Origin of the sequence: Yoonia sp. 67-2, from assembly GCF_035117555.1 — a bacterium.
GTDB lineage: Bacteria > Pseudomonadota > Alphaproteobacteria > Rhodobacterales > Rhodobacteraceae > Yoonia.
The window spans coordinates 225,003-334,141 of record NZ_JAYKPK010000004.1 but is presented as its reverse complement, the minus strand read 5'-3'; the positions used below and the strand labels follow the sequence as shown (position 1 = coordinate 334,141).

Genomic DNA, 109,139 nt, shown 5'->3' with positions numbered 1-109,139 from the left:
GGGCATCAGCACCGACAATCGTATCGACGAATTCGGCACGAAAGCCTGACCGCACGGCCAGCGTGGCGATCAGGGCGAATACGGCAAGGGTCACGCCGATCAGGCTGATCCAGGTCATCACGCTGACGCCGCCTTCGGCGCGTTTGGCGCGGATATAGCGCCAGGCGATGATCCATTCGAATTTGGCAAAAGGGGGCGTTGTATTCATGGCGGCCTACATAGCGTCCAGGGCGGCACTGCACCAGCGCCCATCACCAAGGATCAGCGTTTTACCCCCGACAGACGTGGAATATGCGACGGCGTTTGCGCCACCAGCCGAGGCCGCGCGACGGGTGGTTCGGATTTTGCGGCTGCGGCATCGGCTTTCATTGCGGGTGCTGCGCGTTGCACGGGTTTCCGGCTGGGCTTGCGCGCGCGGCGCATGGGTGCTGTGATCAGCGCCAGCAAAGCCGCGAGCAATGCCCAGCCCCCCGCAAACCCTGCCCCGGCGGATATCGCGCCCGCCCCGGTCAGCGGCATGCCGGGCCGGAAATCAGACCAGACCGCGCGGGCCAGATCCGTATCCGCCACGCGTTGCGGCATCATCAGCCGTTCCAGCGGAGAGGCTGCGCGCAAAGCGTTCAGATCATCCGACAGTTGCGCATGCCGTAAAACTGTGCGCCGCCACATCGCGGCCTGCCCGTCCATCGGCGGGGTCTGCGCCATTTGTTGCAACATTTCTTCGCGGCCATATCCGGCCTCTAACGCGACAGCGTCAAATTCCATCAACTGATCGGCCAGCGCATCGACATAGCCGCCCAGACGTTGCAAATATTGCTGCGAAAATTCCGGGAATTGCGACAGGCCCGCCGCCCCGAACAGACCCGCGACAAGGCACAAAACCCGGATCATCGCAAAGATGCCGCCGTGAAGAAAACTGCCATTGCCTGCCTCGGACCTGTTATTGCCACAACCTTACCAGACATTGCCGCCCTGACGCATCATTTCCGCGCGATCAGCTTATCACGCGATTCCTTGATAAATCGTTGCGATCTTTGCCACAGCCTCCGCAGGTGGCAATTCTTCGCTTTCCCCTGTGCGGCGGCAGGTCAGTTCGACCACGCCGTTTTTCAACCCGCGCGGCCCAACGGTGATCCGCCATGGCAGGCCGATCATATCCATCGTGCCGAATTTCGTGCCCGCCCGTTCATCGCGGTCGTCATAAAGCGGCTCCAGCCCCAGCGCGGTCAGGCTGTCGTAAAGCGACAGACAGGCCGCATCTGCCTCTGCATCGCCTTGTTTCAGATTGATAATCCCGCAATGGAAAGGTGTGACACCTTCGGGCCAGATAATGCCTTTATCGTCATGGCTCGCCTCGATGATCGCCCCCAGCAGGCGCGACACGCCGATGCCGTGGCTGCCCATATGGACCGGCACCTTGCCACCCTTGCCGTCATCGACGACAGCGCCCATCGCGTCGGAATATTTGGTGCCGAAATAGAAGATCTGGCCCACTTCGATGCCGCGCGCCGTGCGGCGGCGTTCTTCTGGCACCTCGTTAAACAACGCCTCATCATGGGTTTCATCGGTGCGGGCATAGCGGCTGGTGAATTCATCCAGCACCGCAGCACAGGCGGCGTGATCATCGTAATCGATCTGCCGGTCACCGAATTTCAGGTCGGTGATCTGGCTGTCATAGAAGACCTCTGATTCGCCGGTTTCGGCCAGCACCAGAAATTCATGCGTGTCATCGCCACCGATCGGGCCGCTATCGGCGCGCATCGGAATCGCTTGCAGGCCCATGCGTTCATAGGTGCGCAGATAGCTGACCAGATGGCGGTTATAGGCGTGCAATGCATCCTCTTTCGTCAGATCGAAGTTATAGCCGTCCTTCATATAGAATTCACGGCCCCGCATGACGCCGAAACGCGGGCGGACTTCGTCACGGAATTTCCACTGGATTTGGTACAGCGTCAGAGGCAGGTCCTTGTAGCTGGTCACATGCGCGCGGAAGATATCGGTCACCAATTCCTCCGCCGTGGGGGTGAACAGCATCTCGCGGCCGCCACGGTCTTTGATCCGCAACATTTCTTCGCCGTAAGCATCATAACGACCAGATTCGCGCCACAGATCGGCGGATTGGATCGTCGGCATCTGGATCGCGATATGGCCGGCGCGTGCCTGTTCCTGATGCACGATATTTTCGATCTTGCGCAGCACCTTGAAGCCCAAAGGCAGCCAGGAATAAATCCCCGCGCTCGCCTGTTTGATCATCCCCGCCTGCAACATATAACGGTGCGAGACGATCTGCGCCTCGCGCGGGGTTTCTTTCAGGACAGGCAGGAAATAACGGCTGAGGCGCATGGGTTTGACCTTTGTGACAGGCGGAAATTGGCTTTGACGTGTAATCCGCCAGTCCTGCCCCCGCAAGCATTGTGATCAAAGCCCTTGGAAATTGCGTGCAGTGCTTGCAAGCATGGCTCAAAAGCCGCATCAGAGCGCAAACACACAGGAGTTTCCGATGGCCCTGCCCGTCAAGGACCAGATCATTTATTGGGGGATCGCCACAGCGGTGGTGATGGTGATCCTTTGGGCCGTTGGCAATGTGATCATGCCTTTCGTGCTGGGCGCGGCAATCGCCTATCTGCTGGACCCGATTGCCGATAGGTTGCAACGCGCAGGTCTGTCACGGGTGCTGGCGGTGGCGATCATCACGCTGGTCACCGCATTGATCTTTATCATGCTGATTCTGCTGGTGATCCCGACCTTGATCAAACAGACCGCCGCGCTGATCGACACGGCGCCTGCGCTGTTTGAACAATTGCAGGGCTGGCTGACATCGCGATTCCCTGACCTGATCGAACCGGACAGCATGATCCGCCAGCAATTGCAGGCGATTGGCGAAACGATTCAAGCGCGGGGCGGCGAATTGCTCAGCGGTGTTCTGAATTCCGCGCGCGGGCTGGTCAGCGTCATCATCCTGCTGGTCATCGTGCCGGTGGTGACGGTCTATCTGCTGCTCGACTGGGACAAGATGATCGCCCGGATCGACGGGCTGCTGCCCCGCGACCATGCCGCGACCGTCCGCCAGATCGCGCGCGACATCGACCACACGTTGTCATCCTTTCTGCGCGGGCAAGGCACGGTCTGCCTGATCCTGGGCACGTTTTACGCTGTCGCGCTGATGATCGCGGGGCTGAATTTCGGGCTGATCGTCGGATTTATCGCCGGGCTGGTGACATTCATTCCCTATGTCGGCGCTTTGGTTGGTGGTATTCTGGCCATTGGGCTGGCCTTGTTCCAGTTCTGGGGCGGCGCGGTTGACGGTGAGACCGTCAGCCAGGGCACCAATTGGCTGCGGATCGGCATCGTTGCGGGGATTTTCGTGATCGGTCAGTTTCTTGAAGGCAATATCCTGACCCCGAAACTGGTCGGCAGTTCGGTCGGGCTGCACCCGGTCTGGCTGTTGTTCGCACTGTCGGTCTTTGGGTCGCTGTTCGGCTTTGTCGGCATGCTGGTCGCCGTGCCCGTCGCAGCGATCATCGGAGTCGTGGCGCGCTATGGCATCGCGCGCTACAAGGATAGCCTGTTGTTTCAGGGGCAATCGAAAGATCTATGATGGCACGTCAGCTCAGCTTTGACTGGCCCAACGGGGTGGCGCTGGGGCCGGATGATTTTTTCGTCTCATCGGCCAATGCCACGGCCTTTGGCATGGTCACAGACCCTGACCGCTGGCCTTTGCGCAAGCTGGCGATCGCGGGGCCTGCGGGCGGCGGCAAAAGCCATCTGGCGCGAATTTTTGCCGCTTTGCAACCGACGCAGATCATCAAAGCCGCCGATTTGACCGCAGATTTCATGCCCAGCACGCCCGCGCTGGTGGTCGAGGATATGGATGCCCTGCCCGGCCATGCGCAGGAATCCATGTTTCATCTTCATAATCATCTGCAAAATAATGCAGGCAATTTGTTGATGACCGCGCGCCAGACGCCTGCGCGCTGGCCCGTCACCCTTCCCGATCTGGCCAGCCGGATGCAGGGCAGCGCCGTGGTGCAGGTCGCCGATCCGGATGATGCGCTGCTGCAAGCGGTCATGATGAAGCTTTTCGCTGACCGTCAAATTCTGCCGCCACCGGGGCTTTCGGCCTACCTGGCACCCAGGATTGAACGGTCCTTTGCCGCCGCCGCCGATATCGTCGCGCGGCTGGATGAGGCCGCTTTGGCCACAGGACATAAAATCAACCTCAGGTTGGCCGCGCGATTACTGGACAACCAAGGTTGATCACCGCTACATCGTCATAAAACAGCAACATTGGCGGGACAAAAGGCAGCATGACAAATTCAAATTTCCTCACTGCGGACTTCCTGCCCGCCACCGCGCTGGACCTTGATCTGACAGGCCCGGCACGTTTCATGAACCGCGAACTCAGCTGGGTTGGTTTCAACTGGCGCGTGCTGGAAGAGGCGGAAAACCCCCGGGTTCCCTTGCTGGAACGGCTGCGGTTTTTGTCGATTTCTGCCGCCAATCTGGATGAATTCTTTACCGTGCGTGTGGCGGGCCTGCGCGAACTGGCGATTGCTGGCAATACCGCGCCCGGCATGGACGGTCTGACGCCTGCCGAACAATTGGTCCAGATTGATGCACAGGCGCGCGCGCTGATGGATCACCAACAGGTTGTGTTCAACGGCCTGGAAAAAGAGATGAAGGAAAACGGCATCGCTATCCTGTCGCGCAATGACATGACAGCGGCTGATAAGGATTTCCTTGCTGAATTCTTTCTTGATCAGGTGTTTCCTGTCCTGTCACCTTTGGCGATTGACCCGGCCCATCCTTTCCCCTTCATCCCCAACGAAGGGTTCGCGCTGGCGCTGCAACTGGAACGTACGGCGGATAAACGCAGCCTGCGCGCCCTTTTGCCGGTGCCTGCGCAGATCGCGCGTTTCGTCGCTCTGCCCTCCGACCATGGCGACCGCTTCCTGCCTTTGGAAGAATTGCTGCTGCTGCATATCCCGCGCCTGTTTCCGGGATATGAGGTCAAGGGCGACTGCGCCTTCAAGGTTCTGCGCGACAGCGATCTGGAACTGGAAGAAGAAGCCGAAGATCTGGTGCGCGAATTTGAAACTGCACTGAAGCGCCGGCGCAGGGGTGAAGTCGTGCGGCTGAAGATTTCCGCCAATGCGCCCCACGCGTTGCAAACCCTGATCATGTCCGAACTGCATGTCACCAACGACACCACGGTCGAGGTGCGCGGGATGATCGGCATCTCTGATCTGAAAGAACTGGTGCTGGACAGCCGGGCCGATCTGCTCTGGCCGCCGTTCAGCCCGCGCATCCCCGAACGGGTGCAGGATCACCACGGCGATATGTTCGCCGCGATCCGGCAGAAAGACATGCTGCTGCACCATCCTTATGAAACCTTCGATATGGTGGTTCGTTTCCTTAATCAGGCAGCACATGACCCCGATGTGGTGGCGATCAAACAGACGCTGTATCGCACATCGCAAAGATCACCGATTGTCACCGCCCTTTGCGAGGCGGCAGAGAATGGCAAATCGGTCACGGCACTGGTCGAACTCAAGGCCCGCTTTGACGAGGCCGCCAATATCCGCCAGTCGCGTCGTCTGGAACGCGCGGGCGCGCATGTGGTCTATGGCTTCATGCATTACAAAACCCATGCCAAGATCAGCACCGTCGTCCGGCGTGAGGGCGACAAACTGGTCACCTATACCCATTTCGGCACCGGCAATTACCATCCCATTACGGCGCGGATCTATACCGACCTGAGCTTTTTCACCTGCGATCAGGAACTCGGCCGCGACGCGACGAAAGTATTCAACTACATCTCTGGCTATGCGCAGCCTGAGGGGCTGAAGAAACTCGCGATTTCGCCATTGTCGCTGAAACAGACATTGATCGATTGCATCGCGCAAGAGGCGGAAAATGCCCGCACAGGCAAACCTGCCGCGATCTGGGCCAAGATGAATTCGCTGGTCGAACCTGATGTCATCGACGCGCTTTATGCGGCGTCACAGGCGGGCGTAAAGATCAGCCTTGTGATCCGCGGCATCTGCGGGCTGCGCCCCGGCGTGGCGGGTCTGTCCGACAATATCCGGGTCAAATCCATTGTCGGCCGGTTTCTGGAACATTCCCGGATCGTCTGTTTCGGGAACGGCGCGGAGCTGCCGTCGAAAAAGGCGAAGGTTTATATCTCCTCTGCCGATTGGATGGGGCGCAACCTGAACCGGCGGGTCGAAACGCTGGTCGATATCCAGAACCCGACAGTGAAAGCCCAGATCGTCAGTCAGATCATGGCTGCGAATATGGCTGACGTGGCGCAAAGCTGGGTCATGGCCCCGGATGGCAGTTTCAGCCGTGCAACCGTCGCCGAGGGCGAATTTGCCTTTAACTGCCACCGCTTCTTTATGGAAAATCCATCGCTTTCGGGGCGTGGGTCTGCAGGCGCATCGGACGTTCCGCAATTGACCCACACCGATGATTGATTGATACCTGTAGCGAAACAGCGGCGGGAATTTCATGACACAACAACCTGACCCCGGGACGATTGATTGGGGCCCGTTTGGCCGACCCTTGTTTGAAGACCCGGCAGCACAGGCGCTTGCGCGCGTCGGTGTTGTCGATGTCGGATCAAACTCTGTCCGCATGGTGGTTTTCGACGGGGCGGCACGCTCACCGGCCTATTTCTACAATGAAAAGATCATGTGCGCGCTGGGTGCGGGCCTGTCGCAAACCGGCAAGCTGAACCCAGAAGGGCGCAAACGCGCCCTATCGGCGATCCGCCGTTTCGCGGCCTTGGCCGAAGGGATGGGCATCCCGCCCCTGACCGCCGTCGCCACCGCTGCGGTGCGCGACGCCAGCGACGGCGATGATTTCCGGCAAGAGGTGTTGCGCGAAACCGGCGTGAAGCTGTGGGTGATCGACGGCAAGGAAGAGGCGCGGCTGTCCGCCCAAGGCGTGCTGCTGGGCTGGCCCGGCAGTTACGGTCTGGTCTGTGATATCGGCGGATCATCGATGGAACTTGCTGATCTGGCCGATGGCAAGGTCGGGCGGCGACTGACCTCGGCGCTTGGCCCGCTGAAACTGCGTGAAATTAAAGGCGGCAAAAAGGCGGTGAAAGCCTATGTGCGGTCAACGATGGAAGACCTGCACAAGGAAATGAACCATGAAACTGGCATGCGACTGTTTCTGGTCGGCGGGTCATGGCGCGCCATTGCGCGGATCGACATGGAACGGCGCGGCTATCCGCTGACGGTTCTGCACGAATATCGCATGGCCTCGCAGCAGATCAGCAAGACGGCGGAATATATCCGCAAATCCGACCTGACCGAATTGCGTGGCCGCTGCCATATCTCGGACAGCCGGATGACGCTGGTGCCGCTCGCCTCCATCGTGCTGAAAGAATTGATGCGGGTCTTCAAGCCCAAGGATGTCGCTGTCTCCTCCTATGGTATCCGCGAAGGCATGCTTTATGAACAAATGCCGCGCGCCTTGCGTGAACGCGACCCGCTGATCGAAAGCTGCCGTTTCGCGGAATACAAGGATGCCCGCCTGCCCGGCTTTGGCCGGATCCTTTATGATTTCGTCAAGCCATTGTTCCCGCGTGCCAATTGGCAGCGCCAAAGGATCATCAAAGCCGCCTGCCTGCTGCATGACGTCAGTTGGCGCGCGCATCCAGATTACCGGGCCGAGGTGACCTTCGACAATGCCACCCGCGCCAATCTGGGCGGGTTGAAACATTATGAACGGGTGCTGCTGGGTCTGGCGCTCATGAACCGTTACAGCAGCAAAACCGCCAATAGCCGCTTTGATCCGCTGTTCGCGATGCTGAACGCCGATCAGATCAAAGAGGCTGAAATTCTGGGCAAAGCCATGCGGCTTGGCGCAATGCTCTGGCTGACGGCGGATGAACAGCCCGGCACCTTGAAATGGAGCCGCAAGGCCAATCAACTCACCCTGCATCTGACCGAACACGCCCGGCCCCTGTTCGGCGAAGTGGCGGAAGCACGGTTCAACGCGCTTGCTGCGGCACTGAACGCGACAGGCACGGTCAAGTTCACCGGCTAAAGCTCGACCTCACCGCTTTCAGGGTCGGGTGTCCATATCGGTGCATCGGGTTTGCGGCGCAGGATGATATCGCCATTGGGCAGGAATTCGGGCGGGCTGTAATGCCGGATATCATCGATCCGGTTCAGGAAAGCGGCAAAGCTGGGCCCCATTTCGCGCAGAAATTCGCCCATGGCGGGGCCCATTTCTTCAACGGTGTCGCGCAGACTGTCAATCGCCGGTTCCATTTCGGCCATCAAGCCGCGCATGATCATGCGCGCGCCTTCTTCCATCAGGCTGAAACCCTGATCTGTCTCGGCCTCCTGCGCCACGATTGGGCTGGCGAGGCTCGTTGACAGCACGAGGATGGCGACAAGGTTTTTCATGAAAACACTATACCCCTTCCTTGCCCGATTCTCAATTCACAGGCAGGTCCAGCACGACCGGAAAATGATCCGAGGCCAGCAGCAGTGCCTCGCGCAGCGGCGGATCATGGTAAATTTTCTGATGATCGAACGGATGCCAGATCTGCCATTCCGGCGATCTTGCCCGTAATCCGGGTGACACCATCACATAATCCAGCAAGGCTTGCAGATAGGGCTGATCCTTGCGCTGAAACCGCGCCGTCGTGGGCATCGCCCCGACCTTGCGGCCCAAAGCCATCCGCGCATGCGGATCATAAAGGCCCATCGGCCCGTCTTCGCCCAGAACCACCTCGACCCCCGACCGGCCAAACAATTTTTCATATTCATCCAGGCCCGGACCATCGTTGAAATCGCCCAAGACAATCAGATCGTCGCCTGCGGACAGATGCTGATCGACCCGGCCGCGCAGCCAGACGCATTGCGCCAATTGCTTGCGCCGGTTCTCAATCGCGATCCGCACGGCGGCGGCACCATCCTTGGCCCCATGCGGTGCCTTGGATTTGGCATGCACCCCGATCAGCCGCAGTGGGCCGTTTTCCGTGGTCAGTGCCACCTCCAGCGGCGGTTTGGACCAGCGGACAATATCCAGCATCTCATCGACATCCAGATCAACGCGGAGCTTGCCGTCAAAGGCAGGCGCATCAGCGCTGGCGCGTGGATCATGCACGGCCTGTATCACGTCCGGGTCAAACATCAGCGCGATTTCCTGCTGCGTCTCATTGGCAAAGCCGGTCAGCACAGACCGCGCGCGCTGTCCGAAATCAGCGGCAAATTGCGACAAAGCCCGCACAGTGCTGCGGCGGCGGTTGGTGTCCGGTGCTTCGATCACCATCACCGCATCCGCATCCATGGCGGCAAAGACCACGCCCAGCCCTGCGGTCTGCTGACGCTTGGTCACACCCCAGCGCCCGGACCAGCTATCGTCATTGATCAATTGCCCCTGATCATCAAAGAGGCTGTTGAACCATTCCACATTATATGTGGCGATCCTCATCTTCGCTGGCTCTGAACATCTTCCCAGGCGCGGTTGATCGCGACCATGCGGCGTTCGGCCAGTTTGATCGCTTCTGGCGGCACGCCGCGCGCGATCATCCGGTCAGGGTGGGTGTCACGCACCAACCGTGACCAGGCGGCACGGACCTGATCCATCGGTGCATCCGCATCGACGCCCAAGACGGCATAAGGATCACGCTCTGCATCGGGAACAAACTGCGCGCGCAACCCGCGAAACCGGCGTTCATCAAAGCCGAAGATATCCGCGACCTTTTGCAGAAACGCATCTTCCTTGTCATGATAGAACCCATCCGCCACCGCGATATGGAACAACCCTTCCAGCAGATCACACAGCGGCCCTTCCTCATCGCCGAACATCGCCTTGATCCGGCGGGCGTAGATGTCGAAACCGGCCACGTCCTGACGTGCAAGGTCAAAGACCCGTGCGGCATTGTCTTCTTCCTCTGGGGCAATGGTGAACACGTCACGAAAGGCGCGCACTTCGCGGCGGGTGACCAGACCATCGGCCTTGGCCATCTTTGCCCCCAGCGCGATCACCGCAATGGTAAAAGCGACGGAACGGTCCGGGGGGGCACGCAGCCGGTCAAAGACCGCAAGCAGCCCTTCGCCTTTGGCCAGCGCAGCCAAAGCCTCGCCTATACGGGTCCAGATCGACATGGTTTTCTTTCGTCAGAACATTCTTGGATCAGCGATCCAGCGCCCAATCTTGAACCCGACCCAGCGTCAAGTTGCAACCAGACAAAAGACCGATTGGCAAGGAAACACGCAACCCATGGGCGTTCAGCCCAATACGCGCCGTCCCTGCGGCGTGTCAAACTCTGCTGCAAAACCCGCAAGCCCGGTCTGAAACTGAACGCGGGCATCATGCAGCGGGATGATCCGGCGCAGATGATCCGCCTCGGGATGGGTGATGGTGAAGGTCACCAACCGGCACCCCGTATCGGCCAACCGACGCGCAGGATGCACAGTGCCCGCCGCCCATTGGATCAGGGTCGGATAGGCCCCGCCATACGGCAGGCTGCCATCCTCAGGCACGGTAATCTGCCAAGCCAGATCACCCCGCGTCAATGACTGCGGCGGTCCGGCATAAGCCGGTGCAGAGGCCAGATCATCGCTCTGACAGATCCAATTGCCCAGCCGTGGCTTGCCGCTGAACTGATCCAACCCGAACCATGCAGGCCCCTCATAGGGCGCGGCATCGGGGTCTTTGGCGATGACTTCCAGATACAAATCATCCCCCAGCCCCAGCAGAGTGTTATGCGTGCCGTAGCGCGGATGCTTGCCACCGGGTTGCATCCTGACGCCCAGCTGCGCCTCAACCCAAGCGGTGCCTTCCGCGAGATCGCAACAGGCAACGGCAAGGTGATCAAGTGTCAGCATGATCTTTCCAGTTTGTATCGTTTACACGACCTTCATGGTCGCGGTCACAATCGGAATGTCAATGATGCTGTGCAAGCAAAAGACGCGTCACCGTCTGGCGATGATATAGATCGCGTGAACGATGCCGGGGATATAGCCCAGGATCGTCAGCAGGATATTGATCCAGAAATGCTTGCCCAGACCTTCCTGCAGAAAAACGCCCAAAGGGGGCAAGATGATGGCGACAATGATGCGGATGAGATCCATGTGATGCGTATTCCGTTACTCGTGATTTGACCCGTCAACGCCGATTACGCGCATTTTGTTCCCGCAAGCCGACAATCCGCGCCACCGATGCCGCCTGCTCAGCGCGACCGGGCGGCGCGGATCAAGGTCAGGATATCCTCGGCAGCCTTGGGGATATTCGTGCCGGGACCAAAGATCGCCTTGACGCCATTGTCATAAAGGAACTGGTAATCCTGCTGCGGAATGACCCCGCCACAGATCACGATGATATCACCGGCACCCGCCTCCTTCAGCGCCTGCACCAGTTTGGGGGCCAGTGTCTTATGCCCTGCCGCCTGTGACGAAATCCCGATCACATGCACATCATTGTCGATGGCATCCTGCGCCGCCTCGGCGGGTGTCTGGAACAAAGGCCCGACATCGACGTCAAAACCGATATCGGCAAAGGCCGTGGCGATCACCTTCGCGCCCCGGTCATGCCCGTCCTGCCCCATTTTCACGACCAGCATCCGGGGGCGGCGACCTTCTTCTTCCGCAAAAGCCTCGACGCTTGCCTGAATCGCCGCAAACCCCGCATCGCCTTCGTAGGCCGCGCCATAAACCCCGGCGAGCGTCTTCACCTCGGCCCTATGCCGTCCGAACACCTTTTCCATCGCCATGCTGATTTCCCCCACAGTGGCGCGCGCGCGTGCCGCGATCACCGCAGCCTCCAGCAAATTGCCACCCTCACCCGCGCGGCGGGTGATTTCGGCCAAAGCGGCCTCACAAGCGGCAGGATCACGGGCGGCCTTGGTCCGCTCTATCCGGGCGATCTGCGACAGGCGCACGGCCTCGTTGTCGATATTGAGGATATCAATCGGGTCCTCGTTATCCTTGCGGTATTTATTGACGCCGACGATCACTTCGATGCCCCGGTCGATCCCGGCCTGCCGTTTCGCGGCGGTTTCTTCGATCCGCAGCTTTGGCATACCGGACGCAACAGCCTTGGTCATGCCGCCCATCTCCTCGACCTCGGAAATCAGCTCCCACGCTTTTTCCGCCAATTCATGCGTCAGGCTTTCGATGTAATAAGAGCCTGCCAGCGGATCGACGACCTTCGTCACGCCGGTTTCTTCCTGCAAAATCAACTGGGTATTGCGCGCAATGCGGGCAGAGAATTCAGTGGGCAGGGCAATCGCCTCGTCCAGCGCATTGGTGTGCAAGGATTGCGTGCCACCCAAAACCGCCGACATCGCCTCATAAGCGGTGCGGATCACATTGTTGTAAGGGTCCTGTTCGGCAAGGCTGACACCGCTGGTCTGGCAATGGGTGCGCAGCATGGAGGATTTGGGGTCTTTGGGATCAAATTCCGCCATGATCCGCGACCACAACAGCCGTGCGGCACGCAGTTTCGCGACCTCCATGAAGAAATTCATGCCGATGGCGAAAAAGAAACTGAGCCGTCCGGCAAACTGATCCACATCCATGCCGCGCGCGATGGCGGTGCGGACATATTCGCGCCCATCGGCCAAAGTATAGGCCAGTTCCTGCACCAGATTGGCACCGGCTTCCTGCATGTGATAACCGCTGATGCTGATCGAGTTGAATTTCGGCATTTCGGCGGTGGTATATTCGATGATATCGGCAATGATCCGCATCGAGGGTTCGGGCGGATAGACATAAGTGTTCCGCACCATGAATTCCTTGAGGATATCGTTCTGGATCGTGCCGGACAGCACGCTTTTCGGATGCCCCTGTTCTTCACCCGCGACGATGAAATTGGCCAGAATTGGGATAACTGCACCGTTCATCGTCATGGAAACGGAGACTTGTCCCAACGGAATGCCGTCAAACAGGATTTTCATATCCTCGACGGAATCAATCGCGACACCGGCCTTGCCGACATCGCCCTCAACCCTTGGATGGTCGCTGTCATAGCCCCGATGCGTCGCAAGATCGAAAGCGACCGACACGCCCTGCTGGCCTGCTGCCAGCGCCTTGCGGTAGAAATTATTGGATTCTTCCGCTGTCGAGAACCCGGCATATTGCCGGATCGTCCAAGGGCGGCCCGCATACATCGTGGCCTTCACACCGCGCGTATAGGGGGCCTGCCCCGGCACGCCGCCCAGATGCGGCAGATCGGCAATATCCTCGGCGGTATAAAGCGGCTGGACCGGAATGCCTTCCAGCGTTTCCCATGTCAGCGCCTCCAGAGGCTTGCCCCGCAGCTCTTTGGCGGCCAGATCTTCCCATGTTTTCTTGTCGGTCATCGGATGCTCCTTCATGCTGCGTGACATTCGGTCGCGAAATTGTTGGTGTTCTTGTCCCTTTGGGACTTAGCTTTGTGGCGAAGCGGGGCTATATCATTAGTTATGAAAAGATTATTCCCTATCGCGCTGATCGCGCTTTTCGCGGCCACATCGCTGGCAGCGCAAGACGAGTCCATCATTGACCGCTGGGAAGCGGACCGGGCCCAGGTCTTTGACGCAGCCGAGGTCACCTTGCAAGATCTGCGCTGGGTCGCGCGGCCTGTCGTGGTCTTTGCCGATACGCCCAATGATCCGCGTTTCCAGCAGCAGATGGATTTGCTGCTGGCGGAAATCGACCGGCTGGTCGAACGCGACGTGATCCTGATCACCGATACCGACCCCGAAGCGCGCAATTCGGTCCGGCAAGACCTCCGCCCGCGCGGATATGCCCTGACTGTGGTCGACAAGGATGGGCGTGTGCTGCAACGCAAACCGGAATTATGGTCGGTGCGCGAATTGACCCGCTCCATCGACCGCACCCCCCTGCGCCAGCAGGAGGTTGAAGACCGGCGCGGGGCCAATATCCGGTAACGGGTCATTCAAACTCCATGATGACATCGTCAACGGCCAGACTGTCACCGGCACTGGCGTTGATCTTGGCGACGACACCTTTGCGGTCGGCGCGCAGGATGTTTTCCATCTTCATCGCCTCAACCGTGCACAGCGCCTGCCCTTCCTGCACCTCATCCCCGACGGCGACATCGACCTTCACGATCAGGCCGGGCATCGGGCAAAGTAGCACTTTGGACGTATCAGGCGGCAGTTTTTCCGGCATCAGCGCGGCCAGTTCCGCCTGACGCGGGCTGCGCACATGCACCTTCAGATCAGCGCCCCGATGCCGGATGCGGAACCCGCCAGAGATTTTGGCGACCTTCAGCACCAAAGGTTCCCCGTCGATGGTCAACCGGGCCAGCGGTTCGCCCGGCGTCCATGCGCTTTCCACGCGCATGGTCCGCTCGCCAACCTGCACATCGGCACCTTTCTTATCCGCCGTGATCGTGACCTGATGCGCCGCCCCTTGCAGGCTGACCACCCAGTCTTCGCCGACCCGGCGTTTGTGATTGTCCATCCGGCCCGATATCCGCGCGCGGCGGATTTCACCGACGCGGTGCATGGCGGCGGCGGCGGCGGCGATCCGGGTGCAGGTGTCATCTGGTAAGGTCACACCGTCGAACCCATTCGGAAATTCTTCTTCGATAAAGGCGGTGGTCATCGTGCCGCTGGTGAATTTGTCATGGTCGTAAACGGCAGCAAGGAACGGCAGGTTATGCCCGATCCCTTCCACCTCGAACCCGTCCAGCGCGAGGCGCATTTCCGCAATCGCACTGGCACGGTCCGGCCCCCAGGTGCAAAGCTTCGCGATCATCGGATCGTAGAACATGCTGATCTCGCCGCCTTCAAACACGCCAGTATCGTTGCGCACGACGCGGGTGGGTGTCGCCTCTTCCACCGGCGGGCGGTAACGGGTCAGCCGCCCGATGGAGGGCAGGAAACCGCGATACGGATCCTCGGCATAAAGGCGGCTTTCCATGGCCCAGCCGTTGATTTTCAGATCGCTTTGCGCAAAGGGTAAGTGTTCGCCCGCAGCGACACGGATCATCTGTTCGACCAGATCAATGCCGGTGATCAGTTCGGTCACCGGATGTTCGACCTGCAACCGCGTGTTCATCTCAAGGAAATAGAAGTTCCGGTCGCCATCGACAATGAATTCCACCGTGCCTGCGCTGGTGTAACCCACCGCCTGCGCCAGCGCGACGGATTGTTCGCCCATCGCCTTGCGGGTCGCCTCATCCAGAAACGGGCTGGGGGCTTCCTCAATGACTTTCTGGTTGCGGCGCTGGATCGAACATTCGCGTTCATGCAGGTAAACTGCATTGCCGTGTTGATCCGCCAGCACCTGAATTTCGATATGGCGGGGTTGGGTGACGAATTTTTCAATGAAAATCCGGTCGTCGCCAAAACTGCTTGCGGCTTCGTTCTTGGACGACTGGAACCCTTCGCGGGCTTCATCATCGTTCCACGCGATCCGCATCCCCTTGCCACCGCCACCGGCGCTGGCCTTGATCATCACCGGATAACCGACCTGATTGCTGATCTTCACCGCATCTTCCGCATCCTCGATCAGGCCCATGTAGCCGGGGACAGTCGAGACGTTGGCCTCTTGTGCGAGCTTTTTGGAGGTGATCTTGTCCCCCATCGCCTCGATCGCGCCTTTTGGGGGGCCAATGAAGGCGACGCCCGCAGCCTCCAACGCCTCGGCAAATTTGGCATTCTCGGATAGGAAACCGTAGCCGGGATGCACCGCCTCGGCCCCGGTTTCCTTGATCGCGGCCATGACCTTGTCGATCACGATATAGGACTGGTTGGCGGGGGATGGGCCGATATGCACCGCCTCATCCGCCATTTTGACATGCAGCGCGTGGCGATCCGCATCGGAATAGATCGCGACCGTCTTGATCCCCATTCTGCGGGCGGTCTTGATCACGCGACAGGCGATTTCGCCACGGTTGGCGATCAGTATTTTCTTGAACATCAGACTTTCCCCCCAAAACGCAAAAACGCCGCCGGGATATTCCCCCGACGGCGATGATCGTGATCAGACGCGCCCGCAGGCGCAGTCAGTTTAGCGGCGTGCTGGACGGCAAACGCCCACGTCGTCACAGAGCAGACCAGCGGCAACGCCAGCTGCGCCAGCGGCGACAGGATCGACACCGATTGCGTTACCGACGACAACACCGGCACCGGCGCCGACGACACCGCGTTCAACGTCCGATTCCAGACAAGCCGACAGACCGAAAGCTGCGACAGCAGCCAGGATGATGGATTTCGTGTACATAATGTTTTACCTATTTTCTGTTGCAAGGAGGTAGCGGCAGAATCGACGCTATTGCCCCTTAACTCAATAGCTGTTTTGCCGTGATATCCAATAACAGACGGATTTCCGCCCATCGAATACAAGATATTGTGGCCCATCAGTCAGACAGCCCCGGAACATCAGGGAAACTCTGCCGCGCGACACGCACATCAATGCGTAACATCGCCTCATAGCTCGCCGGATCAAACGGGTCCTCGGCCGGGACCACCTCGCGCCCGAACAACCAGCTCAGCCGCCCTGCATCCAGATTGCCGCGCACGAATGGTTCGTCGCCAAACGCCTCCCACAGGGCCTGCATGAAACCGGCATCGGCGCGTTTATCGGCAGGGCGGCGGTCGGGATAGCGCACGCGTTCGGTCAGCGGTGTCGCACCATCCTTGTTGGCGCGGCGCAGCACGAATTGGAAATCGGTGCCCGGCAGGCGGCCCGGAAAGCCGCGGTGTTTGTCCATATAGGGCAGTGCCATCAGAGGTTCTTTCGTATCACAAAGGAATATTGTCGTGTTTTTTCCAAGGCATCTGGGCCTTTTTCGACCGCAGAGATGCAAAGGCCCGGCACACGCGTTTGCGGGTGGAATGGGGCATGATGACCTCGTCGATGAAGCCCTTCTCCGCCGCGACAAAGGGATTGGCGAAACGCGCCTCATATTCGGCGGCGCGGATTGCGATCTCTTCTGCGGATTTGCCGCGGTGGATGATCTCGGTCGCCCCCTTGGCACCCATCACGGCAATTTCCGCCGTGGGCCAGGCATAGTTGAAATCCGCGTTCAGATGTTTGGACGCCATCACATCATAAGCCCCGCCATAGGCCTTGCGGGTGATCACCGTGACCTTGGGCACCGTGGCTTCGCCATAAGCAAACAATAGTTTCGCGCCATGTTTGATGACGCCACCATATTCCTGCGCCGTGCCGGGCAGGAAGCCAGGGACATCGACCAAGGTCAGCACGGGAATTTCAAAAGCATCGCAAAACCGGACGAATCGCGCGGCCTTGCGGCTGCTGTCGATGTCGAGGCACCCTGCCAGCACCATCGGCTGGTTGGCGACAACACCCACGGTGGAGCCTTCCAGCCGGATGAAGCCGGTCAGGATATTTTTCGCAAATTCCGCCTGAATTTCGTAAAAATCTGCCTCATCCGCGATTTTCAGGATCAATTCCTTCATATCATAGGGTGAGTTCGGATTGGCGGGGATCAGCGTATCGAGACTTTCCTCGATCCTGTTCACATCATCAAAGAACGGGCGGACCGGGGGCTTTTCGCGGTTGTTCAGCGGCAGGAAATCAAAGAGGCGACGTGTTTCTGCCAAAGCCTCGACATCGTTTTCAAATGCGCCATCGGCGACGGATGATTTGCGGGTATGGGTTGTGGCACCGCCCAATTCCTCTGCCGTGACAATTTCATTCGTGACGGTTTTGGCCACATCGGGGCCGGTCACGAACATGTAGCTGGAATCTTTGACCATGAAGATAAAGTCGGTCATCGCGGGGCTGTAGACGGCCCCACCGGCACAAGGCCCCATGATCAGGCTGATCTGCGGCACCACACCGGAGGCGGTGATATTGCGCTGAAAAATCTCGCCATAGGCGGCGAGGCTGGCGACACCTTCCTGAATCCGCGCGCCACCGGAATCGTTCATCCCGATCACCGGCGCGCCGTTCTGCATAGCCAGATCCATGATCTTGCAGATTTTCTTGCCATGGGTTTCCGACACCGACCCGCCCATGACGGTAAAGTCCTGCGAAAACACATAGACCAGCCGCCCATTGATCGTGCCCCAGCCGGTGACGACGCCATCGCCCGCAGGCCGGTCCTGTTCCATCCCGAAATCGGTGCAGCGATGGGCGACGAACATATCGAATTCCTCGAACGATCCTTCGTCCAGCAGCAGATCGATACGTTCGCGCGCGGTCAGCTTGCCTTTGCTATGCTGCGCTGCGATGCGCTTTTCGCCACCGCCGAGACGCGCTGCGGCGCGCCGGTCTTCGAGTTCTTGCAGAATATCCATAAAGAGGTCTCCCGAGTTTCGACATGCATAGCAGGTTCAGCGCGTGAGAGAAGCAGGATTGAGGATATTTGCAAACTGTGGACTTCGCAAAATAGCAATATTGCAAAGTCGCAAATATTTGCAAATCGCCGGGCCGTCATGACAGCGGCCCGGTTTGATCAGGCGGCCTGTCTGCTGATCGCTTGCCAGATCAGATCAAGCAGGACCATCACCAACAGCGCCAACCCGGTCAGCGGGAACAACGCGCCCCCTATGCCGAGGATCGCAAACAAGCCGATGAACACCCTGCGATCCGATGGCAAAGGCGGCACGCCCATGCCCCCTGCCGGGCGACGTTTCCACCACATGATCGCCGCCGACACCGCCGTCAGCACGATACCCGCGCAGACCAGCAGCAGAAAGATCTGGTTCGCGAGGCCAAAGGTCTGCCCCATATGGGTGTTGATCCCGAATTCCAGCCAACGCCCCAAAGGGCCGTAATCGGCATAATGCATATCGACCAGCGGTTCGGCAGTATATTGGTCCAGATGGATGACGCGCTGCTGACGCAGATCATCAGGATAGACGGAGCCGGAAAAAACGCCTGTGTCGGTCCGGGGCAGGCCCACGGAAAAACCACGGTGCAGGCCCAGCGCCTGAAATTCCGCCACGGCGGCATCAACCCCGATGGACGTCGCCGCAGGCACAGATTCCGGAAGCTGCGCCTGCTCCAGCGACCATGACGTCTTGGCCACATCATCCAGCTTTTGCCCCGACATCGGCACATCTATCCGCACGCCCGACGGATAGCCGAAATTGCTGCCATTGGCCCATTGGTTCACCTGCGCCCCCCAGAAAGATGACCAGGGCATCCCGGTGATCACCAGAAAGATCAGGAAAGCGCCAGTGAACACACCTGTCACCGCATGAATATCACGCCAGAACACGCGCCTTGTCCGGTCACCCCGCACAGTGACGACGCCACCTTTTTGCCCGCGCGGCCACCACAGATAAAGCCCGGTCAGCACCAGCAGGATGGTGAAACCGGCAACAATCTCGATCCACATCCGCGGGGTCGCGCCGAAAAAGCGGAAGGAATGCAGGTAGCGCACCGTCCAAGCAAAAGTGCTGCGATGCGGACGGACCTCCAGCACTTCACCTGTATATTGGTTGACATAGGCAGTCATGCGGGTGCCGCTGTCGGGCATGATCGAGACTTCGGTGGATTGGATGTCGCTGCGCGGGTCGGTATATTGCAGCGCCACGCCGGGCTGGGCCGCCAAGGCCGCCGCGATGATGTCAGAGGGGGCGAGGCGTCCGTCCTGCGGCGTGACCAGCATGAAATCAGCATGGACAAGGTTATCGACCTCGTCCTTGAACAGATAGATCGCGCCGGTCACCGCCAGCGTGATCATGAAAGGCAGCACCAGCAGCCCGGCATAGAAATGCCAGCGCCAGACAGCCCGGTAAAGATTGGAAACAGCGTCGCGCAGCGCGGACGCCTTTGGGGCCAGAGCCCCTTGGGTGGTATCATTCATATTCTATTCTCACTTTGAAGAGTCTTGGCAAAGATCGTCAAAGCAAGGCGGGTGGCCCCGTCGCAGGTGGCAGGCCGGTCGCGGCGGCGACCATACGGATGGTGCTGGCCGAGGGCGGGGTTTGCGATGCACGAAAGGCCACAGGCACGATCAGGTCGGGCAGCACGACGAGCGCAAAGGCGGGCTGCGCCGCCGCCCAGTCGCAGGGATCATGATCCGGCAGATCATCTTCGCCCGCATCGTCGATCGGCTGCATCGTGACCGGGTCAAAGGCCATTTCGACCATGCCGGCATCGGTGCAGATCACCAATATGATGGCACCGCTGTCTGATCGTTCAGGCATGACCCCCGTGCCCAGCAAGGACAGCGCTAGAAACGGCAGCAAAGCCAACCACAGCATCAACCGGCGCAATGTCTGATCAAAGGGTTGCATCATGTCGTCCGGCGCGCCCGTCGCGTCATTCAAGGATCATGGCGTCGTTAGCCGCTGCCTGACCCAACCGCAACGGGTTTTGCGCCATGGCAGACAAACGCCCCACAATTTGCAAACCATTCTGGCCAGTTTTGCAAATCGCGCCATTGAAATCCCCATTTGCGCCGCCCGGCTTTGCGGCTAATCCTGCTTTACCCGCAACCGGAGTCGCCCATGTCCCTGCCCGTTCCCGTCATCACCATCGGCCTGTTGCTGATGTCGAATATTTTCATGACCTTCGCCTGGTATGGACATCTGAAATTCAAGGCCGCCCCCTTGCTGCTGGTCATCATCATCAGCTGGGGGATCGCGTTTTTCGAATATGCGATGCAGGTCCCCGCCAACCGGATCGGACATGGGTATTTTTCCGCAGCCCAGCTGAAAACCATACAAGAAGTGATCACGTTGAGCGTCTTCATGGTCTTCTCGGTCTATTATCTGGGCGAACCAGTGCGTTGGAACCATCTTGTCGGCTTTGGGCTGATCATGCTGGGCGCTTGGTTCGTTTTTGCACAGTTCGGTGGGCCGTCTTGACGATGGACTTCCCCCAGACGCGGGCCTAATTATCCGGGATGACAACGCATCCGATCACCCGGTTCATGGACCGGGCCACCCCGCCTCATATCATGACGCTGATCCTGATCACCGGGATTTCCGCGCTCAATATGTCGATATTTCTGCCATCACTGGCGGCAATGACGGCCTATTTTGACACCGAATATGCGATCATGCAGGTGTCGCTCTCGGGCTATCTGGCCGCAACGGCGATTCTGCAGATTTTCGTCGGACCCTTGTCCGACAGGTTCGGGCGGCGGCCTATCGTGATAGGATCATTGGTGATTTTCATCTTCGCCACCATCGGGGCGCTGTTTTCCACCACGGTCGAAATGTTCTTGTTCTTCCGCATCCTGCAAGCTGCCGTCGCCACCTGCATGGTGCTCGGCCGCGCCATCGTCCGTGATATCGTGCCAGAGGCGCAGGCGGCATCAATGATCGGCTATGTCACGATGGGCATGGCGCTGGTCCCCATGGTCGGCCCGATGATCGGCGGCGCGCTCGAACAGGCCTTCGGCTGGCAGGCGACATTCGTCTTCCTCGTGCTGGCCGGGATCGGCACGCTGGTCCTATGCCATTTCGACCTGGGTGAAACCTTGGCCAAAGGCGGCATGGGCTTTCGCGCACAGGTGAAATCCTACCCAGAATTGCTGCAATCGCCCCGGTTCTGGGGCTATGTGATGTGCGCCGCTTTCGGGTCGGGCGCGTTTTTCGCACTGCTGGGCGGCGCGTCCTTTGTAGGAACCACGATCTTTGGCCTGTCGCCCTTGTGGAACGGCATCGCACTGGGCGCGCCTGCGGTGGGCTATGCTTTCGGCAATTTCCTATCGGGCCGGTTTTCGACGCGGCTGGGCATCAACCGGATGGCCTTGCTCGGCACCGGGATTACCATTGTCGGCCTCAGCATCTCAATCCTGCTGACTTTGGCAGGCTTCATCCATCCGCTGGTGTTCTTTGGGTTCTGCACCTTCCTTGGGCTGGGCAACGGCATGACCTTGCCCAATGTGATGGCTGGATCATTGTCAGTCCGGCCACATCTGGCCGGCACAGCGAGCGGTCTGGGCGGTGCGATCATGATCGGCGGCGGCGCAGCAATGTCGCAATTCGCAGGCGCGATCCTGACGGTCGAATCCGGCACCCTGCCCTTGCAGCTGATCATGTTGATCACATCGATGCTGGCCTTCCTGTCGGTGGTCTTCGTGGTCTGGCGGGAAAAGCAGATCGCTTGACGCAGGCTTTGCAACAGCTAATCATGTTTAGCAAAGTTGCAAAGGTGGGTGATGGCGGTTCAGAAACTCTATGCCGGGGCCAAACTGCGCGAGTTGCGCGGCAGGCTGGCGATGACGCAAAAAGCCTTTGCTGACAAATTGGGCGTGTCCCTGCCCTATCTCAACCAGATGGAAAACAACAACCGGCCCGTCTCTACCGCCGTGGTGCTGGGGCTTGCGCAGGAATTCGGCTTTGATGTCACTGAATTGCAATCGGGTGACGAAGCGCGCCTTGTCAGCGACCTGCGCGAGGCTTTGGCTGATCCGGTTTTCACCGGACCCGCGCCTGCACTGGCCGATCTGCGGCTGGTCGCCGCCAATAGCCCCGCCGTCGCGCGCGCCTTGCTGGACCTGCACAGCGCTTACCGGCAGACCCATGAGCGGCTCGCGTCACTGGACGAGGCTTTGGGCCGCGAAGATTCCCGCCTGCGGCCCAGCCCTTGGGAAGAGGTGCGCGATTTCTTCCATTACTGCGACAATTACATCGACGCCGTGGACCGCAGCGCCGAACGTTTCACCCGCCGCTGCGATCCGGGCGAAAGCATGGCGCAGGCGGCGATCAAGGTGCTGGCCGGTGCCGGGGTCAAAGTGCATATCACCCAAAGCGAGACGTTGCGCCATTACGACCCTGTTGCCAAACGGCTGATCCTGTCCAGCACCGCCCATCCGGCGACCCAGACCTTTCAACTGCTGTTGCAGATGGCGCTGATCACGCAGGATCCCTTGCTGGAAGCGACCCTTGATCTGGCGCGGTTCCAGTCGGATGAGGCGCGCAGCATCGCCAAGGTGGGCTTGGCCAATTATTTCGCCGGTGCCGCGCTGATGCCCTACCGTGTGTTTTTGCAGGCAGCCAAGGACAGCCGCCATGACCTGGAATTGCTGGCCGCCCGTTTCGGTGCCTCGCTGGAACAGGTGGCGCACCGGCTGTCGACCCTGCAGCGGCCCGGGGAAAAGGGTATCCCGTTCTTCTTTGTCCGCGTCGATCAGGCCGGGACGATCACCAAACGCCATTCCGCGACCACGTTGCAATTCGCCCGTTTCGGCGGCGCCTGCCCGCTCTGGAATGTGCATCAGGCGTTTGAATTGCCGGGTCAGTTCCTGCGGCAATTGGCAGAAACCCCGGATGGCGCGCGCTATTTTTGCCTTGCCCGCGATGTCAGTAAAGCGGGCGGATCGTTTCACGCGCCGACAAGGCGCTATGCCATCGGGCTGGGCTGTGAAGTGCGCCATGCCAGCACCATCGTCTATGCCGATCACATGGATATCGGCGCGAATGACGCCTATGCCCCGATCGGCATTTCCTGCCGGATCTGCGAGCGGAAGACCTGCCACCAACGCTCTGTCCCGCCGATCGAACGCCATCTGCACGTTGACCCCAACACGCGCGGATTGCTACCTTACCAGTTGGACTGATCTGGCCCGGAGGCGCGGCCCCCCCTCTTCTTATTTCCCAAAGTACTCCGGGGTGAGCCCCGGACTTGATCCGGGGCGAGGGGCAGCGCCCCTGAAGCGGCTCCGCCGCTGCCTCCGGCGGGGATATTTGGGCTCGGACGATGGGGATTGCCAAACCGGCATTTGGCGTGAAGTATCGGGACAAATGGGAGGATCGTCATGGAATTATCAGGCAACAGGGTGATTGCGGCGGATATCGATATTGTCTGGGCGCATCTGAATAACCCCGACACATTGCGCGCCTGTATTCCGGGCTGCGAGGACCTGACCGGATCAGCCGAAGATGGTTTTGCCGCGACCGTCAAACAAAAGGTAGGGCCGGTCTCGGCCACGTTCAAAGGTGAGGTCACGCTGGAAAATATCGTGCCGGGGCAAAGCTATACGATTGTCGGCGAGGGCAAAGGCGGCGTTGCCGGTTTCGCCAAAGGCAGCGCGGATGTGGTGCTGGAAACCGTCGCAGGCGGCACCGAGCTGCGCTATGACGCCACCGCCAAGGTGGGCGGCAAGCTCGCGCAGCTTGGCAACCGGATCATCGGTGGCTTTGCCAAAAAGATGGCAGATCAGTTTTTCGAAAGGTTTCAGGCGACGGTCGAGGGCGACAAACCCTAGACCGCCGCTGGTGCGCAGATCAGCGTTGGCTGGTCTGCCAATCCGGGTGAATCCAAGGCTCATCATTAGCGGGTGCCAAGGGTTGTCGTTGCAGGATATGATCCGCCGCCTTTTCGCCCACCATGATCGATGGCGCATTCAGATTGCCATTGGTCACGCGCGGAAAGATTGAACTATCCGCCACGCGCAAGCCATCAACCCCGATCACCCGCGTCTGCGGATCGACCACGGCCATCGGGTCATCGACCGCGCCCATCTTGCAGGTCCCGCAAGGGTGATAGGCGCTTTCGGCATGGTCGCGGATGAAGGCGTCGAGGGCTTCGTCGCTTTGGGCTGCATCGCCGGGCTGGATCTCATGGCCACGATACTCATCGAACGCCGGTTGGGCAAAGATTTCGCGAGTCAGCCGGATACAGGCGCGGAAGTCGACCCAATCCTGCGGGTCGGACATATAGTTGAACTGGATGCGGGGATTGTCATTCGGGTCAGCGGATCGCAAAGTCACCTGACCGCGCGAGGCGGATCGCATCGGGCCGACATGGGCTTGGAAGCCGTGGCCTTCGGGGGCGGTTTTACCGTCATAGCTGACGGCGATGGGCAGGAAATGGAACTGGATATCGGGGTAGTCGACACCGGCGCGGGAGCGGATGAAACCGGCACTTTCAAACTGGTTGGATGATCCCAGCCCGGTTTTCCACAAGAGCCATTCCGCGCCGATCCGGGCCTTGCCACGCAGGTTCCAGTAGGAGAACAGCGAGACAGGTTTGGTCGCGGCCTGCTGGATGTAAAGCTCCAGATGGTCTTGCAGGTTTTGCCCGACGCCGGGGCGGTCGGCGATCACGGGGATGCCATGTTCGGCCAGATGTGCGGCAGGGCCGATGCCGGACAGCATCAGCAGTTTGGGGGAATTGAGCGATGAGGCGGCGATGATCACCTCTTTATTGGCGCGGATCACCTCGATCCTTTTGCCGCGCGAAACCTCAACTCCAACCGCGCGCCCATCTTCGATGATCACCCGACGCGCCAAGGCGCGGGTCAGCGTGCAATTGGGCCGTTTCAAAGCAGGGCGCAGATAGGCGCTGGCGGCGGACCAGCGGTGGCCTTTGTAGATCGTGGAATCGAAAGGGCCGAAACCTTCCTGCTGCGCGCCGTTGTAATCATCGGTCAGCGGATAGCCCGCCTGTTTGCCCGCCTCGACAAACGCGCGGGTCAGCGGGTTTTTGCGGGGGCCGCGCGTGATATGCAGCGGGCCAGCGTTGCCGCGCCATGCCGGATCGCCGCCATGGCCGCCATCGTGCCAGTTTTCCATCCGTTTGAAATAGGGCAGCACATCGGCATAACCCCAGCCCTGCGCGCCGCTCTCGGCCCAATGGTCGAAATCGCGCGCATGGCCGCGCACATAGATCATCCCGTTGATTGAGGATGACCCGCCGATGACCTTGCCACGTGGCGTCACCAATTGCCGCCCACCCAAATGTGGTTCGGGTTCGGATTTCAGGCCCCAGTCATACATTTTCATGTTCATCGGGTAAGACAGCGCCGCAGGCATCTGGATGAACGGTCCACGGTCGGACCCGCCATGTTCAATGATCAGCACATTCTGCCCGGCCTCTGCCAGACGATACGCGATGGCGCAACCGGCAGAGCCAGCGCCGATGATGACGTAATCGGCTTGCATCAATAGGGTGCCTCCAGCTTGTCCATGCGGACATAGACGCTTTTGATCTGGCTGTAGTGGTCGATCGCTGCCTTGGAATTTTCGCGGCCCACGCCGGAGAGTTTGTTGCCGCCGAAAGGTGCCTCGACCGGGGCATCGTTGTAGGTGTTGATATAGCAGGTGCCCGCCTCGAACCCTGCTGCCATACGGTGGGCGCGGGTCAGGTCGGCGGTGAAGACGCCTGCGGAAAGCCCGTAGGGGGTGGCGTTGGCGCGCCTTAACGCCTCTTCCTCGGTGTCGAAATCCAGTACGGACATGACGGGGCCGAATATTTCTTCGCGCGCGATTGTCATGTCGTCGGTGACATCGGCAAAGACGGTGGGGGCGAGGAAGAAGCCGGGCAGATCGGGGCGGATGCCGCCAGTGACCAGACGCGCGCCTTCGGCCTGCCCTTTGGCAATAAAACCTTCGACGATGTCGCGCTGGTTTTCGGTGACCATCGGGCCGTAATTGGTCACGGGGTCCTGCGGATCGCCCATCACGACGCCTTGCAGACGTTCGGTCAGGCGGGACAGGAAGGCGTCCTTGATCCCCTTTTGCACGAAAACCCGCGTGCCGTTGGAACAGACCTGACCGGAGGAGTAGAAATTGCCGAGGATCGCCCCCGACACGGCGGCATCCAGATCGGCATCGTCGAAGATCACCAGCGGGGATTTGCCGCCCAGCTCCATGGTGACATGGCGCAAGCCTTCGGCAGCGGCGGCATAGACCTTGCGGCCAGTGGCGACTGATCCGGTGAGGGAGACTTTATCGACGCGCGGATCGGTGATGAGGGCCGCGCCTACCTCGCCATAGCCTTGGATCACGTTATAGACACCTGCGGGGGCACCTGCCTCATGCAGGATTTCCGCGACCTTCAGCGCGCAGAGCGGGGTGGTTTCCGAAGGTTTGAACACCATCGCATTGCCGCAGGCCAGTGCCGGTGCGCCTTTCCAGCAGGCGATCTGGGTCGGGTAATTCCATGCGCCGATGCCGACGCAGACGCCCAAAGGTTCACGGCGGGTATAGACGAAATCATCGCCCAAGGGGATGTATTCGCCGGTGATGCTGGCGGCCAGCCCGCCGAAATATTCCAAGGCGTCCGCGCCGGATGTGGCATCAGCGACGCTGGTTTCCTGATAGGGTTTGCCGGTGTCATAGCTTTCCAGCACCGACAATTCGTGATTGCGTTCCCGCATGATGTCGGCGGCGCGGCGCAGGACCCGACCACGTTCGGTGGCGGTCCAGCCGGCCCATTCCTTTTGCGCGCGTTTCGCGGCATCCAAGGCCTGCGCGATGATTGCAGGGGTGGCGGCATGCAGGGTCGCGATCACCTCGCCCGTATAGGGGTAGATGACGGGGATTTCCTGGCCTGCCGTGTCTTCGACATAAGCGCCATCAATGAAATGGCTGGCTGTGGGTTGGATGTTCATGACTTTTATGCCTCCGGCGGGAGTATTTGTGACAAAGCGAGGGATTATTCCCCACGGGGAAAGCGTTGGTTTTCTTCAAGCACGTTGAGGTCCATGTGGTTGCGCATGTAACGTTCGGACGCTTTTTGCAGGGGCTGGTAATCCCATGGGTAATAATCGCCGTTGCGCAAAGCCTCATAGACGACCCAGCGGCAGGCTTGTGATTGGCGCACGTCAGCGTCGAAACGGGCGAGGTCCCAGCGGGCATCGGCCTGTTCGCGCAGATCGGCGAGGGTGTGTTCGTGGGCGGGATCGGTCGCGAGGTTGCTCAATTCATGCGGGTCGGTGTCGAGGTTGAACAATTGTTCAGGGTCGAGCGTGCAGCGGGTGTATTTCCACGGACCTGACCGCAAGGCGACCAGCGGGGCCTGTGACGCCTCTGCCGCGTATTCCATCGCGACGGGGGTCGTACGGGTGCCGCCTTGGCCCAGATGCACAAGGCTTTCGCCGCTGGTCCATGGCATCACCTCTGACATATCCACGCCCGCCAGATCGCAAAGCGTGGGCGTGACGTCGATCGTGCTGACGGGGACAGTTTGCAGGCTGGGGGTCATGTCGGGGCTGGCGATCATCAAGGGGACACGCGCGGAGCCTTCGAAAAAGCACATCTTGAACCAGAGCCCGCGTTCGCCCAGCATATCGCCGTGGTCGGAGACGAAGAGGATCGTGGCCTCTTGCCGCGTATCTTCCAGCACTCGCAGGATGTCGCCGATCTTGTCGTCGAGATAGCTGATATTTGCGAAATAGGCGCGGCGGGAGCGGCGAATGTCGTCATCGGTGATGGTGAATTTATCGCGGTCGTTGGCGTCGATGATCCGCTGGCTGTGGGGGTCTTGGTCAGCATAGGGGATAGGACCGATCTGCGGCATCAGGTGGTCGCAGTCGGCGTAGAGGTCCCAGTATTTCCTGCGCGCCACATAGGGGTCATGGGGATGGGTAAAGCTGACGGTCAGGCACCAAGGCCGCGCATCGGCACCGCGTGCCAGATCATAGATCTTGCGGGTCGCGTGATAGGCGACTTCGTCATCATATTCCATCTGGTTCGTGATCTCGGCCACACCTGCGCCCGTCACCGAGCCCATATTGTGATACCACCAATCAATCCGTTCGCCCGGTTTACGATAGTCGGGCGTCCAGCCGAAATCGGCCGGGTAGATATCGGTGGTCAGACGTTCCTCGAACCCGTGCATCTGGTCGGGGCCGACGAAATGCATCTTGCCCGACAGACAGGTCTGATAGCCCGCGCGCCGCAGGTGATGGGCGTAGGTCGGGATGGAAGAGGTGAATTCGGCAGCATTGTCATAGACGCCATTGCGCGACGGCAATTGGCCGGACATGAAGGCCGCCCGCGCGGGGGCGCAGAGCGGGGATGCGGTATAGCTGTTGGCGAAACGGGTGGACTTTGCGGCCAAGGCTTTCAGATTGGGCGCATGCAGCCAACCGGCGGGTCCATCGGGGAACAGGGTGCCGTTGAGCTGATCGACCATGATGATCAGGATATTGGGTTTGCTCATTGCGCTGCCCCTTTCAGTTCCATCGCCAGCAAAGCCAGCACCTGATCATTCGCGCGGCCCTGCCCGGCGCTGTCGCGCGCCAGCCCTTGCCGCAGATAGATCCCGTCGATCAGACCGGCGATCCGCACCGCCGCATCTTCGGCCCGCGCGCCGATCAGCGGGCGCAGGTCATGCAGCAGGTTGCTGTGCAAGCGCCGCTGATAGACCCGCAGCAGGCGGTGGGCGTCCTGTGACCGTTGCGCCAACACGTAGAAATTGAGCCAGGCGGCGATCACCTCTGGCTGGAAATTAGTGGAACTGAAACCGGCGCGGATCACGGCCTCCAGCCGCGCATGGGGGCCAATGGCGGCGCGCAGGGCGACACGCACCTCATCGCCATAAACCCGCAGGATATGCCGCATCGCGGCCAGAAAGATCTGATCTTTGCCGCCAAAGTAATGATGCGCCAGTGCCGAGGACATGCCGGCGCGTTTCGCAATCGCGCTGACCGTCACATCAAGGTTGCCCACGGCCCCGATTTCGTCAATCGTAGCCTGCAGGAGGGCAGCGCGACGGATGGGTTCCATTCCGACCTTGGGCATTCATTCCTCTTTCGGGTTGCAACCGACACCTAAATTGTTCTTTATTGACTCGTCAATCAAGAAAAAACCTCAAGGGGAGTTTACTATGAAACTGACAACAAGCCTGTCGGCGCTGGCGATCGTCGCGGCAGCACCGGCCTTTGCCAATTGTGACAGCATCACCTTTTCCGATGTCGGCTGGACCGATATCACCGCCACCACCGCCGCCACGACCGTGGTGTTAGAGGCGCTGGGATACGAAACCGAAACGACGATCCTGTCGGTGCCGGTGACCTATATCTCGCTTGCAGAAGGTGACGTCGATGTCTTCCTTGGCAATTGGATGCCCACGATGGAGGCCGATATCGCGCCCTACCGCGAGGCAGGAACTGTCGATACCGTGCGCACCAATCTGGAAGGGGCGAAATATACGCTCGCCGTGAACCGGACTGCGGCGGATCTGGGGATCGACAGTTTTGACGATATCGTTGCCCATGCCGATGCTTTGGATAACCGCATTTACGGGATCGAGCCGGGCAATGACGGCAACCGCCTGATCCTCGATATGATTGAAGCGGATGCATTCGGCCTGTCCGGTTTCGAAGTGCTGGAAAGCTCTGAACAGGGCATGCTGGCGCAGGTGGACCGGGCGTCGGGCCGGGATGAACCCATCGTCTTTCTTGGCTGGGAACCGCATCCGATGAACGCCAATTTCGATATGGAATATCTGGAAGGCGGCGATGATTGGTTCGGGCCAAACCTTGGCGGTGCGACGGTGCTGACCAATACCCGTGCCGGTTATGTCGAAGAATGCCCCAATGTCGGGCAATTGCTGACCAATCTGGAATTCACGCTGGAGATGGAAAACGAGATCATGGGCGCGATCCTGAACGACGGCACTGACCCGTCCGAAGCCGCGACCACATGGCTAAGCGCCAATCCTGAGATTCTGGCGGGCTGGCTGGACGGCGTGACCACACGTGACGGTGGCGATGCGATGGCAGCGGTGAACGCGGCACTCGGCCTGTAAAAAACAACGGGTCAGGCCTGCGGGCCTGATCCTGCGACGGCAAAGGATTTGGTGTGAATTGGTTAACCGACAATAAAATCCCCATCGGGCCTTGGGCGAAAACGATCTTTGACTGGCTGAACGCCAATCTGGGGTTTGTGTTCGACCGGATTTCAGACGCGATGGAATGGTTGATCGACGCGATCCTTTGGGCGCTGGAAACGCCGCATCCTTTCGCGGTGATCGCTGTTTTCGCAGGCCTGACCTTTGCCGTGCAGCGCAACTGGAAAACGGCGCTGTTCGTCGTTCTGGGGTTCATGTTCATCCTGAACCAAGGCTATTGGCGCGAGACGATGCAATCGCTGACGCTGGTCCTGTCGGCCTGTGTGGTCTGCATGGGGGTCGGGGTGCCAGTGGGGATTGCCGCCGCGCACCGGCCGCGGCTGTACCGCGCGATGGTGCCGGTGCTGGATCTGATGCAGACGCTGCCGACCTTCGTCTATCTGATCCCGGCGATCGTGTTTTTCGGCATCGGCATGGTGCCCGGTCTGATCGCCACGGTGATCTTTGTTTTGCCCGCGCCGATCCGGCTGACCTATCTGGGTGTGGCCTCGACGCCGACTGCCCTGTTGGAAGCGGCGCAGGCCTTTGGCGCGACAAAACGTCAGATTTTATTCAAAGTTGAACTGCCTTCGGCCCTCCCCCAGATCATGGCCGGGCTGAACCAGACGATCATGCTGTCGCTGTCGATGGTGGTGATTGCCGCACTGGTGGGTGCCAGCGGGCTGGGCGTGCCGGTGATAAGGGCGCTGAATACGGTGAACACGTCGCTTGGGTTCGAATCGGGTTTTGTCATCGTGGTCGTGGCGATCATGCTCGACCGGATGCTGCGGGTGACACGCAAATGAATGCCGTCGAATTTGACAATGTGAGTATCGTTTTCGGGTCAAGGCCGCAGGATGCCCTGCCCTTGATGGATGAAGGGCAGGCGCGGGAAGAGATTCTTGAACGCACCGATCAGGTGCTTGGGGTGCATGATTGTTCGCTGAATGTGGCCCAAGGTGAAATCCTTGTGCTGATGGGGCTGTCGGGGTCGGGCAAATCGACATTGTTGCGCGCGGTGAACGGGCTGAACCCCGTGGCACGCGGCGCGGTGCGGATCTTTGACGGCGATTGGACCTGCAACGTCAGCCAATGCAGTGCCAGTGACTTGCGACGGGTGCGGCGTGAATGTGTCTCTATGGTCTTCCAGCAATTCGGCCTGCTGCCTTGGCGGTCTGTGCGCGACAACGTTGGGCTGGGGCTGGAACTGGCCGGGCTGGACAAGGCCAAACTGCACGCCCGCGTCGATCAGGAACTGGCGATGGTCGGCCTGTCCGAACGCGCCGATGCGCTGGTCGGTGAACTATCCGGCGGGATGCAGCAGCGTGTCGGCCTCGCGCGCGCCTTTGCCACCGATGCGCCGATCCTGCTGATGGATGAGCCGTTCAGCGCGCTCGACCCGCTGATCCGCAGCAAATTGCAGGACGAATTGCTCGATCTGCAAAAGCAGCGCGGGCGCACAATCATTTTCGTGAGCCACGATCTTGACGAGGCGTTCAAGATCGGCAACCGCATCGCCATCATGGAAGGCGGGCGAATTGTGCAATCAGGCACCCCGCGCGATATCTATACCAATCCGGCCAACCCCTATGTCGCGGATTTCGTAGCCCATATGAACCCGCTTGGTGTGCTGACAGCGCGTGATGTGATGATCGCAGGCTCTGCCGACGGCGATCAGATCGACGTGGACACGCCGGTGCAGGCGATCCTGCAACAGATCGGCGCGCACGCTTTATCCGTCACGGAAAATGGTCAGCCTATCGGCCGGATCACGCAAAGCTCGCTGATCAAGCGCCTCGCGCCGACCTAATTCTTCCCGCTTCTTTTTTCCAAAAATACTCCCGCCGGAGGCAGCGCCGCGAGGCGCTTCCTTACACTTTGGTTTCTGTCACCACGGGCGTCACCTGCCGGCGCGCGACAGCCTCGCGCCAGGTGATGAATGTGACCGAGGCCATGATCACCAGACCGCCAAAGACGACCCAGCCATCGACAGCCTCGCCGAACACGACAGCGCCCAGCAATACCGCCCAGACCAGTTGCAGAAACGTCACTGGTTGCGTGACGGTCAGTGGGGCGGCGGCAAAGGCCAATGTCATTGTGTAATGTCCGGCTGTCGCAAAACAGGCGACCAGAAACAGCCAGCCCAGTTGCCCGAGCGTCGGCGTCACCCAGACCGCATAGGCGAAGGGGGCCAGCCCGATCGTCACCGTGATCGACAGCATGCCCACGACGACCGCCGCCGACACTTCGCCCGATAATTGCTTGGCCAGCAGATAGCCCACCGCGAACATCACCGCGGTGCCCAGCATGGCGATATGCCCCGGCTCGACCGCTTTCATCCCCGGGCGCAGGATGATCGCGGCTCCGATTAGTGCGATCACTACCGCGGCGAGACGGCGCGGTGGCAATTTCTCCCCCAAGAACAGTGCCGCACCGATGGAGACATAGACAGGCGAGAGATAATTCATCGCTGTCACCTCGGCCAAGGGCAGGTGCGCCATGGCGAAGAACCACAGGATGACGGCCAGCGTATGCACCACGCCTCTGATCCCGAACATCTGCAACTGGCGGCGTGTCAGATGGGCGGCCATGATCGGCCGGATCATCGGGATGAGGAAGACCAGCCCCAAAGCATAGCGCAGGAATGCCGCCTGCGATGCAGGCACATCATCGCCCACGTGTTTCACGATTGCCGTGACGGCGACAAACATTGCGCCGGTCACGACCATCCACAAAACGCCCGCGACCGGGCGCGCTGTCTTTGCATTCATCATGGTCCTTGGCTGCCACCAAAGTCGGACAATGACCAGCCACATTTTCGCTCTGGCCCCCGCCCAGATCCACGCTTACCAAGGAAGGATGAAAATACTCTTTCTTGGCGATGTCATGGGCCGGTCAGGCCGCAACGCAATCACAACGCATCTGCCGCGCCTGCGGGCAGAATGGCGGTTGGATTTCGTCGTGGTGAATGGCGAAAATGCGACCTCGGGCATGGGGTTGTCTGCCCCACATGCCAAACTGCTGTTCGAGGCGGGGGCCGATGTTGTCACCCTTGGTGATCATGCTTTCGATCAAAAAGATATGCTGACCTATGCAGCACAGGAACCAAGGATTATCCGGCCGCTGAATTTCTCCAAAGCGGCCCCCGGCGTCGGCGCACGGGTGTTCACCGCCCCCGGCGGACGCAAGGTACTGGTGGCGCAGGTGCTGGGGCAGGTATTCATGAAACGGCCCTTCGATGATCCGTTTTCGGCCATCGATGCGGTGTTACGGCAATATCCGATGGGCGGGCAAATCGCGGCCAGTCTGGTCGATATGCATTGCGAAGCCACATCCGAGAAAATGGCCATGGGGCATTTCTGCGACGGGCGCGCCAGCATCGTCGTCGGCACCCATACCCATGTGCCGACAGCAGATGCGATGATCCTTGGCGCCGGCACGGCGTATTTGACCGATGCAGGCATGTGCGGCGATTATAATTCGGTGATCGGTATGGATAAGGTCGAACCCTTGCGCCGTTTCATCACCGGCATGCCCAAAGACCGTTTCACCCCTGCTGCTGCGGATGCGACCCTGTCGGGTCTTTACGTTGAGACCGACGACCGCAGCGGCAAGGCCACGCGCGTCGCAATGGTGCGTCAAGGCGGCAGGTTGGCCGCCAGCGGGCCATCGTGACGGCGGTTTCAACTCCGGCTTGCCGAAGTCTATGTTATCGTAAAGAGTTCAATTCATGAGTGATCTGTTCGCCCTGACGCAACCGCAAGAGGCCTGGCTGACGCTGATCGTTGTCGTCGGCATGTTCGTGCTGTTCCTGCGCGAAACTTTCCCGACCGAGGTCGTGGCGATGACCGGCGTCACGATCCTGCTGATCACCGGCGTGCTGCCCTATCAGGCGGCGGTCGATGCCTTCTCTAACCCCGCACCGTGGACCATCGCGGCGATGTTCATCATCGTCGGCGCTTTGGTGCGCACCGGCGCGCTGGATGCAATGACGCGGCTGGCGGAACGGCAGGCCAAGATCAGCCCGGCGCGCGCCATCGGTGGCGGGTTGCTCTTCGTGGCTTTTGCCAGTGCGATTATGAACAACACGCCGCTGGTCGTCGTGATGATCCCGGTGTTTATCCAGATGTCGCGCAGCCTTGGCATTGCTGCGTCCAAATTGCTGATCCCACTGAGCTATGCCGCCATCGTCGGTGGCACGCTGACGCTGATCGGGACCTCGACCAACCTGCTGGTCGACGGTGTCGCGCGGGCATCGGGGATGGAACCCTTTGGTATCTTGGAGATCATGCCGGTGGGTCTGGTCGTCGTCGGCTGGACCTTTATCTATATGTATTTTGCGGGGCCACGCCTGCTGCCCGACCGGCAAAGCATGGCGGGCATGCTGTCGGACCGCTCGAAGAAGAAGTTCTTTTCCGAGGCCGTGATCCCCCCCGACAGCAACCTGATTGGGCGTGAAGTCACCGGCGTGCAATTGTTTAAACGCGACGGGGTACGGTTGATCGATGTGGTGCGCGGCGATGTCTCGCTCCGCCGCGATCTGGCCAATGTGGTTTTGCAGATCGGTGACAGGGTGATCCTGCGCACGGAAATGACCGAGCTTTTGTCGCTGCAGGCCACCAAGGAATTGCGCCGGGTGGACCAGATCTCTGCCGTGGAAACCACGACGGTTGAGGTGCTGATCACCCCCAATTGCAAGATGGCCGACCGGCGGCTGGGGTCTTTGCGGCTGCGGCGGCGTTACGCGGTCTATCCTTTGGCGGTGCATCGGCGCGACAGCAATATCAGCCAGCAGATTGATGATATGGTCGTGCGGGTGGGGGATACATTGCTGCTGGAAGGCGCGCCTGCTGACATTCAGCGGCTGGCGGAGGATATGAACCTTGGCGATGTCTCCGCACCGTCGCAGCGTGCTTATCGCCGTGGTCATGCGCCGGTTGCGATCATCGTGCTTTTGGCCATCGTGGGGCTGGCGGCGCTGAATGTCGCCCCCATCCTGATGCTGGCGATGATCGGCGTGACGCTCGTTCTGACGACGGGCTGTATCGACGCGGATGAGGCGTTTTCCTTTATCGAAGGGCGGTTGCTCGCGCTGATCTTCGCGATGCTGGGGATCGGGTCGGCGCTCGAATCCTCGGGCGCGGTGGAGATGATCGCTACGGCCGCCTCGCCCTTCATGCTGACATTGCCTCCGTTTCTGGTGGTGCTGGCGGTCTATTCGCTGGGCTCTCTGCTGACCGAAATGGTGTCCAACAATGCTGTCGCCGTGGTGATGACGCCGATTGCCATCGGCCTTGCCACAGCGCTTGGCGTTGATCCGCGGCCTTTGGTGGTGGCGGTGATGATCGCCGCCAGTGCCAGTTTCGCCACCCCCATCGGCTATCAGACCAATACGCTGGTCTTCGGGCCGGGGGGCTATAAATTCAGCGATTTCCTGCGCTTTGGCATTCCGCTCAATATCACGCTGGCGCCCATTGTGGCCTTTGTGATCCCGCTGATCTGGCCGTTGTAAGCAGGCTTGCCCCTGCCCCACGCCATGTCTTATAGAGGCGCAGATTTACAACCAGATATGACAGGGGTTTCCGATGGCGGGCCATTCCAAATGGGCGAATATCCAGCACCGCAAGGGCCGGCAGGATAAGCTGCGTTCCAAGCTGTTTTCCAAACTCGCCAAGGAAATCACCGTGGCCGCCAAGATGGGCGACCCTGACCCCGAGAAGAATCCGCGCCTGCGGCTGGCGGTGAAAGAGGCGAAATCGAACTCTTGCCCCAAGGATGTGATCGACCGCGCGATCAAGAAATCGCAAGGTGGCGACGCCGAGAATTACGACGAAATCCGTTATGAAGGGTATGGGCCGGGTGGCATTGCTGTCATCGTCGAGGCGATGACCGATAACCGCAACCGCACCGCATCGACCGTGCGCTCGACCTTTACCAAAAGCGGTGGCAATCTGGGCGAGACGGGTTCCGTCGCCTTCATGTTCGACCGCAAGGGTGAGATTGTGTATCCCGCTGCCGTGGCTGACGCCGACACGGTGATGATGGCCGCGATTGAAGCCGGTGCCGAGGATGTGCAAAGCGACGAGGAGAACCACGTCATCTATTGCGCCGATGTGGATCTGGCCGAAGTGTCCAATGCGCTGGAACCGGCCTTGGGTGAATCGATCTCAACCAAGCTGATCTGGAAGCCCAATATGACCACCGAGGTCGATCTGGAAGGGCTGACCAAGCTGATGAAGCTGCTCGATACGCTGGAAGATGATGACGATGTGCAGCGTGTGACGGCGAATTTCGAAGCATCCGACGAGGTGATGGCGGCGTTTTCGGAGAGCTGAGTTCCGAAGGACTCGTTTGCCTCCGGCGGGAGTATTTTGAACAAAGCGATCATCAGGGGGTGATTATCCCCTGTTCTGTCACGATCAGGTCAAGTGGCTGGTCGGTGGAATCCAGCGGCAGATCGGGGTCTTCCTGCGCGGCATAGGCAAAGCCGATAGCCATGACCGGGCCAGCGCTGCGCAATTGGTCGAGCGTGCGGTCGTAAAAGCCGCCGCCATACCCGAGCCGTCCGCCTTTGCGCGTAAAGGCCACCAAAGGCACGATCAGGATCTGCGGGATCATCCAATCGCCCGAAGCGGGGATATCCGCGCCGAAAGCGCCGGGGATCAGCGCGCAATCAGGTTCCCACTGGCGGAATTGCAGCGGTGCTGCTTTGCGGATGATCACCGGCACACCGACCGGGGCATGTGCCGCAGCCTCGGCCATGGCGGGGCGCGGGTCGATTTCGGTGCGCATCGGCAGATAGCCTGCCAGCGGCACACCGCGATACCCGGCAAGAACTTCGCTCAGATAGCCTGCGGTGGCAGCATCTGGGTCATGCGCTGCGGCGCGCCGCGCAAAGGCGGCTTTGCGGGCGGCGGATTTATCGATCATAGCAGCATGACCGAGGCGAGACCAAGAAAGGCAAAAAAGCCAACCACATCGGTCACTGTCGTCACAAAAGTGCCTGAGGCCAGTGCCGGGTCGACGCCGAATTTTTCCATCACCACCGGCACCCCGATTCCGGCGAGGCCTGCAACCAGCAGATTGATCACCATCGCGAGGGCGATCACGACGCCCAGCATCGGCGAGCCGAACCAGAATGTCCCCACCGCTCCCATGACCAGCGCAAAGGCCAGGCCGTTGACAAGGCCGACAAGGGTCTCGCGCCGGATCACCCGCCAGACGTTGGACGGGGTGAGGTCGCGCGTCGCAAGCGCGCGCACCGCCACAGTCAGCGATTGCGTACCTGCGTTGCCGCCCATCGAGGCGACGATGGGCATCAGCACAGCGAGTGCGACCAGACCGGCAATAGTTTCCTCGAAAATCGAGATCACCAGCGAGGCAAGGATCGCCGTCAGCAGATTGACCGCGAGCCAAGGGAAGCGTTGTTTGGTCGTCTCGAATACCTTGTCTGACAGGCTGCCTTCGCCGACACCGGCGAGGCGTAGGATGTCTTCTTCGGCTTCTTCTTCCAGAAAGGCCATGGCGTCGTCGATGGTGATCACACCGACCACACGGTCATCGTCATCGACCACAGGGGCGGTGATCAGGTGGTAGTGGTTGATCGCCTGTGCCACCTCCTCCACGCCTTGGGTCACGTGGAAGGTGCGGAAGGTTTCCTCGGTTAGGGCATGTAGCGGGGTATCGCGGGTATTGCTCAGAATACGGCCCAAGGTGACATAGCCCACCGCCTTGAGCCGTGGATCGACCAGAATGATGTGGTAGAATTGATCCGGCAGCACGATATCGGAGCGCAGGAAATCAATCGCCTCGCCCACGGTCCAATGTTCCGGCGCGCGCACCAGTTCGGATTGCATATGCCGCCCGGCGGATTCCTCGGGGTAGGAGAGCGCCTGTTCCACCACCATCCGGTCGCTGGCGTCGAGTGCGTTGAGCACCACGCCTTGCTGGTCTTCGTCAAGATATTCGACCAGATCGACGACATCATCGCTGTCGAGATCGCGCAACGCATCGGCGAGTTCGGCAGGCTGCAACTGGCCGATGATTTCTTCGCGCAGGTTTTCGTCGAGTTCGGACAGGATATCGCCGTCGATCCCGCCTTTCCACAGGGTCAGGAATTCGCGCCGTTCCTTGCGGTCGATCTGTTCGATCAGATGCGCGATATCGGCGGGGTGCAAAGGCTCCAGCAGCACATCGATGCGGTCGGCATCGCCGTTTTCGACGGCCTCAAGAACCTCGGACACCAGACGGTCGGTGATCCCGAATGCTTCGTCTTCATGGTCGTCGTCTGGGTCAGCCATCGGGCACCTCCGGTTTTCGGTCAGCATAGTCAAAGCGGCCTTGCTGACAACGCCATATCAATGATTTACGCCCGCTTTTGCACAGCCTATACGGGTGACATGACAAAAGTTTTACTTCTTGGCCAAACGCTTGGCTTTTCCGGCAATCCGCTGACCGGGGATTGGGCGCAGGCGGTGCGCTATGACCCGCGTGGTGGCGTTTTGATCGCAGGAGACCGGATCATCGCCACCGGTGATGGGGCGGCGCTGCGGGCGGCGCATCCGGATGCACAGATCGTGGATTACGGCGACAAGCTGATCAGCGCAGGTTTTGTCGATGCGCATATGCATTACCCGCAGACCGGGATTATCGCGAGCTGGGGCAAACAACTGATCGACTGGTTGAACACCTATACGTTCCCGGAAGAGGCGCGGCTGGCCGATCCTGCCTATGCGGCGGAGGTGGCCACCCGCACGATTGATCTGGCCGTGGCGCATGGCACGACGACGCTGACCAGCTATTGCACGATCCATCCGTGCAGTGTGGAAGCGTTTTTCACCGCTGCTGCGGCGCGCAATATGGCGGTGGTTGCGGGCAAGACCTGTATGGATCGCAATGCACCCGATAATCTGCGTGACACGGCGCAATCGGCCTATGATGACAGTAAGGCGCTGATCGCGCGCTGGCATGGCACAGGCCGCGCGAGTTATGCGATCACGCCCCGGTTTTCGCCGACCTCGACCCCGGATCAGCTTGCGGCGCTGGGGGCGTTGTGGTCGGAACATCCCGATTGTCTGATGCAGACCCATCTGAGCGAACAATTGCCCGAGATTGCCTGGGTCCGCGATCTGTTCCCGGACGCGCGCGACTATCTGGACACCTATGAGGCCTTTGGCTTGTTGGGCGCGCGCGGCATTTATGGCCATGCGATCCATCTGGAAGCGCGCGAGATTGCGCGGCTGGCAGAGGTCGGTGCCGCCGTGGTGCATTGCCCGACCTCGAATGCCTTTATCGGGTCGGGGCTGTTCGACCTGATGGGTCTGGCGCGCGCCGGGCTGACCATCGGGCTGGCCACGGATACCGGCGGCGGGTCGTCGTTTTCGATGCTGCGCACGATGGCGGCAGCTTATGAGATCGGGCAGCTACGCGGTGTGGCGTTGCACCCAGCGCAACTGATGTGGCTGGCGACCGAAGGCTCCGCAGCCAGCCTGCATATGGCGGGGCAGATCGGCCATCTCGGCGCAGGCGCTGCGGCGGATATTACGGTGCTGGATCTGGCCTCGACCCCCGCCATTGCACAAAGGTCGCGCCGGGCCGAGGATATCTGGGACGCTGTCTTCCCCACGATCATGATGGGCGATGACCGCGCGATTGCGGATGTGTGGATCGCCGGGGTCAGGCAGGTGCTTTAAGCCGCGCTCAAAAGCGCGGCCTTGGCATAATGCCCCCTAGCACTGATCCGCGAGTTTCAGCACCCAGATATCGCCCGAGTGGCCCAGCCCATAGCTGCGAAAGCGCACGCCCAGCATATTGGCACGGTGCGCCGGGGAGGCGGCCCAGGCGGCGAAAACCTCTTCTTCGCTCTGCTGCCCTTTAGAGATGTTTTCCGCCATCACCCGTGGCTGACAGCCGACCGAAGCGATCCGCTGTTCCAATGTGATGCCATTCGGCCCGTTCGGGGCTACATGCGAGAAGTAATTGTTCTGTGCCATATCATCGGCATGGGCCTGGGCGGCGCGGGTCAGGTTCGGGTCCTGCGCCATGCCAGCCAAGCCCTGACTCAGGCGCAATTCGCGCATCGACGCGCCGAACCCTTGGCTGACTAGATCAGCGGGGACCTCGCGCAGGACGGGAGACACAGGTTGCATCGGGGTGCCTGCACTGCAGGCCGCCAGAAACGCGCATGACACCAGCGCTGCATATTTCACCATCATACCAAGACTCCGTACTCTTCACCAAACAACAACCTAAACGGTGCATTAAAACAAAGGCAGGAAAAAGGCGGTCAAAAATGTTTCGTATCACTGATGCGCTTGCAACACAGTCAATGCGGCGGCATGAATATCTGTATTGGCGGCGGCCAGCACCTGCCCGCCGTCGTGTACGGGGCCACCTTGCCAATTCGTGACGATCCCGCCTGCGGCCTGGATCACCGCAATCGGGCCTTGCACGTCATAGGCGTTCAGCCCGGCCTCGATCACCAGATCGACCTGTCCGGCGGCCAATAAAGCGTAGCCATAGCAATCCATGCCATAGCGGGTCAGGCGCACTTGCCGGGATACCGCCTGAAAAGCGGCCATTTCGGCCTTCGTCCCGATTTCGGGGAAGGTCGACAGCAAAATCGCCTGATTCAGCGCGCGCGGCGCGCGAGTAACCAGATCAGCCGCGCCCATCGGGCCGGTCACACTGGCGCGCCCGAAGCCACCCGCGAAACGTTCGCCGATATAGGGCTGGTCGATGATCCCGTAGACGGGACCAGAGGCATCGCCGACCGCAATCAGCACGCCCCAGGTCGGGGTGCCGCTGATATAGCCGCGGGTCCCATCAATCGGGTCCAGCACCCAGGTCAGGCCGCTTGTGCCGCTGGCATTGCCATATTCTTCGCCGAAAATCGCGTCATCGGGGCGTTCCCACGCCAGAATATCCCGCATCGCCTGTTCGGCCGCACGGTCGGCGATGGTCACCGGGTCGAAACCCGCATCGCCCTTGCTGTCAGACACCAAAGATCTGGACCGGAAATGGGTCAGCGTCACCGGACGCGCCGCATCCGCCAAAAGATGGGAGACGCGGATCAGATCCGCCTGCAATGTTAAGTCCATCGGGTGCCACCTTTGCTGCGCTGCGTCCGGAAAACCGGTAACGCGGCGCAGATCGGCAGGCAAGGGTGCTTTAGGCGGCTTCGCTCAACACACGTGCCAGATCAAACAGGCGGCGACGTTGATTTTCCGGGATCGCATAATAGGACCGCAACAATTCCAGGGCTTCTTTATCGGTCAGGATATCGCCCGGCATATCGCCGGTCACAGCTTCCTCCGCAGGTTGCGCATCATAGCCTTCGAAAAAGAAGGCCACGGGCACACCCAGCACGTTCGCAATATCCCAAAGACGCGACGCACTGACCCGGTTCATCCCGGTTTCGTACTTCTGAATCTGCTGAAACTTAATACCTACCTTTTCCGCAAGTTGCTGCTGTGTTGTTCCACTCATCCAGCGGCGGTGCCTGATTCGTTTTCCAACATAGACGTCAACAGGGTGTTTCATTCTTATTATCCTTAATTAAATAGGGCACCGAAAACACGTGCCAATCACATAACGCCGTGGAACCGAAGAACATGGCGTTCATGCTTATTTCCACTTGCGATAACGTCATGCCATCGAATGGATAAGACACGCAACGGTTGCAGGCTGTATCCTGACCTTTAAGACAGGTCGTTCAAGGACTTTCGTGGGATCGCTGTCGCTTTGCCCACACCGCAATGGTAGAGCTTTGATCATAATTGCACAGCAGGAGAACCGCAGATGCGCGCATTTCAGGTCACATCCCATACCGAAGCCCCCGCTTTGGCCGAGATTGCAGCCCCTGCCCCCGCACCGGGCGAGGTGTTGCTGGATATTGCGGCCTGTGGTCTGAATTTCGCCGATCTGCTGATGGCAAAAGGGGCGTATCAAGACACCCCTGCCCCGCCCTTCACCCTCGGGATGGAGGTTTGCGGGACGGTCATCGCACAAGGTGAAGGGGTGACAACCCCCGCCATCGGCACCCGCGTTGCGGTGTTTGGCGGCAAAGGTGGTATGGCCGAACAGGGCGTGTTCCCCGCCGCCCTATGCCGTCCCGTCCCTGACAATATGAGCGATGAAATCGCCGCCGGTTTCATGGTGGCCTATGGCACATCACATCTGGCCCTGTCCCGCCGCGCGCGCCTGCAAAAAGGTGAAACCTTGCTGGTGCTGGGGGCCGCAGGCGGCGTCGGACTGACAGCGGTCGAAATCGGCAAGGCACTGGGCGCGCGTGTGATCGCCGTCGCGCGCGGTGCAGATAAGCTGGATGTGGCCCGCGCAGCGGGCGCGGATCATCTGATCGACAGCGATGATCAGGATATCAAATCGGCGGTCAAAGCCCTTGGCGGCGCGGATGTCGTCTATGATCCTGTCGGGGGGGATGCGTTCAAAGCGGCCCTTGGCGCCTGCAGGCCAGAGGCGCGGGTGATCGTCATCGGCTTTGCCAGTGGCGATGTCCCGCAGGTGCCCGCCAATATCCTGCTGGTCAAGAATATCGATGTGATGGGGTTTTACTGGGGCGGCTATCTGAAGTTCCAGCCCGAAGCTCTGTCCGAGTCTTTGGCCGAATTGCTGAGCTGGCTGGCCGAGGGGCGCTTGCATCCTCATATCAGCCATGTCCTGCCGCTGGACCGCGCGGATGAGGCGTTGGAGCTGATGCGCAGCCGTGCCTCCACCGGCAAGGTTGTTATTGTGCCGTGACCGGCGCGCCCTGCGCATAAAACCCGTTACGAATGAACCCGGCCAGATCGGCGATCACCGGGCTGTCGTCCAGATCGGCGTGATACAGGTTAATGTTGAAGTCACGCAGATCCGGCAAAGCCCCGCCATGGTTGATCCGTTCAAAATGCCGCGGCTCTGCCCCGGCCAGCATCGTATGAACCGCCAGATCGGCACTGACAGAGGCTTCGATCGTGCGGCTGGAATGGCTTTCCACCGCCATTTCCCAAGCGATGCCAGCCTCATCCAACCGCCGCTGCACGAATTTGCGGAAAATGCAGCGATGCTCGAATGCCAGCCGTAACGGGCGCTGTTTCCAGACCTGCCCGCCCGGCGCGCCCAGCCAGACCAGCGGGATTGCGGTCAGGGTTTCACCGCCCTGCCCCACGCTGTCTTCGGTCGTCAGGATCATGTCGAGCGCGCCGCGCCGGAAATCCTCCAGCAATTGACTGGTGAAAGAAGATGCCAGTTGCACCCGCATCCGGGGATAGCAGGCCGCAAAGCGTCGCAGCACCTGCGGGATCACCGGATAGATGATGTCATGCGGCACGCCTAAAGTGACTTCGCCTTCATAAACGGTCGAACTCAGCTTGCCATAGATTTCATCATTCAGCATCAGCATGCGCCGGGCATAGCTGAGCAGATGTTCACCCTGCGTTGTCAGTGCGATGGTCCGCGATGAGCGGTCCAGCAATTGCGCATCAAGCGATTCTTCCAACCGCTTAAGCTGCATCGACACCGCCGATTGCGTCAGATGCAACAGCCCCGCCGCGCGGGTCACGCCGCCGGTATCGGCGACGGCCACAAAGGACCGCAAGGCGGTCAGGTCGAGATTGCGCGCCATATCAATAATCCTGATACTTCATTCATCAAACATTCATTTTCATAATGTAAAAACCGGGCGTAAATATCAAGCCTGTAGATGAAACCATCACCATCCATCACGAAAGACGATATTATGACGACCGACACTCATTCCTGCGCGATCACGCCGTCACCAAAGCGGCTGTCATTGGTATCGCTGATCATGCACGCCCTGACCCTGACCCGGCAACGCCGCCGCCTGCAGGATCTTGATCCGCATCTGCTGGACGACATCGGCATCACCCAACAACAAGCGGCAGCCGAGGCAGAAAAACCGCTGTGGGATGTGCCGCGCCATTGGCGGATGTAGCGGCGAAATGACATTGCTGCGACATTCGGGCGCAAAAGCTGCGTAAATATCCCGCACAGCCCCGGAAAGCCTTGAATCCTGGGCCCGGCCTGCCAATATGCAAGACAAGGATGCCGCTTTGTGGCGCCAACGTTTTAACTGGAGGAAATCATGGCTCAATACGAGACAATTCGCACGGCCGGTGGGGTCCGCACGGCCAATATCGACGCAGGTTTGCGCGCCCATATGAACAAGGTCTACGGCACAATGTCCGTGGGCATGCTGATCACATTCGCCGTCGCTTGGGCTGTGGGCACAGCGCCCGGCCTGCTGGCGGTGTTCCGTGACCCGATCACATTGCAGCCCAACATCCTGGGCTGGATAGTGATGTTCGCACCGCTGGCGATGATCTTCGGCTTCGGCGCGATGATCAACCGTTTCTCGGCTGCTGCGGCACAGACGTTCTTTTACGCCTTCGCCGCTGTCATGGGCCTGTCGCTGGCCTGGATCTTCGTTGCGTTCACCGGCATGTCGATCGCGCAGATCTTTCTGATCACCTCAATCGCTTTCGCGGGTCTGAGCCTTTATGGCTATACGACCAAGAAAGACCTGTCGGGCTGGGGCACTTTCCTTGTCATGGGCGTGATCGGTCTGGTCGTGGCGATGATCGTCAATATCTTCCTGCAATCGCCAGCGATCATGTTCGCGATCTCGGCCTTGGGTGTGCTGATCTTCGCAGGTCTGACCGCCTATGACACGCAGCGGATCAAATCCGACTACATCGCTCATGCCGCACAGGGTGACAGCGAATGGCTGGGCAAATCTGCCATCATGGGCGCGCTGAGCCTCTACCTGAACTTCATCAATATGTTCATGTTCCTGCTGCAGCTGTTCGGCAACCGCGAATAAGATCTCTCTGACCGATAGGAATAGGGGGCTGGTGGCAACACCGGCCCCTTTTTTATTGCCTAAACCAGCGGCTTGAGTGTTGCGAAGAGCCACCCCCACAAACGCAAAAGGCCGCGCTGATGCGCGGCCTTTTCACTGTCCTGGAAAGGGTCAAGATCACTTACTTGATCTTGCCTTCCTTATATTCGACATGCTTGCGCACAACGGGATCATATTTCTTGATCGCCATTTTTTCGGTCATTGTGCGTGCGTTTTTCTTGGTCACGTAGAAATGCCCGGTCCCCGCGGTGGAGTTCAGGCGGATTTTGATCGTGGTTGGCTTCGCCATGTTTCACTTCTCCGGCTTCGCGGGGCTGGGCCCACGGTGATATCGTTGAAGCTGCCTTTTACCGCGAAGCAGCCCCGAGTCAACCGCAAAGGGGGAATTGTTGCGGCGAAGTTGCAGGTCACTGACATCCGGCACCTGTCGGGCGGGCGTCAGCCCGCCTTTACTGACAGGTATTCGACAAAACGACCGGCTTGCCCGCATAAACCGCCAATGCTAAAATCGTTGTAGCTTTGACAGGAGACCGCCTTGCTGACCATCGGATCACTGGCCAAACGGACCGGCACAAAGGTCCAGACGATCCGCTATTACGAACAAATCGGGCTGATGCCGGAACCGGGCCGCAGCGCGGGCGGGCAGCGGCGATATGATCTGGCGCAGCTCGACCGGCTGGCCTTTATCCGGCATGCACGGCAACTGGGCTTTGCGCTGGAGGCGATCCGCGAATTGCTGGACCTGTCGGATCATCCCAACCGGCCCTGTGCCGATGCGGATGCCATCGCGGCCCGGCAATTGCGGCAGGTCGAACAGCGCATGGTGCGGCTTGACGCGCTGCGGACAGAACTCGCGCGGATGGTGCATGAATGCAAAGGCGGGCACAGCGCCGAATGCCGGGTGCTGGAGGTGTTGCGCGATCATGCGGAATGTCTGACCGATCATCAGCAGATCGGCGCATAAACCGCTTGAAGCTATAGTCACTGTAGCAATTATACAGATCCTCGTACTGATTCGAGGATAAAATGTTGAACCTACTCTCCCCCCTCCCCTCTGCTCTTACAGCTGACACAGCGGAGGTGCCCCATGCCGCATGATCATCACGGCCATAGTCACGATCACGGCCATGGCCACGCTCATCTGGACCCGGCCTCGGGTGATCGCCGCGTATCGCTCGCGATCTGGGCCAATGGGCTACTGACCATCGCGCAGATCGCGGGCGGGATCATGTCGGGCAGTCTGGCGCTGATCGCTGACGCCTTGCACAACCTGTCCGATATGGCCGCGCTGGTCATTGCCTTTGGCGCGCGCAAGATTGCCCGCCGCCCCGCCGATGACCGCATGACATTCGGTTATGCGCGGGTCGAGGTGGTGGCCGCACTCATCAATTACACCACACTGATCCTGATCGGGTTGTTTTTGGTCTATGAAGGCGGGATGCGCCTGATCGACCCGCCAGAGGTCGGTGGCTGGATCGTCGTCATCGTCGCGGGCGTGGCCCTGATCATCGACGCGCTGACGGCTTTGCTGATCTGGTCGATGCAGAAGGGCAGCGTCAATATGCGCGCCTTGTTTCTGCATAACCTGTCCGATGCGCTCGGGTCCGTCGCGGTGATGGTGGGCGGCACGCTGATCATCCTATACGACATGCGCTGGGTCGATCCGGTGATCACCATCGGGATCGCGGTCTATATCCTGTGGCTGTCCTTTGCCGAGATCGGCAAGCCGATCCGCACCCTGATGCTGGGCGCGCCGGACGGGATCGACAGCAGCGAAGTGATCGCTGCATTGCGCGCGGTGCCGGGGGTGGCGGATGTCCATCACGTGCATCTGTGGCAGATGCAGGAGAACAGCCCGGCGCTGGATTGCCATGTGGTTGTGACTGCGGCGGAATGGGACAATTACGCGACCATCAAGGCCGAGATCAAGACGATGCTGCGCCAAAGCTTCGGGATCGCCCATGCCTCGCTGGATTGCGAAAGGGCGGATGAGGCACAGCATGGCACGACGCTGATTGGTTGCGGTGCGTGATCGGAGGGCGGGGTTTACCCCGCCGTGCCGGAAGTCGGGGTGAACCCCGACCTACGCAGCGCCGTAGGGCGGGCTTTCAGCCCGCCGCCTGCCTCAATACATCGAATCCTTATACCCCTGTTCCAGATTATCATCCAATTTGCGCATCTCACCCGCGTCCTGCGGCGCGCCGATGGTCTGGTCGAGCAGGATCTGCATCAGTGACGGCATCTCTGCCCGGTCCTGATGCGCCGCAGGGTCCCAAAGGCGCGAGCGACGGAACGCCTTGGCGCAATGCAGGAATACCTCATTCACGCGGATAACGATCGCCAGCCGGGGCGCGCGGTCATGCACGCGTAATTGATCGAGCACATCAGGGTCGGTGACAAGGGCCGCCAGTCCATTGACCCGCAACGTCTCGTCAAAGCCGGGGATCATGAACAGCAGCCCGACATGCGGGTTGGCAATAATATTGGACAAACTATCCAGCCGGTTGTTCCCCGGCCGGTCCGGGATCGCCAGCGTCTGATCATCCAGCACCGCGACGAAACCCGCCGGGTCACCGCGCGGACTGACATCAGCGGTGCCGTCAGCGCCCTGAGTCCCAATACAGACAAACGGCGCGCGCCGGATGAAGGCACGTGCGTGATCATCCAGCGCAGGCAGGCTTTTGAGCTTGGCCAGCGCATGAACAGGTGGAAACAAGGCACGCAAGGATTGTTCATCCGCGATGATGTGGTCCGCTTTGAGGTGATATTCGCCCATAATGCTGCCTTTGCGCTGTTGTCGCCACAACAGCTAAAGCTCGCGCGGGCGCAGTGCAATCAGTCAGTGCGGGCCCTGGTTCATTTGCGCGGATGGCCTATAAGCCGGATTCTGTCCAGGTGGCGAACCACCCTGGATGACCATTCATCTGGAGCGCCTGTTGCCAGACGCCCTCTAGCTGCCAACCCGGACCGCTCGGGTTCGAGCCTCCCTGCGGCTGATATCCTTTGCAGGATCAACACCGCACGCGGTCCCTATTTGGCATTGCTCCCGGTGGGGCTTGCCTTGCCGCTCTGGTTGCCCATCGCGCGGTGGGCTCTTACCCCACCGTTTCACCTTTTCCCCCGTGTAGAGGGTAGTCTGTTCTCTGTGGCGCTTTCCCTGGGGTTGCCCCCGCCGGGCGTTACCCGGCACCGTGCTTTGTGGAGTCCGGACTTTCCTCGAACCCATGACAGGCCCGCAGCCATCCAGCCATCCGCGCAGAACTGGGGTTAGGCCGCGGGCGGGCCGCCGTCAACGGGGAAACGGCGGGCAAGGTCGCTGATCAGCCCTGCGTCGGTGCGATCCAGCGGTCCCTGCGCCCAAGGACGGAACCGCAGGCGGAAGATGTCCAGCAGCAGATCGGGATCATCGGTGGCGGTATAGCCGAAGGCGCGCATCATCGTGGCGAAATCGTCCGGGTCAGCCTCACCCGTTTCTGGCCAGACGGAAAGCCCCTGCAACGCCAGCCTGCGCCAGTCAAAGCGCGGACCCGGATCGATCTTGCGCCCCGGTGCCATATCGGAATGGCCGATCACCCGTTCCGGGCGGATATCCCAACGGTCCATGATCCCCGCCAGCAAATCGCAGAGCGTGTCCATCAAAGGGGCGGCAAAGGGGCTGGTGCCGTTATTGGCCAGCTCAATCCCGATGGAATGGCTGTTCACATCGGTCACAGATCCCCAGCGCCCGACACCTGCATGCCATGCGCGCAGGTCTTCAGGCACCAATGCTGTAACGCTGCCATCTTCAGCGATGACATAATGGGCAGAGACTTGTTTGACAGGGTTGCACAAAGTGTCACAGGCGGCCTGTGCCGAGGCCATCGCGGTATAATGGATCACCACCATATCAGGCCGCGCGTCATTGCGGCGCGGCCCGTGGTTCGGCGAAGGTCGTGTTGTCAGGATCAGTTGCGCACGGCCCGTTGATAAGGGGCTGGATCCCAGCCGCAGGCGAAGCCGTCGCCATCAGGGTCGATACCCAGACGGTCACGCTCTGGCCCGCCGCGTGCGAGAAAATCGCGCTGTGCGTCATCGGCGGTGGCATAGGCGGCGCAATTGCGCTGGAACCGCCGCTCTCCGGACAGCAAGGACCGGCTATACCATTCCTGCCCGCGCACATTGGGGGCGTTCAGGGCATATTCGACGATATTGGGGCCAGTATCGACCGGGCGCTGCGGCAAAGGCTGCGGCGCAATCTGCTCTTGTGCCGCAATTGCTGCGGCGCGGCGTTGCGCATCGCTTTCGATGGTTTCCCGCTCGGACACCGCGTCAAAGCTTTGTTCATCGGAAATGCCGGTATTGCTGCGGACAGGTGCGGGGGCGGCACCCATCGGCTGCGTCATCGCCCCGCTGCCGCCGATCCCTGCAGCGGCCAGATCGCTGGCCGGGATCGCGCCGCCAATCGGGCCCGATTGCACCATCGGCGGCGGGGTGAAGGTGTTGGCATTGCCAGCCAAAGCGGCCTCACGCCGGGCGCGCTCAATCTCAAAGGACGAGCGGTCGTCGAATCCGACCCCGCGCGGCTGATTGCCATAATTCGGCGCGCAAGCCGCAAGGGCGAGCGCACCCACCAATATCATCAGCCTATTTTTCATTCGCAGCTTATCCATCTGACTGACATTCATTTTAGTGGAAACTACCACCACTTTGCAGGCTTGGCTACAAAGCCAGCCGCGGTTTCAAGGCTATAGGCAACATTCAACAATTCCGCTTCTTCCCAAGGTCTGCCGATCAATTGCAGCCCCAAAGGCAGACCCTGCGCATCGCGCCCGGTCGGCACCGCGATGCCGGGCAATCCGGCGAGGTTCACAGTGACCGTGAACACATCGTTGAGATACATCTTGATCGGATCGGCATCCGCCATTTCGCCGATACCAAAGGCAGCGGACGGCGTCGCAGGCGTCAGGATCGCATCGACACCGGCGGCGAAAGCATCGTCGAAGTCTTTCTTGATCAATGTCCGCACCTTGCGCGCGCGGTTGTAATAGGCGTCGTAGAAACCCGCCGACAGCACATAGGTCCCGACCATGACGCGGCGCAGCACCTCGGACCCGAAGCCTTCGGCGCGGGTGTTTTCATACATCTGGGTGATGCCGTCACCTGCGTTCAGTTTCGCCCGGTGGCCGAAACGCACACCGTCATAGCGCGCGAGGTTCGACGATGCCTCAGCGGGCGCGATCACATAATAAGCAGGCAGCGCGTATTTGGTATGAGGCAGCGAGATATCAACGATCTTTGCGCCTGCATCGCGCAGCATCGCGGTGCCATCATCCCAGAGTTTCGCAATCTCGGCGGGCATCCCGTCCAGACTATATTCTCGCGGGATACCGATGGTCTTGCCCCGGATATCGCCGGTCAAAGCAGCCTCGAAATCCGGCACGGCAAGATCGGCGCTGGTGCTGTCCTTGGGGTCATGCCCGCACATCGCCTGCAACATGATCGCGGCATCGCGCACGTCCTTGGTCATCGGCCCCGCCTGATCGAGCGAGGAGGCGAACGCCACAACGCCCCAGCGCGACACGCGGCCATAGGTGGGCTTCAGCCCGGTGATACCGGTGAAAGCGGCAGGCTGGCGGATCGACCCGCCGGTATCGGTACCGGTCGCGGCAAGGCAAAGGTCGGCGGCGACAGCGCTGGCGGACCCGCCGGATGACCCGCCGGGGGTCAAATCGCGGTCATCGACTTTCCACGGATTGATCGCATTGCCATAGACGGAGGTTTCGTTGGACGAGCCCATGGCGAATTCGTCCATGTTCAGCTTACCCAGCATCACCGCACCGGCGTCGAACAATTGGCTGGTGACGGTGGATTCGTATTCCGGCTTGAAGCCTTCCAGAATGCGCGACGCGGCCTGCGACGGCACGCCTTTGGTGCAAAACAGGTCCTTGATCCCCAAAGGGATGCCGCACATCGCGGGCGCATCGCCGGATTTGATCCGCGCATCAGCGGCCTGTGCCTGCGCCAGCGCGATCTCGGGCGTTTTATGCACGAAAGCGTTCAAGGCGTCCGCACCGTCGATGGCGGTCAGGCAGGCTTGGGTGATCTCTGCGCTGGTCGTGTCGCCTTTGCGCATGGCGTCACGGGCACCGGCGATGGTCAGTTTGGTCAGATCGGACATTATTCAACCACCTTTGGCACGGCAAAAAACCCTTCGCGCGCATCGGGCGCATTTTTCAGAACGGCGGCCTGTTGATTACCATCCGTCACCACATCAACGCGGCGTTTCAGGCGCTGCGGCGTGACGGATGTCATCGGTTCCACACCATCCACATCGACTTCGTTCAATTGTTCGATGAACCCAAGGATCGCGTTGAATTCACCCGCGAGCGCAGGCAGCGCCTCTTCCGGCACGGCGATGCGGGCGAGTTTCGCCACGCGGCGGGCGGTTTCGGTATCAATCGACATGGGCGCTTCTCCGGTTCATCTGCGGTTTGCGTTTAGCGCCCCCTTGCGCCACCCGCAAGCATATGGCGGCAGTAAACAATGATCATGTAACCCAGCATCACGCCGTTCAGGACATGCCAGAGGAAATGCGTGCCGATGGGCAGGGCATTGCACAGCGTTTCATCCAGCGACCGCGCGGTGATCGAAAGGCCGAGGATGGCGGCACCTGTCAGGAAACCCTGGCGGATGCCGGGTTTGTTGTGCAGGGCCAGACCGTAGCCTGTGAGCAGGATCGGAACGGTCCAATAGAAGCCCGAGATGCCGACGAACGGCAGCCAGTTGATCACCGGCACGACTATTGCGGCGAAAGGAAAGAACAAGGTTGTTGCCGCCAAGGCCTTCCAGAACCCCAGCCCGATGATGTCGCGATGCACGGCGAAAAGGTAGAGCAGGATGAAAGCCCCGATGGGGGCCACATCCATCAGCGCCGCCCAAGGCGTGGCGAAAGTGTGGAACAGGAAGCTGCCGACGCCGATGATGAACAGGATTGCGGTCAGCGCCTGCGCCAGTGGCAAGCCCTTGCTGCGCGGCCAGACCCAGATGGCGGCAATGATGAAGGCGAGGTTGGTGATGGCATTGATCGGCTCGGACCAGAAACTGGGGTCCAGGCGTTCGCAATAGGCGTTGATGGGGCTGTTCCAGTCCATGGGTGTGCCTTTCGGTGATCGGGCGAAAAACTCTTATGCCTCCGGCGGGGATATTTATACTCGGAAGATGCAGAAGCTAGCGCCGATGCGTAAAGAAATCGCGTAACAGCTGTTCGGCGGCACTGGCGTGGATGCCGTCATAAACCTCGGGCCTGTGATGACATTGCGGATGGCTGTAGATGCGCGGGCCTTGCGCCACGCCGCCCGATTTGGGGTCAGCGGCACCGTAGTAGAGCCGCGCGATGCGGGCATTGCTGATCGCGGCGGCGCACATCGGGCAAGGCTCTAAGGTCACATAGAGATCGCAGCCGGTCAGCCGTTCCTGCCCAAGGGTGGCGCAGGCGGCGCGGATCGCCAACATCTCGGCATGGGCGGTGGGGTCGTTCAGCTCTCGCGTGCGGTTGCCGGCCTGCGCGACGACGTGGCCGTCGCGGATGATCACGGCACCGACGGGCACCTCGCCCCTGTCGGCAGCGGCGCGCGCCTCGCCCAAGGCGATATCCATATGTGAACGAAAAACCATAGCGCTGTGATGCAACGCGCGCGCTATCTCTGGCAAGGGCGGATCAAAGGCGCTATGGCAGCAGGCATGAGCAATGAACCCTCCCCCGGCGACCGGATCGCCAAAGTCCTGTCGCGCGCTGGTATCGCGAGCCGCCGTGATGCCGAACGCATGATTAGCGAAGGCCGCGTCAGCGTGAACGGCAAAGTCATTACCAGCCCCGCGCTGAATGTGACCGAATCTGACCGCATCGTCGTCGACGGCAAGGCCGTGCGCGCACCCGAACCACCACGGATCTGGCTTTATCACAAGCCTGCCGGCTTGGTGACGACCGAACGCGATGAGAAAGATCGTCCGACGGTTTTTGCATCGCTTCCCGAAGATATGCCAAGGGTGATGTCGGTCGGGCGTCTCGACCTCAATTCCGAAGGTCTGTTGCTTTTGACCAATGACGGCGGCGTCAAGCGGCGGCTGGAACTGCCCAGCACAGGCTGGCTGCGCCGCTACCGCGTGCGGATCAACGGATCGGTCAGCGAGGCGCGCTTGGATCAGCTACGCGCCGGGATTACCGTGGACGGGCTGCGATATCAGCCGATGATCGTGACCTTTGACCGCCAGCAAGGGGCAAACGCCTGGCTGACCGTTAGCCTGCGCGAAGGCAAAAACCGCGAGATCCGCCGCGCGATGGAAGCGATTGGCGTCACCGTCAACCGGCTGATCCGCGTCAGTTACGGCCCATTCCAACTGGGTAATCTGGAACAGGGTGCGGTGGAAGAGGTCAAAGGCCGCGTCGTGCGCGACCAATTGGGCCTGACGGATAAGGATCTGGGCAAGGATACGGCCAAACCCGGCCCGACCCGCGTGCGCATGCCGGTCAACCGCCCCGTTGCGGGCAAAAAGCGCCCCGGCTGATCCTTTCTTGCAGGGTTTTGTTGCAAAACTCTCGCAAATGCTTGCCATGGTTCTTATCTGACGGGGGACCAAACGCGAAAGGCCCGCACCCATGTTGCGTATCATCCTGCTGGTGATGTTTATTTCTGTCATCGCAGTCGGGGTTCTGGCTGTTATGGGTACATTGCGCGCGATCACCGGCCCTGCTGCGGAAAAGGAACATGAGACGATGCCTGCCCCCTTTCGACGGATTTCCTATACTGTGTTGATTATCTTGATGTTCGGTGTGACCACCGGCTGGCTTGGGGCGTCCTGATGGCGCGCAAATTTGGCGGTAAATTCAGTCCCGGCGGCGCAGCCAGCGACCCGCGCGATGCAGCCGTTGATCCGGTGCAGATCAAGAAAGCGGGATCGCGCGGGCGCGTGCTTTATATGCCGGGTGTCGTGCTGGTCTTCACCTCGCTCAGTTCCGGGCCGCAGGTTCTGGTCACCGCATTGGCCGGGGCGGGCGTGCTGACTTTGGCGGCCTGGATGTTACAGGAAGGTCTGCGCGCCGAGGCGGCCTATGATGCGCGCAAAGTCGCGCGCCGCCCGGCCCTGCCGCGCAAGATGCTGGCCTCTGTGCTGACCGGCATTGGTGTCGCGATCGCGGCCTATACCGGCGAGAGCGGGCTGGTAGGTTCTGCCCTTTATGGAGTAGCCGCTTTGGCATTGCATAGCGCGGCCTTTGGCATTGACCCGTTGAGCGACAAGAAAGTCGCGGGCCTTGACCGCTTCCAGCAGGACCGTGTGGCGCGTGTGGTGGATGAGGCCGAGGCGCATTTGACCCGGATGGCGGCAGAGATTGCCAGCCTCAAGGACCGTCGCCTGATCGAACGTGTATCAGGGTTTCAGCGCGTGGCGCGACGGATGATCGTGACCGTGGAACAAGACCCGCGCGATCTGTCCGGGATCCGCCGTTATCTGGGCGTTTATCTGATGGGCGCGCGCGATGCGACGACGAAATTCGTCGAGCTTTATGGACGCGCGGGTGATGCCGAAGCCCGCGCCAAATATGAGGCGCTTTTGGACGATCTGGAAGAAAACTTTGCCGCGCGCACCGAAAAGATGCTGCTGGAAGATCGTTCTGATATGGATATCGAGATTAACGTGCTGCGGGATCGGTTGCAGCGCGAAGGTGTGAGTTTGAAAATGAAAGGGAACGACTGATGTCTGAAGCTACCCGTCAAAAAGCCGCCAATGCGCTGGCCGAGGTCGAAAAAGTAACCCAGGTCGTGCTGCCCGACCCTGCGCGTGACTTGGTCCCCTTGGCATCTGCCGATGCGCCGACCAGCGCTGAAATCACCCGGCGGATGGCCGAGATCAATATCGGCGATACCAATTCCATCGTGTCTTTCGGGTCTTCGGCCCAGGCCGATCTGCAACAGATCAGCCAAAGCATGCTGGCCGGTGTGCGCAACAAGGATGTCGGCCCCGCCGGTGACAGCCTGCGCAATATGGTCACGACGATCCGGGGCTTCTCAGTCTCCGAACTCGACGTGCGCCGCGAGCGCAGCTGGTGGGAAAAGCTGATCGGCCGTGCCGCCCCTATCGCCAAATTCACCGCGCGCTTTGAAGAGGTGCAAGGCCAGATCGACAAGATCACCGATGATCTGCTGAAACATGAACATGTGCTGCTCAAGGATATCGAAAGCCTTGATATGCTGTATGAAAAAACGCTTCAATTCTACAATGAACTGGGGCTTTATATCGCTGCAGGTGAGGCGAAGATCGCCGAACTCGACACCACCATCATCCCGGCAAAAGAGGCCGAGGTCGAATCTGCCGCCGAGGATGCAGCCCTGATGAAAGCGCAGGAATTGCGCGATATCCGCTCTGCCCGCGATGATCTGGAACGCCGGGTGCATGATCTGAAGCTGACCCGTCAGGTGACGATGCAATCGCTGCCATCGATCCGGCTGGTGCAGGAAAATGACAAATCTTTGGTGACCAAGATCAATTCGACCTTGGTCAATACTGTGCCGCTTTGGGAAACCCAATTGGCGCAGGCGGTAACGATCCAACGCTCATCCGAGGCGGCACAGGCTGTGCGCTCTGCCACCGATCTGACCAATGAATTGCTGACCGCCAATGCGCAGAACCTGCGTGACGCCAACAAGGTGATCCGCACCGAAATGGAGCGCGGTGTGTTTGATATCAACGCGGTGAAAGCCGCCAATGACAATCTGATCGCCACGATCAACGAAAGCCTTGAGATCGCCGATGAAGGCAAGCGCAAGCGCGCCGAAGCCGAGGTCGAGATGCAAAAGATGGAATCCGAACTCAAGCAGACGCTGGCCTCTGCCCGCGCGCGCAAATCCGGGTCGGGCGATGTGATCGGCACCGCCGCAGGCATCGAATAGGACAGCAAATGGCGCGACAATCGCCGCTATTTGTGGCGCTTGCCGTGATGGCAGGTCTGTTGGCGGGGTGCGAGACGGCATCACCGCCTGCGGTCGCCGTGGCACCTGTGGTCAGTGCTGTGCCTGCTGCGCCCGATCTGCCTGTGGTGGCCGAGCCCAGCGCGGCCAGCCGTGATCTCTCCGCGTTTTATGCCCGGCTGCAAAATCAGATGCTGATGCAGAACCTGTTGCGCGGCGATGGCGGTGCGGCGGATACGCCATTTACCGATACGATGCTGGCGCGCAATTTCATGCAGATCGCCTTGACCACCGAATACGCTGACAATAGCGATTTTCAGGTGCCGCACTCCAGCCAATCCAGCCTGCACCGCTGGGAAAAACCGATCCGTATGAACATCAGTTTCAGCGATTCGGTGCCCTTGGCCCAGCGCGATCAGGACCGCACCTCTGTCAGCGCCTTTGCCGCGCGTCTTTCGCGGCTGAGCGGCGTGCCGATCACACGCAGCGATCAGAACCCCAATTTCCACGTGCTGTTTCTGGATGAGGATGACCGACGCGGGGCCGCAAGCCGCCTGCGCGCTTTGGTGCCCAATATCTCCGAGGCGAGCTTGCGCGGTATTGTGACGCTGCCCCGCGATCAGCTGTGCCTTGTCGCCAGTGTGTTTGAACCGGGGCGATCCGCCTATGCGCAGGCCGTCGTGGTGATCCGCGCCGAACATCCCAATCTGATCCGCGCCGCCTGCATCCATGAAGAGCTCGCCCAAGGCATGGGTCTGGGCAATGACAGCGATGCCGCGCGACCGTCGATCTTTAACGACAGCGAGGAATTCGCCTTGCTGACAAAGCATGATGAATTACTCTTGCGCATGCTTTACGACCCACGCCTGCAAACCGGCATGGATGCCACCACCGCCGAACCCATCGTCCGCCAGATCGCGCGGGAATTGATCACGCCCGGCCCCAGCTAAGTGACCACCCATAAGGGAGACTGCCTATGTCCATATTCGATTTCCTCTCCGGCCAGTTCATCGACGTCATCCACTGGACCGACAATACCCGCGACACGATGGTCTGGCGCTTTGAGCGTGAAGGGCATGAGATCAAATATGGCGCCAAGCTGACGGTCCGCGAAGGGCAGGCAGCGGTTTTCGTGCATGAAGGGCAATTGGCGGATGTCTTCACCCCCGGCCTTTACATGCTGGAAACCAACAACATGCCGATCATGACCTCTCTGCAGCACTGGGATCACGGGTTCAAAAGCCCGTTCAAATCGGAAGTTTACTTCGTCAACACGACAAGGTTCGGCAACCTAAAATGGGGCACCAAGAACCCGATCATGCTGCGCGACCCAGAATTTGGCCCGACCCGTTTGCGCGCTTTCGGCACCTATACGGTGCGGGTGACGGACCCTGCGGTATTTCTCCGTGAAATCGTTGGCACCGATGGTGATTTCGCGATGGATGAAATCAGCTACCAGATCCGCAACATCATCGTGCAGGAATTCAGCCGCGCGTTGGCCGCATCGGGCATTCCGGCGCTGGATATGGCGGCCAACACCGCCGATCTGGGCAAGCTTGTCGCCGATGCGATTGACCCAACGCTGAAGAATTACGGGTTGTCACTGCCGGAGCTTTACGTTGAAAACATCAGCCTGCCGCCTGCGGTGGAAAAGGCGCTGGATACCCGAACGTCACGCGGGATCGCGGGCAATCTGGATGAACATCTGAAGTATAAAGCCGCCGAGGCGATGGCGGCAGAAGGCTCTGCCGCAGGTCAGGCAATGGGCATGGGCATGGGCGCCGGTCTGGGGATGCAGATGGGCAACACGATGGGGCCTTGGGGGCCTGTCGCGCAGCCGCAGGCCGCAGCCGCGCCGCCACCCCCGCCGCCGGTCGAACATGTCTGGCACATTGCCGAAGGCGGACAAGTCAGCGGCCCGTTTTCCAAGGCCTCAATGGGCCGCAAGGTCAGCGACGGCACATTGACCCGCGCCAGCATGGTCTGGACGCAAGGGCAGGATGGCTGGATGGCGGCCGAGGATGTGACCGAGCTTGCACATCTGTTCACCGTGATGCCACCGCCCCCGCCCGGCGTATGACCCAGCGCCGCCTGACAATTTTCCTGCATTGGTCACTGTTCATGATGCTTCTGGCGATGATCAAGGGCGGAACAGCCAATGAAATCCTGCGCCTTGCCTTCGTCGCCGCTGGTGCGCTGTGGCTGGGCATGACCGCTGCAAAAGGCATGCTGGGCAAGCCGGGGCCGAAACTGCAAGGCGCATGGCGGCAGGCCTATCCTTGGATGCACCGGGGCATGTATGCCGTGCTGGCAGGAAGTATCGCGGTCAATGCCGCCGCCTTGATGGGTTGGGTCAGCCTCGATCTCGCATGGAACAGCCTTTTGGTGCTGCTTTTCGCAGCGACCTTTCACGGGCTGTTTCATTTCTGGCGGCATAATGTGCTCTACGACAATGCCCTGCGGATGATGTTGCCGCGTTTCATGCATAAGATATTATGACCCAGACAGACACAGCCGAACCCGTCGATCACCGTTTTCCCTGCGACAGCTGCGGGGCGAATATGCGGTTTGATCCGCAACGCAATCAACTGGTCTGCGGCCATTGCGGCAATACGCAGGACATGCCGCAAAGTGCCGTTGCTGCGGGAAGTATCAAGGAACTCGACTTCCGCCGCGCGATCGAACAGCGCCTGCCAGAGGCGGATATCGAAATCACCCGCACCGTGTCTTGTGAAAGCTGCGGTGCGCAGTTTGAATTCGACCCTGACATCCATGCTACCCAATGCCCGTTCTGCGCCAGCCCGGTTGTCAGCGATACCGGCACGCATCGGCATATCAAACCCGGCGGCTTGTTACCCTTCGCCTTGGATGAGCCGACAGCGCATCAGGCGATGAACGATTGGCTGGGCAGCCTGTGGTTTGCGCCCAACGGGTTGAAGGATTATGCGCGCAAGGGTCGCAAGATGAACGGGATCTATGTCCCCTATTGGACATTCGATGCCGAGACGGAAAGCAGATACACCGGCCAGCGCGGCACCTATTACTACGTCACCCAAACCGTGGTCCGCAACGGCAAGACCACGCAGGTGCGGGTGCGCAAAACCCGCTGGCGGTCGGTGTCCGGTCAGGTCGCGCGGTTCTTCGACGATGTGCTGGTGCTGGCGTCAAAATCCCTGCCCAAGAAACATACCGACGGGCTGGAACCCTGGGACCTCAGCGCCTTGGAGCCGTATAAGCCCGATTACCTCGCCGGGTTCCGCGCCGAAGGCTATCAGATCGCGCTGGAGGATGGCTTCACCGAGGCCCGCGCCTATATGGACCGGATGATCGCGCGCGATGTGAAATATGATATCGGCGGCGATGACCAAAGGATCGGACAGATCCAGACCCAGATCAGCGATGTGACGTTCAAACATATCCTGCTGCCGGTCTGGCTGGCCGCCTATAAATATCGCGGCGAAAGCTATCAATTCGTGGTCAATGGCCGCACCGGGCGGGTGCAGGGCGAACGGCCCTATTCCGCGTGGAAGATTGCCTTTGCCGTCATCGTCGGTCTGATCTTGGCACTGGGCGTGGGTTTCGTTATCGCTAACACCCAATAACAGGGAGAGAGAAGCGATGATCCTATGCTGTGGTGAAGCCTTGATCGACATGCTGCCGCGTCAGGCTGCGGAAGAGGGCTGTTTCGCCCCGCATGCCGGGGGTGCTGTGTTCAACACCGCCATAGCCTTAGGGCGATTGGGCGCGCCGGTGCAGTTCTTCTCGGGCCTGTCGTCGGATCTTTTCGGCGCGATCCTGCAGGATCAATTACGCGCCTCTGGCGTCGATGCCAGCCCGGCAGCGATCAGCGACAGGCCCACGACGCTCGCCTTTGTGACGCTAACCAATGGTCAGGCCTCCTACGCTTTCTACGATGAAAACACCGCAGGTCGGATGTTGACCCCTGCCGACCTGCCCGCCACCAGCGCCGATGCGCTGTTTTTCGGCGGTATTTCCTTGGTCGTAGACCCCTGCGCTGCCGCCTATGAGGCGCTGATGCTGCGCGAAGCACCGCGCGCCGTCACCATGATTGACCCCAATATCCGCCCCGGTTTCGTCAAGGATGAAGCCGCCTATCGCGCCCGGCTGATCCGGATGCTGGGCGTGGCCGATATCATCAAGATCTCGGACGAGGATCTGGCATGGATTACCGGCACTGATGATGCCACAGCCCTGCGCGCGCAAACCGGCGCTGCGGTCGTCCTGCTGACACGCGGCGCGGATGGGGTGACGGTCGTGACGGAAGATGCGATGTTTGACGTTGCCGCCGTCAAGGCAGAGGTCGTTGATACCGTGGGTGCCGGCGACACATTCAGCGCCGGGTTTCTGGCTGATCTGCATGCCCAAGGCCTGCTGACCAAAACCGCCATCGCCAGCGCGGATCGCACTGCCCTGACCCGCGCTGCCGCCTTTGGCGCGAAAGTCGCGGCAATCACGGTCAGCCGCGCCGGTGCGAACCCGCCTTGGGCGGCGGAATTATGAGAGCGCTGATCCAGCGCGTCAGCCAAGCCAGCGTCAGCGTCGATGGCGCGGTGATCGGTGAAATCGGCCAAGGCCTGCTGATCCTCATCTGCGCCATGGCGGGCGATGACGCGACAAAATCCGCAACCCTCGCCGCCAAGATCGCCAAGCTGCGCATCTTCAAGGATGAGGCGGGCAAGATGAACCTCTCGTTGCGCGACACCGGCGGATCGGCCCTGATCGTCAGCCAGTTCACGCTGGCCGCCGATACATCGCGCGGCAACCGCCCCGGTTTCTCCGCCGCCGCCAGCCCCGACCAAGGCCGCGCGCTTTATGAGCAGTTTATCAGTGACATCAGCGCCTTGGGCATCCCGACGGCCACCGGATCGTTCGGCGCGGATATGCAGGTCGCGCTGATCAATGACGGGCCGGTCACGATCTGGCTCGACCAGTGACCGCATCTTCCGAGCCTAAATATCCCCGCGCGGCGCGCATAGAATCTTTTAAACCCGCAATCGCGGCACAGACCGCCCGATCATGCTGATCGTAAAGATCGCAACAGCCACGCAGATGATCGACGGCCCGACCTGCGTGTCAAAGATCACCGCCAGCCGCAGCCCGCCCAGCGCCGACAAAGCGCCGATCCCCATCGCGAAAAACGCCATCCGTTCCGGGGTGCTGGCAAAACTGCGCGCCGCAGCGGCAGGGATGATCAGCAAGGCGGTGATCAGCAAGGCGCCCACCACCTTGATTGCGACGGCAACCACAGCGGCGACCAGCACCGTCAGGATCAATTGCTGACGTCGCGGGTTGATCCCGGCGGCAAAGGCCAGATCAGGGTTCAGCGTCGCGGTCAGCATCGCGGACCATTGCCACCAGAGCACGCTGATCAGAACGGCACCGCCACCCCAGATCAGTGCCAGATCTTGCCGGGTAACGCTCAGCACATCACCGAACAGATAGGCATCCAGATCAATGCGTTGTCCCGGCACCAGTGTTACAGCCACCAGCCCCAGCGCCAGCGCACCATGCGCCAGGACGCCAAGGATCGTATCGACCGCGATGCCCTGCCCGCTCAAACCATGGATCAGCACCGCCATCAGGAGTGCGACAACCGCGACCCCCAGCGTGATCGATGTGCCGAACAGCAGCGCCATCGCCACGCCCAGAATGGCGGCATGGGCGGTGGCATCGCCGAAATAGGCCATCCGCCGCCAGACGACGAAACAGCCCAAGAGCCCCGCCGCGACAGCGGTGCCGACGGCGGCCAATGCCGCACGGATCAGGAAATCATCCAGCATTATTCCGCCGCCTCATGATGGTGATCGTGGCCATGATCGTGGTCATGACGATAAAGCGCCAATGCGCCGCCAGTCCCCGTGCCGAACAATTCGCGATAGGCGGGCGCGGCAGAGACCACCTCTGGCGTGCCTTCGCAGCAGATATGACCGTTCAGGCAGATCACCCTGTCTGACGCGCTCATCACCACATGCAATTCATGGCTGACCATCAGCACCGCACAGCCGAGGTCTTGGCGCACAGCGGCGATCTGGCGGTAAAATGAGGCAGAACCGGGCTGGTCGAGGCCCTGCGTTGCCTCATCGAGCATCAGCACATCAGGTTTGGCGAGGATCGCGCGCGCCAAAAGCACACGCTGGAACTGCCCGCCGGACAGCTGCGACATTTGCTGATGGTCCAACCCGGCCACGCCTGCCGCGCGCAAGGCGTCTTGCGCCGCCGCCGCTGGTACCGGTTTGGGCAGGTTCAGAAACCGTGCCACGGTGATCGGCAGGGTCGGATCGATATGCAGCTTCTGCGGCACATAGCCGATGCGCAGGCCGGGCTTGCGGGTGACACGGCCCTTTTGCGGCTGCAAAGCGCCGATCAGCAGGCGCAGCAAGGTGGATTTGCCGGACCCGTTCGGCCCGACAATCGTGACAATCTCGCCTGCGTCCAGCGACATGCTGACATTCTGCAGCACCCGCTGGCCACCATGGGCAAAATCAATCTGCGCGGCGTCGATTAGGCTCATGCAGGCGCACCGGGCTGGCAGGCGGGGCAAATGCCTTCCGCCTCGATCACGGTCTGTTCGACCTGAAATCCGTTGTCCGCCGCCGCCTGCGCCAACGCGCGCGAACTGCCCTGCGCCTCGGCCACGGTGCCGCATTTGCGGCAGATCATGAAGGCCGGGTCATGTGTCGCACCGGGATGGGCGCAGGCGATGAAGGCATTGAGCCGCTCGATCCGGTGGACGAAGCCTTGTTCGACGAGAAAACTGAGCGCGCGATAGGCGACGGGGGGTTTGGACCCCAGCCCTTCGGCATCCAGCCGCGCCAGCACATCATAGGCACCAAGTGCCGCATGGCTTTCAAGCAGGATTTCCAGCACGCGGCGGCGGGTCGGCGTCATCTGCACTTTGCGCAAGGCACAGGCCGCATCGGCGGCGGCCAAAGCGTCATGGATACAGGTGCTGTGGTCGTGACGGGCGAAAGCCATCGGATCTTTGGACATGGGATGCCTTGTTATGATATAACATATCAAATATAGCATCCCGCAGAAATCACCACAAGGACCCTGCCATGATTCGTTTACTTTCGCTTTGCGCGCTTGCCCCCGTCACTGCCTTTGCCGAGGTGCCACAGGTGATGACCGATTTCGCACCCATTCACAGCCTGACCGCGCAGGTCATGGGTGATCTGGGCACGCCTGATGTGCTGCTGCCCCCCGGTGCCGATCCACATGATTTCGCGCTGACGCCGAGCGATGCGGGAAATCTGGGCGCGACCGATCTGCTGATCTGGACCGGCCCGAGCCTGACGCCATGGTTGACCGATATGATCGCGACTTTGGCCCCGCAAGCAACACAACTGACCCTGCTGGACGCCGCAGGATGGGACGCTCTGCCGGTCCGCGATATGCAGACGTTCACTTTGGCCGCTGCGGAAGAGCATGGCCACGACCATGATGAACATGAACACGACGACCATGAGCATGATCACGACCACGCTGATCACGATGACCACGGTCATGATGACCATGACGACCATGCGCATGACGATCATGATCATGACCATGGTGATTTTGACCCGCATGCCTGGCTCGATCCCAGCATTGCACAGGTCTGGGTCGCGGCTATAGCCGATCAGCTCAGCGCTGCTGATCCGGACAATGGCGCAACCTATGCCAGCAATGCCGATGCCGCCATCACGCGTCTGGCAGCACTGGACACGGAGCTTGCCGCGCAATTGGCACCTCTCGCCGGTCGGGCCTATGTCCTGCCGCATGATGGCTATCAGTATTTTGAGACCCGCTATGGCCTGACCGCCGCAGGGGCGATCTCGGGCATTGATGCCCGCACGCCCGGCCCCGCCCAGATCGCGAGCCTGCGGGATCAGATGGCAGAAAGCGAGATCGTCTGTGTGTTCAGCGATGCCGAAATCGGGGATCGCTGGGCGACAGTCGTGACCGAAAGCACCGGCGCACGCACAGCGCAGATCGATGGGATCGGCGCGGGTCTGGACGGTGGGCCGGATCTTTATGAGGCGATGCTGCGGCGCTTGGCGGATGAGTTTACCGCCTGCCTCGGCGACGCATAAGTCCGGCAGGGCGCGCCGCGATCACCGCGCGGCGCGTCATTTCAAACGACGATCAGCCTTTCCCGCTGCAACCAGCCCGGAATATCCGCGATTGTCGGCAGAACAACATCGGCCAGCCCATCGAGTTCCTCGCGCGGCGCTGGGCCAGTCAGAACCCCGATCGTCATCATTCCCGCAGCGCGGCCCGCATGCAGATCATGCGTGCTGTCGCCGACCATGACACAAGCGTCCGGTGCCAGACCTGTCGCGCGGCAAAAGCCATGCAACTGACCCGGCGCGGGTTTTGCACCATAACCGCTGTCATAGCCTGCAATAAAATTGAAATCGGCCCGGATCCCTGCCTTGTCCAGATGGCGCAGCGCAGGACCTTCGGCATCGTTGGTCACGACACCCAAGGTCAGCCCCAAGGCCCGCAATTGTGCGATATAGGCGCGCAGCGGCACAGCCTCGACCTGATCAACCTTGGCAGACCCAGCATTCATCCGCGCAAGCAAGGCATCTTTGTCAGTCGCAGGCACGACAGCAAGGATCGCATCGGCGACATCATCCACGGTCGAGGCGATGACGATACTGCCGGGAAAGAATCTTGCGTTTTCCATGTCATAACCCAGCACGGCGGCAAGCCTTTCGCACAGGATCGGGTCATCGCCCGCCTCGCTGATCAGCATGGCGCGGGTCCAGGCGCCCCAGGTCGCGTTGAAGTCGAACAAAGTGCCGTCTTTATCGAAGATGATGCCTGAAATCACGGGATTGATCCTTTTGAAACTTGCCGCACCGGACCCGAGTGGCAGGACCATGTCAAGGCGTCAGGTCCAATGCACCTGTTCGGCACCGGGCAGCGCATAGCGGGCGCGCAACGGCAGATCATAGGCCAGCCCCTGTGCATCGCAGAAAGCCATGACCCAATTGTCGTCCATGGTGATGAAATCCAGCACGGCGGCCTGAAACGCCGGTTCCGCCGCACGGTCGCGCAGATCATCGACTGACGCGCCGCTGGCCCCCAGAAAGGTGGTGCAGATGTCATCCTGCCCGGCCATCCAGCCCAAAGCCTGCAATGCGATCACCTGCGCCTGATCTGGTCCCATGGTCTTATCCTTAATGCGTTGGAAAGAGTTTTTTAACCAATATGCCGGAAACTGTCCGCAGGGAATGGGCTTGTCCCGGAATGAGGATGCAAGATGTCGGGCCGGATATTGATCGTGGATAACGTGGCTACCAACAGAATTGTGCTGCGGGCCAAGATGTTGGCTGCGCAGTTCCTGGTCAGCACCTGCGCGACCAAAGCCGAAGCCACAACACTGATCAAGGCCCACCGGCCCGACCTGATTCTTGTTAACCTCTCTGACCCGGATGAAGACCGGCACGGATTTTGCGCCGCGTTGAGGGCGGATGCGGCGACCTGCGATATCGCCATCATCGCGGTCGGCGTCGCCGATACGGCGCAGGCGCGGTTTGCCGCCCTTGCTGCCGGCGCGGATGATGTGCTGGCCCGCCCAATGCATGATGGTTTGTTGCTGGCGCGGATCCGCAGCCTGTTGCGCATCCGCTCTGCCACTGCGGAACTCGCCTTGCGCGACGGAACCAGCCGCGCGCTGGGGTTTCAGGAACGGCCCGTCACCTTTACCACTCCCGCGCGGGTGACGCTGATCGCGGCGCAAACGGCGCCGGTCTATTGTCTGATGGCGACGCTGAACCGGGGGCTGGACCAGCCGGTGCAGCGCCGGGACGCGGCAGAGGTGCTGCGCGACAGCACTGCCGCGCATGACACGGATCTGTTCATTATTCCGGCGGCGGACCCGCTGTGCGACCCCTCGACACTTTTTGGTCTTGTGTCTGACCTGCGGTCGCGCGTTGATACGCGCCTGTCGTCGATCCTGATTGTCGTTCCCCGCTGTGCGCCTGACATCTTGGCGCTGTTTCTTGATCTGGGGGCAGATGACGTGGTCAGCGAAGATGCGCTGCCCGAAGAGGTTATTTTGCGCGCCCGTGCCTTGGTCGCGCGCAAACATTTGCAGGATGCGCTGCGCCGCAATCTGCGCGACGGGTTGCAGGCGGCGGTGACCGACCCGCTGACAGGTCTGTTCAACCGCCGCTATGTCGATCATCATCTGGACCGGATGCGCGAACAATCCATCGCCGCAGGCCGCGCGCTGGCGGTGATGATGATCGATATCGATCATTTCAAGGCGATCAATGACAGCTATGGCCATGCCGCCGGTGACCGCGTGCTGGTCGCCATGGCGCAAAGATTGCAGACCAACCTGCGCGCCGTCGATCTGGTGGCCCGGATCGGGGGCGAGGAATTCCTGGTAGCCCTACCGCGCACCACCGCCGCACAGGCGCAGGGGGCTGCCAACCGGCTGCGCCATCTGGTCAGCGAGACGCCTTTTGATCTGGGCGAGGCGCATGCCCCCGCGCAGGTCACCATTTCGGTCGGTGTCGCGCTGAGCGATGACGCCGAACCGGAACAAGACACCGGGCGCATGTGCGATCTGGCAGATGCAGCACTCTACCGCGCCAAATCCGCTGGACGTGACCGTGTCGCGATGAACGCGTCAGTCGCCTGAGCCTGTGTCACGTCCCGGACGGCGCTGCAATTCTTCCTCCAGCCTGTCGGCAAAGGCGCTGCGCCGCGCGGGCGACATCACTGCGATCCGGTCCAGCACGGCCAGTCGCGCATTGGCCTGCACCTGTGACAGACGCGCGGCCTGATCTTCAAGCAAGGCCTGCATCGCTGCCGGATCATAGGGGTCAGCGCGCAACGCCGCTGTCATCGCCGCCATCTGGCCACGGAAATCATGGCTGCGCAGATTGTGATCCTGCCGCAGGTCGCGCCCGATGTCGCGGCGTTCCTCGCTCGTCAGTGCGCGCGCGACCGGGCCGAGCCCGAAATCAATGCGGCGCGGCGGGCCATCGCCGAACCGGCCCGATACCATCGCCCCCGCAACAATCCCGACCACAGCAAGATTCAGCGCCAATGAGAAAATCAACACGATGCGCCAGATGCGCGACGGACGGGCGGTGGATTTCATCGGATCAGCCATCTGCGGGTTCTCCTGTTTCGGACACAAAATCATCGGCGAAAAGACCAACGCTGACGGTCTCACCCAATAGCGACAGCGCGTAATCCTCGACCAGCGGCGGCGGCGCGATGCCGATCCAGACACCGGCGATTGTCGCGGCAGCAAGGCTGCCAAAGGCCGGCCAGCCACCGATCATGCCGCGCAATTGATCAAGCAGCGACAGTTTTGCGCGGACAGGTAGTGCGGGGCGTGCGGCATCCGCCAGCACCCGCGCGATCAGGGCATCGTCAGGTTCATGGGTGACGCTGCGCGCCTGCGCAAACAGATCAGCCAGCATATCGTCAGGTGGGTTCGTCATCATCATACCCCAATTCTGCCTTGCGCCCTGCCATGATCGCAGCCAAGGCCCGTTTCCCGCGTGCCGTCAGGCTTTCGACCGAGGTCACGCTGATGTCCATGATCGCCGCGATCTGCGGATTGGACAAACCTTCCAGATGGCGCAAGGCCACGGCCTGCGCCTGCCGTTCGGGCAGTTGTGCCAAAGCATCCGACAAGGCGCGGAGCCTTGCGCGGGTCTGGATCTGGGCCGCCACCGATGGCGTATGGTCCAAAGGTTCGGCCACCAGATCCAGCGCGACATGCCGCCGTTTGCGCAGCCGGTCGGTGCAAAGATTGGCCACCACGCGGTAAAGCCATGTCGTCACCTGCGCCTCGCCCTGCCGCCAATCGGGCGCGATCCGCCAGAGGCGCAGCATGGCATCCTGCGCCACATCCTCGGCCTCGGTCCGGTTCGCCAACATCCGCATCGCCTGCGACAATATCCGTGGCAAAAGCCGCAAGGTCAAAACCTCGGCCGCAGCGGCACTGCCCTTGGCATAGGCCAAAAGCAGATCCTCGTCCGAGGCATCGCCAAAAGGATCGGATACTGCCGTCATCTGTGATCGTGCTAGCGACATCCGCCCCCCAAGACAATCGGCGACAGGCCTTGTGCCTGCCGCCATTGCAGTCAGTCACGCGACGGGTGGTTTGGCCGGTCGCCGTGACGTTCTTTCGCGGCCTCGAATTCCACCGCAGAGATCACGCCGTCAGCATCCGCATCCAGCCGTTCAAACATCCGCGTCACACGCTCTGCCGACCGGGCCTGCGCGTAGATGGTCATTTCTTCCAGCGACACCGCGCCATCGCTGTCAGTATCCATTGCGGCCATATCCGGACGGTCGCGATGCCCCTGCGCTATGGCGGCCCCTGCGGTCAGAGCCAAAGCAGCGGCAAGCCCTGCTGCGATCAAAGTGGTTTTCATCCTGTTTTTCCTCTCAATTGCCGTGCAGCTTTGTGCTGCTGACCTTCTTTGAACGTGGCGCCTCGGATTTTCCGTCGCTGCAATGTGTCACGCCGTCATGACCGGATCGCATAGCCGCCTGCCCTTCCCTTTTGCCTCAAAATCGCGCATAGATCGCGCTATAGGAGAGTCTCATGACCGACACTGTATTTCACGCCGATGACCGTCCGACCAAGCCCGCCATTCTGAACGGATTGCGGTGCCGCTGCCCGAAATGCGGCGAAGGCAAGCTGTTTGATCGCTTCCTGCATGTGGCTGACAATTGCCCGAATTGCGGTGAAGAACTCTATCACCACCGCGCTGACGATGGCCCCGCCTATCTGACGATCCTGATCGTGGCGCATATCATCGGCTTTGCGATCCATTTCATGTGGGTGGCCTGGCGGCCTGATCCTTGGGTCATGGCAACGACATTGTCGGCAGGGGCAATCATTCTGTCGCTGGCGCTGCTGCCCCCGATGAAAGGCCTGATGGTCGGCATCCAGTGGTCGCGCCGGATGCATGGGTTCAAAAACGTGGCATGATTGCCATCCGCGACGCAGCCACGATCATTGTGCTGCGCGATGCTGCGACCCGCCCCGCCGTCCTGATGGGCCAGCGTGGTGCTTCTGTCGCCTTCATGCCCGGCAAATTCGTCTTTCCGGGCGGCGCGGTTGACGCCAATGATGCCTTGGCCCCTGTGGTTCCCCTGCCCCCGCAAGACGATGCGCGCCTGTCCACTGACAGCAACCTTGCGCCCAGATGCCTCGCAGCCGCCGCGATCCGCGAATTATGGGAAGAAACCGGCCAGATCCTTGGTACCCCCGGTGACTGGCCCGATCCACCCCGCGGTTGGCGTGGTTTCGCCGCAACCGGCCACCGGCCCAATGGGTCAGCACTGCGGTTCTTTTTCCGCGCCGTCACGCCTGTCGGCAACCCCCGGCGGTTTGACGCGCGGTTCTTTCTGGCCAATGCGGATGATCTGGTCACCGATCCGGATGATTTCACCGGGGCAGAGGATGAGCTTGCCCATCTGCAATGGATCGCGCTGGATCAGGCCCGCGATTTCGATCTGCCCTTCATCACGCAGGTCGTGCTGGCCGAACTGAACGCCTATATCACGCGTGGCAAGACCCTGACCGACGTGCCCTTCTTCCGCAATGATGACGAGGCGCATCTGGTCAGCCGCCTTGGTGGCGCGTCACCGCTGGGCTAAGGCTGCAACACCAGCAACCGGCTCAGATCATAGCCATTGAACGCCAGCATCCCCCGCGCCGCATTCATTCTGTCAGCGGGAATCACCGGATCACGGTTCAGAATCCAACCTGACCTGCCATCCGGCGCGCCGACAACGGCTGTGCGATAGGTTTCATCAGTCCAAAGCACCCAGAAATCCGCCGCGCCGAACGGAACCGAAGGAAAACTGACCTTCAACCGCCCCGGCCCGACAATCTCGGCCGTGCCATCAATCGTAGACCGCAAAGATCCGTCAGGGTTGCGACAGGTACTGCGCACCGAAATCCGTCCATCGGCCAAAGCGCCATATTCTGCGGTCACCCCGACGCAGCCCGCCTCAAACGGCACCGGAAAGCGCGCGACCTCGTACCAAGTGCCCAAGAACCGCGCCGGTTCAAACACCGCCTTCGATGATATCGGCGCAGAGGTATCGCGGTACACCTCGAACAACCCGCCACGCGGCTCGCCCGGCTGGACGCTACAGCCCGCCAACAAAACCGCCATCATCACAAATCTGCGCATGCGCCCCTCAAAACCTTCCCCGCGGGGAAGACAGCAAAACCTTCCCCGCGGGGAAGATTCCCTCGCTTTGTTCGAAATACTCCCGCGCGGCGCGCATCCGGTCCAATCAGGGACCGGAACAGCACCTGCTCAATAAGGCATCGGGTTCGCTTTATGCGCCGCATCAAGCTCGGCAATCAATTCATCCGTCAGCACAACATCGCGCCCTGCCAGCATATGCGCGAGCTGATCCACATTGGTTGCGCCAAAAATCGCCGAAACCGGGAATGGCCGCGTCGCCTGCCAGGCCATTGCCATATGCACCGGGTCAATGGCGTGATCGCGCGCGATATCCAGATAGACCTGGGTCACCGGCAAGGTGCGCGGGTTCATCCGCCCGCCCAGATTGCCGTTGATCGCCAAACGGCTGCCCTCGGGCACCGCATCCTGATATTTCCCGGTCAACAACCCACAGGCCAAGGGCGAGAAGGACAGCAAGGTCACATCCTCATTCACCGCCATTTCGGCCATATCGGTATCATACAACCGGCACATCAGCGAATATTCATTCTGCACCGATACCATGCGCGGCAGGCCCAAAGCCTCGGCCTGATCGATCCATTTGGTCATGCCCCAGGCGCTTTCATTGGACATGCCGATGGCGCGGATCTTGCCCGCCTTGACGCAGTCGTCCAACGCTTCCAGCACGTCCTGCATATGATCCATAGTCTGCTGGCGGTCCTGCCCAGAAGGATCAAAGGTCCAGTTCTGCCGGAACATATAGGACCCGCGCTCTGGCCAATGCATCTGGTAGAGGTCGATCACATCTGTCTGCAACCGGCGCAAAGACGCATCCACCGTCTGCCGGATCACATCGCCATCATAGCCTTTGCCGTCGCGGACCCAGCCGGGGTTATTGCCCGATACTTTGGTCGCGATCACCAGTTCAGACCGCCGCCCGGTCTTGGCGATCCATTCACCGATGATGGTTTCCGACAGGCCGACCGTTTCAGCCGTGATCGGATTGACCGGATACATCTCTGCCGTATCCAGAAAATTGATCCCCGCATCCAGCGCCATATCGATCTGCTGATGCGCATCGGCGCGGTCTGTCTGATTGCCATAGGTCATGGTGCCAAGGCACCAATCGGTGACCATGATGTCACTGCGGCCAAGTGTGATCTTTTGCATTGTCTTCTTTTCTATCTCAGAACCGGTAGACCAGCCCGACACGGGTGGTCGTCGTATTCTCGGTCTCGCCATCGCGGATGAAGGACCGGATCATTTCCGCACGAAAGGCGGTATTTTCCTGCAGGTCGAATTCACCGCCCAGACCAAGGCTGAGCCCCGAATCCGTGACGTCTTCGTAAACGAACTGATCATAACCGACCGCGCCAAAGGCCGTCAGCGTGCCGAAATTATAGCGCGCGACGCCGCGCAGACGGCGGGTGTCAAAATCACCACCACTGCCCAAGGCCAGACCGAATTCAGCCTCGGCCCCGAAAGCGGCCGGAAAACCGGTGGTGACCACACCGCCCAGAACCGTGACCAGCAGATCGGCATCGCCTGCATGCGGCAAGGCATAATCGCCACCGATGGCACCATAAGCTTCCAGCGCATGGGACGGGCTGGCAATCGTCAGGGCAGCAAGTGCCGCGAATACAACTTTCATAGGGTGACCTTTTGCAAAGGAATGAGGTTTCGCGCAATGTCTAAGCCGCTATTCCCGCTGGCGCAACCGATCACAACATCTGGCATCTGCCGGGCGACCCCGTTAAACAAGCGCAAAAGTTAAAGGACAGGATTATGGCCCGCCATCTGATCACCTCTGCCATTCCCTATATCAACGGGATCAAGCATCTGGGCAACCTCGTCGGCAGCCAATTGCCTGCCGACCTTTATGCGCGCTACCTGCGCCAGCGTGGGCATGAGGTGCTGTTTCTCTGTGCAACAGACGAACATGGCACGCCCGCAGAACTGGCCGCCGCCAAGGCGGGCAAGCCGGTCGCGGAATATTGCGCCGAAATGCATGATGTGCAGGCACAGATCGCCGATGGATTCGGACTGTCGTTCGACCATTTCGGTCGCTCGTCCAGCCCGCAGAACCACAAGCTGACCCAGGCCTTTGCCGGGCGTCTGGCCGAGATGGGCCTGATCCGCGAAGTGACCGAAGATCAGGTCTATTCCGTCACCGATGGCCGCTTTCTGCCCGACCGCTATATCGAAGGCACCTGTCCCAATTGCGGGTTTGAATCTGCACGCGGCGATCAATGCGACAATTGCACAAAACAGTTGGACCCGACCGATCTGATCAACCCCCGTTCGACGATTTCGGGTGCGACCGATCTGGAGGTGCGGACGACCAAGCACCTTTATCTGCGGCAATCCGAACTTAAAGGCGCACTGGCCGATTGGATCGACAGCAAGAACGACTGGCCGATCCTGACGACATCCATCGCGAAAAAATGGCTCAACGATGGCGACGGTTTGCAGGATCGCGGGATCACCCGTGATCTTGATTGGGGCATTCCCGTCAAAAAGGGCGATCAGGACTGGCCCGGCATGCAGGGCAAAGTCTTCTACGTCTGGTTCGACGCCCCCGTCGAATATATCGCCTGCGCGCAGGAATGGCAGGATGCAGGCAAAGGTGCGGATTGGGAACGCTGGTGGCGCACCGACAAAGGTGCGGATGACGTGCGATACACCCAGTTCATGGGCAAGGATAACGTGCCGTTCCATACCCTGTCTTTCCCCGCGACGATCATGGGCACGCAGGAACCGTGGAAGCTGGTGGATTACATCAAATCCTTCAACTACCTCAATTACGACGGCGGCCAGTTCAGCACCTCGCGCGGGCGCGGCGTGTTCATGGATCAGGCGCTGGAATTGCTGCCCTCGGATTACTGGCGCTGGTGGCTGTTGTCCCACGCCCCCGAAACATCCGATGCCGAGTTTACATGGGAAGCCTTCCAGCAGGATGTGAACAAGGACCTTGCCGATGTCTTGGGCAATTTCGTCAGCCGGATTACCAAATTCTGCCGCTCCAAATTCAGCGAAGCCGTGCCCGAAGGCGGCACCCCCGGCGCGCCAGAGGCGGCGCTGACCGACGCCCTGACCCAGCGGCTGAATGCCTATCAAGCGCATATGGACGCCATCGAGGTCCGCAAGGCGGCGGCGGAATTGCGCGGTATCTGGGTGTTGGGCAATGAATATCTGCAAGCCAACGCCCCATGGACCACGATCAAGACCGATCCGGAGACTGCCGCGATGCAGGTGCGCCTTGGCCTGAACCTGATCCGCATCTATGCGGTGCTGTCCGCCCCGTTCATCCCCGATGCCAGCAAGGCCCTGATCGCCGCGATGCAGACCGATGACACCGCATGGCCGGATGATATCGCGCAGGCGCTGAACGCCCTGCCTGCCGGCCACGCGTTCACCGTGCCGGAAAACCTGTTCCGCAAGATCACCGACGACGAACGCGCCGAATGGGCCGAACGTTTCGCCGGTGTGCGCACATGATCATCGGCCATATCGGGGCGCGGGCCGGGTCCAAAGGCGTGCCGGGCAAGAATTTCCGCGATCTGCACGGCAAGCCGCTGATTGACTGGTCGCTGGATCAGCTGTTCGCCAATGACCGCGTCGATCATGTTGTGGTGTCCACCGACAGCCCGGAGATTTACGCCCATGCCATCGCGCGTGGCGCGCTGGATATCGGGCTGCGGCCTGCGGAGTTAGCCACGGACACAGCGGCGAAATGGCATGTCTGGCAACATGCGCTGGGTGAGGTGGAAAAACAGACCGGGCCAGCCACGGCCTTCCTCGATCTGGATTGCACATCGCCCTTGCGGCTGCCGCAGGATATTGATGCGGGGCTGGATTTATTCGCGCGCGAACAACCGGATATGGTCATGTCCTGCGTCGAAAGCCGCAAGAACCCTTATTTCAATATCTTAGAGACCGACGCAACCGGCGCGCTGCATGTTTCCAAACCGCTGCCGGGTGGCGTCGTTGCGCGGCAACAGGCCCCACAGGTCTATGACCATGTCGGCCTCGTCTATGTCGTGCGCCCCGATTACCTGCGCACAGCCAAGGGCCTGTTCGAAGGCCGTGTCATCCCGCTGGTCCTGCCGGTCGAACGGGGTCTGGACGTGGACAGCCCGTTTGACTGGGATGTGATCAATTTCCTGATGGGCCAGCAGATCGCGCAAGGCCTGCGCGGTTAATGCGGCTGCGCCGCATCAGGGGCGCCGCCCCTGACCCCGGGAGTACTTACAGAAATAAGAAGGGGGCGCGGCTTTAGCGCCAGCCCTGCCATGGCCAGAGAGCTGCTTGTTTCTTGGCAAAGCTTTCGGTCAGCGCGTCGCGGTCGTATTCATCCCTGATCCAGTCATCAATCGCGATCGGCGACCCGGCCGCGCGGGCGGCATAGACATCCAGAAAATGATCCAGAATGCCGGTGCTGGTGCGCCGGATATGGACATAGCGGAAAGAGAGTTGCCGCCGCGCAGTGGCGATATCGGCCCCTTCATACAGCATCAGATAGATCGCCGCTGCCAGCCCGGTCCGGTCAGCGCCGGATTTGCAATGCATCAGGAATGGCCGTTCCATTGTTGCGAAAGCGGTCAAAAGCTCCAGCAGCTCACTCTGGTCTGGCGCGCGGCGCGCGGCCATCTGGACGGTGACCAATGTCAGGCCGAGGTTTTCGCAGCTTTCCACCTCGAACAGGTAATGCGGCTGTCGGGCCGGGCCGCGCAGGTTCAGCACCGTCTTGATGCCCTTTGCGGCATAGGCCTTGAATCTTGTGTGATTGGGATGGTTGGAGCGATAGACGCCCGGCGCGACCTGCGAAAAATTATGCCACCGCCGCCGCAGAATGCCATGATCGAGCCAGTCCAGATGCCACTGAGACCGCCGCCGCTCTACCGGATCATTGATATCGTGGCCAAAAGAATTGCGGAACGCCTGTTCCTTCTTCTCAAGCATCTGCTGCAATTTGCGAAACATATAGTGCCTTGGTCACTCTGGTTGCGGCTGACTTGGGCCATCTGGGCCATCATTGCAACCCCGGTGCCGAATTGCCCTGCCTTTTGAAACAGCCTACAACACCACTGAACCTTTTGCCGGAGCAGAATATGGATATCGCAGGCCGCCTGATCGGACCAGAGCACCCGCCCCTTGTCATCGCCGAAATCGGCATCAACCATGGCGGCGATCTGGCCGTCGCCAAGGAGATGGTGCGCCTTGCCGCCCTGTCCGGCTGCGAGATGGTCAAGCACCAGACCCATATCATCGCCGATGAAATGACCGAGGAAGCCAAACAGATATTTCCGCCCAATGCCGATGTCTCGATCTGGGAGGTGATGGAGGCTTGTGCCTTGTCGCTGGACGAAGAGGCAGAGCTGAAACGCTACACCGAAAGCCTTGGCATGATCTGGATATCCACGCCGTTTTCGCGTGCGGCAGCGGATTTTCTGCATGATCTGGATGTGCCCGCCTTCAAGATCGGCTCGGGCGAGGCGGATAACCTGCCGCTGATCCGGCATATCGCGCGGATGGGCAAGCCGGTGATCATGTCCACGGGGATGCAGAGTATCGAAAGCATCCGCGCCTCTGTCGCTATTCTGGATGCGGCGGGGATTGAATATGCCTTGCTGGAATGTACCAACCTCTATCCCTCGCCACCGGAAATTGTTTCATTACAAGGCGTTACCGACCTGAAAAACGCGTTTCCCAATGCCGTGATCGGATTTTCAGACCATTCCATCGGGCCGGATATGGCGCTGGCGTCGGTTGCGCTTGGCGCCTGTATTCTGGAACGGCATTACACCGACAGCCGCTATCGCAAGGGGCCGGATATCATCAATTCGATGGACCCGGCTGAACTGCGTTATTTGATCGACCGGTCGCGTGAAATTCACACCGCCTTGCACAATCCCAAACAGCGCACGGCGGCAGAAGAGGATGTGTACCGCTTCGCCCGTGCATCCGTTGTCGCCGACCGCGACCTGCCTGCAGGCCATTTGATTACCGAGGCTGATATCTGGGCACGCCGCCCCGGATCGGGCGAGATTGCGGGTTATGATTTCGACAAGGTGCTGGGCCGGACCACGACCCGCGCCCTGCCCCGCAACACGCAGTTGAAATGGTCCGATCTGGATGGCTGAGCTGACCCGCGCTGATCTGGGCATCTGGCTGATCAATCTGGATCGCGACACCGACCGGCTGGCCAAGATGCAGCGGCAATTGGATGCAATGGGTCTGGCCTATACCCGCTTTCCGGCGATTAACGGCAAGGACCGGGCCGATGAATTGGCCGCCCGTGTCGATGCGCAGGCTTATGCGCGCAACATGGGGCAGGACATTTCGCCGGGGCATATCGGTTGCTATGCCAGCCATGTCACGGTCTGGGAGATTCTGGCCGCCTCGCCGCATAAAGTCGGGCTGGTGCTGGAAGATGACGTGGTGTTTCACGATGATTTTCTGGACAGTCTGGATATCGCATTGGCAGGTGCGGCGCATTGGGACACGCTGCGGTTCAATTGCATCCGCGCCAAACTACCGATTTCGCAGGGCAAACTGGGGCGCTACACATTGAACGCATACGCCGGGCCATTCACGGGCAATGCCACCTATCTGATCAAGCGTGATATCGCAGCCCGCATCGCGCCCGGTTTCTGGCCGCAGACACGCGCGCATGACCATGAGATGAACCGCTTTTTCCGTCACGATTTCCGGCAATTCGGGCTGGAGCCGTTTTCATCCCATGTCGATGACGGCGGCATCAGCACGATCACCGGCACCGGCTTTGGACTAGTGCGCAAATTTCCATGGTACCAGCGCCTGCCACATTACCGGCTGAAAGCGGGAAATTATGTCCGCAGGGCATGGTGGCTGGCCAGAGAGGGGCGGCTCTGGCCGCGCAAAACCCCGCTTGATGGGCTGTGATGCAGGCCGCTGTTACGTGTTGAACAGGAAATGCAGCACATCGCCGTCTTTGACGATATAGGTCTTGCCTTCCGCTCGCATCTTGCCCGCTTCTTTCGCGGGTTGTTCACCACCCAGCCCGACGAAATCATCATAGCCAATCGTTTCCGCCCGGATGAACCCGCGTTCGAAATCACCGTGGATCACGCCTGCCGCCTGCGGGGCGGATGTGCCGGCCTTGATCGTCCAGGCGCGCGCCTCTTTCGGGCCGACGGTGAAATAGGTTTGCAGATGCAGCAGGGCGTAACCGGCGCGGATCAGCCGGTCCAGACCCGGTTCCTCCAGCCCCATTTCGCTCAGGAACATCTCGGCCTCGTCCGCGTCCAATTGGCTGATCTCTTCCTCGATCCGGGCGCTGATCACCACGGATGAATTGCCTTCAGCCGCGGCCATATCCGCAACACGTGCGGACAGGGAATTGCCGGAACCGGCACTGCTTTCCTCGACATTGCAGACGTAAAGCACGGGTTTCGTCGTCAGCAATTGCAGCAGACGCCAGGCTTTCGCATCATCGGCATCCACGGCGACCGTCCGCGCGGGTTTGCCCTGTTCGATTGCGGCTTGCGCGGCTTCCAGCAGGCGGACCTGTTGCGCGGCATCTTTATCGCCGCCTTTCAACTTGCGGGTCAGGTTGGCCAGCCGTTTTTCGATGCTTTCCAGATCGGCCAGCATCAGTTCGGTTTCAATCGTCGCGGCATCCTCGACCGGGTCAACGCGGCCTTCGACATGGGTAATGTCGTCGTCCTCAAAACAGCGCAGCACATGGGCGATGGCGTCGCATTCGCGGATATTGGCAAGAAACTGGTTGCCAAGGCCCTCACCCTTGCTCGCCCCTTTCACCAGCCCCGCAATATCGACAAAGGTCATCCGCGTCGGGATGATCTGTTTCGATCCGGCGATGTCGGCCAGCTTGTCCAGCCGCGCATCGGGCACGGCGACATCACCGACATTGGGTTCAATCGTGCAGAACGGGAAATTCGCGGCCTGCGCGGCAGCGGTTTTCGTCAGCGCGTTGAACAGGGTCGATTTGCCGACATTCGGCAGACCGACGATACCCATTTTGAAACCCATGCCGTCTCTCCTTTTATCCTTGCGCGGTCTTATGCGGCTGGCGCTGCTGACGCAAGCCTGTGGCAAAGCCCATTGATTTCCCGCGCCCTGTCGCGCAGGAAGGGGGCAACAAAATATCGGGGATGACCATGAGCAGAATCGACGCCAAATTCGCGCAATTGCGGGACCAGAACCGCAAAGCCTTTGTCGCTTATGTCATGGCGGGTGATCCTGACTACGACAAAGGGCTGGAGATCGTCAAAGGTCTGCCCGGCGCCGGTGTCGATATTATCGAACTGGGGATGCCCTTTACCGATCCGATGGCTGATGGTGCGACGATTCAATTGGCGGGGCAACGCGCGTTGGCATCCGGCCAGACGCTGGAAAAAACGCTCGATTATGCGCGCGCCCTGCGGGAAACCGATGACACGACGCCGATTGTGATGATGGGCTATTACAACCCGATCTATTCGCGCGGTGTGGAAAATTTTCTGGCCGATGCGGTCTTTGCCGGGATCGACGGGCTGATCATCGTTGATCTGCCGCCCGAGGAAGATGATGAACTTTGCATCCCCGCCCAAAAGGCCGGGATCAATTTCATTCGCCTCGCCACCCCCACGACCGATGACAAACGCCTGCCCAAGGTTTTGGAAAATACATCCGGCTTTGTCTATTACGTATCCATGACCGGGATCACCGGCACGGCGGATGTGCAGGCCGATAGCGTCGCGCCCGAAGTCGCACGGATCAAGGCGAAAACCGACCTGCCTGTCATCGTCGGTTTCGGCATCAAAACACCCGAAGCGGCGCGTGCAGTGGCACAAGTGGCGGATGGGGCCGTTGTCGGCTCTGCCATCGTGGATCGGATCGCTGCGGGTCATTCTGTTGAAGAAGTCCTGGCCTTTGTGGCCGCCCTCGCCGAAGGCACGCATAGCGCCTGAAGCCATTGCATGAACGACCCGGATCGGTAATGTCTTGTTACCAATCCGGGGGAAACCATGCCTGTCATCACCACTATCGCTGATCTCAAACGCCTGCATAAACGCCGCACACCGAAAATGTTCTATGATTACGCCGAAAGCGGGTCATGGACAGAACAGACGTTCCGCGAAAATACCTCCGATTTCGACAAGATCCGGCTGCGCCAGCGGATTGCGGTGGATATGACCAACCGCACGACAAAATCCCAGATGATCGGGCAGGATGTGGCGATGCCGGTGGCGCTGGCCCCGGTCGGGCTGACCGGGATGCAGTCGGCAGATGGCGAAATCAAGGCCGCAAAAGCCGCCGAAAAATTCGGTGTGCCCTTCACCCTGTCCACGATGTCGATTTGTTCAATTGAAGATGTGGCTGAAAATACGACCAAGCCGTTCTGGTTTCAGGTCTATACGCTGAAAGACGATGATTTCATGCAACGCCTGTTCGACCGCGCCCGTGCGGCGGGTTGTTCGGCCATCGTCCTGACGCTTGATCTGCAAATTCTGGGACAACGGCATAAGGATATCAAGAACGGCATGTCCGCGCCGCCGAAATTCACGCCCGCCAGCATCGCCGATCTGTCCACCAAATGGGGCTGGGGAATCGAGATGCTGCAAACCAAGCGGCGGTTTTTTGGCAATATCGTCGGCCATGCCAAGGGCGTGTCAGACCCGTCATCCCTGTCATCCTGGATCGGCGAGGCGTTTGACCATGCGCTCGACTGGGACCGCGTCGCGCAATTGATGAAAATGTGGGGCGGCAAGGTGATCCTGAAAGGTATCCTTGACGCCGATGATGCGCGCAAGGCGGCGGCACTTGGGGCGGATGCCATCGTCGTGTCCAACCACGGCGGGCGGCAATTGGACGGGGCTTTGTCATCCATTCGCGCCCTGCCCGCGATTCTTGATGCGGTGGGCGATAAAGTCGAAGTGCATTTCGACAGCGGCATCAGGTCGGGACAGGATGTGCTGAAGGCTTTGGCGCTGGGGGCCAAGGGCACCTATATCGGACGGGCCTATATCAACGGGCTGGGCGCCATGGGCGAGGCAGGAGTGACGAAGGCCTTAGAGGTCATTCACAAGGAACTGGACACCACAATGGCGCTTTGCGGACGGCGCGACATACGTGAAGTAGACCGTGATATCCTGCTGGTGCCAAAGGATTTTGAAGGATCCTGGGTATAAGCGTGGGGATTTTGCATCGCATTGCGATTTTTCGCATTCGCAGCACAATGAAGTGATTGACCCGTGAAAAAACTCTTTTAAGGCTGGTTGCGATCGCTGGCGTCGCTTTGGCGGGGTCAGTCGTCAGATCGCAAACCAAACACTAGGATAAATCACATGCGTATGACCAATGTTTTTGCAACAGCCGCTGCTGTCGCCGTTCTGTCCACCTCTGCTTTCGCTGGCGGCCTGGCCCCTGAAGTTATGGAAGCTCCAGTCGTCGTTGCAGAGCCAGCACCTGCCGGTTCTTCGATCAACCCAGCATTCATCGTTGTTGGCGTTCTGGCTGCTCTGCTGATCGCAGCTGCTGCTGACTAATCACACGTCACACCGACGTGTCGATCCAGACCGCAGCGCATCACGCGCTGCGGTCTTTTTCTTTTGTCAGATCTGCGGCGCGACGGCCCGCTCCGGCTGCGTCATCTTTTGCCGCGACACCAGCAAGGCCAGCGGCAAGGTGGTCAGCAGCAAAACCGCCACACCCAGAAACGCGATGCGCAGGCCAAAGTTCTGGCTCATCAACCCCATCAGCGTCGGTGCGAAAAAGAACCCAGAAAAGCCGATGACCGCGGTGCGGCTGATCGCTTCGGTGCGCAGATGCGGTGGGACCAGCTTGCCCACCAGCGCCAGCCCCATCGGGCCAATGACCGACACGCCCAGCCCAAGAATGCCGAATCCCGCATAGGCGACCAGCGGCGTCGGCGCGAGGGCTGCCAGCACCGCACCACTTGCCGACAGGATCGAGGCGCAGATCACAACCTGCACCTCACGCAGTTTTTCCGCTACCGCCTGCCCGGCAAAGCGGCCAAAAGCCATTGTCAGCCCCAGCATCGCAGGCCCCAGCGCGCCTTCTGCCGCGCCGCCGCCAAGGGTGCGTTCGACATGGAGCGCCGACCAGGCCTCGACCGTGGCTTCGGACATGAAGGCGACCAGCACGATGGCGCCGCAGAGTACGATCGGCCAAAGCGGATAGCGACCCTGATACCCTTCTTCCGCCGCGACATAGGTCACATCCATGCGCACAAAAGGGATCATGCAGGTCGCGAACAGGCCGAAACCGGCAAAGACGGGCGCAGGCGGCAGACCTGCCTCACGCGTGAACCCCACAATCAATGCGGCACAGGCATAGGCCACTGAAAACATCGCGTGATTGGCATTCATCAGGGGACGACGATGCGTCGCCTCCAATTCGCTGACCCGCGCATTCATCACGACATCAAGCAGGCCGGACGCCAGCCCGACCAGCGCCATCGAAACCGCGAATGCCAAGGGATGGGTGATATGCCCCGGAATCAGCCAGGCAAAGGCCAGCGCCGCAATCGCCGCCTGCATCGACCGGCTGCCCAGCCATCGGTCCAGCTTGGGCGCCAGCCACATCGCGGACACAAGCCCCGTGGCCGACCCCAGCAGCACCGTGCCGAAGACAGCGTCCGACGCACCTAATTGCGCCTTGATCACAGGCACATAAGCGGCGAAACACCCCCAGAAGACGCCCACCACGACAAAAGCCATGGCCGGGCGACGCGAAAGAATCAATGCATTGAGAATAGACATGACGCCATGGGTGCCGCGCCAAATCTCCCAAAGCAAGTTTCAAATTGCGCCGTTGCGGCAATGACCGTCACCTGGGTCCTGACCCATGCCCGCCGGTGTAAAATAGGCTTTTCAATCGCGTCAATTCCGCCTATAGGGCAGGCTTCATCGGGCTCGGACACCCTTGGAGGCGGGCCCCTCTATTAAAGGAATATTACTATGGCTGGACAGATTCCAGATCTGAACGCCAAGGTACGCGCGGGGACAGGCAAGGGGGCCGCCCGCCAAGCTCGCCGTGAAGGCGACGTACCTGGCACTGTTTATGGCGGCGGCACTGAGCCCTTGTCCATCAGCATCCCATTCAACTACCTGCTGACCACCCTGCGCAAGGGCCGTTTCATGTCCACCCTGTTCAACCTCAAGGTTGAAGGCCAGGACGACGTGCGCGTGATCTGCCGCGGTGTGCAGCGCGATGTGGTCAAGGATCTGCCGATCCATATCGACCTGCTGCGCCTCAAGCGGACCAGCCGTGTGAAATTGTTCATCCCGGTCGAATTCATCAATGATGAAACCTGCCCCGGCATCAAAAAGGGCGGCGTTCTGACCGTGGTCCGGAACGAAGTCGAAATGGACGTGCTGGCAGGCGATATTCCTGATCACCTGACTGTCGATCTGGCCAATGTCCAGATGGGCGATGTCATCCACATCAGCGATGTCACCCTGCCCGAAGGCGCGAAAACCGTCATCGACCGTGATTTCGTCATCGCCAACGTCTCTGCACCACGTGCGCTGCTGGCCAGCGACGATGAAGACGACGCCGAGACAGAAGAAGAAGCACCCGCAGAAGCCGAATAATTCAGCCTCGCGCGTTCCAGATCAGGGCATCCTTCGGGGTGCCCTTTTTCGTTGCTATCCACTGGCGCAGCGCGCCCAGCCCCGCTAGATTACTGCCATGAAACTCCTCATCGGCCTTGGCAATCCCGGCGCAAAATATGCGCAGAACCGGCATAACATCGGCTTTATGGCGATGGACCGGATTGCGGATGATCATGGGTTCAGCCCATGGCGCGCGCGGTTTCAGGGGCTCGTGTCCGAAGGCCGGATCGGGTCAGACAAGATCACCCTGCTGAAACCCGAAACCTTCATGAACCTGTCGGGCCAATCCGTGGGCGAGGCGATGCGCTATCTCAAGCTGACCCCCGCCGATGTGATCGTCTTCCATGATGAAATCGATCTGGCCCCCGGCAAGGTCCGGTTGAAAACCGGCGGTGGTCATGCGGGGCATAATGGCTTGCGCTCGATCCACGGCCATATCGGCCCGGATTATGACCGTGTCCGCCTTGGCGTCGGCCATCCGGGGCATAAGGATGCCGTGCCGGGCTATGTGTTGCGCGATTTCCCCAAGGCCGATCAGGATTGGCTGGATGACGAAATGCGTGGCATCAGCGACGGCATCGCGCATCTGGTCGCAGGCGACGGTGCGCGGTTCCTGAATGCCGTGGCCCTGCGCACCGCCCCGCCGCGATCATCCACCAGCACTCCCAAACCAGCCAAAACGCTGGAACCAGAACCGGAACCCGCACCTGATACCCGCAGCGCGATGTCCCGCCTGCTCGACAAATTCAGATGAGCGAAGCCACCGCCCGCGCAGCCTTTGCCCATCAGGCACAATCCTGCATCAACCTTGGCTCGCCCTTCATGGGGCAATTGATGCGGCTTTGCGCGACAGAACACTGGCCCCGAAGCCCCGTCACCGACCGGATTTTCACCTGGCAGGGCGATCTTGGTCCCACCGGCCAATCCGTGCCTTTGCGGCTGGCGGGCGCGCTGCATGCGCTGCACCTGCAAAGGCATGTCCTTACCGCCGCGGTGTACCCGCCCAAAACCAGCAGCGATGCCTCACTCTGGGCCTCAGTCAGTGACCTGTTGGTGCAGGAAGCCGCAGCAATCAACCAATGGCTCGACAGCCCGCCACAAACCAATGAGGTCCGCCGCTCTGCCACATTGATCGCTTTGGGGCATTGGCTGGCCGACCGCTATGCCCTGCCGATCCGCTGCAGCGAACTCGGTGCCAGCGCCGGGCTGAACCTGCATTGGGATGATTACGCGCTGAACATTGGTGATCAGACATTCGGCCCCGCCACCCCTGCCCTGACGCTGTCACCCGGTTGGAGCGGCGCACTGCCCCCCGCCACGCGGCCTCAAGTCATAGCGCGCGCCGGTGTTGACCTGAACCCGCTGGACCCATCCCGCGATGCGCTGCGGCTGCAAGCCTATCTCTGGCCAGATCAACCCGAAAGGCTGGCGCTGACACGCGCCGCGATGCAGGCGGCGCAGACCCCCATCAGCAAAGGCGACGCAGTGGATTGGTTAGCCGATCAGCTAAGCCACAGGTCCGGCCAGATCCATCTGATCTACACGACTATCGCCTGGCAATATTTCCCGCAGGACCGGCAGGATGCAGGGCTGGCCGCGATCACCGCCGCCGGTGCCACGGCCCGCGACGATGCGCCCCTTGCATGGTTCGGGATGGAGCCTGATGGTCAGGGCAAAGGCGCAGCGCTAACTCTGCGCCTCTGGCCCGGCGATCTGACCTTTGCCATGGGCCGCGCTGATTTTCACGGACGCTGGGTGCATTGGTCACCGACAGAATAGAAAGACTGAGATTATGGAAAAAGACCCGTCCTTCAACGTCCTTGGCAGCACGCTTGCCACCTGTTCGACCGCGCCGATTACCGGGTTCTTCCGCAACGGCGCCTGTGACACCTGTGCTGCAGACAATGGCAGCCACACAGTCTGCGCCATCATGACGGATGAATTTCTGGCCTTCTCAAAATACGTGGGCAACGATCTGTCCACGCCACGCCCCGAATTCGGCTTTGCCGGGCTGAAGGCCGGCGATGGCTGGTGCCTTTGCGCGGCCCGTTTTCTGCAAGCGCACGAAGAAGGCTGCGCGCCCAAGGTCAACCTTTACGCCACTCATGTCCGCGCGCTGGAAATCGTCCCCATCGACGCTTTGCGTGAAAACGCGCTGCCGCTCGACTAAGGCGCGACAAACCACATCTTCAGAGCCGAAATATCCCCGCCGGAGGCATAGAATCTTTTCCATGCCACAGGCGATGCAGGCCTTAAGCCTTCATATCGAACCCAAGATGCTTGGCGACGGTAAAGATATCCTTGTCGCCGCGACCACACATGTTCATCACCAACAGATGATCGGCAGGCAGATCAGGCGCTATCTTCATCACATGCGCCAGCGCGTGGCTTGGCTCCAGCGCCGGAATGATCCCTTCCAATGCACAGCACAGCTGGAACGCCTCCAACGCCTCCACATCGGTGATCGAGACATATTTCGCGCGGCCGATATCATGCAGCCAGGCATGTTCCGGCCCGATGCCGGGATAATCGAGACCCGCCGAGATCGAGAATCCTTCCAGAATCTGCCCGACATCATCCTGCAACAGATAAGTGCGGTTGCCATGCAACACGCCGGGGCGGCCACCAGTCAGTGACGCGCAATGCTCCATCTTTTCGTTGACGCCTTTGCCACCGGCCTCGACCCCGATGATATTGACGTCCTTGTCGTCCAGGAACGGGTAGAACAGCCCCATTGCATTGGAGCCGCCACCGATGGCCGCGATCAGCGTATCGGGCAGACGGCCTTCGGCCTCTTGCATCTGTGTCTTGGTTTCCTGCCCGATGATCGCCTGAAAATCACGCACCATCGCAGGATAGGGATGCGGCCCCGCCACCGTGCCGATGCAATAGAATGTATCGCGGACATTGGTCACCCAGTCGCGCAGGGCGTCATTCATCGCATCTTTCAATGTGCCACGGCCAGAGGTCACGGGAATCACCTCGGCCCCCAGCAATTTCATGCGGAACACGTTCGGCGCTTGCCGTTCCACATCATGCGCGCCCATATAGACGACGCATTTCAGCCCGAATTTCGCACAGACCGTTGCCGTCGCCACACCGTGCTGTCCTGCTCCGGTTTCCGCAATAATCCGGCTTTTGCCCATGCGGCGCGCCAGAATGATCTGCCCCAGCACATTGTTGATCTTATGCGCGCCGGTGTGGTTCAGCTCGTCCCGCTTCATGTAAATTTTGGCCCCGCCCAGATGCTGGGTCAGCCGTTCAGCATGATAAAGCGGGCTGGGGCGGCCCACATAATGCGTCCACAGATCATGCATTTCCGCCCAGAAGCTCTCGTCCGTCTTGGCATGTTCATATTGCTCTTCCAGCTCCAAGATCAGCGGCATCAGGGTTTCAGACACGAAACGCCCGCCAAATTGACCAAAGCGGCCCTTTTCATCGGGGCCGGTCATGAAGCTGTTGAAAAGATCGTTTGCCATGGGATACCTGCTCATTTGCGCTTCACCCAGACCTAACGCCCCTTGGGGGAATCGTAAACGCCTATCGCAAAGCGGCACAAAAAGCCGCAATCAGGGCCGCGTCCTTGACGCCCGGCGCGGATTCGACGCCGGAGGACACATCGACCTGTCGTGCGCTGGTCAGCGCGACAGCTTCGGCTACACTATCCGGCGTCAGTCCACCGGCCAGCATCCACGGCAAAGGCCAGCGGCGTTTGGCGATCAACTGCCAGTCAAAAGCAAGACCATTGCCACCGGGCAAACCAGCATCCTTGGGTGGTTTGGCATCGACCAGCAATTGATCAGCGACCTGAGCATAGACATCAAGCGCCGCCAGATCATCCGGCCCTGCCACACCGACCGCTTTCATCACTGGCAGGCCGTAACGCGCCCTGACCGCGGTGACCCGCTCCGGCGTCTCGGACCCGTGCAATTGCAGGATATCTATCGGCACCTGCGCCAGCAGCGCATCCAAAGCGGCATCATCGGCATTCACCACCAAGGCAACCTTGGCGATCCCCACTGGCACCTCCGCCGCAAGGCTTGCCGCCTGCGCCAGCGTTACATGGCGCGGGGATTTGTCGAAAAACACCAACCCGACATAGGCCGCCCCCGCCCGTACAGCCGCGTCAAGGCCAGCCGCATCGCGCAGCCCGCAGATCTTGACCCGTGTGTCAGGCATCAGCGTTTTTGTTCCAGCAGCGCCAGCACATCATCATCTGATGTGGCACCCGCCGCCGCACCGCGCAGTTGACTGACCTCGCGGCGCAGGTTTTCAACCTCGCGCGCTTTTCTGCGCGCCTCGACCCGGATGCGGTGTTCGCGCACCCATTCCCACAGGAACCCGATGGCAAGACCGGCGCCAACGCCGATGAAAATCACCACGAACAGCGGCAGGGTCAGGTCGGGCGAGAGGCCCAGCAGATCGCTGAGCGCGACGGGCATGGCGCGCACGGTCACAGGATCACGGTTGGCCAGCCCGATCAGAATCAGGCAAAGCGCGACGATGGCCCAAAAGGCATAACGAATAGTCTTCATAGGACCCTCTTACTGGCCGTTGAGCCGGTCGCGCAACAGCTTTCCCGTCTTGAAGAACGGCACGTGTTTTTCGTCAACTTCAACCGCTTCCCCGGTACGCGGATTACGCCCCAGACGCGGGTCGCGCTTTTTGACCGAAAACGCGCCGAAACCGCGCAATTCGACTCGGTTGCCCTGCGCCATTGCATCGGTGATCTGGTCAAAGATGGTATTGACGATCCTTTCGACGTCGCGCTGATAAAGATGCGGATTTTCGTCAGCAATTTTCTGAATCAGTTCCGAACGGATCATGGCAGTGTCCTTTGGTTTGGCAGAACGCACGCAGCGGCGATAGCGCAAACTATAGGAACAAAGACCGCATACGGAAAGCATGGCTTTGCAGTCATTGTCGGTTTTTTGGGGACAAAGCGACTGAAATTGCAGGAAACTTTGGCGATATTCCGCCAGAGCCCTGCTGCACCAGCGCTGCTGCATCGCAGCACCGCACATATGATTCGGGCAGCCAGCGTCCCGAAAGTGCCATAAAAAAGCCCCGCCGCAATCGCTTGCAACGGGGCTGATCTGGTCAGTCTGGGTGGTTTAGTCGCGCTTCAGCGCGGCCCCCAGAATGTCGCCCAAGGACGCACCGGAATCCGAAGACCCGAATTGTTCCACGGCTTCTTTTTCTTCTGCGATCTCACGTGCTTTGATCGACAGACCCAGCTTGCGGGTCTTGCTGTCGATGTTGGTCACGCGCACGTCGACCTTGTCGCCAACTCCGAAACGCTCTGGGCGCTGTTCGGCACGGTCACGCGACAGATCGGAACGACGGATGAACGACTTCATGCCTTCGTATTCGACCTCAATGCCGCCGTCTTCGATCTTGGTCACTTCGACAGTGATGATCGACCCGCGCTTCACGCCACCGATCGCATCCGCGAACGGATCACCGTCCAGCGCCTTGATCGACAGGCTGATGCGTTCTTTTTCAACGTCAACTTCGGCAACCTTGGCTTTCACGATGTCGCCCTTGCGGAAATCGCCGATGACGTCTTCGCCACGGCCTTCCCATGTCAGGTCGGACAGGTGGACCATGCCGTCGATGTCGCCTTCAAGGCCAATGAACAGACCGAATTCGGTGATGTTCTTGACTTCGCCTTCGACCTCGGTGCCCTCAGGATGGGTTTCTGCAAACACTTCCCATGGGTTACGCTGTGTCTGTTTCAGACCAAGCGACACGCGACGCTTGGCGCTGTCGATTTCCAGCACCATGACTTCGACTTCCTGGGATGTCGAAACGATCTTGCCGGGGTGGACGTTTTTCTTGGTCCAGGACATTTCCGACACGTGAACCAGACCTTCAACGCCGGCTTCCAGCTCAACAAATGCGCCGTAATCGGTGATGTTGGTCACGCGGCCCTGATGGACCGAACCCAAGCTGAACTTGGATTCCACAGCATCCCACGGATCTTCCTGCAGCTGTTTCATGCCAAGGCTGATACGGTGGGTTTCTTTGTTGATCTTGATGACCTGCACCTTGATCGTCTCGCCGATGGCAAGAATCTCGGATGGGTGGTTCACACGGCGCCATGCCATGTCGGTGACGTGCAGCAGGCCGTCAACGCCGCCCAGATCAACAAACGCACCATATTCGGTGATGTTCTTGACCACGCCGTCAACTTCCTGACCTTCGGTCAGATTGCCGATGACTTCAGCACGCTGTTCGGCACGTGATTCTTCCAGGATCGCACGGCGCGACACAACGATGTTGCCCCGGCGACGGTCCATTTTCAGAATCTGGAACGGCTGCTTCATGTTCATCAGCGGACCGGCATCGCGCACAGGACGCACGTCAACCTGCGAACCTGGCAGGAACGCGACAGCGCCGCCCAGATCCACGGTGAACCCGCCTTTGACGCGGCCAAAGATCGCGCCATCGACACGCTCTTCGTCAGCATAGGCTTTTTCCAGACGATCCCAGGCTTCTTCGCGGCGGGCCATTTCACGCGAAATGACGGCTTCGCCACGGGCGTTTTCGACCTGACGCAGGAACACTTCGACCGTGTCACCGACTTTGATTTCAGGGGCTTCGCCGGGATTTGCGAATTCTTTCAGATCGATACGGCCTTCCATCTTGTAGCCGACATCGATGATGGCTTGGCCCGCTTCGATTGCGATCACCTTGCCTTTGACGACAGACCCTTCAGCGGGTGTGTCCATTTCGAAGCTTTCGTTCAAGAGTGCTTCAAACTCGTCCATTGTATTTGCCATGTGGCGTCGTTTTCCTAACGTTTGGTTTTATACGGGCCGAGCGGTTGTGTCCGCCGGTCTTTGGGTTGCGATTTGGTCGGGCGACGCTGCGAATGTAAAACAACAGGGCCGGTGCATACCGACCCCGCTCAAGTCTCACGTTCGCGCCTGTTATCGACGCTTCAACAGGGGCGCGTATAAGCTGCCTGCCTCAATCGCGCAAGGTTTTTTGCACCTGTTCGATCACCGCGATGGCCTGTGCCACCGCCTGCGCGATGGTCATATCCGATGTGTCGATCAGCACCGCATCCGCCGCCGCAGCCAGTGGCGCTGTCGCGCGCCCTGCATCACGTGCATCGCGTGCCTGCACATCGGCAAGAACAGCATCCAGCGTGGTATCGCTGCCGCTGCCCTGCAATTCCGCATAGCGCCGTTCCGCCCGGCGCGGGGCCGAGGCGGTGACAAATAATTTCACCTGCGCCCCCGGACAGATCACCGTGCCGATATCGCGGCCATCCAGCACCGCCCCTTCCGGCCTTGCCGCAAAAGCCCGCTGAAACGCAGTCAGCGCATCGCGCACTGCCGGGTTCACGGCGACTTCACTGGCGGCCTGCGCGACTGCGGCACTGCGCAAGGTGCTGGCATCCATCTGTGCCGGATCGAGGTTTTGCGCCACAAAAACCGGATCACCGCCCTTGAGCATCCCCGCCCCCACGGCACGGTAAAGCAACCCGGTATCCAGATGCGCAAAGCCGAAATGCGCCGCCACCGCCTTGGAAATCGTGCCTTTCCCGGCAGCGGCAGGCCCGTCGATGGCCACCGTGAAACTCATGCGCTGATCCGTGCGATCTGGGCACCCAGATCATTCATCAACGGCTCAAAAATCGGGAATGACGTGGTGATCGGTGCGGCATCATCCACCGTGATCGGTTGCTGCGCCGCCATGCCCAGCACGATAAAGGCCATCGCAATCCGGTGGTCCAGACGGCTTTCGACCGTCACACCGCCCGGCACGTTACCGTGACCAAGGCCAGTCACGCGCCACCAATCCGGCCCTTCATCGACCGTCACACCCGCCGCGCGCAATCCTTGCGCCATGGCATCAATCCGGTCGCTTTCCTTAACGCGGAGTTCCTTGACGCCCTGCATCTCGGTCACGCCCTGCGCAAAGGCGGCAACGACCGACAGCACCGGATATTCATCGATCATGCTGGCCGCCCGTTCCGGCGGCACAGCAATCCCGCGCAGGTCGGGCGAAAACCGCGCGCGCAGATCGGCGACAGGTTCGCCGCCTTCCTCGCGCATATTCTCGAATGTCAGATCGGCACCCATTTCCTGCAAGGTGGTGAACAGCCCCGCCCGCGTCGGGTTCAGCCCGATATTGGGGACCAGCACATCCGACCCTGGCACGATCAGCGCCGCACAGACCGGAAACGCAGCAGAGGACGGATCACGCGGCACGACAATATCCTGCGGCTGCAATTCCGGCTGTCCGTCAAGGGTGATCACCCGCCCCTCATCCGTCTCTTCCACCGTCACGGTAGCCCCGAACCCCTGCAACATCCGTTCGGTATGATCGCGGGTCGCCTCTTTCTCGATCACGACAGTCTGGCCCGGCGCATTCAGCCCGGCCAGCAACACCGCCGATTTCACCTGCGCTGACGGCACGGGCACCATATAGCGCACCGGCATCGGATCAGCCGCACCGACGAGGGTCATTGGCAAACGTCCCCCGTCACGACCCACCGCCCGCGTTCCGAACAAGGCCAAAGGATCAGTCACCCGCCCCATCGGACGACCATTCAACGATGCATCGCCGGTAAAGGTCACCGTAATCGGCGTCGTCGCCATCGCACCCATGATCAGCCGAACGCCAGTGCCGGAATTGCCGCAATCAATCACCTGATCCGGTTCGGCAAATCCACCCACACCGACGCCGCGCACGGACCATTCGCCACCGCCGTGATTGGTCACTTCAGCCCCGAAAGCGCGCATCGCGCGGGCCGTATCCAGCACGTCATCGCCTTCCAGCAGCCCGGTGATCCGTGTTTCGCCGATACACATCGCACCAAGGATCAGGGAACGGTGCGAGATTGATTTATCACCGGGCACATTGGCCTCGCCCTGCAACGGGCCGCAGGCGCTGGACATCATCGGGATCGGGGTGCCGTGGGCTGACATGGGCGTTATCCTTCTTACATTCACGATCTGGTAGCGCAGCCGCACTGCGAAATCCATCACCCCGCCTCGCTTTGTTCAAAATACTCCCGCCGGAGGCAAGAATCTTTTAAACCCTGACAAAGGTCAGATAATGCGGCACACGCCCCTCGCGGAGTGCCTTTTTCTCATATCGAGTCGATACCCAATCTTCCCAAGGGGTGCGCCAATCTGCAGGACCTTCAGCCAACCAGTCAAACCCCTGACACGGCACTTCTTCCAGCGTCTGGCGGACGTAATCGGGAATATCGGTGGCTACGCGCAACTGCGCGCCGGGTTTCATCACCCGGTGCAACGGCGCGAGATGTTCGGCGGTGACAAACCGCCGCCGGTGATGGCGCTTTTTCGGCCAAGGATCAGGATAGTTCAGAAACACACGCGACAGCGATTGCGCTGGCAGCACATCAAAAACATTCCGCACATCACCCGGATAGACGGCAAGGTTTTCGACCTCCGCCTTGCGGATCTTGCCCAGCAACATCGCGACACCGTTGATGAACGGCTCCGCGCCGATGATCCCGATATTGGGATAGGTCTGCGCCATATGCACCAGATGTTCGCCGCCGCCGAAACCAATCTCCAGCCAGATGTCCTTGCCCGGAAACAAAGCCTCCAGATCAATCGGATGCCGGTCGGGGTTGTCTTCCCAGCTCACCGGCCCCGGCGACAGCGGGTCCAGATCGTTTTCAAGATAATCATGCTGGCTGGCGCGGATCGTCTTGCCGCGAAAGCGGCCATAGAAATTACGCCATGGCGCGCCGGAGGGGTGATGTGTCTTTGTCATGCGGCGGCATGTAGCAATCCCGCCGCCGCATGGCAATCTGTGTCAGGTGACCGCTGATCCACCTGACCTTTTAAACAGCGCGCTTCAGCGCCTCGACCAGATCGGTCTTTTCCCAGCTGAATCCGCCATCATCCTCAGGTGCGCGACCAAAATGACCATAGGCCGAGGTGCGGGCATAGATCGGGCGGTTCAACTGCAGATGTTCCCTGATACCGCGCGGCGTCAGATCCATCACCTGCGCGACGGCACGTTCAATCGCAGCCGGGTCCACTTCGCCGGTGTCATGGGTATCGACATAGATCGACAAAGGCCGCGCAACGCCAATCGCATAGCTGAGCTGTATCGTGCAGCGTTCCGCCATGCCGGACGCCACCACATTCTTGGCCAGATAACGCGCCGCATAGGCGGCAGAGCGGTCCACTTTGGTCGGATCTTTGCCGGAAAAGGCGCCACCGCCATGCAGGGCTGCACCGCCATAAGTATCCACGATGATCTTGCGCCCGGTCAGACCGGCATCGCCGTCAGGACCACCGATCACGAACACACCAGTCGGGTTCACCCACCATTCGGTTTCATCTGTGATCAGACCATCGGGCAGCACAGCGCGGATATGCGGCTCCACGATCGCACGGATATCGGCACTGGTCTGTGTCGCAAACTGGTGCTGCGTCGACAGCACGATCGATGTCACCTCGACCGGCTTGCGGTTCACATAGCGGACCGAGATCTGGCTTTTCGCATCGGGGCGCAGGGTCGGTTCTTCACCTGATTTACGCACTTCGGCCAGACGGCGCAGCACAGCATGGGCGTATTGGATCGGGGCCGGCATCAGCTCTTCGGTCTCTGTCGTGGCATAGCCGAACATGATGCCCTGATCGCCGGCGCCTTCTTCCTTACCTTCCGCGGCATCGACTCCCTGGGCGATATGGGCGGATTGCGCATGCAGCAGGTTCGTCACCTCACAGGTGGCGTGGTGAAACGCATCCTGCTCATAGCCGATATCCTTGATGCAATCGCGCGCGATGCCTTCAACCCGGCCGATGAAATCTGTCAGACGGGATTTGTCCGTCAGGCCGACCTCGCCCCCGATGACAACGCGGTTGGTGGTGGCGAAAGTTTCGCAGGCCACCCGCGCTTGCGGTTCTTCGGCCAGGAAAGCATCCAGCACTGCGTCGGAAATCCGGTCGCAAACTTTGTCAGGATGCCCCTCGGAAACGGATTCCGAGGTGAAAATATAATCTTGTCGTGCCATGAGGACGTGCTCCAATGAAAACCAACTGTCACGTCAGGAAGCCGTTGTGACAGAACTACCGCCGGGTGTATGGGCTGACCCTCTTGGCGTCAATCGCTATCGCGGCGGCGGCGCAGAACGCCCGTCAGCAGACCGAAAAGCAACACCAGACCCACCGGCCAATCGCCAAGGCGTGCATAGGGTGGCGCATCCCCGACCGCAGGCAAAGCCGCATCAAGCACGCCTTCGACGCCCAAAGGCAGCGAGGCCAGTATCCGGCCCTGCGCATCGATCATCGCCGAAATACCGGTATTGCCGACCCGCACCATGGGCAGACGTTGCTCAATCGCGCGCAAACGGGCCTGCGCCAGATGCTGATGTGGCCCTGCCGCCTGCCCGAACCAGCCGTCATTGGTGATCAACAGCAGCATCCGGGGCCGGTTCGGGCCGGTGATGATTTCCTCGGCAAAGATGCCTTCGTAACAGATCAGCGGCACGGCGGGGCCGATCCCGGGGATATTGACCGGGCCGGGTGTCGTGCCTGCGGCAAATCCGCCACCTTCCTGCACGGCCATGCCGCGGATGCCGATCCGGCCCAGCAGATCGCCAAAGGGGACATATTCGCCAAACGGCACCAGATGCTGTTTGTCATAAGTCTGGGTGATCTGGCCGCCCTGTTCCATCACCACCAATGAATTGTAATACCAGCCCCGTTCATCCTGCCGCTGCACGCCAAAGACCAAAGGCGCGCCGCGCGCAGCTTCATCAAACTGGCTCAGGTCGTCGATGATGTAGTTGAGCAGATAGGGCACCGCCGTTTCCGGCCAGACGACCAGATCGGGCCGCTCCCCCTGCCCCGACAATCCGACCAGCGTATTCACAAACGCATCGCGATACGCAGGGTCCCATTTCAGATGCTGCGGCGCATTGGGCTGCACCATCCGCACGACAGGCGCATCATCCGCCAATTGCGGCGCGGGCCCGGGGCGCAGGGTGATCGCCAGCAGCGCCAACACCGCCAGCACGACAGCGCCGCGCAGCCAGTCACGCGCCCAAAGCCGCGCAAGGCCCAGTGCCGCCAACACGGTGATCAGCGTCAGCAAATGCGGCCCACCGAGGGCCGAGGCCTGCGCCATCCATGTCGGCACCCAGATATGACCGAGCAAAGCCCAAGGAAAACCCGTCAGAATCAACGACCGCGTCATCTCTGTCGCGACTAGGAACAGCGCCAACGCAACCTGACTACGCGGTGCCAGACGCTGCGCAAACCATCCGGCTATCGCCCAGAACAGCGCCGCGCCCGAGGCCATCAGCAAAATCGCAAAAGGGGCCATCCAGCCATGGCGCGGCGCATCGACCAGAAACGGCTCAACAATCCAGCGCAATGTGAAGGCAAAATAGCCCAGCCCGAAAACCCACGCCCGCCAGGCCGCCGCGCGGGCCGATATCACCCGGCCCTGCCAGACGAAAAACACCGCCAAACCGATCAGTGTCGCAGGCCAAAGATCAAGCGGCGCTTGCCCCAGACCCGCTACGACGCCCAGCCCGAAAAGCGCGCCAAAGCGCGCCCAGCGCGGCAACCTATCAAGCATCGCGGGTGGTGTTGATGCGCACGCGCAACCGTTTGATCCGGCGCGGATCAGCATCGACAACCTCGAATTCCGGCCCATCCGGGTGCGGCACAACTTCACCGCGCGCCGGCACATGGCCCGCCAGCATCGCCACCAGACCGCCCAGAGTATCGATCTCTTCTTCATCGATATCGTCATGTTCGGTCAGGTTCATGCCGATCTCGGCCTCGAAATCGTAAAGATCGGTGCGGGCCTGCGCCAAATAGACACCCGGCTTTTCCATCACCCAGCTTTTTGCTTCGGCAATGTCATGTTCATCTTCAATCTCGCCCACGACCTGTTCGATCAGGTCTTCGATGGTGACCAACCCGTCGGTGCCACCATATTCATCAATCACCAATGCCATATGAATCCGCTCAGTCTGCATCTTTTGCAGCAAAACGCCTAAGGGCATGGAGGGCGGCACGAACAACAATGGCCGCAGCATGTCGCGCAGATCCAATTCTTCGGCACCACCGTTAAAGCCGTAACGCAGCGCGAAATCCTTGAGATTGGCAATGCCCACAGGCGTGTCCAGCGTGGTGTCATAGACCGGCAGACGGGTCATGCCCGAATCCCGGAACACATCCACCAATTCTTCCTTGGTGATGGTGACCGGGACGGCGACAATATCGGTTTTCGGGACTGATACATCTTCGACCCGCATCCGGCGCAGGTTCAGCATACCCAAAACGGTAGGCACCACACTTGCGGAATGACGCGCTGTCGCGCTGTCCTCATCCTCGTCCTGCTTGGGGCGCAAGCCCAACCTTAATCGGGCCAGAAGCCCCTGTTTTTCTTCTGTTTCGTCCTGCGGCGCGCTATGCGCCGCGCTAGAAGAACCGTCGCCGGTGTCGCCCATCTGATCCTAACCTTGGGGCACCCTGCCCCGTTCAATCCCTATATGGGTCATCAAGACCCATTTTGCCAAGTATCTCGGTCTCTAATCCTTCCATGAGGGTGGCATCAAGGTCACGCTCATGGTCAAAGCCCAAAAGATGCAACGTGCCATGCACCAATAAATGAAGACAATGCTCGGTGAAAGGCTTGCCCGCCGCCTCCGCCTCGCGCAGGCAGGTGTCATAGGCGATGGCGATATCACCCAGTTCGGCATCCATGATCGGATCAGGCGTCAGCGGCATTTCGCCTGCGATCCCCGCCGCACGTTCATCGGATGGCCAGCTGAGCACATTCGTCGGCCTGGGTTTGCCCCGGAAATCATCGTTCAGCGCCGCGATTCGCGCATCGTCACAGGCCAGCAGCGCGATTTCATAGATTGATGGTTCCAACCCCAATCGGTCCAGCACCGCATCGGACGCGCGCTGCGCAAGGGCTTCGATATCCACATCCGCCCAGCGCTTGTCTTCCACCACAACATCGATGGTCACTTGGCGTCATCCGCCTCGTAAGCTTCGATGATCGCCGCGACCAGCGGGTGGCGGACGACATCCTTGGCGGTGAAATAGTTGAAGCTGATCTTGGTGATTCCTTTGAGCAGCCGTTCGGCATCCCACAGCCCCGAATTCACCCCGCGGGGAAGGTCGATCTGGGTGCGGTCGCCGGTGATCACCATGCGCGATCCTTGTCCCAGACGGGTCAGGAACATTTTCATCTGCATCGTGGTGGCGTTCTGCGCCTCGTCCAGCACGACAAAGGCATTGGACAGCGTCCGCCCACGCATGAAGGCCAAAGGCGCAATCTCGATCACCTTTTCCTCCATCATCTTGGCGGCCTGTTTGCCCGGCAGAAAATCATTCAGCGCATCATAAAGCGGCTGCATATAAGGATCGACTTTGTCCTTCATGTCGCCGGGCAGATAGCCCAGTTTTTCACCCGCTTCGACAGCCGGACGCGACAGGATGATCTTGTCGACATGGCCGTTGATCAGCATATTCACGCCAACAGCCACCGCCAGATAGGTCTTGCCGGTCCCGGCAGGGCCGATGCCAAAGGCCAGTTCATGTTCAAACAAGGATTTGACATAGGCCTTTTGCGCATCGGTGCGTGGTTCGACCAGTTTCTTGCGGGTCTTGACCTCGACCCGCGTCGCATCGGCCTTGAACAATTCGATCTGATCGGCAGGTCCAGGCACCGGGTTGGGGCCCATGCGCAATTCACGGTCCAGATCACCTGCCTCGACCGAGCGCCCAGCCTCCAACCGGCTGTAAAGCGAACGCAGCACTTCCAGCGCATCCTGCCGCGGACCTTCTTCACCGATCACCGCAAGGCGATTACCGCGACGCAGGATCTGCACGCTCAGCTTGTCTTCGATGGTGGACAGATTGCGGTCATATTCACCGCAAAGATCGATCAACAACCGGTTATCGGGGAATTCCAGCACGGCTTCCGTGATGGCGTCGGCGGGCGGGGTCAAAGCACCAGTGGCCAAACAGCTCTCCTCTGAGTCTATATTTAGCTATCGTGGCGGGTCCAGCACGGGCGCGCAAGGCGTCAATGGCGAATGTCACGCATTTGACATCAAATAGGCCGGGATTGGCGCAGATACAGGCAGGATGAGTTCAGACCCATCTTACCCTATCAATTCCCCCTTCAGCGAATTGGCGCTGTCATCCACGATCCGCACCCGGCGCACCTGCCCCAGCACATCCAACGGTGCCTCGGCAAAGACCGCGTGCAGGTAATCCGATTTTCCGATCATCTGCCCGGCTTCGCGCCCGCCCTTTTCAAACAGGACCTTGACCTCGCGCCCGATCATGCTGGCCTGAGTCTGCTGTTGTTGGTCCCGCAGCAAGGCCTGCAGGCGCTGCAGGCGGTCGTTCATGACATCCTCGGGCAGTTGCGGTTTTTCCGCAGCAGGTGTGCCCGGGCGGGTGGAATATTTGAACGAATAGGCCTGCCCGTAATGCACATCGCGGACCAGTTGCAGGGTGGCCTCGAAATCCTGATCCGTCTCGCCCGGGAAACCAACGATGAAATCGCCCGACAGCAGGATATCAGGGCGCGCCGCACGGATACGGTCGATCAGGCGCAGATAGTCTTCCGCCGTATGTTTGCGGTTCATCGCTTTCAGAATACGGTCAGACCCCGATTGCACCGGCAAATGCAGATAGGGCATCAACTTGTCGCATGTTGCATGCGCATCGATCAGCGCCTGATCCATGTCATTGGGGTGGCTCGTGGTGAACCGGATCCGCGCCAGCCCGTCAATCTCGGCCAAGGCCCAGATCAGCCCCGCCAGCCCGCCGTCATGGCCGTGATAAGCATTCACATTCTGGCCCAGCAGGGTCAGTTCACGCACGCCCGCATCGACCAATTCGCGCGCCTCGCGCAGGATACGGTCGGCGGGGCGGGATACTTCGGCCCCACGCGTATAGGGCACGACGCAGAAGGCGCAGAATTTGTCGCACCCTTCCTGCACCGTCAGAAACGCGGTCGGGCCGCGTTTCGCCTTGGACCGGGACTTCAGCGTCTCGAACTTGTCATCATCGGGAAAGTCGGTGTCGAGCGCCTTGGCCCCGCCCTGCACCGCATTCTCCATCGCAGGCAGTCGGTGATAGCTTTGTGGACCGACAACCAGATCGACCATCGGCGCGCGGCGCATGATTTCCTCGCCCTCGGCCTGCGCGACGCAGCCGGCAACGCCGATCTTCAGATCGGGATTGGCGAGTTTCAGCTCTTTCATCCGGCCCAGTTCTGAATACACCTTCTCAGCCGCCTTTTCGCGAATATGGCAAGTATTCAGCAGGATCATATCCGCATCATCGGCGCGGTCGGTCTGCACATAGCCTTGCCCGCCCAAAGCCTCGGCCATGCGTTCGCTGTCATAGACATTCATCTGACAGCCATAGGTCTTGATAAAGAGCTTCTTGGGCGCGTTCATAAGGATATTTCCGGGAAAAAGGTCGCCCTGCTTCTAACGGGTCCGGCCCCTGCTTGCAATGCAGTGGAAATTGGCACAATTTGCCCAAACCTGTTTCGGATATCTGTTGTAATGCGTTACCCCAGCCTTGCCGCCTTGCTTGCGAACCGCGCGACGGCATTGCCTGTCGGGCCGGTCTGTCTGATCATCATCGAAGACAATGCCGCCATCGACAGCACGATCCGGCACCATGCGGCCCTCGGGTTCCGGTCTCTGGTCGTCTTCTGCCCGGCAGAAGTGACCCTGCCGGAGGACATCAAGTCACCGTTACACCGCGTCGATCACGCGATCACGCCGACCCAGACCCTGCCCGATATCGTGAACCCGATCATCGCGGCCTTGCCGGGGCAATGGATTTACTACTGCTTCAACGGCGAATATCTGTTCTTTCCATTCAGCGAACAACGCTCCGTCGGCGAGATGCTGGGTTTCATGACCGAAGAACGGCGCGACAGCGTGATGAGCCAGGTGGTCGATCTTTATGCCCGTGATCTGACAACACATCCCGATGCGGTTGACCCCAGCAACGCCTGGCTTGACGGATCGGGTTATTATTCTGCCACAAGGCAGGACCAATTGGGTCACCCGATCGACCGGCAGTTCAGCGTCTATGGCGGGTTGCGCTGGCGGTTCGAGGAACATATCGCCCCGGACCGGCGCAGGCTGGAACGTGTGGCGCTGTTTCGCGCGACCAAAGGGCTGACCATCGGCCCGGACGGGCGGTTCAGCGATGCCGAATACAACACGCATGCCTGCCCTTGGCACCATAACCTGACCGTTGCGATCTGTTCCTTCCGTGCGGCCAAGGCGCTGCGCCGCAATCCCGGCAGCCGCGATGCGATCAACACGTTCCACTGGCCGAAATCGGTCCGGTTCAACTGGCAGGCGCAGCAATTGCTGGATCTGGGGCTGATGGAACCGGGGCAATGGTTCTGACGGTCCGGCCTGCATCCGGGCGATGCTGCCAGGAGGCATAGGGCCAGTCGCCCGCACGCCGCACCAGCCCGGCACGGACAGGGGCGGTGACGATCAGATGCATATGACACGCCAGATCTGCCTCATCGCGGATCACATGCTCCCAGAACCGGCGCTGCCAGATGCCTTTCTCGCCCCGGCGTTTCTGCACATCGGTCAGATTGTCAGATGCGGGCAGATGTCGCGAAAAAGTGGATTTGATCATCCGCCAGCGACCGGAATAATCCGCATCCGCCGCAGGCAGCGTCCAGATCATATGCAATTCTGCAGGCAAGATGACGGCGGCATCAATGCGGAACGGCCTTTGCTTGCGGCACAGCCTTGTGGCATCGCGCAACAGGTCAATCTGGCCGATCAGCAGGTCAGACCCCTGATCCTGCAACCGCACAGTAAAGAAATAGGTCCCGCCGGGGACATAGCGCCGGATGTATTTTGCCATAAGGGCAACATGGCGCTCAGTGGTTAATTTATCGTGTAGGGTGGATCAAAATCCGCCTTATTTCCGGCGCAACCTGATCACGACATCGACAGAGGCAATTTCCGCCCCCGCAGGCGCCTGCGGCAAGCGGCGGATTTCCAGCTGATCCAGCGGCGCATCTGTCAGCTTCGCGGTATCTTCCCAATAGAAATGCGGATGATCCGTCATATTGGTATCGAAATAGCTTTTCGACCCATCCACCGTGATTTCCCGCATCAGACCGGCATCACAGAACGCGCGCAATGTGTTGTAAACCGTGGCGAGCGACACTTTCTCGCCCGCCTTACTGGCGGCATCGAACAGGCTTTCGGCAGTGACATGGCGGTTCTGCCCGTCGCCCACCAGCAAATCCGCAAGCGTCAGCCGCTGCCTGGTCGGGCGCAAGCCTGCCCCTGCCAGCCAATCCGTGCCGCGATGGTTTTGCATGTCTTTCATTCAGCCCGTCCTTTGCCTGCCATACATATGGGAGAAAACCCACCAAAATCAAATGAAAATACACGTCAACGCTGCGGACTTGCCCTGACAAGCGGGCAGATGCTAAGCCTGCACAAATCATTCTTCACAGGACAAGACCCGATTATGGCCGATTTCCCCACCAGTTTCGACAAAGACGCCCTGCTGCAATGCGCCCGTGGCGAACTCTTCGGCCCCGGCAATGCGCAACTGCCCGCGCCGCCGATGCTGATGATGGACCGGATCACCGATATTTCCGGCGATGGCGGGTTGCACGGCAAGGGCCATGTCGTCGCCGAATTCGATATCACCCCCGATCTGTGGTTTTTCGACTGCCATTTCCCCGGCAATCCGATCATGCCCGGCTGTCTGGGCCTTGACGGGCTGTGGCAATTGACCGGCTTCAACTTGGGCTGGCGCGGCTGGCAAGGGCGCGGCTACGCGCTCGGCGTGGGCGAGGTCAAGCTGACCGGCATGGTCCGCCCCGACCGCAAGCTGCTGACCTATAAGGTCGATTTCACCAAAGCCATCCAGACCCGCCGCCTGACCATGGGCGTCGCCAACGGCACCGTCGAAGCCGACGGCGAGGTGATCTATCAGGTGACGGATATGAAGGTGGCGTTGAGCGAGGGGTGAGTTGTAGTCGGGTCGCAGAGGGGTCTGCAAACGTCTGGTGCCGATTGCTTCGCGCAGCACCAATGTGGGCTTCATGGAGACCACACCTTCGGGACATTTTAACATTTCGTCTTGACTTGAACCTTTTCGCTGACGAATTTTTAAAAGCTATCAAGGATAGTACCAGAAGTTATGTCACCTCCTGATTTTTCGAAGCCAACAATCGACACGCTCGCGCGACGAGCAAGATTTCAATGCTCAAACCCCGACTGTCAGGCGCAGACGGTGGGCCCCAATAGCGATCCCGAGAAGGCAACCCTCATCGGCGAGGCGGCGCACATCGCAGGCGCGAAGTCAGGCGCTGCACGCTACAACGCTGCCATGTCTGATGTAACCCGGGCGGCGATCACGAACGGCATTTGGCTATGCCGAAATTGCCATGGGCAGATTGATCGGGACGAACAAAAATATCCAACGGACTTACTTTTTGCCTGGAGGAGAGAACATGAGGAAAAAGCGGCCCGCGAGTTAGGGACGCGCGGTGATCGCATTCGGTATGAGACCGAGATGGCTAACCTAGACTTCCTCACTTGGTATCCCGCAATCATACAGCGGATCGTTTTCGACAAGCCGGACGGTTGGGAATGGCGCTTCGTCGCAGAACTAATGCGACATCTCAACAAGACGCAGTTCAAGCGTCTCAAGAACCTCCAAGCTGGCCACTACTACAATCCGCAGCCGCGGGTGGAGAGAGATCAGTTCATTAACTGGATGGTGGAACGTACACACATCATGTCGAACCTAGTCGGCCCACTCGCAGGGCTCATAGACCGACTAACCGCGAGTTGGGGAGAGCCTGGCGAACAAGCCGACATCGAGGAGATGCATGACGTCTGCGTCCTGATCCGCGATGCTCTGACTGCGATCGTTAACTTCGAAGAATCCCTGCATTTCGCGCACATCCCCGATGAGGGCGAGCCGTTACGGACAGTGCTGATGAACGCTGTCGGTCCTAACGCAGCCCGGCTGGCCGAGATTCCTGACAGGCTTGATGAGATGGTGGCGATGATTGGCACGGATCATGGGGGAACTGCTGAAGAACCCCTGATTGTCCGATGGACTTTCCCGTTCGAACTCCCAAAGGACTTCAACAAACGATTTGACGACGCTTTGAGGCAGTACCAGCAAGAAAGCCAACTATAACTTAATTTGAGTTATCTAATAAGACCGGGCATTCGCGCGATGCGCAACGAAAGTTGTCGCAGTCCGCAACCCCACTAACCAAGCACACCCCCACCCCCCACTTGCCCCGCCCCCTCCTCTCCCCTAAACAAACCTAAAGCCATCAAGGGAGAGCAGCGCATGCGCCGTGTCGTCGTCACAGGTCTGGGGATCGTCTCCCCCATCGGAAACAACGCGGCAGAGGTGACCGCTGCGCTCAAGGCCGGGACCTCCGGCATTGTTGCCTCTGCGGAAATGGCCGAACACGGCTTTCGCAGCCGGATCGCGGGCACGCTGAAAATCGACGTGGCCGATCATGTCGACAAACGCACGCTGCGTTTCATGGGCCCCGGTGCCGCCTATGCCCATATCGCCATGGGGCAGGCGATTGCAGATGCCGGGCTGACCGAAGACCAGATCGTCAACTCCATGACCGGGCTGATCGCAGGCTCCGGCGGGCCGTCGACCTCGGCCATGTTCGCCGCCCATAATGTCGTGAAAGACACCGGGGCGACCAAGCGGATCGGGCCTTTTGCGGTGCCCAAATGCATGTCCTCGACGATCAGCGCGAACCTTGCGACGGCCTATCAGATCAAGGGCATGAATTTCTCGATCACCTCGGCCTGTTCGACCTCGCTGCATTGCATCGGCATGGCGGCACAGCAGGTGGCCCTTGGTCAGCAGGACATCATGTTCGCCGGCGGGGGCGAGGAATTGGACTGGACCCTGTCCTGCCTCTTCGACGCGATGGGCGCGATGTCGTCGAAATACAATGACACGCCCGAAAAGGCGAGCCGCGCCTTTGACGCGGGCCGCGACGGTTTCGTCATCGCAGGCGGCGGCGCGATGGTGGTGCTGGAAAGCCTCGATTCCGCCATCGCCCGTGGCGCGAAAATCTATGCCGAGGTGACGGGTTTCGCTGCCACCTCTGACGGGGCCGATATGGTCGCGCCCTCGGGTGAAGGCGGCGAGCGCGCCATGCGCGGCGCGCTGAAAACCCTGCCAGAGGGGCGCAAGATCAGCTATATCAACGCCCATGGCACATCGACCCCGGTGGGCGACGTGGGCGAGGTCGAGGCCGTGCGCCGCGTCTTTGGCCGCGGCACGACGCCGCCGATCTCTTCGACCAAATCCATGACCGGCCACAGCCAGGGGGCGACAGGGGCGCAAGAGGCGATCTATTGCCTGCTGATGCTGCAGGATGATTTCATCGCCCCCTCGATCAATGTCGAAACGCTGGACCCCGCGCTGGACCCGGCAGAGATTGCGACGGTGCGGGTGGATAACGCGGGCCTTGATACGCTGATGACCAATTCCTTCGGCTTCGGCGGGACCAACGGGTCGATGCTGTTGTCGAAATACCAAGGGTAAGAACATGACGATCACATTGCAGGGCAAACGCGGCCTGATCATGGGCGTGGCCAACGAACGCTCCATCGCCTGGGGCATCGCGAAGGCGATGGCCGAGGCGGGCGCAGAACTCGCCTTTTCCTATCAGGGCGAGGCTTTCGGCAAACGGCTGGAACCACTGGCGCAATCCGTCGGCTCTACCATGATGGTTGATGTCGATGTGACCGATGAGGCCAGCATGGACGCGGCCTTTGCGATGATCAAAGACCAATGGGGCAAGCTCGATTTCGTGGTCCATGCCATCGCCTTCTCCGACAAGAACGAACTCGCGGGCCGGATCATCGACACCAGCCGCGAGAATTTCAAAAACTCGCTGACGATTTCCTGCTATTCCTTCATCGACGTGGCCAAACGCGCGTCAGAGCTGATGCCAGACGGCGGCACCCTGCTGACGCTGACCTATCAAGGCTCCAACCGCGTCACGCCGTTCTACAACGTGATGGGCGTGGCCAAGGCGGCGCTGGAATCCGCCACCCGCTATCTGGCCAATGACCTTGGCCCGCAGGGTATCCGCGTGAACGCCATCAGCCCCGGCCCGATGAAAACACTGGCCGGTGCCGCGATCGGCGGGGCGCGCAAGACCTATAAACACACCGAGATGAACACCCCCCTGCGCGCCAATGCCACGTTAGAGGCTGTCGGCGGCACGGCGGTTTACCTTGCCTCTGATGCGGGCACCTGCACCACCGGCGAGATCATCCGCGTCGATGGTGGTTTTCACGTGTTGGGGATGCCGCAGCCCGATCATCTGGTCTGACGCCCGGTCTTCTTATTTCCCCAAATACTCGGGGGTGAGCCCCGGACTTGCTCCGGGGCGAGGGGCGCAGCCCCTTGTTCGGCTGCGCCGAAGCGCGCCGCGCGGGGATATTTTTACTCGGACGATAGGGGCGCGGAGTTAACCACGCCCCCGCGTGATTAGGCCGCTTTGATCGCGACCATTTCGATATCAAAGGTTAGATCCTTGCCCGCCAGCGGGTGGTTCGCATCCAGCGTCACTTCCGCCTCGGTTACTTCGGCGACGGTCACTGGCACGACCTGGCCCTGTGGCGTCTGCATCTGCAACTGCGTGCCGGGATCAAGCGGGATATCGGCGGGGATTTCAGCGCGCGGGATCGCCTGACGGGCATCGGGGTTCAGATCACCATAGGCATCGGCGCAGGGGACCAGCACGGTTTTCTTGTCGCCGACGGTCATTCCCGGGATCGCGGCATCGAGGCCGGGAATGATCTGGCCGGAACCGACCACGAATTCCAGCGGATCGCGCCCGGCGGAACTGTCGAATGTCGCCCCGTCATTCAGGGTGCCGGTGTAATGAATCTGGACAGTATCGCCTGTTTTTGCCTGTGTCATCGCGTCGTTCCTTTCGTTTTCTCATAAAATCGCAGGTTTTACCTATGGACCCATGGCGCGGATTGCAAACCGCTTTGCCCTTTTCGCCGGTTTGAGGCCGTGCAAGACTGGCAAGTGATCAGAAAATGACCGGATGCTGCCATGCCGACCTTCCATTCCACCGACGGCCTTTCCCTGCATTACACCGATGAGGGCAGCGGCCCGCCGGTCATCGCGCTGGCCGGGCTGACGCGCAATGGCGCGGATTTCGACCATGTCGCGCCGCATCTACCCATCCGCCTGATCCGCCCCGATTATCGCGGGCGCGGGCAATCATCTTGGGCCGATCCAGCGACCTATAGCGTCGCACAGGAAGCCGCAGATGTGCTGGCCCTGATGGATCATCTGGGGCTGGCGCGTGCGGCGATCCTTGGCACCTCGCGTGGCGGGTTGATCGCGATGCTGCTCGCCGCAACGGCCAAGGATCGGCTGACCGGCGTCGCGCTGAATGACATCGGGCCAGAGATCGCCCCCGCCGGGCTGGAGGTGATCAAGACCTATCTGGGCCGCAACCCGCCGCAAAAAACCTATGACGAAGCCGCCGCGGCCCGCGCCACGCTCTGGACCGCTTTCGAGGGCGTTCCGATGACCCGCTGGCTGGCTGAAGTCCGTGCGCATTACCAGCAAACCCCCGATGGTCTGGTGATCCGCTATGATCCCAAACTCCGCGATGCCGTACTGAACACCGGCGCGCAGCCGATGCCGGACCTCTGGCCGCTCTTCGATGCTTTGAACAGCCTGCCCCTCGCCCTGATCCGGGGCGCCAATTCGGACCTCTTAACGCTGGAAACCGCAGATGAAATGACCCGCCGTCGCCCCGATATGATCCGCGCCGATGTCCCGGGCCGTGGCCATGTGCCGTTTCTGGATGAACCTGCGGCACTGGCCGCCCTGCACCAATGGTTGGAAAAACTGCAATGAATATCGACATGATCCGCGCCGCCGCCATCCGCCTTGACGGCCACGCAAGGCGCACCCCGATCCTGACCTCGCCCTTTCTTGATGATATCGCCGGGCGGCGGGTGTTTGTGAAGGCCGAATGCCTGCAACATACCGGATCGTTCAAATTCCGCGGCGGCTGGTCCGCCGTATCCGCCCTGTCGCCAGAGGCGCTGAAGGCCGGCGTCATCGCCTTTTCCAGCGGCAACCATGCGCAGGGCGTGGCCCTTGCCGCCCGCAGCCATGGCACGACAGCTGTGATCATCATGCCCGCCGACGCGCCCGCCGTGAAAATCGCCAATACCCGCGCTTTGGGGGCCGAAGTCGTGCTGTATAACCGCGCGACCGAGGATCGCGATGCTATCGGCGCGCAGCTTGCCAGTGAGCGCGGCTTGACCCTGATCAAACCCTATGACGAACCGCTTGTCATCGCGGGCCAAGGCACCTGCGGTCTTGAAATCGCGTCCGAGATGAACGCGCTTGGCGTGACCGAGGCCGATGTCATGGTCTGCTGCGGCGGCGGCGGTCTGACCTCCGGCATCGCGCTGGCGCTGGCCGCCGATGCGCCGGGCCTGCGGGTGCGGCCTGCGGAACCGGAAGGGTTTGATGACGTCACCCGTTCGCTGGCCTCTGGCAAGATCGAACGCAATATCCAGCTTTCCGGCTCGCTCTGCGATGCGATCGTCACGCCGCAGCCCGGCAATCTGACCTTTCCGATCATGAAAGACCTTTGCGGTCCGGGCATCGCCGTGACCGAGGATGAGGCTTTGCGCGCCGTTGCCCTCGCCTTTGACCGGCTGAAAATCGTGGTGGAACCGGGCGGTGCTGTCGCCCTCGCAGCGGCGCTGTTCCACCCCGAGGCAAGCACAGGCGATGCGGTGATCGCCGTGGCGACCGGCGGGAATGTCGATCCGGCGGTCTTTGCCAAGGCATTGGCGACATTGGCATGACCACAGTGATCCGCGATGGCGTGACCCTGCATTATCGGATCACCGGCCCCGATGACGGCGCGCCTGTCGTCTTTGCCAATGCGCTTGGCACCAGCATGGCGATCTGGGATCAGGTCATCGCCCACCTGCCCCCCGGCCTGCGTATCATCCGCTATGACGCGCGCGGGCATGGGCAGTCTGATGCGCCGGACGGTCCCTATACGATGGGCCAACTGGTCAGCGATGCCGAGGCGGTTTGCACCGCTGCCAATATCCGCGACGCGCTGTTCGTCGGCCTCTCCGTCGGCGGCATGGTCGCGCAAGGGCTGGCGGTGAAACGCCCCGACCTGATCCGCGCGCTGGTCCTGTCCAACACCGCCGCCAAGATCGGTAATCCGAAACTCTGGCAGGACCGGATCGACAGTGTCACCGCCAAGGGCTTGCAAGCCCTGTCCGACGCCGTCCTGCAACGCTGGTTCGGGCGCAGTTTCTACGGCACGCCTGCCATGGCCCCATGGCGCGAAATGCTGGAATCCACGCCAGTGCAAGGCTACACCGGCACCTGTGCCGCCATCGCGGGCACCGATTTCTACACCCCCACCGCTGGCCTGCGCATCCCCACGCTCGGCATCGCAGGGTCAGAGGATGGCGCGACCCCGCCCGATCTGGTGCGCGAAACCATCGACCTGATCCCCGGTTCGCAATTCATCCTGATGCGCCGCACCGGCCATCTGCCCTGTGTCGAGGACCCGCAGACCTATGCCGCCCATCTGGCGGATTTCCTGAAAGCCACCGGCCATGTCTGATTTCCTGCTGATCCACGGCTCCTGCCACGGGGCTTGGTGCTGGGATGACCTGATCCCGCATCTGACTGCTCTGGGGCATAATGCCCGCGCCATCGACCTGCCCTCCCACGGAGAGGACCGGACCCCGGCAAGCGAGGTCACACTGGACCTTTACGCCCAAGCCATCGTCGCCGCGATCGACACGCCCGTCATCCTCGTCGGTCATTCCATGGCGGGCTATCCGATCACCGCCGCCGCGAACCTTGCGCGCAACAAGATCAGCGCGCTGATCTACCTCTGCGCCTACGCACCGATGCCGGGCAAATCACTGGCCCAGATGCGGC

At 60.4% G+C, this 109,139-nt stretch carries 121 protein-coding genes, 1 other RNA gene and 1 riboswitch (2 of these 123 cut by a window edge); of the genes, 55 read left to right on the top strand and 67 right to left on the bottom strand.

Translation table 11 applies throughout. The features are described from left to right. The 3 genes from VOY09_RS09265 to proS form a co-directional block, all read right to left on the bottom strand. A protein-coding gene (locus VOY09_RS09265) for an ABC transporter permease (protein WP_322893786.1) crosses the window boundary here: on the bottom strand, nt 1–208 show its beginning. The gene continues 1,049 nt to the left of window position 1, outside the view; the window shows 208 of its 1,257 coding nt (coding positions 1–208); it begins with the start codon at nt 206–208; its stop codon lies beyond the left edge, outside the window. Nucleotides 209–261: 53 nt separating this feature from the next. Then, a complete protein-coding gene (locus VOY09_RS09260; RefSeq protein ID WP_322893787.1) occupies nt 262–891 on the bottom strand; it encodes a DUF2937 family protein in 630 nt (209 codons plus the stop codon). A 111-nt stretch (nt 892–1,002) separates the two neighbouring features. After that, nucleotides 1,003–2,343, bottom strand: a complete 1,341-nt coding sequence (gene proS, locus VOY09_RS09255; protein ID WP_322893788.1) for a proline--tRNA ligase — start codon at nt 2,341–2,343, stop codon at nt 1,003–1,005. A 157-nt stretch (nt 2,344–2,500) separates the two neighbouring features. Here proS and VOY09_RS09250 point away from each other — a divergent pair, with 157 nt between their 5' ends. Genes VOY09_RS09250 through VOY09_RS09235 form a run of 4 tightly spaced genes read left to right on the top strand, consistent with a single transcriptional unit; the run spans nt 2,501 to nt 8,058 of the window. Continuing rightward, nucleotides 2,501–3,598, top strand: coding sequence for an AI-2E family transporter (locus tag VOY09_RS09250; protein WP_322893789.1), 1,098 nt, complete (start codon nt 2,501–2,503; stop codon nt 3,596–3,598). Beyond that, on the top strand, nt 3,595–4,257 hold the full coding sequence (locus tag VOY09_RS09245) for a DnaA ATPase domain-containing protein (protein WP_322893791.1): 663 nt from the start codon (nt 3,595–3,597) through the stop codon (nt 4,255–4,257). The genes VOY09_RS09250 and VOY09_RS09245 overlap by 4 nt, the downstream gene beginning before the upstream one ends. A 50-nt stretch (nt 4,258–4,307) precedes the next feature. Then, nucleotides 4,308–6,476, top strand: a complete 2,169-nt coding sequence (locus VOY09_RS09240) for an RNA degradosome polyphosphate kinase (RefSeq protein ID WP_322893792.1) — start codon at nt 4,308–4,310, stop codon at nt 6,474–6,476. A 34-nt stretch (nt 6,477–6,510) separates the two neighbouring features. After that, on the top strand, nt 6,511–8,058 hold the full coding sequence (locus VOY09_RS09235; RefSeq protein ID WP_322893793.1) for a Ppx/GppA family phosphatase: 1,548 nt from the start codon (nt 6,511–6,513) through the stop codon (nt 8,056–8,058). Here VOY09_RS09235 and VOY09_RS09230 read toward each other — a convergent pair. The 6 genes from VOY09_RS09230 to scpA form a co-directional block, all read right to left on the bottom strand. Next, nucleotides 8,055–8,423, bottom strand: a complete 369-nt coding sequence (locus VOY09_RS09230) for an AAA+ family ATPase (protein WP_322893794.1) — start codon at nt 8,421–8,423, stop codon at nt 8,055–8,057. The genes VOY09_RS09235 and VOY09_RS09230 overlap by 4 nt on opposite strands. Nucleotides 8,424–8,454: 31 nt before the next feature. Beyond that, a complete protein-coding gene (locus VOY09_RS09225) occupies nt 8,455–9,456 on the bottom strand; it encodes an endonuclease/exonuclease/phosphatase family protein (protein WP_322893795.1) in 1,002 nt (333 codons plus the stop codon). Continuing rightward, on the bottom strand, nt 9,453–10,133 hold the full coding sequence (locus tag VOY09_RS09220) for a molecular chaperone DjiA (protein WP_322893796.1): 681 nt from the start codon (nt 10,131–10,133) through the stop codon (nt 9,453–9,455). The genes VOY09_RS09225 and VOY09_RS09220 overlap by 4 nt, the downstream gene beginning before the upstream one ends. A gap of 123 nt (nt 10,134–10,256) precedes the next feature. Beyond that, a complete protein-coding gene (locus VOY09_RS09215; RefSeq protein ID WP_322893797.1) occupies nt 10,257–10,856 on the bottom strand; it encodes a VOC family protein in 600 nt (199 codons plus the stop codon). A gap of 87 nt (nt 10,857–10,943) precedes the next feature. Beyond that, complete coding sequence (locus tag VOY09_RS09210; protein WP_322893798.1) at nt 10,944–11,102, bottom strand: YqaE/Pmp3 family membrane protein; 159 nt, start codon at nt 11,100–11,102, stop codon at nt 10,944–10,946. A 98-nt stretch (nt 11,103–11,200) separates the two neighbouring features. Beyond that, the gene (scpA, locus tag VOY09_RS09205; protein WP_322893799.1) at nt 11,201–13,345 is read right to left on the bottom strand and encodes a methylmalonyl-CoA mutase; all 2,145 of its coding nucleotides are present in this window, start codon (nt 13,343–13,345) and stop codon (nt 11,201–11,203) included. An 87-nt stretch (nt 13,346–13,432) separates the two neighbouring features. Between scpA and VOY09_RS09200 the strand changes: the two genes are divergently transcribed. Then, nucleotides 13,433–13,900 (top strand): DUF4174 domain-containing protein, encoded by a 468-nt coding sequence (locus VOY09_RS09200; protein ID WP_322893800.1) that lies wholly within the window; start codon nt 13,433–13,435, stop codon nt 13,898–13,900. 4 nt (nt 13,901–13,904) lie between these two features. On the opposite strand, the gene VOY09_RS09195 is transcribed toward VOY09_RS09200, so the two are convergent. The 6 genes from VOY09_RS09195 to VOY09_RS09170 form a co-directional block, all read right to left on the bottom strand. Next, nucleotides 13,905–15,902: an acetyl/propionyl/methylcrotonyl-CoA carboxylase subunit alpha gene (locus VOY09_RS09195; protein ID WP_322893801.1), complete on the bottom strand. Its 1,998-nt coding sequence runs from the start codon at nt 15,900–15,902 to the stop codon at nt 13,905–13,907. 90 nt (nt 15,903–15,992) lie between these two features. Then, complete coding sequence (locus VOY09_RS09190) at nt 15,993–16,205, bottom strand: hypothetical protein (protein ID WP_322893802.1); 213 nt, start codon at nt 16,203–16,205, stop codon at nt 15,993–15,995. A 136-nt stretch (nt 16,206–16,341) separates the two neighbouring features. Next, on the bottom strand, nt 16,342–16,695 hold the full coding sequence (locus VOY09_RS09185) for a hypothetical protein (RefSeq protein WP_322894139.1): 354 nt from the start codon (nt 16,693–16,695) through the stop codon (nt 16,342–16,344). Nucleotides 16,696–16,726: 31 nt separating this feature from the next. Then, a complete protein-coding gene (locus VOY09_RS09180; RefSeq protein ID WP_322893803.1) occupies nt 16,727–18,250 on the bottom strand; it encodes an acyl-CoA carboxylase subunit beta in 1,524 nt (507 codons plus the stop codon). A gap of 158 nt (nt 18,251–18,408) precedes the next feature. Further along, nucleotides 18,409–19,767, bottom strand: coding sequence for a PepSY domain-containing protein (locus VOY09_RS09175; protein ID WP_322893804.1), 1,359 nt, complete (start codon nt 19,765–19,767; stop codon nt 18,409–18,411). 37 nt (nt 19,768–19,804) lie between these two features. After that, nucleotides 19,805–20,200, bottom strand: coding sequence for a hypothetical protein (locus VOY09_RS09170; protein ID WP_322893805.1), 396 nt, complete (start codon nt 20,198–20,200; stop codon nt 19,805–19,807). Nucleotides 20,201–20,413: 213 nt separating this feature from the next. Between VOY09_RS09170 and VOY09_RS09165 the strand changes: the two genes are divergently transcribed. The 4 genes from VOY09_RS09165 to VOY09_RS09150 all read left to right on the top strand — a co-directional run bounded on the left by VOY09_RS09165 (nt 20,414) and on the right by VOY09_RS09150 (nt 24,123). Beyond that, the gene (locus VOY09_RS09165) at nt 20,414–20,773 is read left to right on the top strand and encodes a DMT family protein (protein WP_322893806.1); all 360 of its coding nucleotides are present in this window, start codon (nt 20,414–20,416) and stop codon (nt 20,771–20,773) included. A gap of 38 nt (nt 20,774–20,811) precedes the next feature. Continuing rightward, nucleotides 20,812–22,023 (top strand): multidrug effflux MFS transporter, encoded by a 1,212-nt coding sequence (locus tag VOY09_RS09160; protein ID WP_322893807.1) that lies wholly within the window; start codon nt 20,812–20,814, stop codon nt 22,021–22,023. 51 nt (nt 22,024–22,074) lie between these two features. Further along, nucleotides 22,075–23,475 (top strand): helix-turn-helix domain-containing protein, encoded by a 1,401-nt coding sequence (locus tag VOY09_RS09155; RefSeq protein WP_322893808.1) that lies wholly within the window; start codon nt 22,075–22,077, stop codon nt 23,473–23,475. Between the two features lie 198 nt (nt 23,476–23,673). Beyond that, nucleotides 23,674–24,123 carry a carbon monoxide dehydrogenase subunit G gene (locus VOY09_RS09150; RefSeq protein ID WP_322893809.1) on the top strand — a complete coding sequence of 150 codons (450 nt, stop codon included), beginning with the start codon at nt 23,674–23,676 and terminating at the stop codon, nt 24,121–24,123. 19 nt (nt 24,124–24,142) lie between these two features. On the opposite strand, the gene betA is transcribed toward VOY09_RS09150, so the two are convergent. From betA to betI, 4 genes are read right to left on the bottom strand one after another with little or no spacing between them, the layout of a single operon-like run. Then, nucleotides 24,143–25,801 carry a choline dehydrogenase gene (gene betA, locus VOY09_RS09145; protein ID WP_322893810.1) on the bottom strand — a complete coding sequence of 553 codons (1,659 nt, stop codon included), beginning with the start codon at nt 25,799–25,801 and terminating at the stop codon, nt 24,143–24,145. Beyond that, entirely contained in the window at nt 25,801–27,252 is a 1,452-nt protein-coding gene (betB, locus tag VOY09_RS09140) for a betaine-aldehyde dehydrogenase (protein ID WP_322893811.1), read from the bottom strand. Before betB ends, betA begins: the two co-directional genes overlap by 1 nt. A 44-nt stretch (nt 27,253–27,296) precedes the next feature. Continuing rightward, nucleotides 27,297–28,805, bottom strand: a complete 1,509-nt coding sequence (gene betC, locus VOY09_RS09135; RefSeq protein ID WP_322893812.1) for a choline-sulfatase — start codon at nt 28,803–28,805, stop codon at nt 27,297–27,299. Further along, entirely contained in the window at nt 28,802–29,386 is a 585-nt protein-coding gene (gene betI, locus VOY09_RS09130; RefSeq protein ID WP_322893813.1) for a choline-responsive transcriptional repressor BetI, read from the bottom strand. The genes betC and betI overlap by 4 nt, the downstream gene beginning before the upstream one ends. Before the next feature lie 85 nt (nt 29,387–29,471). Here betI and VOY09_RS09125 point away from each other — a divergent pair, with 85 nt between their 5' ends. The 3 genes from VOY09_RS09125 to choV are packed head-to-tail and all read left to right on the top strand — an operon-like array spanning nt 29,472 to nt 32,286. Further along, a complete protein-coding gene (locus VOY09_RS09125) occupies nt 29,472–30,395 on the top strand; it encodes a choline ABC transporter substrate-binding protein (RefSeq protein WP_322893814.1) in 924 nt (307 codons plus the stop codon). Nucleotides 30,396–30,448: 53 nt separating this feature from the next. Further along, nucleotides 30,449–31,282, top strand: coding sequence for a choline ABC transporter permease subunit (choW, locus tag VOY09_RS09120; RefSeq protein WP_322893815.1), 834 nt, complete (start codon nt 30,449–30,451; stop codon nt 31,280–31,282). Further along, entirely contained in the window at nt 31,279–32,286 is a 1,008-nt protein-coding gene (choV, locus tag VOY09_RS09115) for a choline ABC transporter ATP-binding protein (RefSeq protein WP_322893816.1), read from the top strand. The genes choW and choV overlap by 4 nt, the downstream gene beginning before the upstream one ends. A gap of 61 nt (nt 32,287–32,347) precedes the next feature. Here the strand turns inward: choV and VOY09_RS09110 are convergent, their stop codons facing one another. Next, nucleotides 32,348–33,250, bottom strand: a complete 903-nt coding sequence (locus VOY09_RS09110; protein WP_322893817.1) for a DMT family transporter — start codon at nt 33,248–33,250, stop codon at nt 32,348–32,350. An 85-nt stretch (nt 33,251–33,335) separates the two neighbouring features. On the opposite strand from VOY09_RS09110, the gene VOY09_RS09105 reads away from it, so the two are divergent. The 3 genes from VOY09_RS09105 (at nt 33,336) to VOY09_RS09095 (ending at nt 36,811) form a co-directional block, all read left to right on the top strand. After that, a complete protein-coding gene (locus tag VOY09_RS09105) occupies nt 33,336–34,151 on the top strand; it encodes a TIGR00282 family metallophosphoesterase (RefSeq protein WP_322894140.1) in 816 nt (271 codons plus the stop codon). A 55-nt stretch (nt 34,152–34,206) separates the two neighbouring features. Next, nucleotides 34,207–35,988, top strand: a complete 1,782-nt coding sequence (locus tag VOY09_RS09100) for an SLC13 family permease (RefSeq protein WP_322893818.1) — start codon at nt 34,207–34,209, stop codon at nt 35,986–35,988. A 73-nt stretch (nt 35,989–36,061) separates the two neighbouring features. After that, on the top strand, nt 36,062–36,811 hold the full coding sequence (locus tag VOY09_RS09095; protein WP_322893819.1) for a YebC/PmpR family DNA-binding transcriptional regulator: 750 nt from the start codon (nt 36,062–36,064) through the stop codon (nt 36,809–36,811). 52 nt (nt 36,812–36,863) lie between these two features. On the opposite strand, the gene VOY09_RS09090 is transcribed toward VOY09_RS09095, so the two are convergent. Further along, nucleotides 36,864–37,406, bottom strand: coding sequence for a 5-formyltetrahydrofolate cyclo-ligase (locus tag VOY09_RS09090; protein WP_322893820.1), 543 nt, complete (start codon nt 37,404–37,406; stop codon nt 36,864–36,866). Further along, nucleotides 37,403–38,776 carry a magnesium transporter gene (gene mgtE / locus VOY09_RS09085; RefSeq protein WP_322893821.1) on the bottom strand — a complete coding sequence of 458 codons (1,374 nt, stop codon included), beginning with the start codon at nt 38,774–38,776 and terminating at the stop codon, nt 37,403–37,405. The genes VOY09_RS09090 and mgtE overlap by 4 nt, the downstream gene beginning before the upstream one ends. A 99-nt stretch (nt 38,777–38,875) precedes the next feature. Here mgtE and guaD point away from each other — a divergent pair, with 99 nt between their 5' ends. Continuing rightward, complete coding sequence (guaD, locus tag VOY09_RS09080) at nt 38,876–40,168, top strand: guanine deaminase (RefSeq protein ID WP_322893822.1); 1,293 nt, start codon at nt 38,876–38,878, stop codon at nt 40,166–40,168. Nucleotides 40,169–40,204: 36 nt separating this feature from the next. On the opposite strand, the gene VOY09_RS09075 is transcribed toward guaD, so the two are convergent. The 3 genes from VOY09_RS09075 to VOY09_RS09065 all read right to left on the bottom strand — a co-directional run bounded on the left by VOY09_RS09075 (nt 40,205) and on the right by VOY09_RS09065 (nt 42,017). After that, complete coding sequence (locus VOY09_RS09075) at nt 40,205–40,690, bottom strand: CAP domain-containing protein (RefSeq protein WP_322893823.1); 486 nt, start codon at nt 40,688–40,690, stop codon at nt 40,205–40,207. An 87-nt stretch (nt 40,691–40,777) separates the two neighbouring features. Beyond that, nucleotides 40,778–41,575, bottom strand: a complete 798-nt coding sequence (locus VOY09_RS09070) for an inositol monophosphatase family protein (protein ID WP_322893824.1) — start codon at nt 41,573–41,575, stop codon at nt 40,778–40,780. A 70-nt stretch (nt 41,576–41,645) separates the two neighbouring features. Beyond that, nucleotides 41,646–42,017: a helix-turn-helix domain-containing protein gene (locus VOY09_RS09065; protein ID WP_322893825.1), complete on the bottom strand. Its 372-nt coding sequence runs from the start codon at nt 42,015–42,017 to the stop codon at nt 41,646–41,648. Between the two features lie 258 nt (nt 42,018–42,275). On the opposite strand from VOY09_RS09065, the gene VOY09_RS09060 reads away from it, so the two are divergent. After that, nucleotides 42,276–43,235 (top strand): NADPH:quinone oxidoreductase family protein, encoded by a 960-nt coding sequence (locus VOY09_RS09060; RefSeq protein WP_322893826.1) that lies wholly within the window; start codon nt 42,276–42,278, stop codon nt 43,233–43,235. Here VOY09_RS09060 and VOY09_RS09055 read toward each other — a convergent pair. Then, on the bottom strand, nt 43,222–44,097 hold the full coding sequence (locus VOY09_RS09055; protein ID WP_322893827.1) for a LysR family transcriptional regulator: 876 nt from the start codon (nt 44,095–44,097) through the stop codon (nt 43,222–43,224). The genes VOY09_RS09060 and VOY09_RS09055 overlap by 14 nt on opposite strands. 114 nt (nt 44,098–44,211) lie before the next feature. Here VOY09_RS09055 and VOY09_RS09050 point away from each other — a divergent pair, with 114 nt between their 5' ends. Continuing rightward, on the top strand, nt 44,212–44,427 hold the full coding sequence (locus tag VOY09_RS09050) for a DUF1127 domain-containing protein (RefSeq protein ID WP_322893828.1): 216 nt from the start codon (nt 44,212–44,214) through the stop codon (nt 44,425–44,427). A gap of 150 nt (nt 44,428–44,577) precedes the next feature. After that, the gene (locus VOY09_RS09045) at nt 44,578–45,315 is read left to right on the top strand and encodes a Bax inhibitor-1/YccA family protein (RefSeq protein ID WP_322893829.1); all 738 of its coding nucleotides are present in this window, start codon (nt 44,578–44,580) and stop codon (nt 45,313–45,315) included. A 160-nt stretch (nt 45,316–45,475) separates the two neighbouring features. Here VOY09_RS09045 and rpmG read toward each other — a convergent pair whose 3' ends face one another. Then, nucleotides 45,476–45,643 (bottom strand): 50S ribosomal protein L33, encoded by a 168-nt coding sequence (gene rpmG, locus VOY09_RS09040; protein ID WP_007204264.1) that lies wholly within the window; start codon nt 45,641–45,643, stop codon nt 45,476–45,478. Nucleotides 45,644–45,889: 246 nt separating this feature from the next. On the opposite strand from rpmG, the gene VOY09_RS09035 reads away from it, so the two are divergent. After that, nucleotides 45,890–46,318: a helix-turn-helix domain-containing protein gene (locus tag VOY09_RS09035; RefSeq protein ID WP_322893830.1), complete on the top strand. Its 429-nt coding sequence runs from the start codon at nt 45,890–45,892 to the stop codon at nt 46,316–46,318. Between the two features lie 123 nt (nt 46,319–46,441). Then, complete coding sequence (locus VOY09_RS09030; protein WP_322893831.1) at nt 46,442–47,386, top strand: cation diffusion facilitator family transporter; 945 nt, start codon at nt 46,442–46,444, stop codon at nt 47,384–47,386. A gap of 93 nt (nt 47,387–47,479) precedes the next feature. Here VOY09_RS09030 and VOY09_RS09025 read toward each other — a convergent pair whose 3' ends face one another. The 8 genes from VOY09_RS09025 to VOY09_RS08990 all read right to left on the bottom strand — a co-directional run bounded on the left by VOY09_RS09025 (nt 47,480) and on the right by VOY09_RS08990 (nt 53,007). Further along, a complete protein-coding gene (locus tag VOY09_RS09025) occupies nt 47,480–48,130 on the bottom strand; it encodes a pyridoxamine 5'-phosphate oxidase family protein (protein WP_322893832.1) in 651 nt (216 codons plus the stop codon). An 84-nt stretch (nt 48,131–48,214) separates the two neighbouring features. Further along, an RNA gene (gene rnpB / locus VOY09_RS09020) (RNase P RNA component class A) lies at nt 48,215–48,609 on the bottom strand. 12 nt (nt 48,610–48,621) lie between these two features. Continuing rightward, nucleotides 48,622–49,239, bottom strand: a complete 618-nt coding sequence (locus VOY09_RS09015; RefSeq protein ID WP_322893833.1) for an N-acetylmuramoyl-L-alanine amidase — start codon at nt 49,237–49,239, stop codon at nt 48,622–48,624. 59 nt (nt 49,240–49,298) lie between these two features. Further along, entirely contained in the window at nt 49,299–49,988 is a 690-nt protein-coding gene (locus VOY09_RS09010; RefSeq protein ID WP_322893834.1) for a hypothetical protein, read from the bottom strand. 41 nt (nt 49,989–50,029) lie between these two features. Next, nucleotides 50,030–51,511, bottom strand: coding sequence for an Asp-tRNA(Asn)/Glu-tRNA(Gln) amidotransferase subunit GatA (gatA, locus tag VOY09_RS09005; protein ID WP_322893835.1), 1,482 nt, complete (start codon nt 51,509–51,511; stop codon nt 50,030–50,032). Then, complete coding sequence (gatC, locus tag VOY09_RS09000) at nt 51,511–51,798, bottom strand: Asp-tRNA(Asn)/Glu-tRNA(Gln) amidotransferase subunit GatC (protein ID WP_322893836.1); 288 nt, start codon at nt 51,796–51,798, stop codon at nt 51,511–51,513. The genes gatA and gatC overlap by 1 nt, the downstream gene beginning before the upstream one ends. A 32-nt stretch (nt 51,799–51,830) precedes the next feature. Beyond that, a complete protein-coding gene (locus VOY09_RS08995; protein WP_322893837.1) occupies nt 51,831–52,484 on the bottom strand; it encodes a ceramidase domain-containing protein in 654 nt (217 codons plus the stop codon). Nucleotides 52,485–52,560: 76 nt separating this feature from the next. Beyond that, nucleotides 52,561–53,007: a nucleoside deaminase gene (locus VOY09_RS08990; RefSeq protein WP_322893838.1), complete on the bottom strand. Its 447-nt coding sequence runs from the start codon at nt 53,005–53,007 to the stop codon at nt 52,561–52,563. A gap of 66 nt (nt 53,008–53,073) precedes the next feature. Here VOY09_RS08990 and VOY09_RS08985 point away from each other — a divergent pair, with 66 nt between their 5' ends. The 10 genes from VOY09_RS08985 (at nt 53,074) to dtd (ending at nt 61,252) form a co-directional block, all read left to right on the top strand. Continuing rightward, entirely contained in the window at nt 53,074–53,898 is an 825-nt protein-coding gene (locus VOY09_RS08985; RefSeq protein ID WP_322893839.1) for a pseudouridine synthase, read from the top strand. A gap of 91 nt (nt 53,899–53,989) precedes the next feature. After that, the gene (locus VOY09_RS08980; protein ID WP_322893841.1) at nt 53,990–54,193 is read left to right on the top strand and encodes a hypothetical protein; all 204 of its coding nucleotides are present in this window, start codon (nt 53,990–53,992) and stop codon (nt 54,191–54,193) included. Then, nucleotides 54,193–55,086, top strand: coding sequence for a 5-bromo-4-chloroindolyl phosphate hydrolysis family protein (locus VOY09_RS08975; RefSeq protein WP_322893842.1), 894 nt, complete (start codon nt 54,193–54,195; stop codon nt 55,084–55,086). The genes VOY09_RS08980 and VOY09_RS08975 overlap by 1 nt, the downstream gene beginning before the upstream one ends. Then, nucleotides 55,086–56,279: a toxic anion resistance protein gene (locus tag VOY09_RS08970; protein ID WP_322893843.1), complete on the top strand. Its 1,194-nt coding sequence runs from the start codon at nt 55,086–55,088 to the stop codon at nt 56,277–56,279. The genes VOY09_RS08975 and VOY09_RS08970 overlap by 1 nt, the downstream gene beginning before the upstream one ends. An 8-nt stretch (nt 56,280–56,287) precedes the next feature. After that, the gene (locus VOY09_RS08965; RefSeq protein WP_322893844.1) at nt 56,288–57,247 is read left to right on the top strand and encodes a DUF2927 domain-containing protein; all 960 of its coding nucleotides are present in this window, start codon (nt 56,288–56,290) and stop codon (nt 57,245–57,247) included. Between the two features lie 26 nt (nt 57,248–57,273). After that, nucleotides 57,274–58,377 (top strand): SPFH domain-containing protein, encoded by a 1,104-nt coding sequence (locus VOY09_RS08960; RefSeq protein ID WP_322893845.1) that lies wholly within the window; start codon nt 57,274–57,276, stop codon nt 58,375–58,377. A 41-nt stretch (nt 58,378–58,418) separates the two neighbouring features. Next, nucleotides 58,419–58,796 (top strand): hypothetical protein, encoded by a 378-nt coding sequence (locus VOY09_RS08955; RefSeq protein WP_322893847.1) that lies wholly within the window; start codon nt 58,419–58,421, stop codon nt 58,794–58,796. Continuing rightward, nucleotides 58,793–59,899 carry a primosomal protein N' (replication factor Y) - superfamily II helicase gene (locus VOY09_RS08950; protein WP_322893848.1) on the top strand — a complete coding sequence of 369 codons (1,107 nt, stop codon included), beginning with the start codon at nt 58,793–58,795 and terminating at the stop codon, nt 59,897–59,899. The genes VOY09_RS08955 and VOY09_RS08950 overlap by 4 nt, the downstream gene beginning before the upstream one ends. 16 nt (nt 59,900–59,915) lie before the next feature. Beyond that, on the top strand, nt 59,916–60,818 hold the full coding sequence (locus VOY09_RS08945) for a carbohydrate kinase (protein ID WP_322893849.1): 903 nt from the start codon (nt 59,916–59,918) through the stop codon (nt 60,816–60,818). Continuing rightward, complete coding sequence (dtd, locus tag VOY09_RS08940; RefSeq protein ID WP_322893850.1) at nt 60,815–61,252, top strand: D-aminoacyl-tRNA deacylase; 438 nt, start codon at nt 60,815–60,817, stop codon at nt 61,250–61,252. The genes VOY09_RS08945 and dtd overlap by 4 nt, the downstream gene beginning before the upstream one ends. Before the next feature lie 48 nt (nt 61,253–61,300). On the opposite strand, the gene VOY09_RS08935 is transcribed toward dtd, so the two are convergent. The 3 genes from VOY09_RS08935 to VOY09_RS08925 are packed head-to-tail and all read right to left on the bottom strand — an operon-like array spanning nt 61,301 to nt 63,308. Then, entirely contained in the window at nt 61,301–62,098 is a 798-nt protein-coding gene (locus VOY09_RS08935) for a metal ABC transporter permease (RefSeq protein WP_322893851.1), read from the bottom strand. Continuing rightward, nucleotides 62,098–62,829 (bottom strand): metal ABC transporter ATP-binding protein, encoded by a 732-nt coding sequence (locus VOY09_RS08930; protein ID WP_322893852.1) that lies wholly within the window; start codon nt 62,827–62,829, stop codon nt 62,098–62,100. The genes VOY09_RS08935 and VOY09_RS08930 overlap by 1 nt, the downstream gene beginning before the upstream one ends. Then, a complete protein-coding gene (locus VOY09_RS08925) occupies nt 62,826–63,308 on the bottom strand; it encodes a transcriptional repressor (protein ID WP_322893854.1) in 483 nt (160 codons plus the stop codon). The genes VOY09_RS08930 and VOY09_RS08925 overlap by 4 nt, the downstream gene beginning before the upstream one ends. 68 nt (nt 63,309–63,376) lie before the next feature. Between VOY09_RS08925 and VOY09_RS08920 the strand changes: the two genes are divergently transcribed. Then, nucleotides 63,377–64,393: a zinc ABC transporter substrate-binding protein gene (locus tag VOY09_RS08920; protein ID WP_322893855.1), complete on the top strand. Its 1,017-nt coding sequence runs from the start codon at nt 63,377–63,379 to the stop codon at nt 64,391–64,393. 41 nt (nt 64,394–64,434) lie between these two features. Here VOY09_RS08920 and VOY09_RS08915 read toward each other — a convergent pair whose 3' ends face one another. Together VOY09_RS08915 and VOY09_RS08910 are read right to left on the bottom strand one after the other, a co-directional pair. Next, a complete protein-coding gene (locus VOY09_RS08915; protein ID WP_322893856.1) occupies nt 64,435–65,139 on the bottom strand; it encodes an HAD family hydrolase in 705 nt (234 codons plus the stop codon). Between the two features lie 60 nt (nt 65,140–65,199). Further along, nucleotides 65,200–65,478, bottom strand: coding sequence for a DUF3572 domain-containing protein (locus tag VOY09_RS08910; RefSeq protein ID WP_322893857.1), 279 nt, complete (start codon nt 65,476–65,478; stop codon nt 65,200–65,202). 93 nt (nt 65,479–65,571) lie between these two features. On the opposite strand from VOY09_RS08910, the gene VOY09_RS08905 reads away from it, so the two are divergent. Further along, a complete protein-coding gene (locus VOY09_RS08905) occupies nt 65,572–66,960 on the top strand; it encodes a diguanylate cyclase (protein ID WP_322893858.1) in 1,389 nt (462 codons plus the stop codon). Here VOY09_RS08905 and VOY09_RS08900 read toward each other — a convergent pair. The 4 genes from VOY09_RS08900 to VOY09_RS08885 form a co-directional block, all read right to left on the bottom strand. Continuing rightward, entirely contained in the window at nt 66,949–67,437 is a 489-nt protein-coding gene (locus tag VOY09_RS08900) for a periplasmic heavy metal sensor (protein ID WP_322893859.1), read from the bottom strand. The two genes, VOY09_RS08905 and VOY09_RS08900, sit on opposite strands and share 12 nt — an antisense overlap. Further along, the gene (locus VOY09_RS08895; protein ID WP_322893860.1) at nt 67,430–67,774 is read right to left on the bottom strand and encodes a hypothetical protein; all 345 of its coding nucleotides are present in this window, start codon (nt 67,772–67,774) and stop codon (nt 67,430–67,432) included. The genes VOY09_RS08900 and VOY09_RS08895 overlap by 8 nt, the downstream gene beginning before the upstream one ends. Beyond that, on the bottom strand, nt 67,758–68,351 hold the full coding sequence (locus VOY09_RS08890) for an RNA polymerase sigma factor (RefSeq protein WP_322893861.1): 594 nt from the start codon (nt 68,349–68,351) through the stop codon (nt 67,758–67,760). Before VOY09_RS08890 ends, VOY09_RS08895 begins: the two co-directional genes overlap by 17 nt. A 71-nt stretch (nt 68,352–68,422) precedes the next feature. Then, on the bottom strand, nt 68,423–68,716 hold the full coding sequence (locus VOY09_RS08885) for an RNA polymerase subunit sigma-70 (protein WP_322893862.1): 294 nt from the start codon (nt 68,714–68,716) through the stop codon (nt 68,423–68,425). A 173-nt stretch (nt 68,717–68,889) separates the two neighbouring features. Between VOY09_RS08885 and VOY09_RS08880 the strand changes: the two genes are divergently transcribed. Together VOY09_RS08880 and VOY09_RS08875 are read left to right on the top strand one after the other, a co-directional pair. Continuing rightward, nucleotides 68,890–69,279, top strand: a complete 390-nt coding sequence (locus VOY09_RS08880; RefSeq protein WP_322893863.1) for a DUF983 domain-containing protein — start codon at nt 68,890–68,892, stop codon at nt 69,277–69,279. After that, on the top strand, nt 69,276–69,950 hold the full coding sequence (locus VOY09_RS08875; protein ID WP_322893864.1) for an NUDIX hydrolase: 675 nt from the start codon (nt 69,276–69,278) through the stop codon (nt 69,948–69,950). Before VOY09_RS08880 ends, VOY09_RS08875 begins: the two co-directional genes overlap by 4 nt. Here VOY09_RS08875 and VOY09_RS08870 read toward each other — a convergent pair. The 3 genes from VOY09_RS08870 to VOY09_RS08860 form a co-directional block, all read right to left on the bottom strand. Beyond that, nucleotides 69,947–70,492, bottom strand: coding sequence for a lipocalin family protein (locus VOY09_RS08870; RefSeq protein WP_322893865.1), 546 nt, complete (start codon nt 70,490–70,492; stop codon nt 69,947–69,949). The genes VOY09_RS08875 and VOY09_RS08870 overlap by 4 nt on opposite strands. A 129-nt stretch (nt 70,493–70,621) precedes the next feature. Next, complete coding sequence (locus VOY09_RS08865) at nt 70,622–71,662, bottom strand: aldo/keto reductase (protein ID WP_322893866.1); 1,041 nt, start codon at nt 71,660–71,662, stop codon at nt 70,622–70,624. A gap of 16 nt (nt 71,663–71,678) precedes the next feature. After that, nucleotides 71,679–72,143: an outer membrane beta-barrel protein gene (locus VOY09_RS08860; RefSeq protein ID WP_322893868.1), complete on the bottom strand. Its 465-nt coding sequence runs from the start codon at nt 72,141–72,143 to the stop codon at nt 71,679–71,681. Nucleotides 72,144–72,277: 134 nt separating this feature from the next. Here VOY09_RS08860 and metG point away from each other — a divergent pair, with 134 nt between their 5' ends. Both metG and VOY09_RS08850 read left to right on the top strand, forming a co-directional pair. Next, entirely contained in the window at nt 72,278–73,990 is a 1,713-nt protein-coding gene (gene metG, locus VOY09_RS08855; protein ID WP_322893869.1) for a methionine--tRNA ligase, read from the top strand. Continuing rightward, on the top strand, nt 73,987–74,694 hold the full coding sequence (locus VOY09_RS08850) for an acylneuraminate cytidylyltransferase family protein (protein WP_322893871.1): 708 nt from the start codon (nt 73,987–73,989) through the stop codon (nt 74,692–74,694). The genes metG and VOY09_RS08850 overlap by 4 nt, the downstream gene beginning before the upstream one ends. Before the next feature lie 73 nt (nt 74,695–74,767). Here the strand turns inward: VOY09_RS08850 and VOY09_RS08845 are convergent, their stop codons facing one another. After that, nucleotides 74,768–75,475 carry a tyrosine-protein phosphatase gene (locus tag VOY09_RS08845; protein WP_322893872.1) on the bottom strand — a complete coding sequence of 236 codons (708 nt, stop codon included), beginning with the start codon at nt 75,473–75,475 and terminating at the stop codon, nt 74,768–74,770. 128 nt (nt 75,476–75,603) lie between these two features. On the opposite strand from VOY09_RS08845, the gene VOY09_RS08840 reads away from it, so the two are divergent. Further along, nucleotides 75,604–76,635, top strand: coding sequence for an N-acetylneuraminate synthase family protein (locus VOY09_RS08840; protein ID WP_322894141.1), 1,032 nt, complete (start codon nt 75,604–75,606; stop codon nt 76,633–76,635). Further along, nucleotides 76,628–77,416 carry a glycosyltransferase family 25 protein gene (locus tag VOY09_RS08835; protein ID WP_322893873.1) on the top strand — a complete coding sequence of 263 codons (789 nt, stop codon included), beginning with the start codon at nt 76,628–76,630 and terminating at the stop codon, nt 77,414–77,416. The genes VOY09_RS08840 and VOY09_RS08835 overlap by 8 nt, the downstream gene beginning before the upstream one ends. Before the next feature lie 12 nt (nt 77,417–77,428). On the opposite strand, the gene ychF is transcribed toward VOY09_RS08835, so the two are convergent. Next, nucleotides 77,429–78,526: a redox-regulated ATPase YchF gene (gene ychF / locus VOY09_RS08830; protein WP_322893874.1), complete on the bottom strand. Its 1,098-nt coding sequence runs from the start codon at nt 78,524–78,526 to the stop codon at nt 77,429–77,431. Nucleotides 78,527–78,654: 128 nt separating this feature from the next. On the opposite strand from ychF, the gene trpA reads away from it, so the two are divergent. The 3 genes from trpA (at nt 78,655) to VOY09_RS08815 (ending at nt 81,024) form a co-directional block, all read left to right on the top strand. Next, entirely contained in the window at nt 78,655–79,446 is a 792-nt protein-coding gene (gene trpA, locus VOY09_RS08825; protein ID WP_322893875.1) for a tryptophan synthase subunit alpha, read from the top strand. A 57-nt stretch (nt 79,447–79,503) separates the two neighbouring features. After that, a complete protein-coding gene (locus VOY09_RS08820) occupies nt 79,504–80,667 on the top strand; it encodes an alpha-hydroxy acid oxidase (RefSeq protein WP_322893876.1) in 1,164 nt (387 codons plus the stop codon). Nucleotides 80,668–80,823: 156 nt separating this feature from the next. After that, a complete protein-coding gene (locus VOY09_RS08815; protein WP_322893877.1) occupies nt 80,824–81,024 on the top strand; it encodes a hypothetical protein in 201 nt (66 codons plus the stop codon). Between the two features lie 66 nt (nt 81,025–81,090). Here the strand turns inward: VOY09_RS08815 and VOY09_RS08810 are convergent, their stop codons facing one another. Next, nucleotides 81,091–82,260: an MFS transporter gene (locus VOY09_RS08810; RefSeq protein WP_322893878.1), complete on the bottom strand. Its 1,170-nt coding sequence runs from the start codon at nt 82,258–82,260 to the stop codon at nt 81,091–81,093. A gap of 198 nt (nt 82,261–82,458) precedes the next feature. Between VOY09_RS08810 and VOY09_RS08805 the strand changes: the two genes are divergently transcribed. The 4 genes from VOY09_RS08805 to VOY09_RS08790 all read left to right on the top strand — a co-directional run bounded on the left by VOY09_RS08805 (nt 82,459) and on the right by VOY09_RS08790 (nt 85,285). After that, a complete protein-coding gene (locus tag VOY09_RS08805; protein ID WP_322893879.1) occupies nt 82,459–83,094 on the top strand; it encodes a 50S ribosomal protein L25/general stress protein Ctc in 636 nt (211 codons plus the stop codon). 97 nt (nt 83,095–83,191) lie between these two features. Beyond that, on the top strand, nt 83,192–83,869 hold the full coding sequence (gene pth, locus VOY09_RS08800) for an aminoacyl-tRNA hydrolase (protein ID WP_322893880.1): 678 nt from the start codon (nt 83,192–83,194) through the stop codon (nt 83,867–83,869). After that, entirely contained in the window at nt 83,866–84,894 is a 1,029-nt protein-coding gene (locus tag VOY09_RS08795) for a DUF2332 domain-containing protein (protein ID WP_322893881.1), read from the top strand. The genes pth and VOY09_RS08795 overlap by 4 nt, the downstream gene beginning before the upstream one ends. 13 nt (nt 84,895–84,907) lie before the next feature. Continuing rightward, nucleotides 84,908–85,285, top strand: coding sequence for a DUF2237 domain-containing protein (locus VOY09_RS08790; RefSeq protein WP_322893882.1), 378 nt, complete (start codon nt 84,908–84,910; stop codon nt 85,283–85,285). Nucleotides 85,286–85,367: 82 nt separating this feature from the next. On the opposite strand, the gene trpB is transcribed toward VOY09_RS08790, so the two are convergent. The 14 genes from trpB to miaB all read right to left on the bottom strand — a co-directional run bounded on the left by trpB (nt 85,368) and on the right by miaB (nt 99,562). Further along, complete coding sequence (gene trpB / locus VOY09_RS08785; RefSeq protein WP_322893883.1) at nt 85,368–86,594, bottom strand: tryptophan synthase subunit beta; 1,227 nt, start codon at nt 86,592–86,594, stop codon at nt 85,368–85,370. 61 nt (nt 86,595–86,655) lie between these two features. After that, a complete protein-coding gene (locus tag VOY09_RS08780) occupies nt 86,656–87,294 on the bottom strand; it encodes a phosphoribosylanthranilate isomerase (RefSeq protein WP_322893884.1) in 639 nt (212 codons plus the stop codon). Then, nucleotides 87,294–87,650 (bottom strand): LapA family protein, encoded by a 357-nt coding sequence (locus VOY09_RS08775; RefSeq protein ID WP_322893885.1) that lies wholly within the window; start codon nt 87,648–87,650, stop codon nt 87,294–87,296. Before VOY09_RS08775 ends, VOY09_RS08780 begins: the two co-directional genes overlap by 1 nt. A gap of 9 nt (nt 87,651–87,659) precedes the next feature. Continuing rightward, a complete protein-coding gene (gene ihfB / locus VOY09_RS08770; RefSeq protein ID WP_322894142.1) occupies nt 87,660–87,941 on the bottom strand; it encodes an integration host factor subunit beta in 282 nt (93 codons plus the stop codon). A 288-nt stretch (nt 87,942–88,229) separates the two neighbouring features. Next, on the bottom strand, nt 88,230–89,900 hold the full coding sequence (gene rpsA, locus VOY09_RS08765) for a 30S ribosomal protein S1 (RefSeq protein ID WP_322893886.1): 1,671 nt from the start codon (nt 89,898–89,900) through the stop codon (nt 88,230–88,232). 190 nt (nt 89,901–90,090) lie between these two features. Further along, nucleotides 90,091–90,711, bottom strand: a complete 621-nt coding sequence (locus VOY09_RS08760) for a (d)CMP kinase (protein ID WP_322893887.1) — start codon at nt 90,709–90,711, stop codon at nt 90,091–90,093. After that, nucleotides 90,708–92,060, bottom strand: coding sequence for a 3-phosphoshikimate 1-carboxyvinyltransferase (gene aroA / locus VOY09_RS08755; protein WP_322893888.1), 1,353 nt, complete (start codon nt 92,058–92,060; stop codon nt 90,708–90,710). The genes VOY09_RS08760 and aroA overlap by 4 nt, the downstream gene beginning before the upstream one ends. A 106-nt stretch (nt 92,061–92,166) precedes the next feature. Next, nucleotides 92,167–92,880 (bottom strand): tRNA (guanine(46)-N(7))-methyltransferase TrmB, encoded by a 714-nt coding sequence (trmB, locus tag VOY09_RS08750; RefSeq protein ID WP_322893889.1) that lies wholly within the window; start codon nt 92,878–92,880, stop codon nt 92,167–92,169. Between the two features lie 70 nt (nt 92,881–92,950). After that, nucleotides 92,951–94,132: a methionine adenosyltransferase gene (gene metK / locus VOY09_RS08745; RefSeq protein WP_322893890.1), complete on the bottom strand. Its 1,182-nt coding sequence runs from the start codon at nt 94,130–94,132 to the stop codon at nt 92,951–92,953. Between the two features lie 7 nt (nt 94,133–94,139). Further along, nucleotides 94,140–94,188: riboswitch (SAM-SAH riboswitch) on the bottom strand. Nucleotides 94,189–94,221: 33 nt separating this feature from the next. After that, on the bottom strand, nt 94,222–95,703 hold the full coding sequence (gene lnt, locus VOY09_RS08740) for an apolipoprotein N-acyltransferase (protein ID WP_322893891.1): 1,482 nt from the start codon (nt 95,701–95,703) through the stop codon (nt 94,222–94,224). Next, a complete protein-coding gene (locus tag VOY09_RS08735) occupies nt 95,696–96,583 on the bottom strand; it encodes a hemolysin family protein (RefSeq protein ID WP_322893892.1) in 888 nt (295 codons plus the stop codon). The genes lnt and VOY09_RS08735 overlap by 8 nt, the downstream gene beginning before the upstream one ends. Before the next feature lie 31 nt (nt 96,584–96,614). Then, nucleotides 96,615–97,109 carry an rRNA maturation RNase YbeY gene (gene ybeY, locus VOY09_RS08730; protein WP_322893893.1) on the bottom strand — a complete coding sequence of 165 codons (495 nt, stop codon included), beginning with the start codon at nt 97,107–97,109 and terminating at the stop codon, nt 96,615–96,617. Continuing rightward, complete coding sequence (locus tag VOY09_RS08725) at nt 97,106–98,110, bottom strand: PhoH family protein (protein WP_322893894.1); 1,005 nt, start codon at nt 98,108–98,110, stop codon at nt 97,106–97,108. Before VOY09_RS08725 ends, ybeY begins: the two co-directional genes overlap by 4 nt. 141 nt (nt 98,111–98,251) lie before the next feature. Further along, nucleotides 98,252–99,562, bottom strand: coding sequence for a tRNA (N6-isopentenyl adenosine(37)-C2)-methylthiotransferase MiaB (gene miaB, locus VOY09_RS08720; RefSeq protein WP_322893895.1), 1,311 nt, complete (start codon nt 99,560–99,562; stop codon nt 98,252–98,254). A 111-nt stretch (nt 99,563–99,673) separates the two neighbouring features. On the opposite strand from miaB, the gene VOY09_RS08715 reads away from it, so the two are divergent. Then, nucleotides 99,674–100,537 (top strand): hypothetical protein, encoded by an 864-nt coding sequence (locus tag VOY09_RS08715; RefSeq protein WP_322893896.1) that lies wholly within the window; start codon nt 99,674–99,676, stop codon nt 100,535–100,537. Here VOY09_RS08715 and VOY09_RS08710 read toward each other — a convergent pair. Next, nucleotides 100,476–101,015 (bottom strand): REP-associated tyrosine transposase, encoded by a 540-nt coding sequence (locus tag VOY09_RS08710; protein WP_322893897.1) that lies wholly within the window; start codon nt 101,013–101,015, stop codon nt 100,476–100,478. The two genes, VOY09_RS08715 and VOY09_RS08710, sit on opposite strands and share 62 nt — an antisense overlap. Before the next feature lie 57 nt (nt 101,016–101,072). Continuing rightward, complete coding sequence (gene irrA, locus VOY09_RS08705) at nt 101,073–101,489, bottom strand: iron response transcriptional regulator IrrA (RefSeq protein WP_322893898.1); 417 nt, start codon at nt 101,487–101,489, stop codon at nt 101,073–101,075. Nucleotides 101,490–101,633: 144 nt separating this feature from the next. Between irrA and fabA the strand changes: the two genes are divergently transcribed. The 4 genes from fabA (at nt 101,634) to VOY09_RS08685 (ending at nt 105,510) form a co-directional block, all read left to right on the top strand. Continuing rightward, nucleotides 101,634–102,143, top strand: a complete 510-nt coding sequence (gene fabA / locus VOY09_RS08700; RefSeq protein WP_322893899.1) for a bifunctional 3-hydroxydecanoyl-ACP dehydratase/trans-2-decenoyl-ACP isomerase — start codon at nt 101,634–101,636, stop codon at nt 102,141–102,143. 171 nt (nt 102,144–102,314) lie between these two features. Beyond that, nucleotides 102,315–103,325: a hypothetical protein gene (locus VOY09_RS08695; RefSeq protein ID WP_322893900.1), complete on the top strand. Its 1,011-nt coding sequence runs from the start codon at nt 102,315–102,317 to the stop codon at nt 103,323–103,325. Between the two features lie 159 nt (nt 103,326–103,484). After that, nucleotides 103,485–104,714: a beta-ketoacyl synthase N-terminal-like domain-containing protein gene (locus tag VOY09_RS08690; RefSeq protein WP_322893901.1), complete on the top strand. Its 1,230-nt coding sequence runs from the start codon at nt 103,485–103,487 to the stop codon at nt 104,712–104,714. Nucleotides 104,715–104,718: 4 nt separating this feature from the next. Next, complete coding sequence (locus tag VOY09_RS08685; RefSeq protein ID WP_322893902.1) at nt 104,719–105,510, top strand: enoyl-ACP reductase; 792 nt, start codon at nt 104,719–104,721, stop codon at nt 105,508–105,510. Between the two features lie 158 nt (nt 105,511–105,668). Here VOY09_RS08685 and VOY09_RS08680 read toward each other — a convergent pair whose 3' ends face one another. Continuing rightward, complete coding sequence (locus VOY09_RS08680; RefSeq protein WP_322893903.1) at nt 105,669–106,103, bottom strand: peptidylprolyl isomerase; 435 nt, start codon at nt 106,101–106,103, stop codon at nt 105,669–105,671. A 141-nt stretch (nt 106,104–106,244) separates the two neighbouring features. Here VOY09_RS08680 and VOY09_RS08675 point away from each other — a divergent pair, with 141 nt between their 5' ends. The 4 genes in view from VOY09_RS08675 to VOY09_RS08660 are tightly spaced (each overlapping or abutting the next) and all read left to right on the top strand, a layout consistent with a single transcriptional unit that may run on beyond the window. Continuing rightward, nucleotides 106,245–107,063: an alpha/beta hydrolase gene (locus tag VOY09_RS08675; RefSeq protein WP_322893904.1), complete on the top strand. Its 819-nt coding sequence runs from the start codon at nt 106,245–106,247 to the stop codon at nt 107,061–107,063. Further along, nucleotides 107,060–108,031 carry a threonine/serine dehydratase gene (locus VOY09_RS08670; protein ID WP_322893905.1) on the top strand — a complete coding sequence of 324 codons (972 nt, stop codon included), beginning with the start codon at nt 107,060–107,062 and terminating at the stop codon, nt 108,029–108,031. The genes VOY09_RS08675 and VOY09_RS08670 overlap by 4 nt, the downstream gene beginning before the upstream one ends. Continuing rightward, on the top strand, nt 108,028–108,816 hold the full coding sequence (gene pcaD / locus VOY09_RS08665) for a 3-oxoadipate enol-lactonase (RefSeq protein WP_322893906.1): 789 nt from the start codon (nt 108,028–108,030) through the stop codon (nt 108,814–108,816). Before VOY09_RS08670 ends, pcaD begins: the two co-directional genes overlap by 4 nt. Next, nucleotides 108,809–109,139, top strand: partial view of an alpha/beta fold hydrolase gene (locus VOY09_RS08660; RefSeq protein WP_322893907.1) — the 5' end (the start) only. Its footprint extends 398 nt past the window's final position; only the first 331 of its 729 coding nucleotides appear in the window; it begins with the start codon at nt 108,809–108,811; its stop codon lies beyond the right edge, outside the window. The genes pcaD and VOY09_RS08660 overlap by 8 nt, the downstream gene beginning before the upstream one ends.

What these genes read in the sequence shown, in the direction of transcription:
- VOY09_RS09260 (WP_322893787.1), bottom strand. Translation starts at nt 891, where the DNA reads ATGATCCGGGTTTTGTGCCTTGTCGCGGGTCTGTTCGGGGCGGCGGGC.
- proS (WP_322893788.1), bottom strand. Translation starts at nt 2,343, where the DNA reads ATGCGCCTCAGCCGTTATTTCCTGCCTGTCCTGAAAGAAACCCCGCGC.
- VOY09_RS09250 (WP_322893789.1), top strand. Translation starts at nt 2,501, where the DNA reads ATGGCCCTGCCCGTCAAGGACCAGATCATTTATTGGGGGATCGCCACA.
- VOY09_RS09245 (WP_322893791.1), top strand. Translation starts at nt 3,595, where the DNA reads ATGATGGCACGTCAGCTCAGCTTTGACTGGCCCAACGGGGTGGCGCTG.
- VOY09_RS09240 (WP_322893792.1), top strand. Translation starts at nt 4,308, where the DNA reads ATGACAAATTCAAATTTCCTCACTGCGGACTTCCTGCCCGCCACCGCG.
- VOY09_RS09235 (WP_322893793.1), top strand. Translation starts at nt 6,511, where the DNA reads ATGACACAACAACCTGACCCCGGGACGATTGATTGGGGCCCGTTTGGC.
- VOY09_RS09230 (WP_322893794.1), bottom strand. Translation starts at nt 8,423, where the DNA reads ATGAAAAACCTTGTCGCCATCCTCGTGCTGTCAACGAGCCTCGCCAGC.
- VOY09_RS09225 (WP_322893795.1), bottom strand. Translation starts at nt 9,456, where the DNA reads ATGAGGATCGCCACATATAATGTGGAATGGTTCAACAGCCTCTTTGAT.
- VOY09_RS09220 (WP_322893796.1), bottom strand. Translation starts at nt 10,133, where the DNA reads ATGTCGATCTGGACCCGTATAGGCGAGGCTTTGGCTGCGCTGGCCAAA.
- VOY09_RS09215 (WP_322893797.1), bottom strand. Translation starts at nt 10,856, where the DNA reads ATGCTGACACTTGATCACCTTGCCGTTGCCTGTTGCGATCTCGCGGAA.
- VOY09_RS09210 (WP_322893798.1), bottom strand. Translation starts at nt 11,102, where the DNA reads ATGGATCTCATCCGCATCATTGTCGCCATCATCTTGCCCCCTTTGGGC.
- scpA (WP_322893799.1), bottom strand. Translation starts at nt 13,345, where the DNA reads ATGAAGGAGCATCCGATGACCGACAAGAAAACATGGGAAGATCTGGCC.
- VOY09_RS09200 (WP_322893800.1), top strand. Translation starts at nt 13,433, where the DNA reads ATGAAAAGATTATTCCCTATCGCGCTGATCGCGCTTTTCGCGGCCACA.
- VOY09_RS09195 (WP_322893801.1), bottom strand. Translation starts at nt 15,902, where the DNA reads ATGTTCAAGAAAATACTGATCGCCAACCGTGGCGAAATCGCCTGTCGC.
- VOY09_RS09190 (WP_322893802.1), bottom strand. Translation starts at nt 16,205, where the DNA reads ATGTACACGAAATCCATCATCCTGGCTGCTGTCGCAGCTTTCGGTCTG.
- VOY09_RS09185 (WP_322894139.1), bottom strand. Translation starts at nt 16,695, where the DNA reads ATGGACAAACACCGCGGCTTTCCGGGCCGCCTGCCGGGCACCGATTTC.
- VOY09_RS09180 (WP_322893803.1), bottom strand. Translation starts at nt 18,250, where the DNA reads ATGGATATTCTGCAAGAACTCGAAGACCGGCGCGCCGCAGCGCGTCTC.
- VOY09_RS09175 (WP_322893804.1), bottom strand. Translation starts at nt 19,767, where the DNA reads ATGAATGATACCACCCAAGGGGCTCTGGCCCCAAAGGCGTCCGCGCTG.
- VOY09_RS09170 (WP_322893805.1), bottom strand. Translation starts at nt 20,200, where the DNA reads ATGCAACCCTTTGATCAGACATTGCGCCGGTTGATGCTGTGGTTGGCT.
- VOY09_RS09165 (WP_322893806.1), top strand. Translation starts at nt 20,414, where the DNA reads ATGTCCCTGCCCGTTCCCGTCATCACCATCGGCCTGTTGCTGATGTCG.
- VOY09_RS09160 (WP_322893807.1), top strand. Translation starts at nt 20,812, where the DNA reads ATGACAACGCATCCGATCACCCGGTTCATGGACCGGGCCACCCCGCCT.
- VOY09_RS09155 (WP_322893808.1), top strand. Translation starts at nt 22,075, where the DNA reads ATGGCGGTTCAGAAACTCTATGCCGGGGCCAAACTGCGCGAGTTGCGC.
- VOY09_RS09150 (WP_322893809.1), top strand. Translation starts at nt 23,674, where the DNA reads ATGGAATTATCAGGCAACAGGGTGATTGCGGCGGATATCGATATTGTC.
- betA (WP_322893810.1), bottom strand. Translation starts at nt 25,801, where the DNA reads ATGCAAGCCGATTACGTCATCATCGGCGCTGGCTCTGCCGGTTGCGCC.
- betB (WP_322893811.1), bottom strand. Translation starts at nt 27,252, where the DNA reads ATGAACATCCAACCCACAGCCAGCCATTTCATTGATGGCGCTTATGTC.
- betC (WP_322893812.1), bottom strand. Translation starts at nt 28,805, where the DNA reads ATGAGCAAACCCAATATCCTGATCATCATGGTCGATCAGCTCAACGGC.
- betI (WP_322893813.1), bottom strand. Translation starts at nt 29,386, where the DNA reads ATGCCCAAGGTCGGAATGGAACCCATCCGTCGCGCTGCCCTCCTGCAG.
- VOY09_RS09125 (WP_322893814.1), top strand. Translation starts at nt 29,472, where the DNA reads ATGAAACTGACAACAAGCCTGTCGGCGCTGGCGATCGTCGCGGCAGCA.
- choV (WP_322893816.1), top strand. Translation starts at nt 31,279, where the DNA reads ATGAATGCCGTCGAATTTGACAATGTGAGTATCGTTTTCGGGTCAAGG.
- VOY09_RS09110 (WP_322893817.1), bottom strand. Translation starts at nt 33,250, where the DNA reads ATGATGAATGCAAAGACAGCGCGCCCGGTCGCGGGCGTTTTGTGGATG.
- VOY09_RS09105 (WP_322894140.1), top strand. Translation starts at nt 33,336, where the DNA reads ATGAAAATACTCTTTCTTGGCGATGTCATGGGCCGGTCAGGCCGCAAC.
- VOY09_RS09100 (WP_322893818.1), top strand. Translation starts at nt 34,207, where the DNA reads ATGAGTGATCTGTTCGCCCTGACGCAACCGCAAGAGGCCTGGCTGACG.
- VOY09_RS09095 (WP_322893819.1), top strand. Translation starts at nt 36,062, where the DNA reads ATGGCGGGCCATTCCAAATGGGCGAATATCCAGCACCGCAAGGGCCGG.
- VOY09_RS09090 (WP_322893820.1), bottom strand. Translation starts at nt 37,406, where the DNA reads ATGATCGATAAATCCGCCGCCCGCAAAGCCGCCTTTGCGCGGCGCGCC.
- mgtE (WP_322893821.1), bottom strand. Translation starts at nt 38,776, where the DNA reads ATGGCTGACCCAGACGACGACCATGAAGACGAAGCATTCGGGATCACC.
- guaD (WP_322893822.1), top strand. Translation starts at nt 38,876, where the DNA reads ATGACAAAAGTTTTACTTCTTGGCCAAACGCTTGGCTTTTCCGGCAAT.
- VOY09_RS09075 (WP_322893823.1), bottom strand. Translation starts at nt 40,690, where the DNA reads ATGATGGTGAAATATGCAGCGCTGGTGTCATGCGCGTTTCTGGCGGCC.
- VOY09_RS09070 (WP_322893824.1), bottom strand. Translation starts at nt 41,575, where the DNA reads ATGGACTTAACATTGCAGGCGGATCTGATCCGCGTCTCCCATCTTTTG.
- VOY09_RS09065 (WP_322893825.1), bottom strand. Translation starts at nt 42,017, where the DNA reads ATGAAACACCCTGTTGACGTCTATGTTGGAAAACGAATCAGGCACCGC.
- VOY09_RS09060 (WP_322893826.1), top strand. Translation starts at nt 42,276, where the DNA reads ATGCGCGCATTTCAGGTCACATCCCATACCGAAGCCCCCGCTTTGGCC.
- VOY09_RS09055 (WP_322893827.1), bottom strand. Translation starts at nt 44,097, where the DNA reads ATGGCGCGCAATCTCGACCTGACCGCCTTGCGGTCCTTTGTGGCCGTC.
- VOY09_RS09050 (WP_322893828.1), top strand. Translation starts at nt 44,212, where the DNA reads ATGACGACCGACACTCATTCCTGCGCGATCACGCCGTCACCAAAGCGG.
- VOY09_RS09045 (WP_322893829.1), top strand. Translation starts at nt 44,578, where the DNA reads ATGGCTCAATACGAGACAATTCGCACGGCCGGTGGGGTCCGCACGGCC.
- rpmG (WP_007204264.1), bottom strand. Translation starts at nt 45,643, where the DNA reads ATGGCGAAGCCAACCACGATCAAAATCCGCCTGAACTCCACCGCGGGG.
- VOY09_RS09030 (WP_322893831.1), top strand. Translation starts at nt 46,442, where the DNA reads ATGCCGCATGATCATCACGGCCATAGTCACGATCACGGCCATGGCCAC.
- VOY09_RS09025 (WP_322893832.1), bottom strand. Translation starts at nt 48,130, where the DNA reads ATGGGCGAATATCACCTCAAAGCGGACCACATCATCGCGGATGAACAA.
- VOY09_RS09015 (WP_322893833.1), bottom strand. Translation starts at nt 49,239, where the DNA reads ATGGTGGTGATCCATTATACCGCGATGGCCTCGGCACAGGCCGCCTGT.
- VOY09_RS09010 (WP_322893834.1), bottom strand. Translation starts at nt 49,988, where the DNA reads ATGAAAAATAGGCTGATGATATTGGTGGGTGCGCTCGCCCTTGCGGCT.
- gatA (WP_322893835.1), bottom strand. Translation starts at nt 51,511, where the DNA reads ATGTCCGATCTGACCAAACTGACCATCGCCGGTGCCCGTGACGCCATG.
- gatC (WP_322893836.1), bottom strand. Translation starts at nt 51,798, where the DNA reads ATGTCGATTGATACCGAAACCGCCCGCCGCGTGGCGAAACTCGCCCGC.
- VOY09_RS08995 (WP_322893837.1), bottom strand. Translation starts at nt 52,484, where the DNA reads ATGGACTGGAACAGCCCCATCAACGCCTATTGCGAACGCCTGGACCCC.
- VOY09_RS08990 (WP_322893838.1), bottom strand. Translation starts at nt 53,007, where the DNA reads ATGGTTTTTCGTTCACATATGGATATCGCCTTGGGCGAGGCGCGCGCC.
- VOY09_RS08985 (WP_322893839.1), top strand. Translation starts at nt 53,074, where the DNA reads ATGAGCAATGAACCCTCCCCCGGCGACCGGATCGCCAAAGTCCTGTCG.
- VOY09_RS08980 (WP_322893841.1), top strand. Translation starts at nt 53,990, where the DNA reads ATGTTGCGTATCATCCTGCTGGTGATGTTTATTTCTGTCATCGCAGTC.
- VOY09_RS08975 (WP_322893842.1), top strand. Translation starts at nt 54,193, where the DNA reads ATGGCGCGCAAATTTGGCGGTAAATTCAGTCCCGGCGGCGCAGCCAGC.
- VOY09_RS08970 (WP_322893843.1), top strand. Translation starts at nt 55,086, where the DNA reads ATGTCTGAAGCTACCCGTCAAAAAGCCGCCAATGCGCTGGCCGAGGTC.
- VOY09_RS08965 (WP_322893844.1), top strand. Translation starts at nt 56,288, where the DNA reads ATGGCGCGACAATCGCCGCTATTTGTGGCGCTTGCCGTGATGGCAGGT.
- VOY09_RS08960 (WP_322893845.1), top strand. Translation starts at nt 57,274, where the DNA reads ATGTCCATATTCGATTTCCTCTCCGGCCAGTTCATCGACGTCATCCAC.
- VOY09_RS08955 (WP_322893847.1), top strand. Translation starts at nt 58,419, where the DNA reads ATGATGCTTCTGGCGATGATCAAGGGCGGAACAGCCAATGAAATCCTG.
- VOY09_RS08950 (WP_322893848.1), top strand. Translation starts at nt 58,793, where the DNA reads ATGACCCAGACAGACACAGCCGAACCCGTCGATCACCGTTTTCCCTGC.
- VOY09_RS08945 (WP_322893849.1), top strand. Translation starts at nt 59,916, where the DNA reads ATGATCCTATGCTGTGGTGAAGCCTTGATCGACATGCTGCCGCGTCAG.
- dtd (WP_322893850.1), top strand. Translation starts at nt 60,815, where the DNA reads ATGAGAGCGCTGATCCAGCGCGTCAGCCAAGCCAGCGTCAGCGTCGAT.
- VOY09_RS08935 (WP_322893851.1), bottom strand. Translation starts at nt 62,098, where the DNA reads ATGCTGGATGATTTCCTGATCCGTGCGGCATTGGCCGCCGTCGGCACC.
- VOY09_RS08930 (WP_322893852.1), bottom strand. Translation starts at nt 62,829, where the DNA reads ATGAGCCTAATCGACGCCGCGCAGATTGATTTTGCCCATGGTGGCCAG.
- VOY09_RS08925 (WP_322893854.1), bottom strand. Translation starts at nt 63,308, where the DNA reads ATGTCCAAAGATCCGATGGCTTTCGCCCGTCACGACCACAGCACCTGT.
- VOY09_RS08920 (WP_322893855.1), top strand. Translation starts at nt 63,377, where the DNA reads ATGATTCGTTTACTTTCGCTTTGCGCGCTTGCCCCCGTCACTGCCTTT.
- VOY09_RS08910 (WP_322893857.1), bottom strand. Translation starts at nt 65,478, where the DNA reads ATGGGACCAGATCAGGCGCAGGTGATCGCATTGCAGGCTTTGGGCTGG.
- VOY09_RS08905 (WP_322893858.1), top strand. Translation starts at nt 65,572, where the DNA reads ATGTCGGGCCGGATATTGATCGTGGATAACGTGGCTACCAACAGAATT.
- VOY09_RS08900 (WP_322893859.1), bottom strand. Translation starts at nt 67,437, where the DNA reads ATGGCTGATCCGATGAAATCCACCGCCCGTCCGTCGCGCATCTGGCGC.
- VOY09_RS08895 (WP_322893860.1), bottom strand. Translation starts at nt 67,774, where the DNA reads ATGACGAACCCACCTGACGATATGCTGGCTGATCTGTTTGCGCAGGCG.
- VOY09_RS08890 (WP_322893861.1), bottom strand. Translation starts at nt 68,351, where the DNA reads ATGACGGCAGTATCCGATCCTTTTGGCGATGCCTCGGACGAGGATCTG.
- VOY09_RS08885 (WP_322893862.1), bottom strand. Translation starts at nt 68,716, where the DNA reads ATGAAAACCACTTTGATCGCAGCAGGGCTTGCCGCTGCTTTGGCTCTG.
- VOY09_RS08880 (WP_322893863.1), top strand. Translation starts at nt 68,890, where the DNA reads ATGACCGACACTGTATTTCACGCCGATGACCGTCCGACCAAGCCCGCC.
- VOY09_RS08875 (WP_322893864.1), top strand. Translation starts at nt 69,276, where the DNA reads ATGATTGCCATCCGCGACGCAGCCACGATCATTGTGCTGCGCGATGCT.
- VOY09_RS08870 (WP_322893865.1), bottom strand. Translation starts at nt 70,492, where the DNA reads ATGCGCAGATTTGTGATGATGGCGGTTTTGTTGGCGGGCTGTAGCGTC.
- VOY09_RS08865 (WP_322893866.1), bottom strand. Translation starts at nt 71,662, where the DNA reads ATGCAAAAGATCACACTTGGCCGCAGTGACATCATGGTCACCGATTGG.
- VOY09_RS08860 (WP_322893868.1), bottom strand. Translation starts at nt 72,143, where the DNA reads ATGAAAGTTGTATTCGCGGCACTTGCTGCCCTGACGATTGCCAGCCCG.
- metG (WP_322893869.1), top strand. Translation starts at nt 72,278, where the DNA reads ATGGCCCGCCATCTGATCACCTCTGCCATTCCCTATATCAACGGGATC.
- VOY09_RS08850 (WP_322893871.1), top strand. Translation starts at nt 73,987, where the DNA reads ATGATCATCGGCCATATCGGGGCGCGGGCCGGGTCCAAAGGCGTGCCG.
- VOY09_RS08845 (WP_322893872.1), bottom strand. Translation starts at nt 75,475, where the DNA reads ATGTTTCGCAAATTGCAGCAGATGCTTGAGAAGAAGGAACAGGCGTTC.
- VOY09_RS08840 (WP_322894141.1), top strand. Translation starts at nt 75,604, where the DNA reads ATGGATATCGCAGGCCGCCTGATCGGACCAGAGCACCCGCCCCTTGTC.
- VOY09_RS08835 (WP_322893873.1), top strand. Translation starts at nt 76,628, where the DNA reads ATGGCTGAGCTGACCCGCGCTGATCTGGGCATCTGGCTGATCAATCTG.
- ychF (WP_322893874.1), bottom strand. Translation starts at nt 78,526, where the DNA reads ATGGGTTTCAAAATGGGTATCGTCGGTCTGCCGAATGTCGGCAAATCG.
- trpA (WP_322893875.1), top strand. Translation starts at nt 78,655, where the DNA reads ATGAGCAGAATCGACGCCAAATTCGCGCAATTGCGGGACCAGAACCGC.
- VOY09_RS08820 (WP_322893876.1), top strand. Translation starts at nt 79,504, where the DNA reads ATGCCTGTCATCACCACTATCGCTGATCTCAAACGCCTGCATAAACGC.
- VOY09_RS08815 (WP_322893877.1), top strand. Translation starts at nt 80,824, where the DNA reads ATGCGTATGACCAATGTTTTTGCAACAGCCGCTGCTGTCGCCGTTCTG.
- VOY09_RS08810 (WP_322893878.1), bottom strand. Translation starts at nt 82,260, where the DNA reads ATGTCTATTCTCAATGCATTGATTCTTTCGCGTCGCCCGGCCATGGCT.
- VOY09_RS08805 (WP_322893879.1), top strand. Translation starts at nt 82,459, where the DNA reads ATGGCTGGACAGATTCCAGATCTGAACGCCAAGGTACGCGCGGGGACA.
- pth (WP_322893880.1), top strand. Translation starts at nt 83,192, where the DNA reads ATGAAACTCCTCATCGGCCTTGGCAATCCCGGCGCAAAATATGCGCAG.
- VOY09_RS08795 (WP_322893881.1), top strand. Translation starts at nt 83,866, where the DNA reads ATGAGCGAAGCCACCGCCCGCGCAGCCTTTGCCCATCAGGCACAATCC.
- VOY09_RS08790 (WP_322893882.1), top strand. Translation starts at nt 84,908, where the DNA reads ATGGAAAAAGACCCGTCCTTCAACGTCCTTGGCAGCACGCTTGCCACC.
- trpB (WP_322893883.1), bottom strand. Translation starts at nt 86,594, where the DNA reads ATGGCAAACGATCTTTTCAACAGCTTCATGACCGGCCCCGATGAAAAG.
- VOY09_RS08780 (WP_322893884.1), bottom strand. Translation starts at nt 87,294, where the DNA reads ATGCCTGACACACGGGTCAAGATCTGCGGGCTGCGCGATGCGGCTGGC.
- VOY09_RS08775 (WP_322893885.1), bottom strand. Translation starts at nt 87,650, where the DNA reads ATGAAGACTATTCGTTATGCCTTTTGGGCCATCGTCGCGCTTTGCCTG.
- ihfB (WP_322894142.1), bottom strand. Translation starts at nt 87,941, where the DNA reads ATGATCCGTTCGGAACTGATTCAGAAAATTGCTGACGAAAATCCGCAT.
- rpsA (WP_322893886.1), bottom strand. Translation starts at nt 89,900, where the DNA reads ATGGCAAATACAATGGACGAGTTTGAAGCACTCTTGAACGAAAGCTTC.
- VOY09_RS08760 (WP_322893887.1), bottom strand. Translation starts at nt 90,711, where the DNA reads ATGAGTTTCACGGTGGCCATCGACGGGCCTGCCGCTGCCGGGAAAGGC.
- aroA (WP_322893888.1), bottom strand. Translation starts at nt 92,060, where the DNA reads ATGTCAGCCCACGGCACCCCGATCCCGATGATGTCCAGCGCCTGCGGC.
- trmB (WP_322893889.1), bottom strand. Translation starts at nt 92,880, where the DNA reads ATGACAAAGACACATCACCCCTCCGGCGCGCCATGGCGTAATTTCTAT.
- metK (WP_322893890.1), bottom strand. Translation starts at nt 94,132, where the DNA reads ATGGCACGACAAGATTATATTTTCACCTCGGAATCCGTTTCCGAGGGG.
- lnt (WP_322893891.1), bottom strand. Translation starts at nt 95,703, where the DNA reads ATGCTTGATAGGTTGCCGCGCTGGGCGCGCTTTGGCGCGCTTTTCGGG.
- VOY09_RS08735 (WP_322893892.1), bottom strand. Translation starts at nt 96,583, where the DNA reads ATGGGCGACACCGGCGACGGTTCTTCTAGCGCGGCGCATAGCGCGCCG.
- miaB (WP_322893895.1), bottom strand. Translation starts at nt 99,562, where the DNA reads ATGAACGCGCCCAAGAAGCTCTTTATCAAGACCTATGGCTGTCAGATG.
- VOY09_RS08715 (WP_322893896.1), top strand. Translation starts at nt 99,674, where the DNA reads ATGCGTTACCCCAGCCTTGCCGCCTTGCTTGCGAACCGCGCGACGGCA.
- VOY09_RS08710 (WP_322893897.1), bottom strand. Translation starts at nt 101,015, where the DNA reads ATGGCAAAATACATCCGGCGCTATGTCCCCGGCGGGACCTATTTCTTT.
- irrA (WP_322893898.1), bottom strand. Translation starts at nt 101,489, where the DNA reads ATGAAAGACATGCAAAACCATCGCGGCACGGATTGGCTGGCAGGGGCA.
- fabA (WP_322893899.1), top strand. Translation starts at nt 101,634, where the DNA reads ATGGCCGATTTCCCCACCAGTTTCGACAAAGACGCCCTGCTGCAATGC.
- VOY09_RS08695 (WP_322893900.1), top strand. Translation starts at nt 102,315, where the DNA reads ATGTCACCTCCTGATTTTTCGAAGCCAACAATCGACACGCTCGCGCGA.
- VOY09_RS08690 (WP_322893901.1), top strand. Translation starts at nt 103,485, where the DNA reads ATGCGCCGTGTCGTCGTCACAGGTCTGGGGATCGTCTCCCCCATCGGA.
- VOY09_RS08685 (WP_322893902.1), top strand. Translation starts at nt 104,719, where the DNA reads ATGACGATCACATTGCAGGGCAAACGCGGCCTGATCATGGGCGTGGCC.
- VOY09_RS08680 (WP_322893903.1), bottom strand. Translation starts at nt 106,103, where the DNA reads ATGACACAGGCAAAAACAGGCGATACTGTCCAGATTCATTACACCGGC.
- VOY09_RS08675 (WP_322893904.1), top strand. Translation starts at nt 106,245, where the DNA reads ATGCCGACCTTCCATTCCACCGACGGCCTTTCCCTGCATTACACCGAT.
- VOY09_RS08670 (WP_322893905.1), top strand. Translation starts at nt 107,060, where the DNA reads ATGAATATCGACATGATCCGCGCCGCCGCCATCCGCCTTGACGGCCAC.
- pcaD (WP_322893906.1), top strand. Translation starts at nt 108,028, where the DNA reads ATGACCACAGTGATCCGCGATGGCGTGACCCTGCATTATCGGATCACC.